Genomic DNA, 112,186 nt, shown 5'->3' with positions numbered 1-112,186 from the left:
GGCTCCGGTTAACGAAAGTAAACGCTTCATTAACCTTAATGACGTTCTAGTGATCCTACCTCGCTGCCCGAGTCGGATCGCAAGCAAATCAGGTCCGCGCAAGGGACGAGCACCAGAGTACGGAATTCAGTTGGGGGTTCTATGAGCGTGAAGCATGTCGCGATGCTGATGGGTGGTTTTTCGTCGGAACGGCCGGTGAGCCTTTCGTCGGGCAACGCCTGCGCCGACGCGCTTGAGGCCGAGGGCTACAAGGTCACCCGCGTCGATGTCGGCCACGACGTCGCGAGCGTGCTTGCCGAACTGAAGCCGGACGTCGCCTTCAATGCGCTGCACGGGCCCTTCGGCGAGGACGGCACCATCCAGGGCATCCTCGAATATCTGCAGATCCCCTATACCCATTCCGGCGTGCTCGCCTCGGCGCTCGCCATGGACAAGGCGCAGGCGAAGATCATCGCAAAGGCCGCCGGCATTCCGATCGCCGAGCAGCGGCTGATGGACCGCTTCGATTTCACCTCGGCGCATCCGATGAAGCCGCCATACGTGGTCAAGCCGGTGCGTGAAGGCTCGTCCTTCGGCGTCGTCATGGTCAAGGAAGACCAGTCGCATCCCCCGCAGATCATCACCTCGTCCGAATGGCGCTATGGCGACAGCGTCATGGTCGAGCGCTACATCTACGGCCGGGAGCTGACCTGCGGCGTCATGGGCGACGTCGCGCTCGGCGTGACGGAAGTGGTGCCGCAGGGCCACGCTTTCTACGACTATGATTCCAAATATGTGAAAGGCGGCTCGAAACACGTCATCCCGGCGCAAATTTCACCGAATATTTACCAAAAAGTTCAAACACTCTCCCTCAAGGCGCATCAAGCGATCGGGTGCCGTGGCGTCAGCCGTTCCGACTTCCGTTACGACGACCGATTCTCCGAGAATGGCGAGCTTATCTGGCTGGAAATCAACACCCAGCCCGGCATGACCCCGACCTCCCTGGTGCCCGAAATGGCCGTTCATGCCGGCCATTCCTTTGGTGAATTCTTGCGGTGGATGGTGGAGGACGCGTCGTGTTTGCGTTGAGCGTCAAGAAGAGCAGGGTGCGCCCCGTCGGGATTCCGGAAACGGAAGCCGGTCGCGTGCTGCCGCGTCCGCTGCGCCGGATCGTCCGGTTCCTGGTCAGCCTCGCGGCCGGCCGCATCCATATTCCGCGCCACACCGGCAGCGTCGCCACCGTGCTGTTCATCGGCGCGACGGGCCTTTACGGCATGTCGCTGGGCGGCCATTCGCAGGATGTCGCCCAGGCCTCGACGACGGCGATCGGCTTTGCCATCGAGGACGTCAAGGTCTCCGGCAACCGCGAGACATCGGAAATCGACATTCTGGAGCGCCTCGGCCTCGACGGCACGACCTCGCTGGTCGCCCTCGACGTCAAGGAAGCCCGCAAGCAGCTCACCGAGCTGCCCTGGGTCGAGGACGCATCCGTGCGGAAAGTCTATCCGGGCACGATCGAGATCGCACTGAAGGAGCGGGAAGCCTTCGCCATCTGGCAGCACGGCTCCGACCTGTCGCTGATTGAGAAGAACGGCAGCGTCATCGCGCCGCTGCGCGACAACAAGTTCTCGACGCTGCCGCTGTTCGTCGGCCGCGACGCGGAGACGGCCGCGGCCGGCTTTGCCGACGAGTTCGACAACTGGCCGGAAATCAAGGCGCGGGTGAAGGCCTATATCCGGGTCGCCGGCCGTCGCTGGGACTTGAGGCTCGACAACGGCATCGTCGTCAAGCTGCCGGAGCACAACGTGCCGCGCGCCATGGACACGCTGGCGACGCTGGAAGCGGAGCAGGGGATCCTGGAGCGCGACATCGCGGCCGTCGATCTCCGGCTCGAAGACCGTACGACGGTCCGTTTGACGGAAGGGGCGCTGGAACGCCGCAATGCGGCGGTCGAGCAGAGAACGAAGGACCTGAAGAAGGCAGCGAAGCGCACATGAGCATTTTCGGTTCGTCCCATTTTGGCCTGCCGCGCTTGAAGCCGCTTTCCTCCAAGCGGGCGCATGTCGTTTCGGTCCTCGACATCGGCTCCACCAAGGTCGTCTGCATGATCGGCCGGCTGACGCCGCGCGCCGAAAGCGAGATCCTTCCCGGCCGCACGCACAATGTCGAGGTCATCGGCATCGGCCACCAGAAATCGCGCGGCGTGAAGAACGGCGTCATCACCGATCTGGATGCCGCCGAAAGCGTCGTGCGCCTTGCAGTCGATGCCGCCGAGCGCATGGCCGGCCTCACCATCGAGAGCCTGATCGTCAACGTCTCGGCCGGCCGCCTGCAGAGCGACGTCTACACCGCGACCATCGATCTCGGCGGCCAGGAGGTCGACGCCAACGACCTGCGCAAGGTGCTCGCCGTCGCCGGCCAGCAGTCGCTGCGCCAGGACCGCGCCATCCTCCATTCGCTGCCGACGGGCTTCTCGCTCGACGGCGAGCGCGGCATCCGCGATCCGCTCTCCATGTTCGGCGATGTGCTCGGCGTCGACATGCATGTGCTGACGGCCGAACGGGCCGCGCTGAAGAACCTCGAACTCTGCATCAACCGCGCCCACCTCTCCGTCGAGGGCATGGTGGCGACGCCCTATGCGAGCGGCCTTTCGGCCCTCGTCGACGACGAGGTCGAACTCGGCTGCGCCTCGATCGACATGGGCGGCGGCACGACGACGATCTCCGTCTTCGCCGAAGGCAAGCTGGTGCATTCCGATGCCGTCTCGCTCGGCGGCCATCACGTCACGACGGACCTCGCGCGTGGCCTGTCGACCCGCATCGAGGATGCCGAACGCCTGAAGGTCGTGCACGGTTCGGCCCTGCCGAACGCCAGCGACGAGCGCGACATCGTCACCGTCCCGCCGATCGGCGAGGACGACCGCGACCAGCCGACCCATGTGCCGCGCGCGCTGCTGTCGCGCATCGTCAGGGCACGCATCGAAGAGACGCTCGAACTCATCCGCGACCGCATCCAGCGCTCCGGCTTCTCGCCGATCGTCGGGAAAAGGATCGTGCTGACGGGCGGCGCCAGCCAGCTCACCGGCCTGCCGGAAGCGGCCCGCCGCATCCTTGCCCGCAACGTCCGCATCGGCCGCCCGCTCGGCGTCTCCGGCCTGCCGACGGCGGCCAAGGGGCCGGCCTTTTCGACGGCGGTGGGGCTGATGATCTATCCGCAGGTCGCGGAACTGGAAGAACACGCTGTGCAGGGCGGCATGCTCTCGCAGCTGACGGGTGGCAACGGCCGCATCGCCCGCATGGGCCAGTGGCTGAAGGAGAGTTTCTGACGGGTTTCCCGGCGGCGTTACGGCCGGGAAAGACCGACACTAGAGTTTTGGGAATAGACCGGCTGGGCGAAGCAGCCGGAAACGAAAGGAACACTGCAATGACTATCAAGCTCCAGAAGCCGGACATCACCGAGCTGAAGCCCCGCATCACCGTCTTCGGTGTCGGCGGGGGCGGTGGCAATGCTGTCAACAACATGATCACCGCGGGCCTGGAAGGCGTCGATTTCGTCGTCGCCAACACCGATGCCCAGGCGCTGACCATGACCAAGGCTTCGCGGATCATCCAGATGGGCGTCGCCGTCACGGAAGGCCTCGGCGCCGGCTCGCAGCCGGAGGTCGGCCGCGCCGCCGCGGAAGAGTGCATCGACGAGATCATCGATCACCTGAACGGCACCCACATGTGCTTCGTCACCGCCGGCATGGGCGGCGGCACGGGCACGGGCGCAGCGCCGGTCGTCGCGCAGGCGGCCCGCAACAAGGGTATCCTGACCGTCGGCGTCGTCACCAAGCCGTTCCACTTCGAGGGCGGCCGCCGCATGCGTCTTGCCGAAGAAGGCATCCAGGAACTGCAGAAGTCGGTCGACACGCTGATCGTCATCCCGAACCAGAACCTCTTCCGCATCGCCAACGACAAGACCACCTTTGCCGACGCCTTCGCGATGGCCGACCAGGTGCTCTATTCGGGCGTCGCCTGCATCACCGACCTCATGGTCAAGGAAGGCCTCATCAACCTCGACTTCGCCGACGTCCGCTCGGTGATGCGCGAGATGGGCCGCGCCATGATGGGCACGGGCGAAGCTTCGGGCGAAGGCCGCGCCATGGCCGCAGCGGAAGCGGCGATCGCCAACCCGCTGCTCGACGAAACCTCGATGAAGGGCGCGCAGGGCCTCCTGATCTCGATCACCGGCGGCCGTGACCTCACCCTCTTCGAAGTCGACGAAGCCGCGACCCGCATCCGCGAGGAAGTCGATCCGGACGCAAACATCATTCTCGGCGCAACCTTCGACGAAGAGCTCGAAGGCCTGATCCGCGTCTCCGTCGTTGCAACCGGCATCGACCGCGCGGCCTCGGAGGTGGCTGCACGTCATGCTGACTTTCGCAGCCACAGCAAGCCGGTAGTCCGCCCCGCCGCCGTTCCGGCCCAGCCGCAGGTCCAGGCCGCAGCGCCGCAGCCCCAGCCGGTCCCGCAGCCCGTCATGCAGCAGCCGGTCGCCCAGCAGCCGGTCGTCGATCCGATCGCCGAGGCCATCCGCGCTTCGGAGGAGAACCTCGAGCGGGAACTCGCCATTCCGGTGAACCGTCCGGCTCCGGTGCAGCAGCCGGTGGCTTCCGTCCAGGAAGAGCCGCGCCTGCAGAACCGCCTGTTCGCCGCCCCGGCCGAGACGCCGGTGCAGCGCCCGGTCCAGCAGCAGCCGATGCAGCAGGCCCCGGTCATGCAGCAGCGCGTCGAGCCGTCCGCTCCGATCATCCGTCAGGAGCCGCAGACGATGCGCATGCCGAAGATCGAGGATTTCCCGCCCGTCGTGCAGGCCGAGATCGACCACCGCGCCGCCCAGCAGCCGGTCGCCTCGCACAGCGAAGAGCGCGGCCCGATGGGCCTCCTCAAGCGCCTGACGTCCTCGCTCGGCCGTCACGAGGAGCCGCAGGCCGCCCAGGAGCCGGCGCCGCAGGCCCAGCAGCAGCGCCGTCCGCTGTCGGCCGAAGCCAGCCTTTACGCCCCGCGCCGCGGTCAGCTCGACGATCATGGCCGCGCCAATCCGCAGCCGCGTTCGCTCGGTGAGGACGACCAGCTCGAAATCCCGGCGTTCCTGCGCCGCCAGTCGAACTGAGGCCTTCCTCGGAGCCCGTTGACAGAATGCCCGGACCGTGGTCCGGGCATTTTTGATTCTTGTCTAAATTCAAGAGTTTGCCGTTGATGTGGAGCGTAACAAAACGAAAGAAACAGTGATTTGTGTAACCCTGAGGGACCTACTACATTCACACTAGGCACAGGGGCCAGTCAGGGATCGGATGCCGGCATCACGCCGGAGCGCATCAAATCACTCCAGACGTTGAGGCGGACTTGTCGGTGGGCGCAACGCGCCCGGCCAAGGGTTTCCTTGGGCCAATGAAATACCGGGGCTCCCGCGAGCCCGTGAAATAAGAATGTCGGCGAAGAATGAGCCGACAGTAAGACGAGGCGAATGCACATGACGATCGGTATGCTCGGTTTCCAGACGACGATTGCGAGCCCGGTGACGATTGCCGGCACGGGCGTCCATTCCGGCGCGGCCGTATCGATCACCTTCAATCCGGCCGAAGCCGACAGCGGCATCCTCTTCCAGCGCCTGCACGACGACGGCACCGTGAGCGAGTACCGCGCGGTCTCCGCGCAGGTCGGCAACACGGACCTGTGCACCGTGCTCGGCTTTACGCCCGCGACGTCGATCGCCACTGTCGAGCACGTCATGGCCGCGCTCTATGCGCTCGGCCTCGACAATGTCCTCATCGAGGTCCACGGCGCCGAAATGCCGATCATGGACGGCAGCTCTGCCCCCTTCATCGATGCGATCGACCAGGTCGGCCTCATCCCGCTCGCCGTCAAGCGCCGCTATATCCGCATCGTCAAGCCGGTGCGCGTCGAGGCCGGCGCTTCCTGGGCCGAGTTCTCGCCCTATGACGGCACGCGCTTCGAGGTCGAGATCGATTTCGATTGCCCGCTGATCGGCCGCCAGGCCTGGAAGGGCGATCTGACGCCGATGACCTTCCGCAGCGAATTGTCGCGCGCCCGCACCTTCGGTTTCATGCGCGATGTGGAAAAGCTCTGGGCCTCCGGCCATGCGCTCGGCTCGTCGCTGGAAAATTCCGTCGTCATCTCCGACGACAACACCGTGATCAATGTCGAGGGCCTGCGCTACGCGAAGGACGAGTTCGTGCGTCACAAGACGCTCGATGCCGTGGGCGACCTTGCGCTTGCCGGTGCGCAGTTCATCGGCTGCTACCGCTCCTATCGCGGCGGCCACAGGATGAACGCCCATGCGCTGAAGGCGCTGCTCAGCGACCGCACGGCCTACGAGGTCGTCGAAGCCTCCGCGCCGCGCTCGCGCGCCGGCCAGCGCGAGCTGATCGCCGTCAACGCCCCCGAGTTTGCGCCCTGGTCCCTGTAAGGCGTGCGCTTCCAGACAGCCTTGCCATAAAAATGCGTTAATGCGCCGGCATGGCGTTGCGGTCTTCACGCATTTGGAGATACAACGCGGGGCGCGCGCGGCGGGTTACCGCACCGCGTCCGTTGAACTGGGATTGTCACATGGTTGTTGCAGGGTCTGTTGGTGTGAAGAAGACGGCGCGCATTGTCTATCTTACGCTTTTTGCGGCGGCTTCGCCTGTCGTCCTTTCCGCGTGCCAGTCGGATCCGGACATCGACATCACCAAGCTGACCGGCGAGACCGAACCGGCCGACAAGCTCTACAACCAGGGCCTTGCCAACCTCAATGCCGGCAAGGTGGGCGAGGCGAGCCGCAAGTTCGAGGCCGTCGACCGCCAGCATCCGTTCTCCGAGGAAGCGCGCAAGGCGCTCGTCATGTCGGCCTTCACGAATTACCGTCAGGGCCGCAACGAGGAGGCGATCGCCGCCGGCAAACGCTATCTCAACCTCTATCCAGGTTCGGAAGACGCGGCCTATGCGCAATACATCGTCGGCCTTGCCTACTGGAAGCAGATCCCGAGCGTGACGCAGGACCAGCGCGCCTCGGCGCAGACGCTGGAAGCCATGCAGGCCGTCGTCGAGAACTATCCCGATTCGGAATATGTCGAGGACGCGCAGACCAAGATGCGCTTTGCCCGCGACCAGCTCGCCGGCAAGGAAATGCAGGTCGGCCGCTACTATCTCGAGCGCAAGGAATATATCGCGGCCGCCAGCCGCTTCCGCGTCGTCGTCGAGAAATATCCGATGACCAACCAGATCGAGGAAGCGCTCGCCCGTCTCGTCGAGACCTATTACGCCATGGGCGTGGATACGGAAGCGCAGACGGCGGCGGCGGTGCTCGGCCATAACTATCCCGACAGCCAGTGGTATGCCGACAGCTACAAGCTGCTTCAATCGAAGGGGCTGGAGCCGCGCGAAAATACCGGATCCTGGATTTCCCGCGCCGGCAAGAACCTGCTCGGCGTCTGACCGAAGAGCAAACACCGCATGCTGGCGCAGCTTTCGATCCGCGATATCGTCCTGATCGAACGGCTCGACCTCGCTTTCGAGCCGGGCCTTTCCGTGCTGACGGGCGAGACGGGCGCCGGCAAGTCCATTCTTCTCGACAGTCTTTCGCTGGCGCTCGGCGGGCGGGGCGACGGCTCGCTGGTGCGCCACGGCCTGGAGCGCGGCCAGGTGACGGCCGTCTTCGACGTGCCGCACGGCCATGCCGCCCGCGCGCTGCTCCGCGACAACGGCATCGATGACGACGGCGACCTCATCTTCCGCCGCCAGCAATCCGCCGACGGACGCACCAAGGCCTTCGTCAACGACCAGCCGGTCTCCGTGCAGCTGATGCGCCAGGCCGGCCAGCGTCTCGTCGAAATCCACGGCCAGCACGACGACCGCGCGCTCGTCGACACCGATGCGCACCGCCTGCTGCTCGATGCCTTCGGCGGCCTTGGCGAGGCGGCTGCTGACGTCGGCACGCTCTATCACCAGTGGAAGGAAGCCGAGCGCACGCTGCGCCGCCACCGCGAGAAGGTGGAGGCGGCGGCCCGCGAGGCCGATTACCTGCGCTCCTCCGTCGAGGAGCTCGAAATCCTCTCGCCCCAGGACGGCGAGGAGGATGCGCTGGCGGAAACCCGCGCGCGCATGATGAAGGCCGAGCGCATTGCCGGCGACATCAACGAGGCGAGCGAGTTCCTGAACGGCAATGCCTCGCCCGTGCCGCTCATCGCCGCGCTCGTGCGCCGGCTGGAGCGCAAGAGCCACGAGGCGCCGGGCCTGCTGGAGGAAACGGTCGAACTGCTCGACCAGGCGCTGAACCAGCTTTCCGACGCGCAGATGGCCGTCGAGGTGGCGTTGCGCAAGACCGAATACGACCCCAAGGAGCTGGAGCGCACGGAAGAGCGCCTCTTCGCATTGCGCGCGGCCGCCCGCAAATATTCCGTGCCCGTCACCGGCCTTCCGGCGCTCGCCGCCAAGATGATCGCCGACCTTGCCGATCTCGATGCGGGCGAGGAGAAGCTGGTGCGCCTTCAGGCCCATCTTGCCGAGACGCGCGCCGCCTTCGAACTTGCCGCCCGCGCGCTTTCGGACAAGCGCCACCATGCGGCAGAGGCGCTCGCCGCCGCCGTGATGGCCGAGCTGCCGGCGCTGAAGCTGGAGCGTGCGCGCTTCACCGTCGAGATCACCACCGACCCGGAAGGCGGCGCGGAGGAGGGGATCGACACGGTCGAATTCCACGTCCAGACCAATCCCGGCACGCGCCCCGGCCCGATCATGAAGGTCGCCTCCGGCGGCGAGCTCTCGCGTTTCCTGCTGGCGCTGAAGGTGGCGCTCGCCGATCGCGGCTCCGCGCCGACCCTCGTCTTCGACGAAATCGACACCGGAGTCGGCGGCGCGGTGGCCGATGCCATCGGCCAGCGGCTGAAGCGGCTCTCTTCGACCGTGCAGGTGCTCTCCGTCACCCACGCCCCGCAGGTCGCGGCCCGCGCGGCGACGCATCTCCTCATCTCCAAGGGGCCTGTCGAAGGCAGCGAGACGGTCGCCACCCGCGTCGCCCGGATGGATGACGGCGCCCGCACCGAGGAGATCGCCCGCATGCTGGCCGGTGCCTCGGTGACGGACGAGGCGAGGGCGGCCGCGGCGCGGCTGCTGTCGGGCGGGGTGTAGGCGGCGCGGGCTTTGCCAGCGCAGCGTTTCTGCGGCCACCCCCCTCTGCCCTGCCGGGCATCTCCCCCACAAGGGGGGGAGATTGGATGGAGCGACATTCTGCCCGCCTTCAGCGACTCAATTTGAGCAAGGTTCCAGCCGCTTGCCGATCTCCCCCCTTGTGGGGGAGATGCCCGGCAGGGCAGAGGGGGGTGGCCAACACTGCGATGCTCGATTGAACAGTCGCCCACACCATCTTTCCTTTCGTCAGCTTTTCTCTAAAACCGGTGGCCTAATCCGGAGCAGGCCATGGCAAATGTGAAAACCCCCGTCGAGCATCTCACCGAAGAAGAGGCCGCAGCCGAGCTTGCCTATCTGGCGGCGGAAATCGCGCGCCATGACGAACTTTATCACGGCCAGGACGCGCCGGAGATTTCGGACGCCGACTACGACGCGCTGAAGCGGCGCAACGAGGCGATCGAGGCGCGGTTCCCGGCGCTCGTCCGCGACGACAGTCCGTCGCGCCGGGTGGGCTCCGCACCGCTGCCGACCTTCGCGCCGATCACCCATTCGCGCCCGATGCTCTCGCTCGACAACACGTTCTCCGACGAGGACGTCCGGGATTTCGTCGCCTCCGTCTACCGCTTCCTCGGCCGCCTGCCGGACGATTCGATCGCCTTTACCGCCGAGCCGAAGATCGACGGCCTTTCCATGTCGATCCGCTACGAGAACGGGCGCCTCACGACGGCGGCGACGCGCGGCGACGGCACGACGGGCGAGAACGTCACCGCCAACGTGCTCACCATCGCAGAAATCCCGAACCGCCTGCCGGCCGGCGCGCCGGACGTCGTGGAGGTGCGCGGCGAGGTCTACATGGCCAAGAGCGACTTCCTGGCGCTCAACGAGAAGATGGCGGCGGAGGGCAAGCAGACCTATGTCAACCCGCGCAACACGGCGGCGGGTTCGCTGCGCCAGCTCGACGCGAGCGTCACGGCGAGCCGCAAGCTGCGTTTCTTCGCCTATGCCTGGGGCGAGATGTCGGCGATGCCGGCGGATACGCAATACGGCATGATCGAGACCCTGAAGAGCTGGGGGTTCCCCGTCAACCCGCTGACCAGGCGGCTTTCCCGCGTCGACGACATCATCGCGCATTACCGGGAGATCGGCCTTACCCGCCCGGACCTCGACTATGACATCGACGGCGTCGTCTACAAGGTGGACGAGCTCGCGCTGCAGGAGCGCCTCGGTTTTCGCTCCCGCTCGCCGCGCTGGGCGACGGCGCACAAGTTCCCGGCCGAGCAGGCCTTCACCACCGTCGAGAAGATCGACATCCAGGTCGGCCGCACCGGCGCGCTGACGCCCGTCGCGCGGCTGACGCCCGTCACGGTCGGCGGCGTGGTCGTCACCAATGCGACGCTGCACAATGCCGACTATATCGAGGGCATCGGCAACAGCGGCGAGCGCATCCGCGCGGAGGATCATGACATCCGCATCGGCGACACGGTCATCGTGCAGCGCGCGGGCGACGTGATTCCGCAGGTGCTGGACGTGGTGATGGAAAAGCGGCCGGCGGAGGCGCAGCGCTACGAATTCCCGAAGACCTGCCCGGTCTGCGGCAGCCATGCCGTGCGCGAGCGCAACGAGAAGACGGGCCGGCTCGATTCCGTCACGCGCTGCACGGGCGGTTTCGTCTGCCGCGCGCAGGCGGTGGAGCACCTGAAGCATTTCGTTTCGCGCAATGCCTTTGACATCGAGGGGCTGGGCGCCAAGCAGATCGATTTCTTCTTCGCGGCGGAAGATCCGTCGCTGACGATCCGCACCGCGCCGGACATCTTCACGCTGGAGAAGCGGCAGGCCGATTCGCTCACCAAGCTGGAGAACATCGACGGTTTCGGCAAGGTCAGCGTACGCAAGCTCTATGACGCCATCGATGCCCGCCGGTCGATCGCGCTCAACCGCTTCATCTATGCGCTCGGCATCCGCCATGTCGGCGAGACCAATGCCAAGCTCCTGGCGCGTGCCTACGGAACCTATGCGGCCTTCGAGGAGGGCATGAAGGCCTCCGTCTCGCTGTCCGGCGAGGCGTGGAACGAGCTCAACAGCATCGATGGCATCGGCGAGGTCGTCGCCCGGGCGATGGTCGAGTTCTACAAGGAGCCGCGCAATCTCGACGTGATCGACCGGCTGTTGCAGGAGGTGACGCCGGAGGCGGCCGAGGTGGTCGTGGCAAGCTCGAGCCCGGTCGCCGGCAAGACGGTGGTGTTTACCGGCTCGCTGGAAAAGATGACGCGCGACGAGGCGAAGGCCATGGCCGAGCGGCTGGGCGCCAAGGTGGCGGGCTCGGTCTCCAAGAAGACGGATCTCGTGGTGGCGGGGCCGGGCGCCGGCTCCAAGCTCGACAAGGCACGGGAATTCAACGTCGAGGTGATCGACGAAGACGGCTGGTTCGAGCGGATCAAGGCACCGTGACGGTCGAGCCGCGCACGAGGAAGCGGCCATCGAAGGTCATCGGCACGCCCTGGCCTTCGTTGTAGTCGCGCGTGCCGCCGAGATAGGCATGCATGTGCAGGTGCGGCTCGGAGGAATTGCCCGAATTGCCGACGCGCCCGAGCGTTTCGCCCTTCGTGACGATCGCGCCGTCGGCGACCACGATGGAGCCTTTGCGGAAATGGGCGAGCAGGATGCGCGCCGTGCCGCAGGCGAGGATGACGTGGTTGCCCGCCGGCGCCTCGGTGTTCGTCTCGGAAATGCGGTTGTCGTCGATCCCGTCATGGGTGGATATGGCAATGCCGTTGCAGGGGCTCTTCACCTCGCGGTCGTAGATCGCGTAGTCCGAAAGGTCCTCCGGCATCAGCCCTGCCGCGCGCATGCCGAAGCCGTTGAGGGCGACGATGTCGAGGGCGAAGCGCTGGCTCTGGCTGCCGTGGTGGTGGTTGATCGACGCCGTGCCGCCGCCCTGGCCGACATAATAGGTGCCGGCGCCAAAGGGAAAGGCGAGATCGACCGCCGTCTCCTGATAGCCGTAGCCGGAGAGCGCCCGCGCCGTCAGCGCCAGGAAGAACACGGCCATGGCCGCGGTGAAACCATGCGTGCGCAGCACCGAGGATGAAGCGTTCCAGCGGCGGCGACGCACGCGCAGATAGGAAAGGCCGGTCGCCGCGACGAAGGCGGCCGGCAGCAGGAGGGTCAGCGCCGTGCCCAGGAAATCCCAGCGCCCGATGACGGTGACGAAGGCGAAATAGGCCGCGCCATAGACCACGCGCGTGAGCCAGCCGAGCCGGTCGGCCGGGCTCGGCAGCCAGAGCCAGAGCAGAAAGAAGGCTGGAAGAAGGATCTGGGTGATCAGCAGAATGAGAATGGGCCATTCCATGGGGAAGAACCTTGTGGGATCGGCCATGTCCTTTCATCTGCGGACACGGATACTTGTGCTCTGTTCAATCCCCGGCGATGAAATTGGTTCCCGGTTTCAAGGCCGCCGGCGGTCAGGGATCGGTGTAGCCGGCGGCGCGGATATCCACCTGCCGCCCGGCCGGATCGGTTTCGAACAGGAGGGCGCCGGTCGATTTCGATTCCGCGGCGACATAGTCGAAGATCACATGGTTCTCCTCGATGATCTTGTCGCCGTCCATCAGCCGGCCGATGACGGTGACCGCGGCGGCGGTCGTGGTCGCGGAATTGGCGATGTCGAAGGTGATGCGGTATCCGGCCTTCGCCTTCTGCGTGGCGAGAACGGTGACGGAAAGGTCCGGCGGCATCGCTTCCCGCGTGAAGGCTTCCCAGCCTACCCAGCCGAGCATGCCGGCGATCAGCAGGGCGGAAACGAGGCCTGTCAGCCACTCGATCCAGTGCGGATCGTGGCGTTCCCTGTGGCGGCCCTGTTCGGAACGGGTCATGTCGGCCTCACAGGATCAGCCGCGCGGCGGCGGCGCCGAGCGCGGCGGGAAAGCCGAGCACGATGACGGACAGCATGATCTCGACCGGCGAACTGTCGCCAAGGCGTTCGAAGATCCACAGCGCGAAGATGCTGATCGCCAGCGCGATGACATAGCCGGGCAGGGTGAAGCGCACGAAGGCGTGCCACCAGGGTGTTTGCGGCGAAAGCTCGTGGCCGCCGGTGAAGGACACCGCATAGACGAAGCCGTGCATGAGGGCGATGGAGAGGACGGCGACGACGAGGGCGTGCCAGGTCGTCATCTTGTAGGCGAGCACCATCATCTCGTCGGTCGGCGCGATGTTGAGCGAGAGGAACAGCGCACCGGCCGCCATCAGCAGCAGTTCGCCGGGATAGCTCGTCTCCTTCGTATCGGCGTCGCCTTCGTCATGGCCGAGCTGGCTGCGGCCGAGCATGGCGCCGATGCTGGCGGGAACCGATTGCAGGGCGACCTTGCCGACAAGCTCGCTCGCCGGCATGCCGCCGCGCAGGAGGCCGAGCGCGGTCAGCACCACCAGGCTGGTCGTAATGCCGATGCCATAGGCGATCGCCGCGTCGCGTGTCGCCTCGCGCCAGCTGAAGGTCTTCTCGAAGCCGATGCGGTGGGCGAGCAGGATGAGCAGGGGGATGTTGAGCAGCAGCAGCAGGAACAGGCGCTCGCGCGCCATGTAGAAGCCGAGATACCACATTTCCATGGTCATCAGCATGGGCAGCGCCAGGAGGAGGGCGCCGGCGACGCCCCGGCCGAGCCCGGTCACGAAGCGGCTGAATTCGTCCTTATCGCCCTCGGCGCGTGTCATGAAAATCCCCTCGCAAAAGCGCGAGGGTAATGCGGCGCGGTGATGAAAGTTCCGCGCTGGATCGACAGGCCTGTTGGCCTGGGCTCCTGCCACGCTCTCCTCCGTTATGCTCGGGCTTGACCCGAGCATCCATTCCACCGGCACGCCGTGGATTTGGATCCTCGGGTCAAGCCCGAGGATGACGTTGAGAATGGCGCGCGGTGTGTCGCCAAACCACGGCCAAACGCGCCGGCCGCGTCAGAAGCGGTCCGGCTTCTTGCCCTTCGGCTTGCGCGCGGCGCCTTCGGGCCTGGCGAATTTTTCATCGCGCTTGCCCTTGAAGGGTTTTGTGCCGGCAAACGGCTTTGCCGGCTTCTTGCCGCCGTCCTCGCGGTCTTTCCAGTGCGGCTTGGCGGCAGCGCCTTCCGGCTTGTCGAAATCGCGCTTCTTCTCGAAACGCGGCTTCTTGTCGAAGTCACCCTTCGGCTTCCAGTCGGCGCGGCGTTCCGGCCGGTCGTAGCGCTGCGTCTTCTCGCCGGGCGTGCGCGTATAGGGCTGCGGCGTCAGGTCGGGCTGGCCTTCCAGCACGGTGACGCGGATGCCGCGCTCCAGCATGCTGTTCGGGCCGAGATGGCCGAGGAAGCCGTCGGCGGCATCGGCGGAGAGCTCGATATAGGTCTCCTCCGGCTGCATCTTGATCGCGCCGATCTCGTTCTTGGTGATGCTGCCGTTGCGGCAGAGCATGGGGATCAGCCAGCGCGGCTCGGCGCGCTGCTTGCGGCCGACCGAGACGGAGATCCACACGCTCGATCCGAAACCCTCGCGCGGGCGCTTGGTTTCGGCCGGGATGAAGTCGTTGCCGCGTTCGCGCGGCTTGCGCTGTTCGAGCGACACCTCGACCAGGTCTTCCGGCGCCGAACGCCCGGCCTTGAAGAAGCGGGCGACGGCGGCGGCAAGCTGGCGGGCATCGAAGCGTGCGGCCAGGGCGTCGATCGTCTCGACCTCGTCTTCGCCGATCGCGTCGGTCAGCATCGGGTCGGCAAGCAGGCGCTCGTCGTCGCGGCGCAGGATGTCCTCGGCGGACGGCGGGGTCGCCCAATTGGCCTTGAGGTTCGCCGCCTGCAGCAGGCGCTCGGCCTTGCGGCGGGCACTGAGCGGCACGATGAGCGCGCTGACGCCCTTGCGGCCGGCACGGCCGGTGCGGCCCGAGCGGTGCAGCAGGGTTTCCGGGTTGGTCGGCAGGTCGGCATGCACGACGAGCTCGAGATTGGGCAGGTCGATGCCGCGCGCGGCGACGTCGGTGGCGATGCAGACGCGGGCGCGGCCGTCGCGCATGGCCTGCAGCGCGTGGGTCCGTTCGTTCTGGCTGAGTTCGCCAGAGAGGGCGACGACCGAGAAGCCGCGGTTGTTGAAGCGGGCGGTCAGGTGGTTCACCGCCGCGCGCGTCGAACAGAAGACGATGGCGTTCTGCGCATCGTAGTAGCGCAGAACGTTGATGATGGCGTTCTCGCGGTCGGCCGGCACGACCAGCAGGGCGCGATAGTCGATGTCGACATGCTGTTCGCGCTCGGCGGCGGTCGAGATGCGCAGCGCCTCGCGCTGGTAGTTCTTGGCGAGCGCGGCGATCTCCTTCGGCACCGTGGCCGAGAACATCAGCGTGCGGCGGTCTTCCGGGGCCGCTTCCAGGATGAATTCGAGGTCTTCGCGGAAGCCGAGGTCGAGCATCTCGTCGGCCTCGTCGAGCACGACGGCGCGGATAGCGGACAGATCGAGATTGCCGCGGGTGATGTGGTCGCGCAGGCGGCCCGGCGTGCCGACGATGATATGGGCGCCGCGCTCCAGCGCGCGCCGTTCGTTGCGCACGTCCATGCCGCCGACGCAGGAGGCGATGACGGCGCCGGTCATCTCGTAGAGCCATTCCAGCTCGCGCTTGACCTGCATGGCGAGTTCGCGGGTCGGGGCGATGACGAGGGCAAGCGGGTTCCCGGCGCGGGCAAAACGCTCTTCGCCCTGAAGCAGCGTCGGAGCGAGCGCGAGGCCGAAGGCGACGGTCTTGCCGGAGCCGGTCTGGGCGGAGACCAGCGCATCCGCATCGCCGATCTTCGGGTCGGAGACGGCGACCTGCACCGGCGTCAAAGTGGTATAGCCGCGTTTTTCCAACGCCTTTGCCATCGCCGGAGCGAGGCCTTCAAAACTTGTCATCGAGGGTCTTTCGGAATTCGGGTTCCGCAACGATCATGCGTCGCGCTCTCAGCCCGTCCGCGACGAGCTTGCTGGTGCGCTCTCTACTGGCCCTTGCGCGAAAAGTACAGTGCGCAAAACGCAACCCTGCCCAGCGGCGAGCCCTATCGCCGCCAAAGGTGTTTGCCGATTGTCTTTTTGCGCTGCACAAGATAGAAAACGGCGCCTCCTCAAACGATCCGCAGAGATCGAGCGGGGGCATCGCCCGCGGGAGAGGGCGAGAGCAAGGAGGAACCGCCGATGCAGACCTTCACCACCATCGCGGACCTGCGCGCGGCGCTGGCCCCGCACCGGCTGGACGGCCGCACGATCGGCCTCGTGCCCACCATGGGCTACCTGCATGTCGGCCATATGGAGCTTGCCCGCCGCGCCCGTGCCGGCAACGACATCGTCGTCGCCACCATTTTCGTCAATCCCCTGCAGTTCGGCGCCAACGAGGACCTGGCGCGCTATCCGCGCGATCTTGCCCGCGATCAGGCGATGCTGGAGGCGGAAGGCGTGCACTATCTCTTCGCGCCCGGCGTCGCGGACATGTATCCGCGGCCGATGGAGACCGTCGTCGACGTGCCGACGCTCGGCAGCGAGCTGGAAGGCTCGGTGCGTCCGGGTCATTTCGCGGGCGTCGCGACGGTGGTGACGAAACTCTTCAACATCGCCCAGCCGGACCGCGCCTATTTCGGCGAGAAGGATTTCCAGCAGCTCGCCATCATCCGCCGCATGGCCGAGGACCTGGCTCAGCCGGTCGAGGTGATCGGCGTGCCGACGGTGCGCGAGGCGGACGGGCTCGCCTGTTCCTCCCGCAATGTCTACCTATCGGCCGAGGAGCGCGCCGCTGCGGTCATCGTGCCGCGCGCGCTGGAGGAGGCCGAACGGCTGATCATGGCCGGCGAGACCGATGCGAAACGGCTGGAGGCGGGCGTTGCCGCCTTCCTTGCCAGCGAGCCGCTGGCAAGGCCCGAAGTGGTCGCGATCCGCGATCCGCAGACGCTCGCCAAGATCGACACGGTCGGCGACAGGCCGGTTCTTTTGTTGCTTTTCGTGCGCTTTGGGAGCACGAAACTCCTCGATAACCGGGTTCTTGGCCCGAAAAACGCGAAAAAGGTAGCGTGACATGAGCGTACACACCGCCAAGCGCCGACTGGCGCCCGCCGATATCAGGGCCCTCAAGGGCGAGCGCCCGATCGTCAGCCTCACCGCCTACACGACCCCGGTCGCCAAGCTCATGGATCCGCATGTCGATTTCATGCTGGTCGGCGACAGCCTCGGCATGGTGCTCTACGGCCTTGATTCCACCGTCGGCGTGACGATCGAGATGATGATCGCCCATGGCCAGGCCGTCATGCGCGGCTCGTCCAATGCCTGCGTCGTCGTCGACCTGCCCTTCGGCTCCTACCAGCAGTCGAAGGAACAGGCCTTTGCGACGGCCGCCCGGGTGCTCAAGGAAACCGGCTGTTCGGCGATCAAGCTGGAGGGCGGGGCGGAAATGGCCGAGACGGTGCATTTCCTCACCCAGCGCGGCATCCCGGTGCTCGGCCATGTCGGCCTGATGCCGCAGCTCATCAACACGACGGGCGGCTACCGCTCGCTCGGCCGCAACGACAAGGAAGTCGAGAAGATCCGCCGCGACGCCGCGGCCATCGACGAAGCCGGCGCCTTCGCCATCGTCATCGAGGGCACGGTCGAGCCGCTGGCGCGCGAGATCACCGGCAAGGTCAAGGTGCCGACCATCGGCATCGGCGCGTCGCCCGCCTGTGACGGCCAGGTGCTGGTCGTCGACGACGTGCTCGGCATCTTCACGGATTTCAAGCCGCGCTTCGTCAAGCATTTCGCCAATCTCGCGCCCGTCATGAGCGAGGCCTTCGCGACCTATGCCGAAGAGGTGAAGGCGCGCAGCTTCCCGGGGCCCGAGCACACGTTCCAGCTCAAGAAGGGGTGATTTTCGGCACCGCCGGGCGCCACTCTTCCGTCTGGGCGCCACCTCTCTATTCGTCTGGCGCCATATCCATGGCTCCACCTCTCTTCCGCCCGGCGCCATCTCTCTTTCGCTTGGCTCTACCTCTCTTTCGTCATGGTCGGGCTTGACCCGACCATCCACGCGGCACCCGGGGTTGTGGATGGTCGGGTCAAGCCCGACCATGACGGAGGAGAGGGGGCTACATCCATCAGCATCAGGCGAAATTCGACGCTGATCGATCAACGGCGCTGAACGATGCATCAGCCATATTGGTTTGCAGGTGGACCCTTGCTGCTCTATGGCTGTACGATCCCGAGATAGAGCAGACCCATGACCCCCGCCACGAAAGATGAAATCCGCGATGCCTTCCGGCGTGGCAGCGCCGTGGCGATCGCCGCGGCGCCGTTTGCCGTCCTGTTCGGCGCCGTCGCCATCGACAACGGCCTGACGATCGCGGAGGCGGCGCTGATGAGCGCGACGCTCTATGCCGGCGCCAGCCAGCTCGTCGGCGTCGAGCTCTTCGATCACAATGTCGCGCCCTGGCTGGTGGTGCTGTCGATCTTCGCCGTGAATTTCCGGCATGTGCTCTATTCGGCGGCGATCGCCGCCCATATCCGGCACCTCACCTTCTGGCAGAAGGCGACGTCGCTGTTCTTCCTCACCGATCCGCAGTTCGCCGAAACCGAACGCCGCGCCGATGCGGGCATCCGCGTCAGCTATATCTGGTCCCTGGTGCTCGGCCTCAGCGTCTATGTGCCCTGGCTCTGCCTGACGGTCGTCGGCGGCCTGCTCGGCAACCTGATCAGCGATCCCAAGGCGATCGGCATCGACGTGCTGCTGCCGATCTACTTCATGGGCCTCGTGCTCGGCTTCCGCAGCCGGGCGAACTGGCTTCCGGTGGTGCTGGCCTCCTCGGCGGGCTCGATCCTGGCGCTGCATTTCGTCGGTTCGCCATGGCATGTCAGCCTGGGTGCGCTGGCCGGCATCCTCGTTGCCGCGCTCATGCCGCTCGACGGCGATGAGGCCGCGGTCGGCGATGTCGTGGAAGGGGAGGCGTGAGCATGGATACGCTGTTCCATATGCAGACGCTGCTGATCATCGCTGCCGGCGCGATCGCGACCTATCTCACGCGTGTCGGCGGCTATGTCTTCATCACGCGCATGAAGCGCATCCCGCCGCGCGCCGAAGCGGCGCTGAACGCCGTTCCGGCCGCCGTGCTCACCACGCTCGTGGCGCCGGCAGCCGTGACGGGCGGGCTGGATGTCAGCCTGACGATGGCGGTCGCCCTCCTCGTTGGCCTGCGTCTTTCGCTGCTGCCGGTGCTGGCCATCGGCTGGGTCGTCGTGATGGTCCTGCGTCAGGTCATCGGCTGACCGGCGCCGTCGCCTTTTCCAGCCAGCGCTTCGTCGCGTCGTCCGCCAGCAGCGGCGTGATCTTCTCGCGCACATCCGCGTGGTAGGCGTTGAGCCAGGCGAGCTCCTCGTCCGTCATCAGCGCGGGCACGACGAGCCGGCGGTCGATCGGGCAGAAGGTCAGCGTCTCGAAGCCGAGCATGTCCATGTCGCCGCCTTCGACCGGGGCCGCCGGCAGGACGTGGATCAGGTTCTCGATGCGGATGCCGAAGGCGCCGGGGCGATAGTAGCCGGGCTCGTTGGACAGGATCATGCCGGCAAGCAGCTCCTGCGTCGAAAGCCGCGAGATGCGCTGCGGGCCCTCGTGCACCGAAAGATAGGAGCCGACGCCGTGGCCGGTGCCATGGGCGAAGTCGGCGCCGGCCTTCCACAGCGCGATGCGGGCGAGCGGATCAAGGTCGCAGCCGCGCGTGCCCTTCGGGAAGCGCGCGGTGCTGATCGCGATCATGCCCTTCAGCACCAGGGTGAAGAAGCGCTTCTGCTCGTCCGGCACCGCGCCGATCGCCACCGTGCGGGTGATGTCCGTCGTGCCGTTGATGTATTGCGCGCCGGAATCGATGAGGAAGAGCGTGCCGGGCTCGATGACGGTGTCCGACGCGGTGGTGACGCGATAGTGCATGATGGCGGCATGGGCGCCGGCGCCGGCAATCGTGTCGAAGGACACGTCCTTCAGCGGGTTCTGGTGGCGCTCGCCGACGCTGGCGCGCACGGCCTCCAGCTTCTTCGTGACGGCCATCTCGGTCTGCGTGCCGGGCGTCGTCCCGTCGAGCCAGGCGAGGAATTCCGCCATGGCCGCGCCGTCCTGAAGGTGGGCGCGCGCGGAACCCTGCAGCTCCACGGCGTTCTTGCAGGCGCGGGGCAGGCGGGCCGGGTCGGCGGCCTCGACCAGCGTGCCGCCCTTGCGGCGCACGATCTCGGCAAGCGCGAAGGGGGCCTGGTCGGGATCGATCAGGATGCGCTTGCCCTCGGCGGCGAGCGCCGCGATGCGCTCGTCGAACTGCGAGGGCGGCACGAGGTCGGCGAGCTGGGTGAGATAGGCCTCGGGCTCGATGCCGGTCTTGCGCTTGTCGAGGAAGAGCTGCGGGCGACCCTCTGCCGGAATGATGGCGCGGGCCAGCGGATGCGGCGTGTGCGGCACGTCGCTGCCGCGGATGTTGAAGATCCAGGCGATGGAGGAGGGATCGGTGACGGCGAGGGCATCGGCGCCGGCCCCGGCGGTCGCCTCCGCCATCTTGGCGAGCTTGTCCCTGGCCAGTTCCCCGGCCTGGTCGATCGCCTGGATCGTCACGCGGCCGAGCGGTTCGCCCGGACGGTCGGTCCAGGCCTTGTCGAGCGGGTTGTGGGGCAGGAAGACGAGGGCGCCGCCAAGGCCGGCAAGCGCCTTTTCCAGCCGGCGCACCTCCGCGCCGGTGTGCAGCCACGGGTCGATGCCGAGGCGGAAGCCCTTCGGGGCATGGTTCTGCAGCCAGAGATGCGGCGGTTCGCCGACGAGGTCGCCGCCGGTGAAGACGCTGCCGTCCACCTGCTCGGCGAGCTGCGTGACATAGCGGCCGTCGACGAAGACCACGGCCGCACCACGCATGACGAGCGCCACGCCGGCCGAGCCGGTGAAGCCCGTCAGCCAGGAAAGGCGCTCGGCCGAGGCCGGCACGTATTCGCCCTGGTATTCGTCGGCGCGCGGCACGAGGAAGCCGTCGATGCCGAGCGCATCGAAGGTGGCGCGCAGCGCCTCGGCGCGTTCGCGGCCGAACTGGGGCGTGGAGGTGACGTCGAAACTCTGGAACATGGAAGACTTCCGGTATGGCGATGAATCGTGCCGGCAATCTAAAGCATGTCGCGCAAAAGTGTGCAGCGGTTTTGCGCCAACGACATGCGAAAAACCAGAGAGCTAAAGCGCAAGGAGCGAATCTGGAAGATCGCGATGGGCTTTAGCCCATCGGCCGGCCGCGTCAAAGGCGGGCGAGATAGCGCTCCAGCACAGCGCGGGTCAGGCGCTGGTTGTTGCGATACCAGTCGTCCTCGGTGAAGAAGGCGGGTTCGCCGGCATCCCAGCCGCTCATCGAGAAATCCGACTGGCGGGCGAGGAAGGCGACGAAGTCCTCCTCGGTCTTCCACTCCGTGATGAGCGGGCCGAAATAGACCCCGCCGTCCTGCACGTCGGCCAGCATGACGCCGTCTTCGGTGCGGATGAGGCCCTGGCCGCAGAAATCCCGGTGATGGTCGTAGATCACGCCGTTGCCGGGCATCTCGTTCGTCAGCTTGCGCCAGAGCCGTTCGGCCAGCGCCGCGCCGAGCGGCTTGCGGCTGAGGGCATCGCGCAGGGATTCGGCGATGCGGCGGCGCTCCGCCGCGGTGCGGGTGGTGCTTTCGACCCGGTAGGGGATCTTGCGCGCTTCGATATTGGCGCGGATCGCGATCCACAGCACGAAGACGATGACCGCAAGCGCGATGAGCGGGATGACGGTGGCGGCCATGCTCAGGAAAACCCTGCGGCATCGGGAAGAGGTCTGTAATTGGACTTATGCATTCCGTGCATGGCACCCATGTTCCAAAGGCCCTGTCGCAAATTTTCGAATCCAGTATAAGCGGCGCCAACGAAGCGAAACAAAACGCGCTTCAAGCGAAACGAAGTGAAAGTTCCTCCAGTCCTTCGGATCGCAAAATGAACTGCCGAAAGGCAAAAGACTAGGTGTTCCGATCAGGCGTCTTGCCGGTCACTCCTCCTCCCTCCTCCGGGAAGGCGCTCGGAACACATAGGCCCGCTTGAGCACTCCTCCTCCTCAAGCTCGCGGGCAGGTCGGTTCGCCGGCCCATAGGCGGTGCCTCTGGCACCGCCTTTTCTTTTGCCTGCAATTCTCTGATGTTGAAGCGGGATGTTGCCACCCCGCTTCAAGCCGGTGCGTTACCGGCGATTGTCGAGATGGATCGTCACCCAGCCTTCGCGCCAGATCGTACGCACATGGCGCAGGCCCGCGCCGTTATAGGCGGCAAGCACCTTCCAGCGCTGCGAGGCGAGGATGCCGGACAGGATGACGTCGCCCTGCGGCGCCAACTGGGCGGCGAGCTGCGGCGCCATGCGCATCAGCGGCCGGGCGAGGATGTTGGCGATGATGAGGTCGAAGGGGCCGTGGCGGCCGAAGGCGGTGGAGTGGAAGCCCGGCGCCGTCTCCAGCGTGATGCCGGAGGCGATGCCGTTGAGGCGGACGTTCTCGCGCGCGACGCGGGTGGCGACCGGATCGATATCCGTCGCCAGCACCGTGACCGGGGCAAGCTTGCGCGCGGCGATCGCCAGCACGCCGCTGCCGGTGCCAAGGTCGAGCACGCGCCTGACCTTGCGCACGCGCATCACGTCGGAGATCACCTCCAGGCAGCCCGCCGTCGTGCCGTGATGGCCGGTGCCGAAGGCCTGGCCCGCGTCGATCTCGATGGCGATCTCGCCGGCCCGCACCTTGCCGCGATCATGCGAGCCATGAACGACGAAACGGGCGGCGCGCACGGGCTTCAGGCCCTCCAGCGACTTGGCGATCCAGTCGATGTCGGGAAGCTCCTCGCGCTCGATCGTCGCATCGGGAAACTCGCCGGCAAGCAGCGCGGCGAAACGCGCGTGGATCTCCGCCTCGTCCCTACGGAACATGTAGACGGAGGCTTCCCAGATGTCCTTCTTCTCGTCGATCTCCATCGTCGCGATGGCATAGCCTTCGTCCTCGAAGACGTCGGTCATCAGCGAGAGGGCGATCTCGGCCCGCTTCTCGGTCGTGGTGATGTAGAGGCGGATTTCGCTCACGGCTCGGGGTCCCTGTTGTTTCAGGCCCGCCTAGCATGTCCGAAAGCCGAGGGCAAAGGCGGATCGCCCGCCGGCAGCCTTATCCCTTGATCAGGTTGGCGAGCTTCTGCTCGGCGACCTCGGGGTTCTCGCCGTAGGCGATGGTGCCGACGAATCGTCCGGTCGCGTCGAGCAGGAAGACGGAGGCCGTGTGGTCCATCGTGTAGTCCCCGCCGGGCTTCTCTTCGTCGAGCGGCACCTTGCGATAGTAGACGCGGTAGCCCTTGACCATGTCCAGCACCTTGTCCACCGGGCCGGAAATGCCGGTGATGCGCTTGGAGACGTTGCCGACATACTGGCCGATCAGCTCAGGCGTGTCGCGCTCGGGATCGACGGTGACGAAATAGGCCTGCAGCTTCGAGCCGTCGGGATCGACCTTGGTAAGCCAGCCGTTCATCTCGAACAGCGTCGTCGGGCAGACTTCCGGGCAATGGGTGAAGCCGAAGAAGAGGGCGGTGGGCTTGCCGGTGAAGGCCTTTTCGGTGATCGGCTTGCCATCCTGCGCGACGAGCTCGAAGGGCACGCCGAACGGGCCGCCCGCGACCTCTTCCTTCGTCCTGGTCATTTCCAGCGTCAGCCAGCCGAGCAGGGCCGCGACGAGCGCGACGGCGATCCACAGTACGAGGCGCAGGGTCTTCATGGCAGTCCTTCGATAAGCAAGGTCCGAGGTCTGCCGGTGTCATAGTCCTTCGGCCGGACGCGCGCAAACGGGCCAATTGCCGCAATGCGAAGCGGGATCGGCGTCTCGCGGAATTGTGATCAGAAGCACCAAGCCATGCCGGATTCGGCAAGGCTGAGGAAGATCGCCGTGCCATGCTCCACCCAGCCGGCAAAGGCGGCGGTGGCGGCCATCACGCCGAGGCCGAGCACGATGAGCGCGGCGGGCAGGGCGGTGTATCGGCGGGCGGTCTTGTCCATGGGGGCAAGTATAGACCGGAACCGCGGGATTTCAAAACGGCCCGGACTGCCGTAACGGAAGGTGTTCCGGAGCCCGGTATTTCATCAAAAGTTGCTGAAATACCAGTTTCCGGTGCCGTTCCTTAGCCATTGTTTAATCTCTCTTTGCCACTTTCGGACAACGCGCAAAGGGCCGGTCAGACCCGCTGGACATGATGTCCGCCGTGCGCCGGAGACGGCGTGCAGCGCATTCCAACAAGTCCATCGTCGATTGGAAAGAGCCTCACCATGTCCAACGCCCTGAAGCAGTCCGGCGCCTATCTCGAAATCGTCTCCTTCCATCTCGGGGAGCAGGAATTCTGCATCGACATCATGGCCATCCGCGAAATCCGCGGCTGGGCGCCGGTGACGCCGATGCCGCACACGCCGCCCTATGTGCTCGGGCTCATCAACCTGCGCGGCGCGGTGATCCCGGTCATCGACATGGCCTGTCGTCTCGGCATGAAGATGACGGAGCCGTCCGAGCGCTCGGCGATCATCGTCACGGACATTGCCGGCAAGCTCGTCGGCCTGCTCGTCGAGCAGGTTTCCGACATGATGACCATCAAGAGCGAAGCCCTCCAGCCGGCGCCGGAAATCATCCCGGAAGCCCAGCGCGCCTTCTGCCGCGGCATCGTCGCGCTGGAGAAGTCGATGGTCTGCTTCCTCAACCTCGACACCGTCATCGCCGACGAGCTCGCCCAGGCCGCCTGATCGCGGCGGCGGGAACCTTCGGATTTCAGGCGCCCGGCCGGCTTGCGGCGGGGTGCCTTCTGCCGTTTGACGCCATCTGCAGTATAGTATCCTAAATTAACATTTAATAATGCGCGGTTTCGCGGCGATTTATCAGGAACCATGCGAAGCCCGCATCGTTTCCTCCATGCTTCCCATAGAGAAAACATGGAGAATTCTTATGAAGAAGACCGTTACCATTGCCCTTGCTTCGCTTCTTGTCGCCGCGCCGGCGGCGGGCATCGCCTATGCCCAGGATGCCACGGTGCCCATGACCTCGGACAGCATGTCCACGGGCTCGATCAGCGCGGACAATGTGAATGTCGTCACGCTGTCCTCGCTGGAGGCTGACGACAGCAAGCGCGGCGAAGCCGAGCGCCTGAGCCTCAAGGCCAACGACCCGATCACGATGGAAAAGGTCCAGGCCGAGCTTCAGGGCGAGCCGGGCCTTGCCGAAGCACTGGCGTCCAAGAACGTCCAGCTGCAGAACGTCATCGAGATCCAGACATCGGGTGATGGCGGCAAGGTTGTCTACGTCAAGTAAACCGCTGCCCCATCAATGGAAACGCCCCGGACCTCTTCAGGTGCCGGGGCGTTTTTTCAGGGTTTGCCGTTGGTCCAGGTGACCGTCTCGCCATAGAGCGGCACGGTGGAGATCGACATCTTCGCCGATCCTTCCGTCAGTTCGCGCGAATGGGCGAGATAGATCAGCGTGTCGTTCTTCCTGTCGTAGATGCGCGTGACGATCAGCGACTTCCAGATCAGCGACAGGCCGGACTTGAAGACCTCCTCGCCGCTGCGGTCGAGATCGATGTCGCCGATGGTGATGGGACCGGTCTGCTGGCAGGAGATGGCGTTGTTCGAGGGGTCCTCGAACCAGTTGCCCTTCTTCAGCCGGTCGATGACGCTGCGGTCGAAATAGGTGACGTGGCAGGTGACGCCGGACACCTCCGGATCGGTCACCGCGTCGATGTAGATGTCGTTGCCGATCCAGTCGACGCCGACCTTGCCGACCGTCTCGGCAGCGGCGGGCAGGGCGGCAAGCGCCATCAGGCCGGCGGCGATGGCCGTGCGGAGGCGGGGGGCGGCAGAAATCGTCAGCGGCATGGCAGGTCTCCTTGTTCCGTGTTCAACGTAAGGAGGCGCGGCCCGCTTGCAAGCCGGCCCTTGAAGCAATTTCGCTTTTGCCGCACTTGTTCTCACGATTTTGCCGCGGCGATGGTGGCGCGCACCGCGTCCCCGTTGGTCAGCGTCACCTCGTATTCCCGGTCCTTCTCGGTGCCGCCCATGCCGACATGCGGGTTGCGGAAGGCCATGCCGCTGGGCACGGTCTTCAGCGCGGCGAAGTGCAGCTCGGTGAGATTGGCGCCGTCGCGGACCTTTCGGATGTTGTCCGCATCGAGCGCGCCGCAGCCCATGATGACGATGCGGCCGGCGGCCTGTTCGTTGGCGGCCTTGAGGATGGCAAGGCCCTCCAGCGCGGTGTCGCGCTGGCCGGAGGTCAGCACGCGGTCGACGCCGCAGCGGATGAGCGCCTCCAGCGCCTCGCCGGCATCGGCCGTCATGTCGAAGGCGCGGTGGCAGGTGACGGACATCGGCCGGGCGGCCTCGACCAGCCGCTTCGTGCGCGCCTCGTCGATCCTGCCGTCGGGCGTCAGGCAGCCGATGACGACGCCGGAAACGCCTTCGTCCCTAAGGGCGATGACGTCCTCCACCATCGTCTCGAATTCCGTCTGCGAATAGAGGAAGTCGCCGCCGCGCGGGCGGATGATGACATGGACGGGGATCCTGGCCGCCTTCACCGCGGCGCGGATCGTCGCAAGGCTCGGCGTCAGGCCGCCCTCCACCAGGCTGGCGCAGAGTTCCACGCGGTCGGCGCCGGCGTCCTGGGCGGCGATGAAACCGTCGATGCCTTCGACGCAGAGTTCGATGAGGGGCTTGGCCATGATGTCCTTCCGGTTGTTCTGGTCAGGCTTCGCGCCAGACGGTCTTGAGGAGCCGCAGCCAGTTTTCCCGGCAGAGCTTTGCGAGGTCGTCCTCGCTGTAGCCGGCCTGGCGCAGCGCCTCGACGAGCGCCTGGCTGCCGGCGGCGTCGTGGATCGCGCCGGGAATGGTCGCGCCGTCGAAATCCGAGCCGAGCGCCACGCAGTCGATGCCCATGCGCTCCACCATGTGGTCGATGTGGCGCACCATGTCGGAAAGCGGCGTTTCGGGGTTTTCGAGGCCGTCGGCCCTCAGCATGGTCGTGGCGTAGTTGAGGCCGGCAATGCCCTTGCGCTCGCGGATCGCGTCGAGCTGGCGGTCGGTGAGGTTGCGCGAGATCGGCGTCAGGGCGTGGGCGTTGGAATGGGTGGCGACGAGCGGCTGCGTGCTTTCGCGTGCCACGTCCCAAAAACCCTGTTCGGTGATGTGGGCGAGGTCGATCATGATGCCGAGCCGGTCGCAGGCCTTCACCAGTTCGACGCCGGCCGCCGTCAGGCCCGGGCCGGTATCGGGCGAGGAGGGATAGGCGAAGGGCACGCCATGGCCGAACAGGTTGTGGCGGCTCCAGACGGGGCCGAGCGAGCGCAGGCCTTTGTCATGGAAGCTTTCGAGGTTCGACAGGTCCTCGGCGATCGGCTCGCAGCCCTCGATATGGAGCACGGCTGCAAAACGGCCGGCATCCATGGCCGCGCGGATCGCCGCCGTGGAGCGGCAGATCGAAAGGCCGCCGGCCTGTTCCAGCCGGGCGGCGATGTCGGCCATGTCGAGCGCGATCTTCAGTGCGTCGGCATGCTCGCGCGGCCCGACCATCGGGATGTTGTAGTGGCCGTTCTCGTCGACCTCGCGCGGCGGATAGTCCTCCACCGGCGGGATGAACATGGCGCAGAAGCCGCCGGCAAGGCCGCCCTTCTTCGCGCGCGGGGCGTCGATATGGCCCTGGTCCGTTCCGTCGATGAATTCGGCGATCGGGTCGGCGTCCTTGCGGGCATTCTCCCACAGGCGAAGCAGGACGTCGTTGTGGCCGTCGAAGATCAATTGCATGGGGCGCTCCCGGATCGATACGTCAGATCATCCGACGGGGTAGAGCCGATTCCGCCGCGGCTCGCAAGAACCGCAGCGGAGGCATCAGGCGGCGAAGACCGGCGTGCCGGCGATCCAGGTGGAGAGGACGTCGATATTGCCGTCGATGACGGCGATGTCGGCGTCGTGGCCGTGGGTGAGACGGCCCTTGCGGCCGGTCATGCCGATCGCCTCGGCCGGGTAGAGCGAGGCCATGCGCAACGCCTCCTCCAGGTCGAGGCCGACATGGTCGCGCATGAAGCGGATGCAGGAGGCCATGTCGATATCGGCGCCGGCGAGCGTGCCGTCGGCCAGCGTCAGGCGCCCGCCTTCGCGAAAAATCTCGCGGCCGTTGAGGAAGAAGCTCGTCATGTCGGTGCCGATGGTCGACATTGCGTCGGTGACGAGGAAGATCCGGCCGGGGCCGCGCTTGGCCCTCAGGGCCACGCCGATGGAGGCCGGATCGACATGGAAGCCGTCGGCGATCAGGCCGGCATTGAGATGGCCGAGATCGAGCGCCGCGCCGACCATGCCGGGCTCGCGGTGGCCGAGCGGGCTCATGGCGTTGAAGAGATGGGTCATCATGCCGGCGCCGGCCTCGACGGCGGCGGCGGCGGTCCTGTAGCTGCAATCCGAATGGCCGAGGCTGACGGTGACGCCCGCCGCATGGAGCGCGGCGATCTGGTCGTTGGTGGCGTTTTCCGGTGCCAGCGTCATCAGGAGGGCATCGAGGCCCTTTCGCGCCGCGACGGTGCGGGCGAGGTCGTCGTCTTCCATCGGGCGGATGAGGTTCGGGTCGTGCGCGCCCTTGCGGGCGACCGAAAGATGCGGGCCTTCGAGATGGAGGCCGAGGAAGCCCGGCACCTTCGCCTGCTGCGCCGCAAGGCCGGCGGCGATGGTTTCCGTCGTCACCTGAACATTGTCGGTGATCAGCGTCGGCAGGAGGGCCGTCGTGCCGAAGCGGGCATGGGCGGCGCAGATCGTGCGGATGCCTTCGAGGTCCGGCCGCTCGTTGAGCAGAACGCCGCCGCCGCCATTGACCTGCAGGTCGATGAAGCCGGGAACGAGCGACAGCCCGTCCATCGGCACGGCGCGGGCGTCGGCCGGCACATCGCGAAGGGGCGCGATGGCCGCGACCTTGCCGTCCGCGATCAGCAGCGCGCTGTCCTCGTGCCACAGATCGCCGTCGAAAATGCGGGCGCCGGTAAGGGCGGTGAGCGCTGTCATCGGGTTTCCGTCACTTTCTTCAGGTTGACCGGCTTGTCGGGATCGAGGCCCTTGCCGCGCGACCAGGCCTCGACGAAGCCGTAGAACGGCACGATGAGGGCGAGCGCATCGGTGATCGGATGGCCGGTGGCGACGAAGGGGAGCTTTCGCGCGCTTTTTGCGCCGGCGGCGGTGACGCAGGCATAGGCGCCGCGGTCGGCGAGGCTGTCGGCCATGCCGGTGACCGAGGCTTCCGCCGCGTCGCGTGCGGCAAGCGCGATGACCGGGAAGGACGGGCCGACGAGGGCGACCGGGCCGTGCAGCACTTCGGCGGAGGAATAGGCCTCGGCGTGCATGCCGGAGGTTTCCTTGAACTTCAGCGCCGCCTCGCTGGCGATCGCAAGGCCCGGGCCGCGGCCGAGCACGTAGAGCGACTGGGCATCCTTGAGGTCGCCGGCAAGGTCGGACCAGTCGAGCGCGACGGCCTTCGCGAACTGTTCCGGCAGGGTCTTCACGGCGCGGTCGAGGTCGGAATCGCCCGTCCATTCGGCGAGCACGGCAAGGCCGGCGACGATGGAGTTGACGTAGGATTTCGTCGCGGCGACGGAAAGTTCCGGGCCGGCGGAGAGGTCGAGCGAGTGCGCGCAGGCATCCGCCAGCGGCGAGGGCAGGGTGTTGGTGAGCGCGATGGAGATCGCGCCGCCCTTGGTCGCGCCGTCGGCCATGGCGACGATGTCGGGGCTCTTGCCGGACTGGGAGATGGCGATGGCGGCCGCGCCGCCGAGCTTCAGCTTCGCGCCGTAGATGGAGGCGAGCGACGGGCCGAGCGAGGCGACGGGCCGGCCGGCGGTGAGCTCGATCGCATATTTCAGGAAGAGCGCGGCATGATCGGAGGAGCCGCGGGCGACGGTGACGAAGAACTGCGGATCACGCTCCCGGAGCGCCTTGCCGGCCGCCGTGACGGCGCTGGCGGAATTTTCGAGCAGCCGCGCCGCCGCTTCCGGGATTTCGTTGATCTCTTTGCGCATGTTGGTCTGCATGGAATTGCCTTTGCGGTTGGTCACGTCTCGGAAAGCGTCAGTTCGGCGACGAAATCGTAGGCATCGCCGCGATAGATGGAGCGGGTGAACTCGACCACCCGGCCGGAGCGCAGATAGGACACCCGCTCGATGGAAAGCCCGGCGGAGCCGGCGGGCACGCCGAGCATGGCCGCGTCCGGATCCTTCATGTTGTAGGCGGAGATGCGCTGCACGGCGCGCACCGGCCGGCAGCCGCGTTTTTCCAGCGCGGCATAGAGCGAGGTCGTGACCTGCATCGGATCCGGCAGGAATTCCGCCGAGATGCAGGCGCGCTCGATGGCGAGCGGCATGTCGTCGGCGACGCGCAGGCGTCCGAGCCGCGCGACGAGGGCGTCGGCAGGAAGGCCGAGCATCATCATCTCGTCCGGCGAGGGGTGGAACAGGCCGCGGTCCAGCCATTCGGCGCGGGTGACGAGGCCGCGCCGGGCCATGTCCTCGGTAAAGGAGGTGAGGCGGGAGAGCGACTGCTGTACCTTGGCGACTGGCTTGGCGACGAAGGTGCCGGAGCCGTGGCGGCGTACCAGCAGGCCGTCCTTGACGAGGTCGTCGACGGCCTTGCGCACGGTGACGCGGCTGACATTGGCGTGGTCGGCAAGGTCGCGCTCGGCGGGCAGGGCGTCGCCGTAGTTCAGCTTGCCCGAGGTGATCGCCTCCTCCAGCATCTGGCGCAGCTTGATATAGAGCGGGCCGGGCACGCCCGACTGCAGGCTTTCCGGCGTGAGGATCGCGGCAAGGGGCGTGGTCATGCGGCAGCTCCCGTTCGCTCTCTGTAACCCTTGGCGGCCAGCGCCACGGCGCCGGTCAGGGCGTCCGCCTCGGCCTCCACCAGGATCGCGCGGTGATGCTCGGAGAGCCATTGCGGATAGAGCGGGGCAAGGCCGCCGAGCAGGCAGAGCCGCGGCGCGCCGGCCAGCGCCATGATGGCGTCGAGGGATTCGTTGACGCTTGCCGCCCCCGCCGTGACGATGGCGATCGCCTGCGGGTCGCCCTCCTTCGCGCGGGTGAAGACGAGGGGGGCATAGCGGCCGAAATCGCCGGGCTTGGAGAGGCGGGCGAATTCGACGATGCCGCGCGGATCGTGCTTGAACTCGTCGAGAATGGCATCCGTGAGGCCCGAGCGCGGATGCACGCCGTCATGGGCGAGCAGCGCTTCCTGGAGCGCCGCGTGGCCGATGCGCGCGCCGCCGCCGAGGTCGCCGACGGTAAAGCCCCAGCCGCCGACATAGCGGACCACGTCGTTCTTGCGCCCCATATAGATGGAGCCGGTGCCGAGGATCGCGACGGCCCCGTCCGTATCGCCGATCGCGCCCTGCAGGGCGATCAGGCCGTCGGAATCGATGTCCGTATGGCGGAAGGGGAGGCGGTCGTGCACGTAGCGGGTGAGATCGCCGACATTGGTGCCGGCAAGGCCGAGGAAGGCGGAGGCGCCATCGACGCCGGCCTCGTCGAGCCCGGCGTCGCGATAGGCGGCCCTGGCCGCTTCCGTGATGGAGATGATCGCATTGTTGGGATCGGTGAGGATATTGGCCGCGCCGCTCTTGCCGCGCCCCAGGATGGTGCCGTCCGGGCGTGCGACCGCCGCGCGGCAACTCGTCCCCCCGCCGTCGATACCGAGAATAAGGTCTGTCATGGGCACCTCCGAGCACAACGATACCAAAAAAATACCATTAACCAAGGGGTATGGTGATGTCGAAAATAAGCTTTCGTTTAAACTACTGCTTTTAAATGATAAAAATATTTGAGATCAAAAAAGTGGTCTCAAAAATTAATTTCCTATGGACAATTGGTATTTTTTTGGCATTAATTCCGGCCAGAGGAGACACGGCGATGGCTGCAGGCAGGACAGAAGGCAGACACGATCAGGCAAGCGGGCTGGACGAGCGTCAGCCCGTGGATGTGCTGAAAGTGCTTGCGGATGCCCAGAAGGTCGCGGCCGGCGCCGTCGATGCGGCGCTTGCCGATATCGCCACTGCCGCCCGTCTTGCGGCCGATGCGCTTCTGTCTGGCGGACGCCTCGTCTATGTGGGCGCCGGCAGCTCCGGCCTGATGGCCATGGCCGACGCGCTCGAACTTCCCGGCACCTACGGCATTTCCCGCGATCGCATCGTCATCCTGCTCGCCGGCGGGGCTGCGAGCCTCGAAGACCTGGCGGGCGGCTACGAAGACGACCGCGCGCTCGCCGTCGGCGACGCCGCGGCGGCAGGCATCGGCGCGCGCGACTGCGTGGTCGCCGTTTCGGCGAGCGGCAGCACGCCCTATGTGCTGGCGATCGCATCCCATGCGAAGGAGAAGGGCGCCCGGGTCGTGGCGCTCGCCAACAATCCCGGCGCCGCGCTGTTCGAGGGGGCCGATGTCGCGATCCTGCTCGAAACGCCGCCGGAGGTCATTTCCGGCTCGACGCGCATGGGCGCCGGCACGGCGCAGAAGATCGCCTTCAACATGTTTTCGACGCTCGTCGGCGTGCATCTCGGCCATGTGCACGATGGCCACATGGTCAATCTCAAGGCCGACAACATCAAACTGAGAGGACGTGCCTGCCGCATCGTCTCCGACATTTCCGGTGTCGGGCTCGACGAGGCGGAACGCCTCCTTCAGCGCTCCGAAGGCTCGGTCAAGACGGCCGTGCTGCTCGCTGCGGGGGCGCGGGATGCCGGCGCGGCCGAGGCGGCGCTGGACCGCGCGGGGCAGAGCCTCCGGCGCGCCCTGAAAACCCTTGGATAAACTGGTCTCAAAACGCGCCGCGGCGCATAAAAGGGGAGAATGAAATGACACGCACCGCAATCAAAGGCCTGTTGCTCGCCACGAGCATCCTCGGCACGGCCGGGCTTGCCCAGGCGCAGGACGTCACGCTGACGGTCGAAAGCTGGCGCAACGACGACCTGTCCATCTGGCAGGAAAAGATCATCCCGGCCTTCGAAGCCAAGAATCCCGGCATCAAGGTCGTCTTCTCGCCGACCGCGCCGACCGAATACAACGCCGCGCTGAACGCCAAGCTCGACGCCGGCTCGGCCGGCGACCTCATCACCTGCCGTCCGTTCGACGCCTCGCTCGAACTCTTCAACAAGGGGCACCTTGCCGGCCTGAACGACCTGCCGGGCATGGAGAACTTCTCCGACGTCGCCAAGTCCGCCTGGACGACGGACGACGGCGCGACGACCTTCTGCGTGCCGATGGCCTCGGTCATCCACGGCTTCATCTACAACAAGGACGCTTTCGACCAGCTCGGCATCGCCGTTCCGGCGACGGAAGCCGAATTCTTCGCCGCGCTCGACAAGATCAAGGAAGAGGGCAGCTACATCCCGATGGCCATGGGCACGAAGGACCTCTGGGAGGCCGCGACCATGGGCTACCAGAACATCGGCCCGACCTACTGGAAGGGTGAGGAAGGCCGCAAGGCGCTGATCGCCGGCACGCAGAAGCTGACCGACGACGCCTGGGTCGAGCCTTACCGCGTTCTCGCCAAGTGGAAGGACTATCTCGGCGACGGTTTCGAAGCCCAGACCTATCCGGACAGCCAGAACCTCTTCACGCTCGGCCGCGCTGCCATCTACCCGGCCGGCTCTTGGGAAATCGGCCTGTTCAACACGCAGGCGCAGTTCAAGATGGGCGCGTTCCCGCCGCCGGTGAAGAATGCCGGCGACACCTGCTACATCTCGGACCACAACGACATCGGCATCGGCCTCAACGCCAAGAGCGGCAATGCAGAGGCCGCCAAGACGTTCCTGAGCTTCGTCGCCTCGCCGGAATTTGCCGACATCTACGCCAACTCGCTGCCGGGCTTCTTCAGCCTGAACTCGACGGCCGTGAAGATGAACGACCCGCTGGCGCAGGAATTCGTCTCCTGGCGCGAGAAGTGCCAGCCGACGATCCGCTCGACCTACCAGATCCTGTCGCGCGGCACGCCGAACCTCGAAAACGAGACCTGGACCGAATCGGCCAACGTCATCAACGGCACGGACACGCCTGAGGTGGCCGGCGAGAAGCTCCAGAAGGGCCTCGACAGCTGGTACAAGCCGGCTAACTAAGACCGGGACAAAATAGATGTGCGGGGAGGGGGATGCCCCTCACCCCAGCCCTCTCCCCGCAAGCGGGGAGAGGGGACCGAGACGTTGCGGCAAGTCTCCTTCTCCCCGCTTGCGGGGAGAAGGGTGGCCGGCAGGCCGGATGAGGGGCTGGGTGCCCCCGATCTTTCCGAAGATGGATAGGTCAGGACGCCGCAAGGCAAAATCGGGGAGCGACCCCGGCACTATCGTGTATGCTGAATTTGTCATGTGCGGCACAACCGGCCGCGCAACGCGTCCGTGCATGCGGACCTAACCAACAACAACCGGACGGGGCACGCTGGGCCATGAGCGACATACCTTCTTCCCATGAGGCAACGGGGCCGATCAGGCGGCCAAGGCGCTGGCATATCGGCGTTTTCCTGCTGCCGGCCTTCATCGTTTATTCGGCGGTCATGATCCTGCCGCTCATCGAGACGCTGCGCCTGTCGCTGTTCAACACGGTGGACGGCCAGCCGGCCTTCGTCGGCCTCGGCAACTTCAAGGTGCTGTTCGGCGACGAGCGCTGGGCGGCCGATTTCTGGAACGCGCTGAAGAACAACGTCATCTTCTTCATCATCCACATGCTGGTGCAGAACCCGATCGGGGTGGCGCTCGCGGCCATGCTGTCGATTCCGAAGCTGCGCTTTGCCGCCTTCTACCGCACGGCGATCTTCCTGCCGACGCTGCTGTCCTTCGTGATCGTCGGCTTCATCTGGAAGCTGATCCTCTCGCCGATCTGGGGCGTCTCGCCCTACCTGATGGATCTGGTCGGCCTGAAGTCCTTCTTCTCGCCCTGGCTCGGCAAGCCGGGTTCGGCGCTGATCGCCGTGTCGCTGATCTCGGTCTGGCAATATGTCGGCATTCCGATGATGCTGATCTATGCGGCGCTGCTCAACATCCCGGAAGAGGTGATCGAGGCGGCCGAATGCGACGGCGTTACCGGCTGGAGCCAGTTCTGGAAGATCAAGCTGCCGCTGATCCTGCCCGCCATCGGCATCATCTCGATCCTCACCTTCGTCGGCAACTTCAACGCCTTCGACCTCGTCTACACCGTGCAGGGGGCGCTTGCCGGGCCTGACAAGTCCACCGACATCCTCGGCACGCTGCTCTACCGCACCTTCTTCGGCTTCCAGCTCCAGCTCGGTGACCGCTCGATGGGCGCGACGATCGCGACGGTCATGTTCCTCATCATCCTCGCCGGCGTCTCGCTCTATCTCTTCGCCATCCAGCGGCGCATGCGTCGCTACCAGTTCTGATCGGGAGGGCCGGACATGTCCAAAGCACGCACTTCGCTGACCCGCACGTCGCTCGTCCACCTGGCGCTGATCGGCTATGCGATCATCTCGGTCTTCCCGGTGTTCCTGACGCTCATCAACTCGATGAAGGACCGCAACGCCATCTTCCGCAACCCGATGCAGCTTCCGACGCCGGAGACCTTCGACCTCGTCGGCTATACGACGGTGCTGGGGCAGGGGGATTTCGCGACCTACTTCCAGAACAGCTTCATCGTCACGGTGGCCTCCATCGCGCTGGTGCTGCTGTTCGGCGCCATGGCCGCCTTCGCGCTCTCGGAATACCGCTTCCGCGGCAACACGCTGATGGGCCTCTACCTTGCCATCGGCATCATGATCCCGATCCGTCTCGGCACGGTGGCGATCCTGCAGGGCATGGTGGCGACGGGGCTGGTCAACACGCTGACGGCGCTGGTCCTCGTCTATACCGCGCAGGGCATCCCGCTCGCCGTCTTCATCCTCTCCGAGTTCATGCGGACCGTCTCCGACGACCTCAAGAATGCCGGACGCATCGACGGCCTTTCGGAATATGCGATCTTCTTCCGCCTCGTCCTGCCGCTCGTCAGGCCGGCCATGGCGACGGTCGCGGTCTTCACCATGATCCCGATCTGGAACGACCTGTGGTTCCCGCTGATCCTGGCGCCGAGCGAGGCGACCAAGACGGTGACGCTGGGCTCGCAGATCTTCATCGGCCAGTTTGTCACCAACTGGAATGCAGTGCTCGCCGCGCTCTCGCTCGCGATCCTGCCCGTCCTCATCCTCTACTTCATCTTCTCGCGGCAGCTGATCCGCGGCATCACCTCGGGAGCAGTCAAGTGAGTTCTGCCACGTCCCCCATCCGCGTCCTGTCCGCCGGCCTCGGCAATATGGGCCGCAGCCATGCGCTCGCCTACCATGAGAATCCGGGCTTTGAGATCATCGGCCTCGTCAACCGCTCGAAGGTTCCCGTCCCGGCCGGGCTGGAAGGCTACGAGATCCATCCGTCCTTCCCGGAGGCGCTGCGCGAATTGCAGCCGGAGCTCTGCTCGATCAATACCTATTCGGACAGCCATGCCGAATATGCGATCGCCGCGATGGAAGCGGGCGCCCATGTCTTCCTCGAAAAGCCGCTGGCGACGACCGTGGCGGATGCCGAGCGGGTGGTGGCCTGCGCGAAGGCGAACGGCCGCAAGCTCGTCGTCGGCTACATCCTGCGCCACCATCCTTCCTGGATGCGGCTCATCGAGGAAGCGCGCAAGCTCGGCGGGCCCTACGTCTTCCGCATGAACCTGAACCAGCAGTCGAGCGGGCCGACCTGGGCGACCCACAAGGCGCTGATGCAGACGACGCCGCCGATCGTCGACTGCGGCGTGCACTATGTCGACGTGATGTGCCAGATCACCGACGCCAAGCCGGTCGAGGTGCGCGGCATGGGCCTGCGCCTCTCCGACGAGATCGCGCCGGACATGTACAATTACGGCCATCTCCAGGTGCTCTTCGACGACGGTTCGCTCGGCTGGTACGAGGCGGGCTGGGGGCCGATGATCTCGGAAACGGCCTTCTTCGTGAAGGACGTCATGTCGCCGAACGGCTCCGTCTCGATTGTCATGGACCCGAACGCCAAGTCGGACGACATCGACACCCACACCAAGACGGCGGTCATCCGCCTGCACAACGCGGCCACCGGCCCGGACGGCAGGTTCCTGTCGCCGGACGAGGACCTGAAGATGGCCGGCGAGCCCGGCCACCAGGAACTGTGCGACCGCGAGCAGGCCTATGTGCTGAAGGCGATCCGCGAGGACATCGACCTCACCCGGCACATGGACGACGCGGTGCAGTCGCTGAGGATCTGCCTGGCGGCCGATGAAAGTGTCAGAACCGGCCAACCGGTCAAGCTCTAAGGGGATATCAGTGGGCTCTCTTCAACTCAAATCCGTACGCAAGTCCTTCGGCAATGTCGACGTGATCAAGGGCATCGACCTCGACGTGAAGGACGGCGAATTCGTCATCTTCGTCGGCCCCTCGGGCTGCGGCAAGTCCACGCTGCTGCGCATCATCGCCGGCCTCGAGGATGCGACCTCCGGCTCGATCACCATCGATGGCACGGAAGTCGTGACCGTGCCGCCGGCAAAGCGCGGCATCGCCATGGTGTTCCAGTCCTACGCGCTCTATCCGCACCTGACGGTCAAGGACAATATGGGCCTCGGCCTCAAGCAGGCGGGCGCCCCGAGGGACGAAATCGAAAAGCGCGTCGCCAAGGCCTCGGGCATGCTGTCGCTGGAAAAGTACCTCGCCCGTCGCCCGGCGGAACTGTCCGGGGGGCAGCGCCAGCGCGTCGCCATCGGCCGCGCCATCGTGCGCGAGCCGAAGCTGTTCCTGTTCGACGAGCCGCTGTCCAACCTCGATGCGGCGCTGCGCGTCAACACCCGCCTCGAAATCGCCCGGCTGCACCGCGAGCTGAAGGCCACCATGATCTACGTCACGCACGACCAGGTCGAGGCGATGACGCTGGCGGACAAGATCGTGGTGCTGGATGCGGGCGTCATCCAGCAGGTCGGCTCGCCGATGGAGCTCTACAACCGGCCGGCCAACCTCTTCGTCGCCGGCTTCATCGGTTCCCCGGGCATGAACTTCATCGATGCGGGGCGCCTCGGCGCCTCCGACGCCAAGACCATCGGCGTGCGTCCGGAGCACATCACGCTGTCGCGCGAGAGCGGCGACTGGCAGGCGAAGGCCGTGCATGTCGAGCATCTCGGCGCCGATACCATCGTCTATCTGGAATCGGAGAAGGTCGGGGCCTTCACCGTCCGCCTGTTCGGGGAGCACCACTATCAACCGGACGATGTGGTCTTCGCCACGCCGGCGAAAAACCAGCTGCATCGTTTCGATGCAAATGGTCGTGCCATACGATGAGGACCCTCATCACAAGTCCGTGATTGGCGCCGCGGCAGCGATTGTCAAACGTCAGAAACTAACATACAGCGTTGTTTGTATGTTGCGATGCGGTGGTCCTGCGATCACCGCATCTTCACGTTTTCAGGACCCTGCCGCGCTTCGGGCGGCACCGCTTATGGAAGAACCCATGCGTTTCACGAGACCGATTTCGATTGCGACCTTCGGCGCCCTTCTGATTCTCGCCGGCTGTCAGGACGAGCAGGCGCCGCAGGGCGGCTTTGCGTTTCCGCCGCCGCAGGTGGCCGTCGTCGCCGTGAAGACGGAAGACGTGCCGATCACCAACGACCTTCCCGGCCGTATCGCGGCAACGCGCACGGCCGAGGTCCGCCCGCGGGCGACCGGCATCGTCATCGAACGCATCTTCGAGCAGGGCTCGCAGGTCAAGGAAGGCGACGTGCTCTACCGCATCGATCCCGCGCCGTTCCAGGTGCAGGTCGACAGCGCCGAGGCGACGCTGCGCCGTGCCAAGGCCGTCCAGGCCCAGGCGCGGAACACGGCCGAGCGTCAGGAGCAGCTGCGCAAGTCGAACGTCGCCTCCGCGCAGACCTACGACGACGCCGTCGCCCAGCTGGCGCAGGCGGATGCCGATGTCGCGATCGCCGAGGCGAGCCTTGCGACCGCGAAGCTCAATCTCGAATATACCGAGGTCAAGGCGCCGATCAGCGGCCGCATCGGCCGCGCGCTCATCACCGAGGGCGCTCTGGTGTCGGCGAACGGCACGGAGAACCTCGCGACGATCCAGCAGCTCGATCCGGTCTATGCCGACTTCACCCAGTCGGCGACCGATCTCATGCGCCTGCGCAAGGCGCTGGAGGACGGCGACCTGATGGCCGACAACAATTCCGCCGACGTCAAGCTGGTGCTGGACGACGGCTCGGCCTATCCGCATCCGGGCAAGCTCTTGTTCTCCGAGGCCGCCGTCGACGAGACGACCGGCCAGGTGACGCTGCGCGGCGAATTCCCGAACCCGGACGGCGACCTCCTGCCGGGCATGTATGTGCGCGTGCAGATCGAGCAGGGCATCGAGAAGAATGCCGTGCTCGTGCCGCAGCAGGCCGTCCAGCGCGACTCGTCGGGCAGCGCGCTCGTCTATGTCGTCTCCGCCGACAACAAGGCCGGCACCCGCAGCGTCCGCGTCGGCCGCGCGGCCGGCACGCGCTGGGTCATCACCGATGGCCTGAAGGATGGCGAGAAGATCATCGTCGAAGGCTTCCAGAAGGTTCAGCCGGGCGGTGAAGTCATTCCGGCGGAATGGAACCCGGGCGCGGTCGCCGGCGCCCAGCAGCCGGCTGCCGAAGGCGGCGCGGCCCAGGCGGGCGACGCCGCCACCACGGAGGGCGCTGCCCAGACCGGCGAGACCGGCAAGGCCGAAGGCGGCGACGACGCCGCCAAGGCCGAGCAGGCAAAGTAAGGATCCGGACGATGCCCAGTTTTTTCATCGACAGGCCGATTTTCGCCTGGGTCGTCGCGATCTTCATCATGATCGCCGGCGCCATCTCCATCCCGCTTCTGCCGATCGCGCAATATCCGGACGTGGCGCCGCCGCAGATCTCGGTCTCGACCACCTATTCCGGCGCCTCCTCGCAGGACACCTACCAGAGCGTCACCAAGCTCATCGAGGATGAGCTGAACGGCGTCGAGGGCATGCTCTATTTCGAATCGACCTCGAGCGCTGCGGGCTCGGCCGAGATCAACATCACCTTCGCGCCCGGCACCGATCCGAGCCAGGCTTCGGTCGACGTGCAGAACCGCATCAGCCGCGTCGAGCCGCGCCTTCCCGATTCCGTGCGCCGCCAGGGCGTGCAGGTGGAGGAGGCGGGCTCCGGCTTCCTCCTGATCGTCTCGCTGACCTCCACCGACGGCTCGATGGACGCCATCAGCCTCGGCGACTATCTCAACCGCAACATCCTTTCCGAAATCCAGCGCGTGCCGGGCGTCGGCCGTGCGCAGCTCTTCGCCACGCAGCGCTCCATGCGCATCTGGCTGGACCCCGACAAGATGCTCGGGCTCAACCTGACGGCGGCCGACATCACCGCCGCCGTGCAGGCGCAGAACGCGCAGATCGCCGCCGGTTCCATCGGCGCCCAGCCGAACCCGATCACCCAGCAGATCGCAGCGCCCGTCAACATCAAGGGGCAACTGACGACGCCGGAAGAATTCGGCTCCATCGTGCTGCGCGCCAATGCGGACGGCTCGGCCGTGCGCTTGCGTGACGTTGCCCGCGTCGAGGTGGGCGGCGAAACCTATTCCTTCTCGACCCGTCTCAACGGCCAGCCTTCGGCGGCGATCGGCGTGCAGCTCTCGCCGACCGGCAATGCCATGCAGACGTCGGAGGCGATCAAGGCGCGCATGGACGAACTGGCGCAGTTCTTCCCGCCCGGCCTCGAATATTCGATCCCCTACGACACCTCGCCCTTCGTGAAGGTCTCGATCGAGAAGGTGTTGCACACGCTTCTCGAAGCGGTTGGCCTCGTCTTCCTGGTGATGTTCCTGTTCCTGCAGAACATCCGCTACACGATCATCCCGACGCTCGTCGTACCCGTCGCGCTGCTCGGCACCTGCGCCGTCATGCTTGCCATGGGCTTCTCGATCAACGTTCTGACCATGTTCGCCATGGTGCTCGCCATCGGCATCCTCGTCGACGATGCGATCATCGTCGTGGAGAACGTCGAGCGCATCATGTCGGAAGAGGGCCTGCCGCCGAAGGAGGCGACCCGCAAGGCGATGAAGCAGATCACCGGCGCCGTCATCGGCATCACGCTGGTGCTCGCCTCGGTCTTCATCCCGATGGGCTTCTTCCCGGGCGCGGTCGGCGTCATCTACCAGCAGTTCTCGCTGACGATGGTCGTCTCGATCCTGTTCTCGGCGTTCCTGGCGCTCTCGCTGACGCCGGCGCTGGCCGGCAGCTTCCTCAAGCAGGTGCCGAAGGGGCATCACCATGCCAAGCGCGGCTTCTTCGGCTGGTTCAACCGCAGCTTCGACAGGACGTCGAGGAGCTATAGCGGCAGCGTCGGGTGGCTGATCCGCCGTGCCGGCCGGTTCATGGTGATCTACCTCGCCATCCTCGCGGGCCTCGGCTACATGTTCATGAAGCTGCCGTCCTCGTTCCTGCCGGATGAGGACCAGGGCTTCGTCATCGTCATGATGCAGCTGCCCTCGGAAGCGACCGGCCACCGCACGGACGAGGTGCTGTCCCAGACCGAGAAGATCTTCGGCCAGGAAACGGCGGTCGACACCATCGTCGGCATCAACGGCTTCTCCTTCTTCGGTGCAGGCCAGAATGCCGGCCTAGCCTTCGTGACGCTGAAGGACTGGAGCGAGCGCGGACCGGAAAACGCCGCGCAGGCGATCGCCGGCCGGGCGACCGTCGCGATGAGCCAGATCAAGGATGCGATCAGCTTCGCGCTGTCGCCGCCGCCGATCCAGGGTCTCGGCACGACGGGCGGCTTCTCCTTCCGCCTGCAGGACCGCGGCGGCCTCGGCCAGGAGGCGCTCTCGGCGGCCCGCGATCAGCTTCTCGGCCTTGCCGCGCAGAGCAATGTCGTGGCGGGCGTGCGCGTCGAAGGCATGCCGGATGCGGCGCAGGTCAACGTCATGATCGATCGCGAGAAGGCCAACACCTTCGGTGTGACCTTCGCCGACATCAACTCGACGATCTCGACGAATCTCGGCTCGACCTATGTCAACGACTTCCCGAATGCCGGGCGCATGCAGCGCGTGACGGTCCAGGCGGACCAGGGCGAGCGCATGCAGGTGGCCGACCTCCTGAACCTCAACGTGCGCAATTCGAACGGCGGCATGGTGCCGATCTCGGCCTTTGCGAGCGTGGAATGGGTGAAGGCGCCGACGCAGACGGTCGGCTACAACGGCTATCCGTCCGTCCGCTTCAGCGGCGACACCAAGCCGGGCTTCTCCTCGGGCGATGCCATCGCCGAGATGGAGCGGCTTGCCGCCCAGCTTCCGCCGGGCTTCGGCTATGAGTGGACGGGCCAGTCCCTGCAGGAAATCCAGTCCGGTTCGCAGGCGCCGATCCTCGTCGGCCTTTCGATCCTCCTGGTGTTCCTGTGCCTTGCGGCGCTCTATGAAAGCTGGTCGATCCCGTTCGCGGTCATCCTCGTGGTGCCGCTCGGCGTCATCGGCGCGGTCATCGCGGTCACGCTGCGCGACATGTCGAACGACGTGTACTTCAAGGTCGGCCTGATCGCGATCATCGGCCTTTCGGCGAAGAACGCCATCCTGATCATCGAGTTCGCCAAGGACCTGATGGCGGAGGGCAGGTCGCTGATCGACGCGACGATCGAGGCCTGCCACCTGCGCTTCCGGCCGATCCTGATGACCTCGCTGGCCTTCACGCTCGGCGTCCTGCCGCTGGCGATCGCGACGGGCGCAAGCTCGGGCAGCCAGCGCGCCATCGGCACGGGCGTGATGGGCGGGATGATCACCGCCACCGTGCTCGCCATCTTCTTCGTGCCGGTCTTCTTCGTCTTCGTGATGAAGCTGTTCGGCTACGGCAGGAAGAAAAAGGAGGAGCCGGCACCGGCGGCAAGCCCGGCGGAGTAGGCCGCCATGCGCCGGACCAAGGCAGAGGCCAAGGAAACCCGCCAGCAGATCCTGCTGGCGGCAGAAAAGGTCTTCTACGAAAAAGGTGTCGCCCATGCCTCCATGGAGGATGTGGCGCGTGCCGCGGGGGTCACCCGCGGCGCCATCTACTGGCACTTCGCCAACCGGGCGGATCTCGTGCTGGAGCTCTACAATTCGCTGCCCATGCCGCAGGAGGACCTGATCGCCCGCGAGCTGGAAGCCGAAAACGCCGATGTCTTCGGGGTGCTCGAACGGGTCGGCCGCGAATGGCTCGAACTGCTTGCCACCGACGAGCACCGCCAGCGCATCCTGTCGATCCTCCTGCGCTGCGATACGTCCGGCGAATTTTCCGCGATCTCCGAGCGGCAGAACGATCTCGACGACGAGCACATGCAGGCGCTGGAAGCCGCCTTCGCCAAGGCGGAGAAACAGGGCAAACTCTGCGCCTGCTGGACGCCGCGCTCGGCGGCCTCCATGCTGCGCTGGGTCATCAAGGGCCTGTGCTCGGAATGGCTGCTGTTCGGCCGCAGGTTCGACATTGCCAGCGAAGGCAGGGATGCCCTCCGCCGCCTGTTCGCGACCTATTCCTCGCACGCCCCCTCGGCGCGATAGGCCTCGAGCCGTTCGATCCACTCGCCGCCGATCTTCCAGCGCCGCAGCACGGAAACCGGGTCCTCTGCATCGAGCCGCGAACAGATGCGATAGACCTCCAGCACCTCCGGCGCCATCTCGCCGCGCTGGCAGAAATACATGGCCGCCGCATAGCGCGCGCGCCCGGACCATTCGGCGCCGGGCGGCATGGCGATGATCTCCCAGTTGCGGCGGGTCTCCTCGTCCATGTCAGGTGAGGCCCGGCGGGCTCGCTGTGCGTCGGGCGAGCCTGACGAAGGGGCGCGGCACGATCTTCGCCCGTTTCATCAGCTTCTGGTATTTCAGCTCCCGCATCGCATAGATCTCCACCCAGAGGTCCTCCGTGAGCTTCGATCCGTAGGGCCTTTCGAGGCTGGCGATGGCGATGTTGCGCTTGGCCGTCGGCGACCAGATCGCGGCGGTGACGAGGCCCGCCTCGTGCTTTTGCCGATGATAGACGATGGCATGCTCGGCGGGAATATTCCCTTCGATTTCAAGGCCGACGAGGATGTGCTTGAGAGATTGATTCCGCCGCGCGTCGAGGATCGCCCGGCGCCCGTTGAAATTCGGCTTGTCCGGATCGACCAGCCAGTCGAGGCCGATCTCGTCCGGCATGCGCACCCGGTCGGCGCGCAGCGCCCCCTCGGCGGTGACGAAATCCGTGTTGGCGACGATGAAGCCGGCCTCGATGCGCGCCTGGTTGAGCGCGCCGTAGCCGATGGCGCGGATCGTGTGCGGCGCGCCGGCGCGCCACAGCCGGTCCCACAGCGAGAGCGCCCTGGCGCGGGGCACGAAGAGTTCGTAGCCGAGATCGCCGGTGAAGCCGGTGCGCGAGATGGTCACGTCGCCGTCCTCATGCGGGAAGATGCCGATGTGGAAAGGTTTCAACGCCTCCACGCCGGCAAAGCCCGCGTCACGCAGCACCGCGTAGCTCGTCGGCCCCTGCAGGGCGAGGCCGGCGACCTCCTCCGTCTCCTCGTGGATGTCGACCGCAAAGCCGAAGGCGCTGTCGAGGAGCCAGGGCAGGTGGCGTTCCTGGCAGCAGAGGCGGAATTCGCTCTCGCCGAGGCGGAAGAGCGTGCCGTCGTCCAGCACATGGCCGTGGTCGTCGCACCAGGCGGTGTAGTGCACGCGGTTCACGCCGAGCTTGCGCACGTCGCGCAGGGTCAGCCGGTTGAGGTAGCGCTCGGCATCCGGGCCGGCGATGCGGTACTTCACCATCGGCGAGATGTCGAAGAGGGCGGCGGTGGAGCGGATGGCGAAATATTCGAGTTCGCCGTCGAACAGCGCATGCGGCGCCTTGTAGCCGGCCCAGTTGTACCAGTCGTTGACCTCGCTCAGCGCCATCAGACGATCATGGAACGGGCTTTCGAGCCGCGGCGCGAGGATATGGTTGCGGGCGGCGCGGCGCAGCTCCGCGGCGGATTTCGTCATGGCGTTCATGCGCTCGCTCCCGAAAGGATGTGGCGGGCCGCGTTCCAGCCCGGCAGGCCGGATATGCCGCCGCCCGGATGCGCGCCGGCGCTCGCGAGATAAAGGCCCTCGATGGGCGTGCGGTAGCCGGAAGCGGCGCCGGTCGGCCGGTTGACGAGGAGCTGGTCGGCCTGCAATTCGCCGTGATGCCAATGGCCGCCCGGCAGGTTGTATTCCGCCTCGATATCGACCGGCGTCATCAGGCTGGCCGCGACCACGGACTTTCCGAGGCCAGGCGCATGGCGTTCCAGCGTGTCGAGCACGATCCTGAGGAAGGCCGGCTTGCCGCTCTCCCAGCCCGCCTTGAGGCGGTAGGGCGCATATTGCACGAGTGCCGACACTGTGCAGCCGCCGCTGGGCGCCAATGACGGGTCGGCAAGGCTCGGCAATGTCACCTCCATGACGGGGTCGCTGGAGAATTCGCCGTACTTCGCCGGGTTGAAGGCCTCCTCGACCTGCTCCATCGAGCGCACGAGCACGATGCGCCCGCCGCGGGCTTCCGCCGGCAGGCCGGTGAAGTTCGGGATGCGGTCGAGCGCGAGGTCGAGCTTGGCGACATTGCCGTGGCTGCGCACGTTCTTCACCGAGCGCACGAAGCCGGTGCTGCTTTCGGCGGGATCGACGAGGTGGAGGAAGGTCGTCTGCGGGTGGATAGCCGAGACGATGACGGGGGCAACGATCTCCGTGCCGTCGCCGAGAACCACGCCGCTCGCCCGGCCGCGATCGGCGAGGATGCGGCCGACGGGCGTGCCGCAGCGCAGGGTGACGCCGGCCTTTTCGGCGGCGCGCAGGAAGGCGGGCGCGACGCGCGCCATGCCGCCTGCCGGCACGAACTGGCCGCCGGCCTTGCCCGCGACCTCGCCGGTCAGGCGATAGTAGAGGCCGAGCAGGGAGGTCGGCGAGCGGGGGCCGAGATGGATGCCGAGCGTCGCATCGAAAGCGAGGAGGCCCTTCAGCCGGTCGTCCGAAAGATATTCGTCGGCGACGTCGGCGACGTTCATCAGCAGCATGCGCAGGAAATCGCGACCCTCGCCGCGCCCCTTGCGGATGAGGCCGAAGCCGGTAGCGGCGAAGGTGGAGAGGTCGCCGAGCGAGAGCGCGCCGATCTGCGGCGGCGGGCGGCGGAGGAACCGCTTCAGGATGCCCGCCTGGAAGACCAGTTTCGTGCGCAGCGCCGCGAAGGCTTCCGCCTCCTCAGGCGAGACGCCGTCGATGCGCTCGCCATAGGCGCCGTGCAGCACGGCGGCCTTTCCCGAGCCGTCGAGAACCGTGGTCGGCAGCAAGGTATCGGCGCCGGCAAGGTCGAGGCCGATGTCGCGCGCCACGTCCGCATCGAGCCGGTTGACGAGATGGGCAAGGCCGGCGGAGCGGAAGCCGGGGGCGAACTCGCGGCCGCGCGTCGCCCCGCCCGGTTCGTTCGCCGCTTCCAGCACCAGGACCTTGCGGCCGCCTTTGGCGAGGCGGGTGGCGGCGGCAAGGCCGTTGTGGCCGGCGCCGATCACGATGGCATCAAATGACGTCATGGGCTTTGCTCATCTGTTCGGGGGAACGCTTCAGGTCGCGCAGGATCTCGGCGGCGGCGTTGCGGCCGGGCGCGCCCATCACCCCGCCGCCCGGATGGGTGGAGGAGCCGCACATGTAGAGGCCGGATATCGGGCTGCGGTACTGGGCATAGCCGGGCACCGGCCGGTTGAAGAGCAACTGGTCGAATGTGAGCTCGCCCTGGAAGATGTTGCCCTCCGTCAGGCCGACCTCGTTCTCGATCTCGCGCGGCGTGCGCACCTCCATATGCACGATGCGCTCGCGGAAGCCCGGCGAATAGTCGGCGATCTGGCCGATCACCGTCTCGGCGAAGGCGTCGCGGTCGGCATCCGTCCAGTCGCGGCCCTGGAGCTTCGGCGGGCAATACTGCACGAAGCAGCTCATGAAGTGCTTTCCCGGCGAGGCCATGGTCGGGTCGAGCGTTGTCGGGATCACCATGTCGAGGAAGGGATCGGCCGACCAGCGGCCCGCCTTCCAGTCGTCATAGGCGCGTTCCATGCGCTCGATCGAATCGGTGAAATGCATGTCGCCGCGTATGCAGGAGGAGCCTTCCGGCAGGGCCGGGAACTCCGGCAGGCTGTCGAGCGCGATGTTCACCTTGCCGGAGGAGCCGCGCATCTTGAAATGCCTGACCCGGTGGACGAAGTCGCCGGGCAGGGTGTCCTCGTCCACGAGCTTCAGGAAGGTGCGCTTCACGTCGGCATTCGAGACGACGAGGCCGGCGTTGACCTCGTCGCCGTTGGCGAGCACGACGCCGGTGGTGCGCCCGCCGCGGGTGAGGATTTTCGAGACCTCGGCATCGGTGCGGATGGTGCCGCCGGAAGCCTCGAAGGAGCGGGCGAGCGCCTGCGTCACCGCGCCCATGCCGCCGCGCGCATAGCCCCAGGCGCCGACGGAGCCGTCCACCTCGCCCATGTAGTGGTGCAGCAGGACATAGGCGGTGCCGGGCGACATGGGGCCGAGCGCGGTGCCGATGATGCCCGACAGCGCGAGATAGGCCTTGATGACGTCGGTCTCGAAATATTCGTCGAGGAAATCGGAGATCGACATGGTCCAGAAGCGCAGCGTCTCTGCCATTTCCTGCGGGCTGAACTCGCCGAACTTTCTGGCGAGATAGAGGAATTCGGAGAGGTCGCGCGGGCGAAAGCCGAAGGGATCGGGGGCGGTGCGCATCAGGAGCGGCTGGATGAAGCGGCACTGGCGCGTCACGTCGCGGGCATAGCGCTCGTAGGCCTCGGCGTCGCGTTTCGAATAGCGCGCGAATTCGCGGCGGTGGCTGTCGTGGTCGCGGTAGGAGGCGAGGTAGTCGCCGTCGCGGGTGAAGACCGCGCCGCCCTCGTAGGCGATGACCTGGAGGCCGTGTTTCGGCAGTTCCAGGTCGCGCATGATCTCCGGCCGGAAGAGGGAGCAGACATAGGAACAGTTGGAGTAGAGGAAGCCCGGGGCCAGTTCGCGGCTCGTCGCCGCCCCGCCGACCCAGCGGTTCTTTTCGAGCACCGCGACGTTCAGGCCGGAGCGCTGGAGATAACAGGCGGTAACCAGCCCGTTATGGCCGCCGCCGACGATCAGGGCATCGTACTTTTGCATTTTTGATGTCTCCCTTGTTTCTAAAAGCTGCATCAAAAGCAAAATGTTGTCCAGATATTCTGAATGATCATTCAGCAAGTATCTTGCAATCGCCTGATTATGCGCTAGAATTTCGGCCAGGGAAAAAGCGCGCCGGCCATGCGGCCGAAGGGTGACGGAGGCCATGACGGCAACGGGCAGGGACGGTGCGGCGGCGGAGCCGGAATATGACGAGGCGGCGATCCGCTTCCTCGCGGTCCTGTGGGGCGAGGGCTACCTTTCGCCGGGCGGGCCGGCGGAGGTCGACCGTGTCCTTTCGGGCGTCGACTTGAAGGGCAGGCGTGTCCTCGATTTCGGCTGCGGGGCCGGCGGTATCACGCTGCATATCGCAAGGACCCACGGCCCGGCCGAGATCGTCGGCTACGATGTGGAGCAGCCGGTCATCGACCGGGCGCGGGCGGCGGCGGCAAGTGCCGGGCTTTGCGCGGTCGCGCGCTTCGTCTCCAGCCCGCCGGGCCGCCTGCCGTTCGACGATAATGAATTCGACGTCGTCTTCTCCAAGGATGCGATGATCCATGTGCCGGACAAGGAGGCGCTGTTTACCGAGCTTTTCCGCGTGCTGAAGCCGGGCGGCGTTCTGGCCGCATCCGACTGGCTGATCGGCCATGACGGCGCGCCGAGCCCGGATATGCAGGACTACATCGCCGCCGAAGGGCTGAGCTTCGGCATGGCCTCGCCGCGCTGCTATCTTGAGGCCATGGCGGCGGCGGGCTTTGCCGATCGCAGGGTGGAGAGCCGCAATGCCTGGTATCGCGAGGTGGCGCGCGGCGAGTTGGCGCGGCTGCAAGGGCCGCTCCATGCCGAGGCGGTGGCGGCGGTGGGCGAGGCCTATGTCGCCAAGAACATCCGCACCTGGACGGCCATGCAGAAGGTTCTTGACAGCGGGGAGCATTGTCCGGCTCATCTGCGCGGCACCAAGCCGGCCGCGGGAGTTCGCCCGTGACCGTGACGATGCGCAATCCCAAAGGCAAGGTGGCGGTGAAGATGCGGGCAGGCGGGGCTGAACAGGGCTCGGGCGACGGCGAGAAGCGGGGGCGCAAGGCCTCCAAGGAGACGCGGCGGCAGCAGCTCGTCGAGGCGACGATCGATTCGCTCGCCAGGCGCGGCTATTCCGACACGACGCTCGCCGATGTCGCGGACGGTGCCGGCCTTTCGCGCGGCATCGTCAACTTCCATTTCGAGAGCAAGGAAAACCTGCTTATCGCCACGCTGCAGTTCATGTCCGAGGAATATGCGGACCATTGGAACGCGGCGCTGGAAAAGGCCGGCCCGAATGCGGCGAGCCGCGTCTGGGCGCTGGTTCATGCGGATTTCGACCGCAAGATCTGCACCAAGCGCAAGCTTGCCGCCTGGTGCGCCTTCTGGGGCGAGGCCAAGTCCCGGCCGACCTACCAGGCGCTGTGCGGCGCGCGCGACGTGAAATACCAGGAGACCGTGATCTCGCTCTGCGCCGCGCTGAAGGCGGAGGGCGATTACGCCTACGAGCCGGAGCCGATGGCGCTCTCGCTCTGCGCCATGCTGGAGGGCCTGTGGCTGCGCCTGATGATGGGCGACGGCACCACGCGGGAGAAGGCGCTGGAGGCGGCGATCACCTTCGTCGTCGCGATCTTCCCGAAGCATCTCACCTTGCAAGGACCACAATCACAATAGGGAACCCGAAACGGGGAAGGAGTACGGTATGAAGACTGCACACACGGCCAAACGCACCACGATAGCGGCATTGGCCGCCTTCCTCGCCCTCGGAAACGCCCTTCCAGCCTTTTCCGCCGATACGCTCACGGTCTTCGACTGGTCCGGCTACGAGGACCCCGCCTTCCACCCCGCCTACACGGAAAAGCACGGCGGCTCGCCGGACTTCTCGTTCTTCGGCGACGAGGAGGAGGCCTTCCAGAAACTGCGCTCCGGCTTCAAGGCCGATCTTGCGCATCCCTGCGCGCAAAGCATCGTGAAATGGCGCGAGGCCGGGCTGCTCGAGCCGCTCGACACGTCCAGGCTGGCCGCGTGGAACGATATCCTGCCGGCCTTCAAGGGCATGAAGAACCTGATGACCTCGGACGACGGCACGGCCTGGTTCCTGCCCTTCGAATGGGGCAACACGGTGCTGACCTACCGCACCGACACGGTGAAGCCGGAAGAAATCGCCTCGCTCAGGGCCTTCGCCGATCCGAAGTTCAAGGACCGCGTCTCGATCGGCGACAATGTGGACGATGCCTATGCGCTGGCGAGCCTTGCCATCGGCGTCAAGGACTGGGCGAGCCTGACGGACGCGCAGTTCGAGGAGGCCTCCGCCTTCCTGCGCGAGGTGCACAAGAACGTGCGGCTCTACTGGACCGACAATACCGACCTCAGCCAGGCGCTGGCGAGCGGCGAGGTCGATCTCGCCTGGGCCTGGAACGAGACGGCGACGACGCTGCAGGCCGAAAGCCAGCCGGTCGCCATCAAGAAGGACACCAAGGAGGGGCTGTCTACCTGGGTCTGCGGCTATTCGCGGCTGAAGGGCGGCGAAGGCAGCGCAGACCTTGCCTATGACTACCTCAATGCCGTCACCGATCCGGGCATTGCGGCCTACATGGTCGAGAGCTGGGGCTACGGCCATTCCAACGCCAAGGGCATGGCCGCCGTCGATCCGAAGATCCTCGCCGACAAGGGCTATGCGGACGTCGACGCCTTCGTCGCCAACACGCTGTTCCAGGCGCCGATCCCGACGGAGCTGCGGCAGAAGATGATCGCGGAATTCGAGAAGATCAAATCGGGGTATTGAGGGAGGGGGCGAATAGCGAATAGGGAGTAGCGAATAGTTTTGGCGTCGCTACCTTCTATTCGCTATTCGCTATTCGCTATTCGCTATTCGCTCAGATCCGCCGTATCGCCTCATCCTCCGCCAGCAACACGAACGCCTCCGGATCATAGGCCAATCGGATCTCCGCGCCGACCGGCAGGTCGTCCGCGCCGAAATTGTTCGTCTCGACCAGCGAGAGCGGCTGTTCCAGACCGTCGACGCCGACCGTCAGATGCGTGACCTCGCCGAAATAGGCGCGGTTCTCGATGCGGCCGGCAAGCTCGTGCGGGGCGCGGTCGTCGTCCCACAGGAGCCGCAGCCGTTCCGGGCGGATGCCGACGGTGACGTGGCCGTTTGTGGCGGCAAAGCCCTGCGGCTTGTCGAGGTTGACCGCGCCGAAGCGGGCGGCGTCGACCGAGACGGCATTGCCCTGTTCTCCCAGCACCTTCGCCTTCAGGAAATTCATGCCGCCGAGGAAATCGGCGACCTTGCGGGTGCGCGGGCGCTGGTAGATTTCCTTCGGGCTGGCGATCTGCGCGATGCGGCCGCCGAACATCACGGCGATGCGGTCGGAGAGCGCGAGCGCCTCGTACTGGTCGTGCGTGACGAGGATGAAGGTGATGCCGACGGCCTTCTGCAGCGTGCGCAGCTCCACCTGCATCTCCTCGCGCAGCTTCTTGTCGAGGGCGGAGAGCGGTTCGTCGAGCAGCAGCACCTTCGGCCGCATGACGAGGGCGCGGGCGAGCGCCACGCGCTGGCGCTGGCCGCCGGAAAGTTCATGCGCCTTGCGCTGGCCGAGGCCGGAAAGGCGCACCTGGTCGAGCGCGTCGCCCACCCGCTTCCTCTCGTCCTGCGCGGAAAGCCTCAGCCGTTTCAGGCCGTAGGCGACGTTTTCGGCGACGTCGAGATGGGGGAAGATGGCGTAGTTCTGGAAGACCATGTTGGTCGGGCGCCGGTTCGGCGCCAGCGCGAGGGAGGGCACGCCGTCGATGAAGATCTCGCCCGCCGTCGGCGTCTCGAAGCCGGCGATGGAGCGCAGGAGCGTGGTCTTGCCGCAGCCGGACGGGCCGAGCAGCGAGAAGAACTCGCCTTCGCCGATGGTGAGCGAGACATCGTCGAGCGCCTTATAGATGCCGTAGAACTTCGACACGTTGGCGATCTCGATCATCGGGCGGTCGGCCATGTCCGGCTCCTGTTTCTAAGGCAGCGTGAATGCCATCTGCGTGCGGCGCTCGGCCCGGCGGCGCAGGATCTCGGCGAGGGTGAGCATCAGGATGGAGGCGACGAGCATGACGGTGCCGAGCGCCAGCACGCCCGGCAGCTTCGCCGCGAAGCGCAACTGCCCCCAGATATAGACCGGCAGCGTCGGCTCGGTGCCGGAAAGGAAGAAGGCAAGGATGAACTCGTCGAGTGAGATGGTGAAGGTGACGAGCAGGCTGGAGACGATGGCCGGCGCGACGACCGGCAGCGTGACGCGCCGGAAGGTGCCGATGGCGGTCTCGCCGAGATCGTAGGAGGCCTCCTCCAGGCTGCGGTCGAACCCCTCGAAGCCGGAGACCAGCACCGACATGGCATAGGGCACGCAGAACACCGTCTGGCCGAGGATGACCGTGATCAGCGACAGTTCGACGCCCATCGCCAGCACGATCATCAGCAGCGACACGGCGACGATGATCTCCGGCAGGAAGAGCGGCGCCATGATGAGGCCGGCCGCCGCCCTCTGGCCGCGGAAGCGGTAGCGCGTGATGGCGCGGGCGGCGCAGATGCCGAGCACGGTGGAGAGCAGCGAGACGGCGACGCCGACGACGAGGCTGTTCCAGGCCGCTTGCAGCATGACCGAATTGCCGGCGAGCGAGGCGTACCACTTGGTGGTGAAGCCGGCGAGGGGGAAGGTGGTCGTCGCCGCATCGTTGAAGGAGAAGACCGGCAGAAGCAGGATCGGCAGGTAGAGGAAGAGGAAATAGAGCGCGACATAGGCCGGCAGGAACGGAAGGACGCGCAGGCGCCGCGTGAGGAGGCTCATCTGATCCTCCTGACGGTGAACTTCAGCGCGAGCACGACGGCCGCCGCCGTGAGCGAGACGAGCACCATGGTCGTGACGGAGAGGGCAGCGCCGAGCGGCCAGTTGGCGGCCTTGCCGAACTGTGCCTGGATGGCGGTCGCGATCATCACGCCGTCCTTGCCGCCGACGAGGCGCGGCGTGACATAGTCGCCGACGGTCGGGATCATCACGATCAGGAAGGCGGAGATGATGCCGGGCAGCGAGAGCGGCAGGGTGATGCGCAGGAAGGCCTTCAGGCGGCTGTCGCCGAGATCGCGCGCCGCCTCGATCAGCGTGCGGTCGATCTTCTGCAGCGAGACGTAGATCGGCAGGATGGCGAAGGCCGCCCAGCTGTGCACCAGCGTGATGACGACGGCGTTGGAATTGTAGAGCAGCGAGGTCAGCGGCTTGTCGATGAGGCCCATCGAGATGAGGCCGGTGTTCATGACGCCGCCATAGCCGAGGATGACCTTCCACGACATGACGCGCAGAAGATAGCTCGTCCAGCAGGGCACGGTGACGAGGAAGAGCCAGAGGTTCTTGTGCACCCCGCCGTGGAAGGAGATGAACCAGGCGACCGGATAGGAGAAGACGACGGTGACGATGCTGACCGTCAGCGAGATCCACAGCGAGCGGACGAAGAGGTCGCGATAGATCGGCTCGGTGAGGGCCTGCCGGTAGTTTTCCAGCGTGAAGGTGCGGTCGATGTCGAGATAGTCCTGGGTCCAGAAACTGTAGGCGATGACGATGAGGACCGGGAGGAAGAGCAGCGCCAGCGCATAGAGGAAGGTCGGCGAGATCAGGGCGAGGCCGCGGGCCTCCTCGCTGCGCATCCAGGCCTTGCGCCTCCCGGAGGAGGGCGTATCGGCAAGCGCGCCGAACGCCGCCGCCGTCATCGGCCGCAACTCCCGCCGCGACAACTCTCGTAGAGCGTGAGATTTCCCGTTCCCATGCGCCTGCGCCTTTTCGGCCTCTGCGTACTCCTTCTCGGGCACGCTGCTGTTCCCTGGTGGACAGCATGCGCCGAAATCCCCGTTGAAATCAAGCCCTGTTTCTGCAATATTGATTGAACGAACATTCAATATGATTGGGAAAATCAAAATCTTTCATATCGTTGTTCCGAGATTCTTTCTGGCAAATAATCGATGGAGAGGGACATGGCGGCAATTCCGAAGACGGCGAACGAGGACCGGCGTGCCGACGAAGCGGCCGGCGACGAACTCACCCGGCTGGCCGAGCGCCATCTGGTGCAGCCCTGGCCGGTTTCCGGCTCCATCGGCGCGGAGGCGCGCGGGCGCATCGAGGCGGGCGAGGGCATCTATGTGACCGATGCCGCCGGCCGGCGCCTGATCGACGGGCCTGCCGGCATGTGGTGCGTCAATGCCGGCCATCGCAACAGGCAACTGGCCGACGTCATGGCCGCGCAGGCGATGGAGCTCTCCTACAATTCGCCCTGGTACACGACCAACGCGCCCTCCGCCGTGCTCTCCGCCCGCCTTGCCGGCCATGCGCCCGACGGGATCGACCATGTCTTCTACACGACCGGCGGCTCGTCGGCGGTCGAGACGGCGCTGCGCTTCATGCAGTTCGCCAACAATGTGAAAGGCCGGCCGGAGAAGAAGCTGATCGTCTCGCGCCAGGGCGGCTATCACGGCTCGACGTACCTCTCCGCCTCGCTCAACGGCCGGCCGCGCGACCATGACTGGATGGACAGCGCCGGCGATCTCGTCGTCAAGCTGTCCTGCCCCGATCCGTTCCGCCGGCCGGAGGGCATGAGCGTCGAGGCCTTCTGCGATTTCCTCGTCGAGGAGTTCCGCGCGGTGATCGAGGAGAGGGGGGCGGAACATATCGGCGCCTTCATCGCCGAGCCGGTCATGGCGTCCGGCGGGGTCATCGTGCCGCCCGCCGGTTACCTGAAGCGCATGCACGCGCTCTGCCGCGCCAACGACATCCTCTTCATCGCCGACGAGGTGGTGACCGCCTTCGGCCGCCTCGGCCATGTCTTCGCCTCGCAGGACGTCTTCGGCATCGACCCGGACATGATCACCTTCGCCAAGGGCGTGACGTCGGGCTATTTCCCGCTCGGCGGGGTGATGATCGCCGGGCGCCTCTTCGAGGAATTGCGCCGCTCGAACCATTCGGAGGCGATGTTCGCGCATGGGCTGACCTATTCCAGCCATCCGGTCGGCTGCGCGGTGGCGCTGAAGAACCTCGACATCCTGGAGGACGGGCTGCTCGACCATGCGCGCGCCGTCACCGACCATTTCCAGGCGAGCCTGAAGGCGCTGGAGGACCTGCCGCTGGTCGGCGAGGTGCGCGGCCTCGGGCTGATGGCCTGCGTGGAATGCGTCGCCGACCGGGTCAGCAAGAACCCGCTGACGCTCGACCTGGAGGTCGGCAAGCGCATCGACCGGCATTGCCAGGAACTCGGCCTCCTGGTGCGCCCGCTCATCAACATGTGCGTGATGTCGCCGCCGCTCACCATTTCGCTGGAACAGATCGACGACATGGCATCGATCCTGCGCAAGGGGATCGAACTGACGATGGACGACCTGGCGCGCGAAGGGCTCTGGAAGGGCTGAGGCTCTTCGCGTTGGGCCTGCGGTGTGGTGTGGATCCTCGGGTCAAGCCCGAGGATGACGGTGGGGAGGAGGAGGCTCCCACCTGTCAAGCGGTGCGGCATGCGGCCATGTCGCTTTTGCCCGCCGTGCTTCTCTCCTATCGTCATCCTCGGGCTTGACCCGAGGACCCACGCGGCACCCACGGCCTATCGGAGAAGCCTAGCCTAGCCTTGCCGTAGCCCGGCATTGGCCTCCGCCATCGCTTTCTCCTCCGGCGCCTCCTTCAGCGTCACCACCGGCAGCACGCGGCGCAGGTGGTCGTGATGGGTGCGCACGCCGTATTCGAGGTCGGAGAGGTAGAAGCCGGCGAAGGCGTTGGAGGTCATCGCCTCGTTCGACCAGACGGTGAGCTGCACGTCCTCGGCCTGGGTGTCGCGGTCGATGCGCAAGGCGAGGTAGCGGGCGAGGCGATGGGCGCGCTCCTCCTCTCGGTAACGGTAGATGCCGCCGCGCAGCAGCGTCCGGCCGACGCCGAGCGGGAATTCCTGGTAGAACTGCACGGTCTCCGGCGTGACGGCGATGACGGCGTTCGGGAACAGGCCGAAATAGATCCAAGCCTTGCGCAGCCGCTCGGGCAGCGCATGGTTTTCCGGCGAGATCTTCACATAGTTGCGCACGCTCCAGCGCCGGCCGGCATGCGGGTTGTAGGTGGCGAAGGAGCGGCAGAGGCCGTCGACGAAGGGTTCGTCGTAATAGGTCGAGCCGTAGAGGTCCTGCAGGGCGGGATGCGCCATGGCGACGTGGTAGCCCTCGTTGTCGACGTCGCGCACGGACTTCCAGTTGACCGGCGTCTCCTGGGTCCAGATATCGCCGGTCGGCACCATCTCTTCCGTCCGGTAATGCGCCAGTTCTTCCTCGAAGGGCTTCATCAGGTCAGCGACGGAAGGCTGCGGGCCGGGCGCGAAGCGAATGAAGACGAAGCCCTGCCAGACCTCGCATTCCAGCCCCTTCAGCGCGAATTCGTTCTTGTCGAGCGGCGGGAAGCTGCGGGGGCGCGCGGCGCCGCGCAGCGTGCCGTCGAGATTGTAGACCCAGCCGTGGAAGGGACAGACCAGCGCGTTGCGGCAGCTGCCCTTCTCGTCGGCGACGAGGCGCGAGCCGCGATGGCGGCAGATGTTGTGGAAGGCGCGCACCGCGCCGTCCTGCCCGCGCAGGATCAGCGCGCGCTCGCCGACGACGTCCATGGCGAGGTAGTTGCCGGGCTCGGGAATGTCGGAGACGTGGCAGGCGATCTGCCAGTGCTCGCGGAAGACATGCTGCTTCTCCAGTTCGAGGAGGGCGGGGCTGTGATAACACCAGCCGGGAAGTCCGCTCCTGTCCCAGTCGTTCGGAACGCTGATATCGCGGATCATCTCGTTCATGTCGCTCCCCTGTATTTTGCTGAACGTTCATTCAATATAAGCACGATTTCCGTTCAAAAGGAATAGGTTGCGAACGCTGTATGTTTTCGTAACGGCAAAATCCCGGCCGCGAGGCGGCCGGGGCAGGGCGGATTCTGCGCGGAAAACCGCGCCGGTGCTGGTGTTTAACGGCAGACCTTCACGCGCTTGTAGACGACGTGTCCCCACTTGTTGTAGCGCTTGATCTTCTTCCAGAAGCAATGGCGGTGATGGCCATGGTAGTGGCTGACATAGCCGTGGTGATAGCCGCCCCAGCCATGGCCGAAGCCGATGTAGAAGCCGCCGGCCTGCGAGGGGGCGGCGAAGGACACCGCTGCGACGGTCGCGACAACGGCGGACATGATGAACTTGCGCATTTCAGTCTCCTCTCTACCAGTCAATGGACGAACCATTCATCCAGTAGGGTGACTGTCGCATGGGGGACCGGGCGGCGCTGTTTCGGGTGGAACAGGGCTCAGCGGTCGAGTTCCGGGTAGAAGCGCTCCATGTAGCTGGGCCTCAGCTTTTCGCCGATCAGGCAATCGGCCGGTTCTCCGGCGGCCGGAATGATGCGGGCGGGCGGCTCGGCGCCGCTGACTTCGAGGATCAGCTTGCGGCGGATGGCGATGGCGAAATCCTCCGGCTCCTGCACCGGCAGCACGAAGGCGCCGGGGCCGCCGATGACGCAGTTGGCATAGTAGTTGTCGAGCGAGCCGTAGGCGGCGGAGGGGCGGATCATGATGGCAAGACCGTTGATGATGATGCCGAGCGCGGTCGCCGCGTCGCGCGCCGGCGTCACCGGCGGTCCGAAATTGTTCGGGCCGTCGCCGGAAACATCGATGACGCGGCGCAGGCCGGTATAGCCGTTGGCATCGAACAGTTGCGCGCCATAGGCGATGGCGCCGGAGATCGACGTGCCGCGGCGCGTGGCGATCGGGCGGGCTTCGAGCTGGGCGGCGAAGGCGTCGGCGTCCTCCGGGCCGGAGATGATCTGCCAGGGCACCAGGGAATTGTCGCGGATCGTGCCGGCCCATTCGAAATAGCTGATGGCGATGCGGCCGGTCAGCCCGTCGCGCACGGCATTGATGAAGTCGGGGTGGCGCAGGGCATCGACGTAGCCGGCGCGCTGCACCTGCGCCTCCTCGAGGTCCATGGAGCCGGAGACGTCGACCGCCAGCACCAGCTCCACATCCACCTCCTGGTCCGCGGCGGCGAGTTCCGCGCCGGGCATCAGGCTCATCAGCAAGGCAAGCGTTGTCAGCATGGCCGTCACCTATCCGTGCATCCGGGGTTTGGAAATGTATCACGACCGGCGGAGGGAAAGGGCATGCGCTCTTCAAAAATCGGTGATGACAGGCGAATAGCCGCCGGGCTGCAACCGTCTTCCGCTGGTTCCCGCCGCATGCGGGCGGAATGCAGGCATGCCGGGGCTGAGAAAGCGGATCGACATGGTTTTCAAGGATATTCTTGCCGCTCTGCGCACCAGGATGCTCGGTCGGGCGAGCGCCGCGCCGCAGGAACTGCTGTCCCCGGAAGAGCGGCTGGTGCGCGACTACGACCTCTATCTCGTCGATCTCCACGACGAGATACCGGCCCTCGTGCCGCAGCGCGACGCCATGCGCGCCGCCTGGCGCAACGGCGATTTCGAGGCCTACCAGCGGGCTTTCGAGGCGGCGCGGGCGAGCAGCGTCATCACGGAAAGCGGCCGGCCGCTCTATTCGCTGGTGAAGGAATGGTTCGTCGAACCGTTCCTGGAACTGCCGGAAGACGAGGCGCCGGCGCATGTCGCCATGCTGGAGCCTTTCCGGGCCTTCTTCCAACGCAGCCCGTCGGCCTTTTCCGCCGCGACCTATGCCGATGCGCTGCGCGTGGCGGCCTTCGTGCAGCGCGGCACCGCCTATGGGCACCTCGTCCAGGCGGAGCAGCGGCAGAGCTGCGAGGCGCTGCTGGAGACGGCGGACGCCGTGCTCGACAGCCAGGCCGACCCGGACAATTTCAGCTGGCGGATGAGCGACTACCGCCGCTCGGCCAATGACGGCGATTTCGAGACATTCACGGCGCGCTTCGAACAGGCTTGGCAGCTCGATCGCTACAATATCGACATCTGCCGATCGCATGCCCGCATGATCATGCCGCGCTGGCTGGGGCGCGATGCGCAGGACCTCGAAAACTTCGCCCGCCGGGCGGCGGCGCTGACGCAGGATCGTTTCGGCCTCGGCTTCTACGCGCTGATCCAGCAGGCCAACACCGATGTCGGCGACCACGCGCTTGCCGATACGCTCTGCGATCCTGACATGGCGAAACAGGGCTTCGAGGACCTCCTGTCGCGCTTTCCCGCGCCGAGCGTGATGAACCTCTATGCCGACATGCTGGAGTGGATGGGCGACACCGAGGCGCTGGCCGATCTGCTCCAAACGCGCTTCCGCGTGATGGTGCCGCAGATCTGGTACGGCGATACGCGCAGCGACAAGATCGCCTATCTCTTCGCCACGCTGCTGGAGGCGGCCGAGGTGCTGGAGGCGCGGCGCGCCCGATAGGCTACAGGGCCGTCAGCTCCCGGATCGCCATGCGCTTGTAGGCCGCGACCAGCCTGTCGCCTTCCGCCCGGTCGACCGAGACGGCAAGGCGCATCGTCGCCTCGCCGAGATGCATGACGAGGAGGGCGGTCGCCTCGATCCGGGCGGCATCGGCCGTGGGGCGCAGCATCCGCAGCCGGGCGGCGAGCAGGGCGCCGTTGCGGCGGCTCTCCTCCACCTCCATGGCCCGCAGCGCCCCGTCCGCCTGCACGGCGGACCAGATGTCGCGGATGACCGGTTCGGCGAGGAAGATCGCGTAATAGGTGTCGATCAGGCTGCCGAAGGCGTCGGCAAGCGCCTCCATGCTGCCGACGGCGGCAAGGCCTTCGGCGATGCAGGCGCGGCTTTCCGCATTGCAGCGTTCGGCAAGGGCGTGCACCACGGCGCTCTTGTCGGGAAAATACTGGTAGAGCGAGCCGATCGAGATGCCCGTGCGCTGGGCGAGCTCGCTCATGCGCAGGGCGTCGCTGCCCGCCTGCGCGATCATGTCCGTCGCATTGGCGAGGATGGCGTCCACCCGTTCGCGGCTGCGTTTCTGGGTCGGTGCGCGGCGGGTCTGCGGTTCGGCCATCGGTCTTTCCGAGAGGACTTTCGATTGGTCTTGACAAATACGAGGATTTCTCACATTTTGCAAATATGAGGATTGCTCATATTTTTGGGCGGCGATGCCGCGCGCGGGGCCGGCCGACCGCCACGCGATTTTTTCGAGCGCGCCCGTGATGCGGACGAAACGGCTTCTGGAGGACCCGACCATGGCAAGCGCCTTTCCCATCCTGACCTTCCTTTCCATTCTCGCCGCGGCGCTGAATGCCGGGCTGTTCTTCATCTTCTCGGTCTGCATCATGGCGGCCTTCGCCCGCCTTTCGCCGGCCGAAGGGGCAGCGGCGATGAACGCCATCAATGCCGTCATCCAGAACCCCTGGTTCTTCTCGGCCTTCTTCGGCGGGGCGTTGCTGTCGCTGGTGCTGGCGGTCCTCGGTTTCCTGCAGGGCGGAGCCGGCGGCCTGCTGGCTGCGGCGGGTGGCGTCGTCTTCCTCCTCGCCGTCATCGGCGTGACGATCGTCTTCAACGTGCCGCTCAACGAGGCGCTCGCCGCCGCACCCGCCGGCAGCCCTGAACAGGCGGCCCTCTGGCAGCGCTATCTCGGCGTCTGGACGATGTGGAACCACGTGCGCACGGTCGGCTCGCTCGCCGCTGTCGGTTTCTTCGCGCTCGCCTTCCGTCAGGGCGTCCCGCCCGGCTAGGACCGGCTGGCGCTCCTTCCTTCCGCCTGCTAGCTCTGTTCCAGACGAATGCCGGAGCCGACCTTGCAGGACATCACCGACCTTTCCGCCCTTGCCCTTTCCGCCGCCATCGCCGAGCGTCGGCTCGACTGCCGCAGCGTCATGGCGGCCTATCTTTCCCGCATCGAGGCGATCAACCCGCGCCTCAACGCTCTTGTCAGCCTGCGCCCGGCCGATGTGCTGCTGGCCGAGGCGGAGGCGGCGGACCGGGCGCTTGCGGCGGGGGACCGTCACGGCTGGCTGCACGGCATGCCTTTCGCGGTGAAGGACCTTTCCGAGGCGAAGGGCATCCTCTGCTCGTTCGGTTCGGCCAACTATGCGGATTTCGTGCCCGACTACGACGACATCCATGTCGAGCGCATCCGGGCGGCCGGCGCCATCGTCATCGGCAAGACCAATGCGCCGGAAATGGGCCTCGGCTCGCACACCTACAATCCGGTCTTCGGCGTCACGCGCAATCCCTACGATACCGGCAGGAGTGCCGGCGGCTCCTCGGGCGGCGCGGCGGCGGGGCTGGCGGCCCGGCTGCTGCCGGTCGCCGACGGCAGCGACATGATGGGCTCGCTGCGCAATCCCGCCGGTTTCAACAATGTCGTCGGCTTCCGCCCGTCCTTCGGCCGGGTGCCCTCGCTCAACACCGAGCTCTTCCTCGGCCAGCTCGCGGTCAACGGCTCGATGGGGCGCAGCGTCGCCGATGCCGCTGCCCTCCTGGCGACGCAATCCGGCCACGATCCGCGCGACCCGCTGTCGCTTCCCGACGATGGCCTCGCGTTCGATGCCGACCACGATCTCTCCGGCGCCCGCATCGGCTGGCTCGGCGATTTCGGTGGCTACCTTCCCTTCGAGCCCGGCGTGCTGGAGCTTTGCGGCGCCTCGCTCGACGTCTTCCGGCGGCTTGGATGCCGCGTGGAGGAGGTGCCGCCGGGCTTCGACATGGCGCGGCTCTGGCAGACCTGGCGCACGCTGCGCCACTTCCTCGTCGCCAACGGCCAGGCGGCCGACTACGCCGATCCGGACCGGCGCGCGCGCATGAAGCCGGAGATGATCTGGGAAATCGAGAACGGCCGGAACCTCTCGGCGGCGGAGGTCTATGCCGCCTCGCTCGGCCGCAGCGACTGGCTGCGCCATGTCATGGGCCTGTTCGAGACCTACGATTTCCTGATCCTGCCCTCCGCCCAGGTCTTCCCCTTCGAAGCCGGGCTCGACTGGCCGAAGGCGATCGCGGGGCGGGCGATGGATACCTATCATCGCTGGATGGAGGTGGTCATCGGCCCGACGCTGGCCGGCCTTCCCGTCGCCGCCATGCCGGCCGGTTTCGGCGCGAACGGATTGCCCGCCGGCATCCAGATCATCGGCCGCCCGCGGGCCGACCGCGACGTGCTGGCCGCCGCCGCGCGCTACGAGGCGGCCACCGACTGGCTTTCCCGGCATCCCCAGTTCTAGGGATACGCGGACTTTCGACACGCCCGCGCCGCATTCTCGTGAAAGGCAGCTTTGCCGGATGTTGAGGACCGTCCGGCAGACTCCTTCAAAAACGCGAGGCGCCGTTTAGGAATTGCTTACCATATTTCGCCATTCTTTGCTCGTTCGGCAGAAGCCCGGGACGCGTGATCCCGCCGCCTGCCGCAAGCGTAACGGCTTCCGGAGCGTGTTTTCCGCGGCCGCGTCGAGTAACGAGTATCGGGTAACGAGTATTATGGCGTCTGTATACAGTTCCGCGCGTTCCGCGTCGAAATCCCGCCGGGGGGGTATCCTTCTCAGCACGTTCTTGGCTTGCGGCGTCATCGCCGGTTCCGCCTGGGCTGTCGTCTCGACGCTCGGCGCAATGCAGGATGCGGCTTCCCTGCTTTCCGAGGGCAAGAAGACAATCGCCGCTTCCCTTCACGGCAAACCCGTTTCAACGGAGAAGAACCACACCGAGCGCATGGTGAAGGTCGCGAAGTTTTCGCGGCTCTCGTCGCCGTCGGAAAGCGAGCTGCGCCAGAAGCAATTGACCGCGGAGGCCATCCAGGTCGCTCATCAGCGCCGGATTTCCATTCAGCTCGCCGCCGCCGTCAAGCGGGAGAAGGCGAAGGCGGCGATGATCGAGGCAGCCATCGCCCGCGCCGAGCGTTCCGTGGAAGACGAAAAGCGGATCACCGGCCAGCCGGCCATGGTGACGGCGCTCGTCGAGGACGTTTCCGCCCGCAAGGACATCCAGCCCTTCGGCCTCGTCATGCAGAAGCCGGAGGCGGAGGAGGAAAACCTCCTCGGCCAGATCCCGCTGCCGGAGGCAAAGCCCGCGCTGGAGACGGTCACCATCGAAAAGCCGGCGGTGGAGGAAAAGCCCGTCGCGCGCACCAGGCGCGAGGATGCGAAGACCAGGGACAAGGAAGACGTCGCCCTCGTCAAGCCCGAGCGCTCGCTGTTCGGCGACCTCTTCAAGAGCAAGGGCGGCAGCGGCACCGGCTGGCCGGGCCGCGGCACGAAGGTCGCGATCTACGATGTCTCCAACGCGACGGTCTACATGCCCGACGGCACGAAGCTGCGTGCCCATTCCGGCATCGGCAAGATGCGCGACAATCCGCGTTATGAGCATGTCAAGATGAACGGGCCGACGCCGGCCGGCATCTATCGCCTGAAGATGCGCGAGCGGCGCTTCCACGGCGTCGAGGCGATCCGCATGACGTCGATCGACGGTCGCGATCCGAAGAACCGCACGGGTCTTCTGACGCACACCAACCTGCTGCGCGGCCAGAAGGGCTCGCATGGCTGCGTCGCCTTCCAGAACTACGAGCCGTTCCTCAACGCCTTCAAGCGCGGCCATGTGACCATGCTGGTCGTGGTGCCGGAACTGCCGTCCTCCCGCATGCAGCTCGCCGCGCTCTATCGCAAGGCCGGCGCCTGATTGCTCTCATGGGAGGCGGTGGCACCCCCCTCTGCCCTGCCGGGCATCTCCCCCTCAAGGGGGGAGATTGGGTGGAGCAGCGTTTCGCTTCTCTCTTTGTCGTTGCCGATTGAGCAAGATTTTCGCCTCTTGCCGATCTCCCCCCTTGAGGGGGAGATGCCCGGCAGGGCAGAGGGGGGAACAGCGGTAAAGATCAAGCCGGCTCAGGCCCTTTCGACGAAGCCGTCCAGCACGCGCTTTTGGCCCGCGCGGTCGAAATCGATCGTCAGCTTGTTGCCCTCGATCGCCGCCACGTTGCCGTTGCCGAATTTCATGTGGAAGACGCGGTCGCCGATCGCAAATTTCGACGGCTCGCTCACGGTCGATTTCGCCACGAGCTCGCCGTCGATGGTGCGCGCGCGCGGCCCGCTCTCGCCATAGCCGATGCGCTCGACCGCATGGCCGGAGCGTGAGCCCCAGTTGTCGCGCGTCGCATCGGTGCGGTTCGCCTGGGCACGCCGCCAGCCGGGCGTCGAATAGGCGTTCTGGAAAGGCTCCTGCTTGTCGAAGCGCGACTGGCCGTAGCCGCCGCGGCCGTAACCGCCATAGGACTGCTCGACCTCGGCCACCTCGACATGGGCTTCCGGCAGTTCGTCCAGGAACCGCGAGGGCAGGGTCGTCTGCCAGAGACCGTGGATGCGGCGGTTCGAGACGAACCAGATGTGGCAGCGGCGCTTGGCCCGCGTGATGCCGACATAGGCGAGGCGGCGTTCCTCCTCCAGCCCCGAGCGGCCGCCCTCGTCGAGCGAGCGCTGGTGCGGGAAGAGGCCTTCCTCCCAGCCGGGCAGGAAGACGGTCTCGAATTCGAGGCCCTTGGCCGAGTGCAGCGTCATGATCGAGACGGCGTCGAGGTTCTCGTTCTGCTCGGCATCCATGACGAGCGAGACATGTTCGAGGAAGCCGCGCATCGATTCGAAGGCCTCCATCGAGCGGATGAGTTCCTTGAGGTTTTCGAGGCGGCCCGGCGCCTCGGCCGACTTGTCGGCCTGCCACATGGCGGTGTAGCCGCTCTCGTCGAGGATCTGCTCGGCAAGCTCGGTGTGCGGCATGGTCTCCAGCAGCGACTGCCAGCGGCGGAAATCGGTGACGACGTCGAAGAGGGCCTTGCGCGCCTTCGGCTTCAGCTCGTCCGTCTCGATGATATCGGCGGCGGCGGCGAGCATGGGGATGTCGCGGGCGCGCGCATAGTCGTGCAGGTTGCGGATCGTCGTATCGCCGAGGCCGCGCTTCGGCGTGTTGACGATGCGCTCGAAGGCGAGGTCGTCGGCCGGCTGGCTGACCAGGCGGAAATAGGCGAGCGCGTCGCGGATCTCCAGCCGCTCGTAGAAGCGCGGGCCGCCGATGACGCGGTAGTTGAGGCCGAGCGTGACGAAACGGTCTTCGAATTCGCGCATCTGGAAGGAGGCGCGCACGAGGATCGCCATGTCGTTCAGCTTATGCTCCTTGCGCTGGAGCTGTTCGATCTCCTCGCCGACGGCGCGGGCCTCTTCCTCCGAATCCCAGGCGGCGTGCACGACGACCTTGTCGTCGTCGGGATCGCGCCGGTCGGTGAAGAGCGTCTTGCCGAGGCGATCCTCGTTGTGGGCGATGAGATGGCCGGCGGCGCCGAGGATATGGGCGGTGGAGCGGTAGTTGCGCTCCAGCTTGATGACCTTCGCGCCCGGGAAATCCTTCTCGAAGCGCAGGATGTTGTCCACCTCCGCGCCGCGCCAGCCGTAGATCGACTGGTCGTCGTCGCCGACGCAGCAGACGTTCTGCGGCGTGCCCTTCGGCCGCTGGGCGAGCAGGCGCAGCCACATGTACTGCGCGGTGTTGGTGTCCTGGTACTCGTCAACGAGGATGTAGCGGAATTTCTGGTGGTATTCGGCCAAAACATCCGGATTGGCGCGAAACAGGCGGATCGGGTGCAGCAGGAGGTCGCCGAAGTCGCAGGCGTTCAGCGTCTTCAGGCGGTTCTGGTAGGCGACGTAGAGTTCGCGGCCCTTGCCGTTGGCGAAGGCACGTGCGTCGCCCTCGGGGATCTGCGCCGGGTCGAGGCCCTTGTTCTTCCAGGTGTCGATCATGCCGGCGAACTGTTTTGCCGGCCAGCGCTTGTCGTCGATGCCTTCTGCCTGGATGATCTGCTTGATCAGCCGCACAACGTCGTCGGTATCGAGAATGGAGAAATCCGACCGGAGGCCGACGAGTTCGGCATGGCGGCGCAGCAGCTTGACGCCGATCGAGTGGAAGGTGCCGAGCCAGGGCATGCCCTCGACGGCGCCGCCGACGAGGAGGCCGATGCGCTCCTTCATCTCGCGTGCCGCCTTGTTGGTGAAGGTCACGGCCAGCATCTGGCTGGGGAAGGCGCGGCCGGTGGCGAGGATATGGGCGATGCGGGTGGTGAGCACGCGCGTCTTGCCGGTGCCGGCGCCGGCGAGCACCAGCACGGGGCCGTCGAGCGTTTCCACGGCCTCGCGCTGCTCGGGGTTGAGGCCGGAGAGATAATCCGGCGCCCGGTGCGCATCGCGCGCCGCCATGGCGCGCGCGGCGATGCCGCCGGCGGGCTTGGCCGGAGGCTTGCCGGCCAGCTGCGGGTCCTCGTCGAAGAAGGGAATGTCGTCGTAACCGCTGATCATGCGGCTCAATGTAGTGATTCGGTCCCGAAAGGCCAGTTTTCCGTTCTGCTTTTATTCCGCGGGGAAGAAGAATGGCCGCAGGATTGTGGAAAGCGGCGGCCTTCAGGCCCTTGCGCGGTCGGCGTCGAAGACGTCGTCCACGGGCACCTGCAGGGCGGTGGCGAGCTGGTTCGTCTTGCCGGCGAGCGAGACGATGGACAGCAGCTCGGCATAGTGCGCATCCGTCATGCCCTTGGCTTTCGCGGCGGCGGTGTGGGAATGGACGCAGTAGCTGCAGCCGTTCGTCACCGAGACGGCGATGTAGAGCATTTCCTTGACCAGCGGATCGAGCGCCGAGGGCGTCGCCATGACGGCCTTCACCTCCGCCCAGGTGCGCTCCAGCAGCGCCGGGTCGAAGGCGAGGTAGCGCCACATATTGTTGACGAAGTCCGATTTGCGGGTGGCGCGGATGTCGTCGAACACCGCCTTGACGCGCGGGTCGGCTTCCATATCGTCGGCGGGCTTGACGGTGCTCATGGTTCCTCCGGGGGAATGGGCCGGCGGCGGAACCGCCGGCCGGATGGGGATCAGGCCAGCGCGATGGCGCGGGTCGGGCCGCCCGTGCCGCCGCGCACCTTGGGCGCGCCGACGATGAGGGTCGCGCCCCTGGCCGGAAGCTCTCCCAGATTGGCGGCCGCCTCAAGCCCCCAGTGGCCCGAGGCGAGCCAGGAATAGTGCGTCGCGAAATCCGGCGAGATGCCGTAGTCGAGCGAGAGCGTATCGACGGCGATGCCGACCGCGCTCGAATTTTCCGCGAGATACTGCACCGCTTCGACATGGAAGCCGGGGAAGTGCATCTTTCCCTCGCCATCGGCATTGCGGAACTTGTCGGTGCCGAGATGCTTGTCCCAGCCGGAAAGCAGCGCGACGCAGGCCTTTTCCGGCAGCTCGCCGTTGGCCGCGATCCAGGCCTTGATGTCGTCCGGCGTCAGCTGCGCATCGGCATTGGCGGCGGCCTTCTCCCGGATGTCGATGATGGCGAGCGGCACCACGAGATCGGAGACCGGGATTTCCGCCACCGACTTGCCGTCCTCGGAGAAATGCAGCGGCGCGTCGAGATGGGTGCCGGTATGCTCGTTCACGCGCAGTTCGAAGAGATTGAACTTGTGTTCCTTGTAATTGAACTTCTGCTCGCGCCAGAACTGCTGCTCCCCAAAAAAGGTCGGAAATTCCTCGTAGAGCTCATGGGTGAGGTCCGTTGCCTTCGTCGGCGCCTGGGCGAGCGCCGGGCTGAGCGCCCCGGAGCTTGCGGCCGCGACCGTGGCAGCGCCCGCGGCAGCGGCGCGGAAAAAGCTCCTCCTCGAAAGCATGCGGTTCTTGACGGTATCGATGACGCAGGCGTCACACATGGAATTCCCCCTGTCGTTCAATGCGTTGATGAAAGAATACTGAAATAGGGCTTGGCCGCCGGGGCCGGGAAAAAGCTACCACAAGCGCAGGAGGCGTCCAGTCATGTGCGTGCTCGCGGAAGGGGCGGGACGGGAAGATTCCTCCGCCTTTTCTTACATTTCGGTAACAGAGCAGCCTGCCAATCTTACATTTCGGTAATGATCACATTCTTTCATTGCCCGTTCATTTTCAAAGCGGGATACTTGGCCTATGTCGCGCCGCAACAGGTGACGGTTCGCTTCCTTCGGAGACAGATTGCATGCGGGTTTGGAAACAGCTCCTCATAAGCCTCGGCGTCCTTTCGGCCGGGGTCTTGCTCTGGGGTCGCTTCGTGCCCGGGGCAAATGCCACGCTGGAGGCCACGGGCCTGCCCGGCACGCTCGTCGCGGCCATCGCGCCGGCCGGCGAAGGCGAGGCGCAGGGCGGCCGCGAAGGTGGCCGCCGCGGCGGCTTCGGCGGCGGCCCGGCGCTTGTCGCCACCAAGCCTGTGGCCATGTCCGTCGTCAACGACCGGCTCAACGCCATCGGCGACGGCGAGGCGATCCGCACGGTAACCGTCACGCCCTATGCCACCGGGAACCTCACGGAAGTGCTGGTGAAATCCGGCGACCGGGTGGAGCAGGGGCAGGTGATCGCCCGCCTCGACAGCGATGAGCAGCGCATAACCGCCGACCAGGCGCGCGTGGCGCGCGACAGCGCTAGGCAGAAGCTGACGCGCATCGAGAACCTGAAATCCACCATGAGCACCGCCGAGCTGCAGGACGCCCAGACGGCGCTGCAGGCTGCGGAACTCGCCTTGCAGAACGCGGAGCTGACGCTGCGCCGCCGCGACATCACCGCGCCCTATGGCGGCGTCGTCGGCATCATCTCCGTCAATCCCGGCGATTACGTCACCACCTCGTCGGCGATCGCCCGCATCGACGACCGTTCGGAAATCCTCGTCGATTTCTGGGTGCCGGAGCGGTTTGCGACGAGCGTGCGTGTCGGCGGCGCGGTGACGGCGACGGCGGTCGCGCGGCCGGGCGAAACCTTCACCGGCGAAGTGCAGGCGATCGACAACCGCATCGACCAGGAGAGCCGGACGCTTCGCGTGCGGGCCCAGATCGACAATCCCGAGGACCTCCTGCGCGCGGGCATGTCCTTCCAGGTGACCATGCGCTTTGCCGGCGACCTCTATCCGAGCGTCGATCCGCTTTCCGTGCTGTGGAGCGCCGACGGCTCCTATGTCTGGCGGGTGAAGGGCGAGACGGTCGAGCGCGTGCCGGTCCATATCGTGCAGCGCAATCCGGACAAGGTTCTCGTGAAGGCCGAGATCGCCGAGGGCGACCAGATCGTCACCGAAGGCGTGCAGACGCTGAGGCCGGGCGGCGCGGTGCGCACCGTGGCCGAGCAGGACGGCCAGGTGACGTCCTCCGTGTCGGAGGGCTCGTAATGTCGGGCGGGGCAAGCGGACTGGATACTTCCGGCAAGGCGGGTTTTACCGCGCTCTTCATCCGCCGGCCGATCTTCGCCCTCGTGCTCAACACGCTGATCGTCGTCGCCGGACTTGCCGCCTTCAACGGCGTGGAGATCCGCGAGCTGCCCTCCGTCGACCAGCCGGTGATCAGCGTCTCCACGACGTTCGACGGTGCCTCGCCGGAAACCGTCGACCGCGAGCTGACCGATGTGATCGAGGGCGCCGTCTCGCGCGTCCAGGGCATCAAGGACATTTCCTCGTCCTCTTCCTTCGGCCGCAGCCGCGTCACCCTGCAATTCTCCGACACGACCGACGTCAACCAGGCGGCCAACGACGTGCGCGACGCGCTCGGCCGCGTGGCGAACCAGATCCCCGACGGGGCCGACGAACCGCGCGTCGTCAAGGCGGATGCGGACAGCCAGCCGATCATGCGCCTGGCGCTCACCTCGGACACGCTCTCGCTCGAAGACCTGACGCTTCTCGCCGAAAACGAGATCACCGACCGGCTCGCCTCCGTGGAGGGCGTTGCCGATGTCGCCGTCTATGGCGACCAGGAGAAGATCTTCCGCGTCGACGTCGACCAGTCGAAGCTCGCCGCGCGCGGCCTGACGGTCGCGGACCTGCGCAACGCGCTGGCAACGGCCGCCTTCGACGTGCCCGCCGGCTCGCTGAAGAGCCAGAGCCAGGACATCACCGTGCGCGCGACGGCGGATCTGGAAACGCCTGCCGACTTCGAAAACCTGATCCTGAAGAACCGCGTGCGTCTCGGCGACGTCTCTCTGGTGACGCTGGGGCCGGACGAGGGCTCCACCGCGCTGCGCTCCAACGGCCGGCAAGGCATCGGCCTTGGCATCATCCGCCAGGCGCAGTCCAACACGCTCGATATCTCCGCCGGCGTGAAGCAGATGGTGGCGCAGTTCGCCAACATCCTGCCGGAGGGCACCGAGATCAAGATCACCAGCGACGACGCCGTCTTCATCGACGGCGCGATCCACGAAGTGGAGATCGCGCTCATCGTCGCGGTGTCGATCGTCACGCTCGTCATCTATCTTTTCCTGCTCGACTGGCGCGCGACGCTGATCCCGACGATCAGCATGCCGATCGCGCTGATCGGCACGATCGCGGCCATCTACATGGCCGGCTTCTCCGTCAACATCCTCACGCTGCTTGCGATCGTGCTGGCGACGGGTCTCGTGGTGGACGATGCGATCGTCGTCCTCGAAAACATCGTGCGCCGCCGGGCCGAGGGCCTGAAGCCGCGCGCGGCCGCCATCCTCGGCACGCTGGAGGTGTTCTTCGCCGTCATCGCCACGACGGCGACGCTCGCCGCCGTGTTCATCCCGCTTTCCTTCCTGCCCGGGCAGGCGGGGCGTCTCTTCCGCGAATTCGGCTTCGTGCTCGCCTTCGCCATCCTACTCTCCTCCTTCGTGGCGCTGACGCTGTGCCCGATGCTGGCCTCGCGCATGCTGACCAAGGACATGACGCACGGGCATACGGGCCTTCTCACCCGCATCGGCGGCGCGGCCTCGCGCCTCTACCGCTCGACGCTGCATGCCTGCCTCGGCGCGCCCTTCATCGTCTTCGTCGTGGCGCTCATCTTCACCGCGGCGGGCGCCACCTCCTTCTTCACCATCAAGTCCGAGCTGACGCCGAGCGAGGACCGATCCATGGTCATGCTGCGCGTGAACGCGCCGCAGGGCGTGTCGCTGGAATATGCGCAGGACCAGATGAAGCTGATCGAGAACAAGCTGCGCCCGCTCTACGACAGCGGCGAGATCGTCAACATCTTCTCGATCTCCGGCCAGGGCGGCTCGACGAACAGCGGCTTCATGGTGCTGACGCTGGCGCCCTGGGGCGAGCGCGAGCGCACGCAGCAGCAGATCGTGCAGGACATCAACGCGGCGGTCGGCGCCGTGCCCTCGGTGCGCGCCTTCGCCATGCAGCCGAACAGCCTCGGCATCCGCGGCGCCGGCAACGGCCTGCAGGTCGCGCTGGTCGGCAACGACTACACCAAGCTCGGCAATGCGGCCGCCGAGCTCGTGCGCCAGATCGAGGACAGCGGGCGCTTCCAGAACGTGCGGCTGAACTACGAGGCCAACCAGGCGCAGCTTTCCGTGACCGTCAACCGCGAGCGGGCCGCCGATCTCGGCATCGACATCACCGGTCTCTCCGCGGCCTTGCAGGCCATGCTGGAAGGCACGAGCGTCGTCGACATCTATGTCGAGGGGCAGGCCTATCCCGTCAAGCTGTCCTCGACGACGCAGCCGATCAACGACCCGATGGACCTGGAGAACATCTTCCTGAAGACCGGCGACGGCAAGATCGTGCCCATGTCGTCCATCGCCTCGCTGGAGGAGAAGGCCGTCGCCCCGCAGCTTTCGCGCGAACAGCAGCTGCGCGCCGTCTCGCTTTCCGCCGGCCTGAAGGACGGCCTGGCGCTCGGCGAGGCGCTTTCCCTGGTTCAGGAGATGGCCGCGCCGCTGCTGCCGGAAGGTTCCCGCGTGCTGCCCATGGCGGAAGCGGCGACGCTGCAGGAGAATTCGAACGGGCTCTTCATCACCTTCGGCTTCGCGCTCGCCATCATCTTCCTCGTGCTCGCCGCGCAGTTCGAGAGCTTCGTCAGCGCGATCATCATCATGGTGACGGTGCCGCTGGGGCTTGCCTGCGCCGTCTTCGCGATGATCATGACGGGAACGACGCTGAACATCTACAGCCAGATCGGGCTCGTGCTGCTCGTCGGCATCATGGCGAAGAACGGCATCCTGATCGTCGAGTTCGCCAACCAGCTGCGCGACCGCGGGCAGGATATCCGCAGCGCCATCGAGGATGCCTCGAACATCCGCCTGCGCCCGGTCCTGATGACGATGATCGCCACCGTCGTCGGCGCGCTGCCGCTGATCCTCGCCAGCGGAGCGGGCGCGGAGGCGCGCATCTCGCTCGGCTGGGTGCTGGTCGGCGGCCTCGGCCTTGCCACCGTCGTCACGCTCTACCTGACGCCCGTCGCCTATCTCGTCATCGCCGGCTTCACCAGCCCGCATGCCGACGAGGAAAAGCGCCTCGCCGCGGAGCTTGCCCATGCCGAGACGCTCGGCAAGCGCAAGGACGAGGCGTCGCCGCCGCCGGCAGAAGTCCTGCCGCAGGCGGCGGAGTGAAGCCTCACGGCGCTATCCGCCCTGTGGCGAGTTGCCCCTCACCCTCTCCCCGCAAGCGGGGAGAGGGGACTTGCCTCACGAACGGGTATTTGTTGGGGAAATCGGTGCGGCATATCCCTTCGTCCCGCTTGCGGGGAGAAGGGGACCGGCAGGCCGGATGAGGGGCCGCCAAGACTTTTATCCTTCGCGCAATTGCGGCTGGACAGACGTCCCTCAATTTGCTGAGTAAATCCGCACAGGGTTGAGGATTTGACGATGGCTTTGGCGGATATCAGGGGCGGCGCGCGCAACGAGGAGGGCATCGCCGCGGCGCTGCCGCGTCTTGCCGGGCGCTTCGGGGCGCGGTTCCAGACGGGCGAGGCGATCCGCGCCCAGCATGCGCACACCACCACCTATATTCCCGCCCAGCTGCCGGACGGCGTCGTCTTCGTCGAGAATGCCGACGAGGTGAAGGCCGTCGTCTCCCTTTGCGCCGAACTGAAGGTGCCGGTCATCCCGTTCGGCACGGGCTCCTCGCTGGAGGGGCAGGTGAACGCGCCGAACGGCGGCATCTCCATCGATTTCAGCAACATGAAGCGGGTGCTGGAGGTCAATGCCGAAGACCTCGACTGCACCGTCGAGCCCGGCATCACGCGCGAGGAGCTGAACGTCCACCTGCGCGATACCGGCCTGTTCTTCCCGATCGATCCCGGCGCGAATGCCTCGATCGGCGGCATGACCTCGACGCGCGCCTCGGGCACCAATGCGGTGCGCTACGGTACGATGAAGGACAATGTGCTCGGCGTGACCGCCGTCACGGCCACCGGCGAGGAGATCCGCACCGCCCGCCGCGCGCGAAAATCCTCCGCCGGCTACGACCTGACGCGGCTCTTCGTCGGCGCCGAGGGCACGCTCGGCGTGCTCACCTCGATCACGCTGCGCCTCCAGGGCATTCCTTCGGTCATCGCCGGCGGCATCTGCGGCTTCCCGACGCTGAAGGACGCCTGCAATGCCGTCATCATGACCATCCAGCTCGGCATTCCCGTCGCCCGCATCGAGCTCGTCAACACGCTGCAGATCAAGGCCTGCAACGCCTATTCCGGCCTGACGCTGCCGGAGCAGCCGACGCTCTTCGTCGAGTTCCACGGCAACGAGGACAGCGTGCGCCTGCAATCGGAGGAGTTCGGCGCTATCGCCGCCGAGTGCGGCGGCGGGGCGTTCCAGTGGAGCGCGGACGCGGAGGAGCGCGCGAAGCTCTGGAAGGCGCGGCACAATGTCTACTGGTCGGCCAAGGCGCTGCGGCCCGGCTGGGAGGCGATCGCGACCGATGTCTGCGTGCCGATCTCGCGCCTTGCCGACTGCGTGGCCGAAACGGAGGTCGACATCGAGGAGCACGGGCTCCTGGCGCCGATCGTCGGCCATGCCGGCGACGGCAATTTCCATGTCAGCCTCGTCTTCGACGACAAGGACCCGGCGCATGTCGCCGAGGTGGAGGCCTTCGTCGGCCGACTCAATGCCCGGGCGCTCGCCATGGACGGCACCTGCACCGGCGAGCACGGCATCGGCCAGGGCAAGCAGGCCTTCCTGCCGGGCGAGCTCGGCGGCACGGTCCAGCTGATGCGGCAGATCAAGCAGGCGCTCGATCCGGACAACATTCTGAACCCCGGCAAGATTTTTTCGACCCTCTCGGGCAATTAGTCGTTATCCTGAGGCGGTGAAACGAAATTCAAGGCAGGCGGCGTGCTTTCGAGAATCATGCTCTTCGTTGGCGGCTTGGTGGTCGTGGCGCTCTTTGCGGCGCTGCTCGCGCCGCTCTTCGTCGACTGGACCAGCTTCCGCCAGGATTTCGAGCGCGAGGCGAGCCGCATCATGGGCCGCACCGTCGTGGTGCATGGCAGCGTCGATGCCCGGCTGATCCCGTTCCCCTCCGTGACGCTCAACGACGTGCGTGTCGGGGCGCCCGAGGACGGGCAGCCGCTGGTTGAGGTGGCGCGCTTCTCCATGGATGCGGAACTGGCGCCGTTCCTCTCCGGCGAGGCGCTGATCTTCGACATGCGCATCGAGGAGCCGAAGGCGCGCATCAGGCTTTTCGAGGACGGCACGCTGGACTGGGCGCGCGGCCGCAAGTCCGATATCCCGGCCCGCACCGTCATCCTCGAAAATGTTACGATCACCGGCGGCGAGATCGAATTCGTCGATGCGCAGACCGGCCGCACCCGCCATGTCACCGGCCTTGATGCGCAGGTCTCGGCAAAGTCGCTCGCCGGCCCGTGGCGCATCGACGGGCGCGCGGCGCTCGACGGCGAGAGCGGGGCCTTCCAGCTTTCGAGCGGCCAGGCGGAGAACGGCGCGCTTTCCCTGCGCGCCCGCATCGTGCCCGACCGGCTCGCCTTCACCGCCGATCTCGACGGTGCGCTGAAGGTCGTCGATTTCCGCCCGCAATATCACGGCGACTTCACCATCGCGGAAAAGCCGCGGCCGAAGGGCGAGGGACCGGCCGATCCGATCCGCGTCGCCGGCAAGTTCGAGCTTTCCAACGAGCGCATCCGCGTGCCGGACTATCGCCTCGAGGCCGGCCCGTCCGAGGACCCCTATGTGGTGACGGGCGAGGCGACGCTCGACACCGGCCGCGCACCGGAATTCCTCCTGATCGCCGACGGCCAGCAGATCGACGTCTCGCGCATCGGCAACAACGGCGAGGGGGGCAAGACCGGCCGCAACCCGCAGGTTTCCGCCCGCCAGCGACTCCAGGCGCTGCTGGCGATCGCCGCCGACATCCCGATCCCCCAGGTGCCCGGCCGCGCCAGCCTGTTCCTGCCGGCCGTGGTGGTCGGCGATACGACGGTGCGCGAGGTGCGCCTCGACGTGAAACCGGACGGCGAGGGCTGGCGGATCGACCGGGCGGATGCGCTTCTGCCCGGCCGCACCACGCTGGAGGCCAAGGGCCGGCTGACGCTCAGGCAGAACCGCGGCTTCGTCGGCGACCTGCTGGTCGCCTCGAACCAGCCGTCGGGGCTGGCGACATGGCTTGCCGGATCCGTGGATCCGGAAATCCGCAAGCTCAAGACGGCGGGCTTTTCCGCCGAAGTGAACCTCACCGACGAACTGCAGCGCTTCGAAAACCTCGAAATCGCCATCGGCGGCGCCTCGCTGCTCGGGCGTATCGAGCGGGAATCGCGCGCGGATGCCGCGCCCACCCTGTCGCTGCAATTGCGCGGCAACGAAGTCGCGCTGGAATCGCTCCAGGCGCTTGTCGGCCTTGTCGCGGGCGATGCCTCGCTTTCGACCGTGCTGGATCATTCGATCGCGCTCGACGTCAAGGCCGATCGTTTCCTCGCCTTCGGCGAAAGCGCCTCCGGCGTCAACGCGGCGCTGTCCGTCAGGGATGGCCTTCTGACGCTGAGCCGCCTCAACATCGCCTCCCTGGACGGCGCGGCCGTCTCGGCCAGCGGCACGCTCGGCGGCTCGCTTCTTGCGCCGAGCGCCGGGCTCGACATGAGGGTGAAGGCGGCCGCGATGCGTCCGGTGGCCGAGCTGCTGGCGCGGCACTTGCCGGCCCATCCCGTGCTCGCCCGTTTCCTTGCCAATTCCGGCTACTACGACAATGCGGACCTCGCCGTCCGCCTGGCCGTCTCAGGGGCGGAGAATCCGGCGACGCTGACGCTCAGCGGCCCGGTCAACGACGGGCGGGTCGAGATGAGATTCTCCGCAGCGACACCCGCCGACCTGCTCGTGGGGCGCAATTTCGAGCTTGAAGGCAGCATCTTCAATCCGCAGTCGGTCGTGCTGGCCGGGCAGGTCGGGCTCGACCCATTGCCCTTCGATGCGGACCCCGACGGCAGCGTCACCTTCCGCGTGACGCAGCCGGAGGACGGTCCGGCCGATGTCTCTGCGGCCTTCAACGCGGGCAGCACGACGATCTCCATCAAGGGCACGGCTGCGCTCTCCGCCGCCGGTTTCCCGGCCGGTACGCTCGCGCTTTCGGCGAAAAGCGACGACATCGAGCCCTATCTGATGATGAACGGCATCGCCGTGCCGCAGGCTGGCGCCGGCCTGCCGCTTGCGCTGCAGGCGTCCGTCGCCACGAGCGCCGAGGCCATCACGATCACCGACATAGTCGGGGAGGCCGAGCGCAACGCCTTTTCCGGCCGCCTGACGCTCGACCGCACGGCGGCGACGCTCAAGGGAACGGGCGCGCTGCGTTTCGATACGGTCGATTTCGCCTTCCTCGCCGAGGCTGTCGCCGGGCCGGTGACGGATCCTCTTGACGGCGGGCTGAACACCGCGCCGCTCGTGCAGCCGCTTCAGGATGCCGCCGATGTGTCCGTCGCGCTGCAGGCCGGGGCGTTCTGGCCGGGGCTCTACGGCGCGGTGGAGGGATTTTCGGGCAACCTCGTCTGGAAGGGGGGCGAACTGGCGCTGACCGACATGGCGGGCGACTGGCTGGGCGGCCGGCTTGCCGGACGGCTCAAGGTCGCCAATGCGGAGGAGAACGGCCTGTTCGAGGCACGGGCGGAGCTTTCCGGCGCCGATCTGGCAAGGATCGTCTGGAGCGGCCCGCAGGGCGCCGTCGCCATGGGCAAGGCGGATGTGACACTGGCCGTCGACGCTTCCGGCAAAAGCGTGCGCGCCATGGTCGAGGGCGCCAGCGGCTCGGGCGAGGCGCGGCTCTCCGATCTCACCTTGCGCGGGCTCGATACCGGCGCGCTGCCGGCGCTGCTGACGGCGGCCGACGGTATCGAGGATGATATCACGCCCGAGCGCGTCGCCGGTTTCGCGGCGGATGCGATACTCAAGGGCGAGGCGGCGCTGGGCACGGTGCGCATGCCCTTCGCGCTTGCCGGCGGCAAGCTGCGCGTCCAGAGCGTGACGGCCGGGGATGGCAGGGCCGGTTTCTCCGGCGATGCGGATATCGACCTTGCCGGCGATGCGATGGCGGGCCGGCTGTCCGTCACCTACGCGGCGGGCGAGGAGGCGCTGGCGGGCGCGGAGCCCGAAGTGGTGCTTGACTATCGCGGCCTCGTGGAGGCGCCGGGTGTCGCGCTCGACGTGCAGCCGCTCGCCAATTACCTGTCGCTGCGGCGCTTCGAGACGGAGCGCCGCCGGGTGGAGACCCTGCAGGCCAACGTGCTGGAAAAGCAGCGCCTCAGGCGCGAGGCGGCCCTCTATCGTTCGCGCGCCGAGGCGCGGGCCACGCTGGCCGAGGCGATGCGCCTGCAGATGGAGGAAGAGCAGCGCCGCCGTGCGGAGGCGCGCGTGCGCGCCGAGCAGGAACGGGCCGCGCGGGAAGCGGCGGAAGCGGCCGAAAGCGCTCGCCGCAAGGCCGCGGACGACGCACGCCGCCTGCTGGAGGCCGAGGAACAGGCCCGCCGCCGCGCCGAGCAGCGCGCGGCGGATGAGGCCCGCCGGGCGGAGGAAGAGGCGGAACGCCGCCGCCTTCCGGTTTCGCCGGAGGAGGGCGTGGAGCGGGGCGGCGAACTGCCGCCCGTCGACAGCGGGCAGAACCTGAATTTCGACGCACTGCCGGGTGTCAACTGAGCCGTTCCGCGTTTCGGGAACAGCGAATTGTGGTCCATGCCGCCGCGGATGTGGCCCGCCGGGAAGCCGGCAAGGCCTCTTGCGGGCCGTGCGCTACGTTGCGCCGTCTGCCTTGCGTTTCAGCCAGTCCAGCACATGGAGGCGCAGCGCCGAGGAGAGGTTGCCCTCGACGCCGCGGGCATCGTCGATTTCACGAATGAGGGCGGCGACCGGCAGGCCGCGCTCGTCGGCGATAGCTCTTAGCGCGTCATGAAAGGCGGGCTCGAGCGAGAAGCTCGTGCGGTGGCCGTGCAGGGTCGTCGAATATTTGCGGATCATGCCCATTCCTGCGCCCCGGCGCCGTCCGGTTGGAGCATTCCGGGAGCGCGCAACGGTTCTTGCTTGCCCGAAGGCGCGGGGAGCAAGGGGCTGCCCGCTTTGCCTTGAAAGCGCCGGAACGTTCTCCGGTATCGAGTCCGGTCCCGGCGGCAAGGGCTTGAAAGATCAGCCTTCGCCATCCTCGGGGTCGCGGCCGGGCCGTTCCAGATGGCCCTGTTCGAACGTCTTCTGCGCCTTGTCGTTCAGCGCGCGCGTCAGTGCCTTTTCAGCCTTGGTGCGGCCGAAGCTGATGCGGTTCTGCTCGGCCTGCCTTTCCTTTTCGGAGCGGGCCTTCTGCTTGCGGACCTGGCGGAGATTGACGACGTCGCCGCTCATCGCGCGACCTCAGTTCTTCTTGCGGAAGGAATCGAGCGAGACGACGGAGCCGCCCTTGTTGTTGTCGTCGCCACCGGTCGGCGGCGTCGGCTCCTCGATGGCTTCCTCCGCCTTTTCCGCGAAGGCGGGGTAGGCCGTGATCTCGGCGGAGTGTCCGTCTTCCTCGACGGCCGGCACGTCGAATTCCAGTTCGAAGCTTACCGACGGGTCATAAAAGCCGCGGATGGCGTTGAACGGGATGACGAGCTTTTCCGGCGTGTCGGAGAAGGAAAGGCCGATCTCGAACAGGCTCTCGGTGACCTTGAGGTCCCAGAATTGGTGCTGGATGACGATGGTCATCTGCTCGGCATATTTCGCCTTCAGGTGCTGCGAGATGCGCACGCCGGGGGCATTGGTGAGGAACGTGATGAAGAAGTGGTGCTCGCCCGGCAGGTGCCCGGTGACGGCGACCTCGGACAAAACCTTGCGGATGACGCTGCGCAGCGCGTCCTGGGCGAGAATGTCATAGCGAATATGGTCTTGCGCCATCCGTTCCTGTCTTTCTTCCAGCCTTTGTGTTCAGGCATTGCATGAGAGCATTTGTGCTTTTCTTCGAAACGCAGAAATGCTCCGTCCCTTGTTTCGACGCAATTCCGGACGCAAAACCGCTTCACGCTTTTGCTGGAACTGCCCCGGCCTCATACCTGTCGGCACGAGTCATCTGGCACAGCTATAGACCATTTCAAGAGGTTGGAGAAGGTGAAGGCTTCTGTTGCCAGGTGCCTTCGGACCCCGCCTGCCGGTGCGACCCGTCAGGACTTTGAGTGAAGTGTCACACCGCCATTAGGCAGCGAGACGAGCTTCCGCATAGTTGTCGTTTGCAACTACAAGTTTAGCCCGATAACGGTGGTACAATGCCGAGCAAAAAGTCGATCTTTACGCCCTTGTCGATCCTATTTCGCCCCCATCAAAAGCCGGTCCGCCTGGAAAGACCGGTTTTTGGTGGAGGCGCCGGGTACCGCCCCCGGGTCCAATGGGTTTATTACACCGCCCGTTTATTGCCATAGCTGCCGAGGCAGCACCTTTCATATAGGCGCTCTCGGCCCCCAAGAAAAGGGCTTTGTGACAGGGATCTGGCAAAGTTTTCGGGCTCGGGCGGTTTCGGCGAGCGGAGGGCGGGGTTTCCGCGGGCCTCGGCCCTGGAAGCCGGCGAGCGGGACGGGATGGTCGGGCTTTATTAGCACTTGACTTGCCGCGACCGCATGAAAAACATGGCACGCGGCAGGTCCGTCATGACGGCGGCGGCCGAGAGATCGTAGAGGAGCTACCATGACCGACTATCTCGCAGATGTCCGCAAGTATGACAGCGGTGCGGACGAGGCCATCGTCAAGAAGATCGTGAGCCATCTCGGCATCGCGCTGCGCAACCGCGACTCCTCGCTCGTCTCCTGCTCCGACCCGGAAGAGCTGAACCGCGTCAAGGAAAAGTGGTGCGCCAAGAAGTTCGGCATCACGGGCGAGGCGGCCGACAAGGCCGTGGAGGCCGTCTGCAAGACCATGGCCGACGACCGCACCAAATCGCGCGTCACCTTCTACTATCTCACCGCCAAGGAGCTCGGCACGCTCGGCGCGCTCGCCTGAGGAAAACCGGGACAACCCGATTTCACGCTTTGGACGCCGCCGTTCCCGCTCTAGTATCTCACGCTGGACAACGAATCGGCGGCGACCATGCAGCAATATCTCGACCTTCTCGCCCATGTGATGGAAAACGGCACCGACCGCGCCGACCGGACCGGCACGGGCACGCGCGGCGTCTTCGGCTACCAGATGCGCTTCGACCTTTCGGAAGGTTTTCCGGTGCTGACCACCAAGAAGCTGCACCTGCGCTCAATCATCCATGAACTCCTGTGGTTCCTGAAGGGCGACACCAACATCGCCTATCTCAACGAGAACGGCGTGACCATCTGGGACGAATGGGCCGATGCCGAGGGCGAGCTCGGCCCGGTCTACGGCTACCAGTGGCGCTCCTGGCCGACCCATGACGGGCGCCATCTCGACCAGATCGTCGCCGTCCTCGACAGCATCAGGCGCAATCCGAACTCGCGCCGCCACATCGTCTCGGCGTGGAACCCGGCGCTGGTCGACGAGATGGCGCTGCCGCCCTGCCATTGCCTGTTCCAGTTCTACGTGGCGGACGGAAAGCTCTCTTGCCAGCTCTACCAGCGCTCCGCCGACATTTTCCTCGGCGTGCCCTTCAACATCGCCTCCTATGCGCTGCTGACCATGATGGTGGCGCAGGCGACCGGCCTGCAGCCGGGCGACTTCGTGCACACGCTGGGCGACGCGCACATCTACTCCAATCATTTCGAGCAGGTGCGCACCCAGATGACGCGCCGCCCGAAACCCTTGCCCTTCATGAAGCTCAATCCCGATGTGAAGGACCTTTTCTCCTTCAAGTTCGAGGACTTCACCCTGATCGGCTATGAAGCCGATTCAACCATCAAGGCGCCCATCGCCGTCTGATTTCCAGGTGTCCGCATGACTGAAGCCAAGATCGTCCTCGTCGTGGCCGTCGCCAGGAACGGCGTCATCGGCCGCGACGGCGACCTGCCGTGGCGCCTGCCGTCGGACCTCAAGCGCTTCAAGCAGCTGACGCTCGGCAAGCCGGTGCTGATGGGCCGCAAGACCTGGGAATCGATCGGCCGGCCGCTGCCGGGCCGGCCGAATATCGTCATCACCCGCGACGCGGCCTTTTCCGCGCCCGGCGCCGAGGTCGTCTCCTCGCTCGAGGAGGGGCTGGCCGCCGCACGCCGGGAGGCGGGAAGACTGGGCGTCGACGAGGTCTGCGTCATCGGCGGCGGGCAGATCTACGCCCAGGCCCTCGACCGGGCGGATATCCTGCATGCCACCCATGTCGAGGCGGATGTGGAGGGCGATGCGCGCTTTCCCGACATCGACCCGGCCGTCTTCGAAAAGGCGGTGGAAGAGCCGATTCCGCAGGGCGAGAAGGACAGCCACGCCATGCGTTTTGTCACCTGGCGCCGAAAAGCGGCCGCATAAGCCCCCGATCACGAACTATTTTGCCGCACAGGCCCGCAAGCCCACGCGGATTTGTTGAAAGGTGCCGGAGGGATACCTATAACGGGTTCACCTCGCGTTGCGCGGTGAAACACTCCGCGAAATGCGGCACGTAGGGATATAAAGAAAGAGGTATTGATGCCCTGGAGCAATCAGAACGGCGGCGGCGGCCCTTGGGGCGGCGGCGGCGGAAACAATCAGGGGCCATGGGGGCAGGGACCGAACCGCCCCCGCGGCGGCGGCGGAAGCGGCAATGGCGGCCCGCCCGACCTTGAGGACATCATCCGGCGCGGCCAGGACCAATTGAAGAACGTCATGCCCGGCGGCATCAACGGCGGCGTCGTGGTCATCGCGCTGCTGCTCGTCGGCGTCTTCTGGCTGATGAGTTCCATCTACACCGTCCAGCCGGACGAGCGCGGCGTCGAGCTGCGCTTCGGCAAGCCGAAGCAGGAAGTCTCCATGCCCGGCCTGCACTTCCACCTCTGGCCGCTGGAAACCGTCGAACTCGTGAAGATCACCGAGCAGCAGCAGAATATCGGCCGCCGCACGGCCTCCTCGAATTCCGACAGCTCCGGCCTGATGCTGACGGGCGACCAGAACATCGTCAACGTCCAGTTCTCGGTGCTCTATTCTGTCACCGATCCGCAGTCCTACCTCTTCAACCTCGAATACCCGGCCGAGACGCTGCAGCAGGTTGCCGAAAGCGCCATGCGCGAAGTCGTCGGCCGCCGTCCCGCCCAGGACATCTTCCGCGACAACCGCCAGGCGATCGCGGAAGGCGTGAAGACGACGATCCAGGCGACCATGGACGCCTACGGCTCCGGTATCTCGATCAACACGGTCGCCATCGAGGACGCGGCCCCGCCGCGCGAGGTGGCCGATGCCTTCGACGAGGTGCAGCGCGCCGAGCAGGACGAGGACCGCTTCGTCGAGGAAGCCAACCAGTACGCCAACCAGAAGCTGGGTCTTGCCCGCGGCCAGTCCGCGCAGATCCGCGAAGAGGCGGCCGCCTACAAGGATCGCGTCGTCAAGGAAGCGGAAGGTGAGGCGGCACGCTTCCTGTCCATCTACGAACAGTACAAGGCAGCGCCGGACGTCACCCGCAAGCGCCTCTTCCTTGAAACCATGGAAGGCGTGATGCAGAATTCCAAGAAGGTCATCATCGACGAGAAGCAGGGCGGCCAGGGCGTCGTTCCGTTCCTTCCCCTCAACGAACTTGGCCGGTCGACCAGCCAGCAGCAGGCGGGAGGCACGCAGTAATGGGCAATCGTGTACCGGCAATCCTGATCGCCATCGGCGTTCTCCTCTTCATCGCCTATTCCTCGGTGTTCGTCGTCAACGAGCGCCAGCAGGCGATCGTCATCCGCTTCGGCCAGATCCAGGACGTCAAAGCCGAGCCCGGCCTCTACTTCAAGCTGCCCTTCGGCTTCATGGACGCCGACAGCGTGCAGTATATCCAGGACCAGGCGCTGCGCTTCGACCTCGACGACATCCGCGTCCAGGTCTCGGGCGGCAAGTTCTACGAGGTCGATGCCTTCGTGGTCTACAAGATCACCGATGCCCGCCGCTTCCGCGAAGCGGTCTCGGGCGACCGGGAATCGGCGGAAGCGCGCCTGCGCACCCGTCTCGATGCGGCGCTGCGCCGGGTCTACGGTCTGCGCGGCTTCGAATCCGCGCTTTCCGAAGAGCGCGCCTCGATGATGCGTGAAGTGCGCGGCGAACTGACGAACGACGCCTCGAACCTCGGCCTCACGATCTCCGACGTGCGCATCCGCCGCACGGACCTGACGCAGGAAGTCTCGCAGCAGACCTTCGACCGCATGAAGGCCGAGCGTCTGGCGGAAGCCGAACTCATCCGCGCCCGCGGTAACGAAGAGGGCCAGCGACGCCGTGCCATCGCCGACCGCCAGGTCGTCGAGTTCATCGCGGCCGCGCAGCGCGATTCGGAAATCCTCAGAGGTGAGGGCGAAGGCGAGCGCAACCGCGTCTTCGGCGAAGCCTTCTCGCAGGACCCGGACTTCTTCGACTTCTACCGGTCGATGAGCGCCTACCGGACCTCGATGACCTCGTCCGACACCACGCTGGTTCTGTCGCCGCAGTCGGAGTTCTTCCGCTACTTCGAGGACGCTGCGGGCATGAGGCCTGCGACCTCGGGTGCGGCGACGGGCACCGGCAACGGCACGGCGACGACGCCATCGACCGCAAACTGAGAACGGCATGTCCGATTTCCTGATGGGGATCGCGTTCTTCCTGATCATCGAGGGGCTGGTGTACGCACTGGCCCCTTCGGTTTTGAAGCGCATGGCGGAAATGCTGCCGCAGATTCCGGAAAGCCAGCTGCGCATGTCGGGGCTCGCCGCCGTGGCGCTGGGCGTCGCCATGGTCTGGTTCATCCGCGGCGCGTGAACGCGGCCCTTGCGGCTGCCCGCGAAGACGGGCAAGACTTCACATGATTTCAGCGCGGCGGACTGATTTTTGCCGTATCCGAGGCAAACACTCGCTGCGACAATCCAGACGAAAGAGGATGCCGACCATGGCTTTGAAGATGAGGTCCAGCGTTGCCCATGCGGTACTCGCGTTCGCGGTGAGTTTTTCGCTGGTCGCGGGGGGACCGCTTGCCGTTCCGGCGGCGGCGCAGGTCCAGCCGAACGGCCCGGAATCGGTCGCCGACCTCGCCGAAAGCCTGCTTGATGCCGTGGTGAACATCTCCACCTCGCAGAACGTCAAGAGCGACGACAAGGCGCCCGTTCCCCAGGTGCCGGAAGGCTCGCCCTTCCAGGACTTCTTCGACGAGTTCTTCAAGGGGGAAGGCGGCGAGGAGGGCAACCAGGGCCAGACCGTCAATTCGCTCGGCTCCGGCTTCGTCATCGATCCCTCGGGCTTCATCGCCACGAACAACCACGTCATCGAGGGCGCGGACGATATCGAGGTGAACTTCGCCAACGGCTCCAAGCTGAAGGCCAAGCTCGTCGGCACCGACCCGAAGACCGACCTTGCGCTCCTGAAGGTCGAGCCGAAAGCGCCGCTGAAGGCGGTGCCCTTCGGCGATTCCCGCACCATGCGCATCGGCGACTGGGTGATGGCGATCGGCAACCCGTTCGGCCTCGGCGGTTCGGTGACGGTCGGCATCATCTCGGCACGCGGGCGCAACATCAATGCCGGTCCCTACGACAACTTCATCCAGACGGACGCCGCCATCAACCGCGGCAATTCCGGCGGCCCGCTGTTCAACATGAAGGGGGAGGTCATCGGCATCAACACGGCGATCATCTCGCCCTCCGGCGGCTCGATCGGCATCGGCTTCTCCGTGCCGACGGAGCTTGCGCAGAACATCTTCCTGCAGCTGCGCGACTTCGGCGAGACACGGCGCGGCTGGCTCGGCGTGCGCATCCAGCCGGTTACCGACGACATCGCCGAAAGCATCGGCATGAGCCAGGCCAAGGGCGCGCTCGTCGCCGGCATCATCAAGGGCGGGCCGGTCGACAACGGCTCGATCATGACCGGCGACGTCATCATCCGCTTCGACGGCAAGGATGTCGACGAGATGCGCGACCTGCCGCGCGTCGTCGCCGAAAGCCCGGTCGGCAAGGCCGTCGATGTCGTGCTGCTGCGCGACGGCAAGGAAATGACCGTCAAGGTCACGCTCGGCCGCCTCGAGGACGGCGAGAAGCAGGCCGGCGAGGACGAGGTGACGGAGGGCGAGGGCACCACGGAGGAAGGCATGGCGCCCGAGACCGGCGAGGCCCAGCCCAGCAAGGCCGACACGGTGCTCGGCATGGGCATCAGCGACCTCGGCGAGGAGGCGCGCAAGACCTTCGAGATCGTCGAAAGCGTCAAGGGCGTCGTCATCACCGAGGTGGCGCCCGATTCGGCCGCCGCCGAGCGCGGCATCGTGCCCGGCGACGTGATCGTCGAGATCGGCCAGGAGGCGGTGACGACGGCGGAAGAGGTCAAGACCCGCATCGCCAAGCTGAAGTCGGAAGACCGCCGCAACGCGCTGATGATGATCGCCAACCGCACCGGAGCGCTGCGCTACATCACCGTGCGCATCGATTAAGGGCGAGTCCCTTCAGGGGCTTGCGGGCGAAAGCTGCGAGATGGAATCAGGCCGCTGGAGCGTTGCTTCAGCGGCCGTTTTATGGGGGCTCTCAGCGGCTCTGCCAGCCCGCGCGATCCAGCGCGTAGAGGACATGCGGGCGAAGGGTGGGGTCGTCGAGGCCGGGCATGTCGAAATTCCGCTCCGGCGCGGCGCGCATGCCGATGCGCCGCATGACCGCGATGGAGCGCGTGTTGCCGGCGACGGCGAAGGAGACGATCTCGGCAAGGCCTTTTTCCTCGAAGCCGTAGGCGAGCAGCCGTTCGGCGGCTTCGGTGACGTAGCCCCGGCCCCAGTGGCGTCGCGCCAGCCGCCAGCCGATCTCCACCGAGCCGGCCGGCAGGTGCGGTTCCAGCCGGTCCGTCGTGCGGGAAAGGCCGCAGAAGCCGAGGGCGGCGTCGCTCTCCCGCTCGGCGAGCGCGTAGAAGCCGAGGCCGGTCTCGGCGATGATGCCGCGGATGCGCTCGAAGAGCTCGTCGGACTGGGCGCGCGTGCGCTGGAACGGGAAGAATTCCATCACCACGGGATCGGAATTGATCTCGTGGAAGAGGTCCCGGTCCCTTTCCTCTCAGTTCCTGAGCGCCAGGCGCCTGGTCGTGGCGATGGGCATCAGCCGGTCACGAAGTCGGATTTGCGGTAGCCCTGGAGGTAGAGCAGGGCGGTGAGGTCGCCGTGGTCGATGCGGATCCTCGCCTCGGCCGCGACGGCCGGCTTGGCGTGCAGCGCGACGCCGGCACCCGACAGGTGCAGCATGCCGAGGTCGTTCGCGCCGTCGCCGACGGCCATGGCTTCGTCCGGCGAGATGCCGAGCCGTTCGGAAACCTCGATGAGGGCGTCGACCTTGGCCTGCTTGCCGAGGATCGGCTCCGCCACCGCGCCGGTGAGCTTGCCGTCGGCGTCGAGCAGCAGGTTGGCGCGGTTCTCGTCGAAGCCGAGCATGGCGGCGATGCGGCTCGTGAAGACGGTGAAGCCGCCGGAGACGAGGGCGGTATAATACCCCTTGGCCTTCATCGTCGCGATCAGTTCGCGTCCGCCCGGCGTCAGCGTGATGCGTTTTTCGATGACCTCGTCGATAACGGAGACCGGGAGCCCCTTGAGAAGGGCGACGCGCTCGCGAAGCGCGGGCTCGAAGGCGATCTCGCCGTTCATGGCACGGGCGGTGATCGCCGCGACCTTGTCCTTGAGGCCGACTTCGGCGGCGAGCTCGTCGATGCATTCCTGGCCGATCATCGTCGAATCCATGTCGGCGATCAGCAGTTTCTTGCGCCGCGTTTCCGCTTCCTGGATGGCAAGATCGACCGGCTCACCGCCGATGACGGCGCGGATTGCGGCCTCCGCGGCGCCAAGGTCGCTGCCGTCGCGCAGCGCGATGTCGCAGGCGATGCCGTCGGCAAGCCAGTAGAGCCCGGACGCCTTGACCGCATCGGCGGCCTTTTCTGCAAGGCTAGGCGTCAGGACGGGGTTTGACGGATTGGCGACAAGCGTGGCAACGAAAGCCATGATGAGAAACCTTGATCGAAAGCGGGACGCGATCCTGATAACGGGCCCGACGGCCAGCGGCAAGTCCGCGCTCGCCGTACGGCTGGCGGCCGAGCACGATGGCGTGGTGGTGAACGCCGACAGCATGCAGGTCTACGACACGCTGAACGTGCTCACCGCCCGCCCGCAGCCGGCGGACATGGCCGGCATCGAGCACCGGCTCTACGGCCATGTGCCGGCCGGCGCGGCCTATTCGACCGGCGACTGGCTGCGCGAGGCGGCGACGGTCGTTGCGGAATTGCGGCAGCGGGAGAAACTGCCGGTCTTCGTCGGCGGCACCGGCCTTTATTTTCGCGCGCTGACGGGCGGGCTCTCCGACATGCCCGCGATTCCCGAGGCCGTCCGCACGCACCTGCGCGGCCGGCTTGCGGACGAGGGGGCCGAGGCCCTGCACCTTGTGCTTGAGGCGCATGATCCGCAAACGGCGGCGCGCCTGAAGCCGGGCGACGGCCAGCGGATCGTGCGGGCGCTGGAGGTGCTGGAGGCGACGGGGCAGTCGATCTCGGCCTTCCAGGCGGCGACGGGGCCGGCCGTCATCGATGCGGACCGGGCGGAGAAGCTGGTCGTCCTGCCGGACCGCGCGGTGCTGGCCGCCCGCATCGACCGGCGCTTCGCAGACATGCTGGCATCCGGCGCGGTGGAGGAGGTGCAGGCGCTGCTGGCGCTCGATCTTTCGCCCGCCATGCCCGTCATGAAGGCGATTGGCGTGCCGCAGATCGCGGCGATGCTGGCCGGGACGATGAGTGCGGCGGAGGTCGTCGCGCGCGGCGCGGCGGCGACGCGGCAATATGCCAAGCGCCAGATGACCTGGTTCCGCAACCAGCTCGACGAGAGCTGGCAGCGCATCGACCCGCTGGCCGCCGCGGGCACGACCAGTGAGGGTCCGTAGCGGCCTTCCGCGACAGGCACCACAAGTCTCAAGACGCAGGAGGGTTCCGCTCGCCCTAGCGCCGGATCAGGCTGCTCAGCGGCTTCTTGAGAAGCTGTTCGCGGATGGAGCCCTCGCGCCGCGGCTCCTGCTGCTCGCCGAAGGCGGGCGCGGGGCGTGCCGGCTGGCGATAGGGATCGGCAGCGGGGCGCTGCGGCTCGGAGGCCAATTCCCGGCGGATCGCCTCGAAACGCTCCTGAGGCGAGGGGTCGTAGGCGCCCTGGGCGCCCGGCAGCATGTCGGGCCGGTACGGCTCGTGCTGGGACGGCTGGGCGGCGGGACGCGCGGCCTGCAGCGTCTCGATGTAATCCTCCTCGTCCTCGTAGGGCGCATCCTCGTAGCCGGTCGGCAAGGAGCCATTCTGGCCCTGGGCGGCGAGATAGGCGTTCTGGAAGCCGGAAATGTCGGGTCCGGTGATGGCGCGCATGCGGGCGACGATGGAGCGCAGGTCGACGCTTTGCGGCGTCTCGTCGCTGATCTTGACGCCGGTGCCGTTCGCCTTCGGCAGGCGATTGGCATCGACGCGCGAAAAGCGCATGCGCATCGGCACGGCCACGGCCTCGCCGAAGGCGATCGCCTCGCCATTGCCGATCGAGGAGATGAAGCTGGTCGTCGAGGACGAGGAGTTGGGGATCGCTGAGCGGATAATCTCCTGGTCGTGCTCGTTGGCAAGGCGCATGGCGAAGATCGTCGAGCACTGGGAGAGGATCGTCGGGTCGAGCTCGCCGGGGCGCTGGGTGATGATGCCGAGCGAGACGCCGTATTTGCGGCCTTCCTTGGCGATGCGGGCGATGGCCTGGCGCGTCGGCATGAAGCCCAGCTTCATGTCGGCCGGCACGTAGCGGTGCGCCTCTTCGCAGACGACCAGCATGTGCACGCCGCCATTGCTCCACAGGCCGATTTCGAAGGCCATGCGGCAGAGCACGGAGGCGACCGAATTGACGACTTCGGACGGGATGCCGGCGAGCTGGAAGGTGGTCACCGGCTTGCCGTCGCCGGGAATGCGGAAGATTCGGGCGATCGTGTCGAGGATCGTATCGGTGATCGTGTTCGAGGAGAACATGAAATGGTAGCGCGGGTCGTTGATCGCCGACATGATCTTGACCTTGAGCGAGCGCAGGTGCGGCTTTTCCGCCCGGCCTTCGAGGCGCCCGATGCGCTCGTCGATGAGGGCGAGCAGGTCGGCGATGCGGAAGGGCACCGGCGTATCGGCCGTCACCGAGCTTTTCTCGCTCGTGCGGCGCATCAGGCCGTTGTCGCTCGATCCGCGGAAGGCGCGCTTGGCCTCCGGGATCAGGTCGCGCAGGATGTCCATCTCCTCCGGCACCGGCGGGCGGCCGCGGAAGACGACTTCGGCGAATTCCTCCAGGCGGAACAGCCAGAAGGGCAGGTCCAGCGTATCGGTATCGATGATGACCGCAAGCTCGCCGAAGGCGGAGGCGAATTCGTTGTGCGGGTCGAGGATGAGCACGCGCAGGCGCGGATCGGCCTGGATCGCCTTGTGCAGCAGCAGCGTGACGGAGGTGGACTTGCCGACGCCGGTCGTGCCGACGATGGCGAAGTGCTTCTCCAGCATGGACGGCACATGGATCGTCGCGTCGAGCGTCTCGTCCTGCGTCAGCTTGCCGATGGCGCAGACATCGTTCTTGCCGGTGTCGTAGACCTTGGCGAGATCCGAGGCGCGGATGCGGTGGGCGATGGCGCCGAGATGCGGGTAATCGGTGATGCCGGCGGAAAATTCCTCGCGGCCGTCGGCGCTGACATGCACCTCGCCGAGCAGTTCCACCTCGATGCGGAAGACCGTGTCGTGGTTTTCCACCCAGCTCTGCTGGTCGGTGGACATGGAATAGACGAGCGCGACGACGCGGTTGCGGCCGACGGAAATGGAGATGAGGCGGCCGACGGCCCACAGTTCCGTGAGTGCGGTTTCCCCGCTCTCGGCGACGGCGCTGATGGTGGCGTGCGACCCATTGCAGGCGACGACGCGGCCGAGCAGCCGGTTGCCCGTCGACAGGCCATTCCGGCGATCCTGCTCGCCGGCTACAATGGAATTCTGAAAATCACTGTTCAGCAATCACGGCACTCCTTGCCATCAAAGGCGAAGTCTAATGATTGCCGCTTAATAAGACGTTTCGTCCTGGTGCATCCTTTGGTTGTAATTTGACGCTCGCGCCAGAATCCGTGCCATTGCGAAACAGACGGAAAGGCGTTGACGCGCGGGGGCTTTGCCGTTAACACTTCGCCCCATGAAAAATCTGACCTCTATCATTCTTGTGGTGGGAACGCGCATGGGCAGGGTGGTGTAACCACCCGGCGAAAGCACCCATGCGCGGTAAACAGGCTCCTCCAAGGGGCCTTTTTTTATGCCCAGAAATTCGATAATCACCCGAAATACGAAAGAGACGGACGGAAATCCGATGAGCGGAACAGAAAATCAGATGACGGGCGCCGAAATTGTCTTGCAGGCCCTGAAAGACAATGGCGTGGAACATATCTTCGGCTATCCGGGCGGTGCCGTCCTGCCGATCTATGACGAGATCTTCCAGCAGGACGACATCGAGCACATCCTCGTGCGCCATGAGCAGGGCGCCGGCCACATGGCCGAAGGCTATGCCCGCTCCACCGGCAAGGTCGGCGTCATGCTCGTCACCTCGGGCCCGGGCGCGACCAATGCCGTCACGCCGCTGCAGGACGCGCTGATGGATTCCATCCCGCTCGTCTGCCTCACCGGCCAGGTTCCGACCACGCTCATCGGGTCGGACGCCTTCCAGGAATGCGATACGGTCGGCATCACGCGCCCCTGCACCAAGCACAACTGGCTGGTCAAGGACGTCAACGATCTCGCCCGCATCATCCACGAGGCCTTCCGCATCGCGCAGTCCGGCCGTCCGGGCCCCGTCGTCGTCGATATCCCGAAGGACGTCCAGTTCGCGACCGGCACCTATACGCCGCCCTCCGCAGCGCCCATCCAGAAGAGCTACCAGCCGAAGCTCACGGGCGACGCGAACCAGATCGCGGCCGCCGTCAGCCTGATGCGCTCGGCCCGCCGGCCGGTCATCTATTCCGGCGGCGGCGTCGTGAATTCCGGGCCGGAAGCCTCGCGCCTGCTGCGCGAGCTGGTCGAGATCACCGGCTTCCCGATCACCTCGACGCTGATGGGCCTCGGCGCCTATCCGGCCTCCGGCAAGAACTGGCTGGGCATGCTGGGCATGCATGGCTCCTACGAGGCGAACATGGCGATGCACGACTGCGACGTCATGGTCTGCATCGGCGCGCGCTTCGACGACCGCATCACCGGCCGCCTCAACGCCTTCTCGCCGAACTCGAAGAAGATCCATATCGACATCGACCCGTCCTCGATCAACAAGAACGTCCGCGTCGACGTTCCGATCCTCGGCGATGTCGGTGCGATCCTGGAGGACATGGTCCGCCAGTGGCGCGCTGCTGCGAAGGATTACGACAAGGCGATCCAGGCGGACTGGTGGGCGTCGATCGCCAGGTGGCGCGCGCGCAACTCGTTCGCCTACAAGGCGAGCGACGACGTGATCATGCCGCAATATGCCATCCAGCGTCTCTACGAGCTGACCAAGGACCGCGACACCTACATCACGACGGAAGTCGGCCAGCACCAGATGTGGGCGGCGCAGTTCTACGGCTTCGAGCAGCCGAACCGCTGGATGACCTCGGGCGGCCTCGGCACGATGGGCTACGGCTTCCCGGCGGCGATCGGCGTGCAGGTGGCGCACCGCGACAGCCTCGTCATCGACATCGCGGGCGATGCCTCGATCCAGATGTGCATCCAGGAGATGAGCTGTGCCGTGCAGTATAACCTGCCGGTCAAGATCTTCATCCTGAACAACCAGTACATGGGCATGGTGCGCCAGTGGCAGCAGCTGCTGCACGGCAACCGCCTTTCGAACTCCTACACGGAGGCGATGCCTGACTTCGTCAAGCTCGCGGAAGCCTATGGTGGCGTCGGCATCGCCTGCGACAAGCCCGGCGATCTCGACGGCGCGATCCAGGAGATGATCGACGTCAAGCGCCCGGTGATCTTCGATTGCCGCGTGGCGAACCTCGCCAACTGCTTCCCGATGATCCCCTCGGGCAAGGCGCACAACGAAATGCTGCTGCCCGACGAGGCCACGGACGAAGCGGTCGCCAATGCGATCGACGCCAAGGGCCGTCAGCTCGTTTGATGGAAAGGAGAGCGATTCCAGCAAAAGCGTGAAGCGGTTTTGCATTTGGAATTGCGTGAGGAAAGAACATCATGAACGCACACCTTCAGCCCACCGGCTCTGCCTATTTCATCGCCAAGGAAACCCAGGTCGCGGAGAGCCACACGCTCTCCGTGCTCGTCGACAACGAGCCGGGCGTGCTTGCCCGCGTCATCGGCCTGTTCTCCGGCCGCGGCTACAACATCGAGAGCCTCACGGTTTCCGAGACCGAGCACGAGGCGCATCTTTCGCGCATCACCATCGTGACGCGCGGCACGCCCAGCGTTCTCGAACAGATCAAGTCGCAGCTCGAACGCATCGTGCCGGTGCACCGGGTCGTCGATCTCACCGTTCGCGCGAAGGTGCTCGGCCAGGAACGGCCGATCGAACGCGAGGTGGCGCTGGTCAAGGTCACGGGCTCCGGCGAGATGCGCGCGGAAACCCTGCGCCTTGCCGACGCCTTCCACGCCAAGGTCGTCGATGCGACCACGGACCACTTCATCTTCGAGATCACGGGAAAATCGTCCAAGGTCGACCAGTTCGTCGCGATCATGAAGCCGCTCGGCCTCAGCGAAGTGTGTCGCACGGGCATCGCCGCGATGAACCGCGGCCCGCAGGGCATGTGAGCGGGTAGGGGGGCGAGTGCTTTCAACCTGTCGGACGAAGCTTCCGCGTTGGACGTCTTGGCAGAGCCTCAAGCCTCTCCTCCGTCATCCTCGGGCTTGACCCGAGGATCCACCCACAAACTCAAGGCGTGCCGTGTCACGTGGATCCTCGGGTCAAGCCCGAGGATGACGTCGCGGGTGGGGAGGGCTTTTCAGGAAAAGGAAAAGCCCTTTTCTTTTCAGAAGGATCATATCATCTCCAGCGGCCGCTTGCGCGTCGGCGGGGGGAAGGCTTCGTCGAGGAGGCGGAGGTCCTCCGAGGTCAGGCGGATCTCGGCGGCGTGGAAGTTTTCGCGCACCCGGTCCGGCGAGCCGGATTTCGGGATGGCGATGACGCCGGGCCTGGTCAGGAGGAAGGCGAGGGCGACCTGGGCGGAACTCGCCTTGTGGATGCGGCCGATCTCCTCCAGCACCGGATGGCCGACGAGGCGGCCCTCGTCGAGCGGCGAATAGGCCATGATCGGGATGCCCTGCACCTGGCTCCAGCGCAGGAGATCGAACTCGATGCCGCGGCGGGACAGGTTGTAGAGCACCTGGTTGGCGGCGGGGCGGGCGGGCTCGGCGGCGTCGAGCAGTTCCAGCATGTCGTCCTTGTCGAAGTTGGAGACGCCCCAGGCGCCGATCTTGCCCTCAGCCTTCAGCGCCTCGAAGGCCTCGACCGTCTCGGCGAGCGGATGGCGGCCGCGCCAGTGCAGGAGGTAGAGGTCGACATGGTCGGTGCCGAGGCGCTTCAGGCTCGCCTCGCAGGCGGCGATCGTGCCGCTGCGGCTCGCATTGTAGGGCAGCACCTTGCTGACGAGGTACACCGCATCGCGCCGGCCCCGGATCGCCTCGCCGACCACCGTCTCGGCGCCGCCGTCGGCATACATTTCCGCCGTGTCGATCAGCGTCATGCCGAGGTCGATGCCGGCGCGCAGGCTGTTTACCTCCTCGGCCATCGAGGCATCGCCTTCGCCCATGTGCCAGGTGCCGAGGCCGAGGGCCGGCACCTGCCGACCGCCGGGGAGGGTGACTGCCGGTAGTTCCGCTTTCATGTTGCGCTCCGCTTGCATGGGCCATGCATCAGCCATCCAAATTGCATGCATGACAAGAATTGGCTGGTCGTTGCAAGGAGATGGACTATCAATCGGAAAAAACAACCGGGATATTCAGGACCTCCCATGCAGATCGAGATTTTTTTGGCGCTTCTGGTCTTCGCCTTCACCACCTCCATCACCCCCGGCCCGAACAACATGATGCTCTTCGCCTCCGGCGTGAACTTCGGTTTCGTGCGCACGATCCCGCATATGTGCGGCATCGGCGTCGGTTTCCTCGTGCTGCTGCTTGCCGTCGGCTTCGGGCTCGGCGCGCTCCTGGAGGCCGTGCCGCTGGTCTATACGCTGCTGAAGTTCGCGGGCGGCGCCTACCTCATCTGGATCGCCTGGAAGATCGGCACGTCGCGCTCGCTTGGCGAAGGCAAGACGGGGGCGCGGCCGATGAGCTTCCTTGAAGCCGCCGCCTTCCAGTGGGTCAATCCGAAGGCCTGGGTCATGGCCGTCTCCGCCATGGCGACCTATACGAACGCGGCGAACTACACGATGAGCGTGCTGATCGTCGGCATCGCCTTCGCCATCGTCAACTTCCCCAGCGTCTCCACCTGGGCCGGCTTCGGCTCGGCGCTGCGCCAGTGGCTCTCCGATCCGGTGCGGCTGAAATGGTTCAACATCACCATGGCCCTGCTGCTCGTCGCAAGCCTCTGGCCGATGCTGCGCTAGACGCGTAAAAGGAAGGCCGGACCGGAGCGCAGGGACTGCCATGCACATGCATGACCACGACGACGATCATCATCACGACAACCATTTTTCGCCGATGGAAGCGCGCGTGCGCGCGCTCGAAACCATCCTGACGGAGAAGGGCCTGATCGATCCGGAGGCCATCGACGTCATCGTGGAGACCTACGAGACGAAGATCGGCCCGCGCAACGGCGCGCGCGTCGTCGCCAAGGCCTGGGCGGAGCCGGATTTTGCCGCCTGGCTGAAGCAGGATGCGACGGCGGCGATCGCCAGCCTCGGTTATACCGGCCGGCAGGGCGAGCATATGCGGGCGGTGTTCAACGACGGCGAGACGCACAACCTCGTCGTCTGCACGCTCTGCTCCTGTTATCCCTGGTCCGTGCTCGGCCTGCCGCCCGTCTGGTACAAGGCGCCGGCCTATCGCGCGCGCGCCGTGATGGACCCGCGCGGCGTGCTGGCGGAATTCGGCGTCACGCTGCCGGCCGACCGGAAGATCCGCGTGTGGGATTCGACGGCGGAGCTGCGTTATCTCGTCGTGCCGGAGCGGCCGGCGGGCAGCGAGGGGCTCGACCAGGAAGCGCTCGCCGATCTCGTGACGCGCGATGCCATGATCGGCACCGGGCTGGCGCTTTCTCCCGAGGCGCGGGCATGAACGGGCCGCACGATCTCGGCGGCCTGCACGGTTTCGGCCCCGTCGCGCCGGAGGTTAACGAGCCGTATTTCCATGCCGAGTGGGAAAAGCGGGCGCTCGGCGTGACGCTTTCCTGCGGCGCCTTCGGCGCCTGGACCATCGACGAAAGCCGCCATGCGCGGGAAAACATCCCGCCGGCCACCTACCTTGCCGCGAGCTATTACGAGATCTGGATCCGGGCGCTGGAAACGCTTCTGCAGCGCCACGGCTTCGTCAGCGGGGCGGAGCTTGCCGAGGGCCGGATGCTGGAGAAGGGCGCGACGCCGAAGCGCGTGCTGACGGCGCAGATGGTGCCGGCCATTCTTGCGAGGGGCGGGCCATGCGACCGGCCGGTCGACACGGCGCCGCGGTTTGCCGCCGGCGCGCGCGTGCGCACCCGCAATGTCAATCCGGCGACGCATACCCGCCTGCCGCGCTACGCCCGCGGCAAGGTCGGCGTGGTCGAGACCGTGCAGGGCTCCTTCGTCTTTCCGGACGACAGCGCGCACGGCAAGGGCGAGAACCCGCAATGGGTCTATACCGTCGTCTTCGACGGGGCGGAGATTTGGGGCGAGGGGGCCGCGCCCGGCCTTACCGTCTCGATCGATGCCTGGGAGAGCTATCTTGAGCCGGTGTGAGACGCCGGCCGATTCGCCCGGCCTGCCGAAATCCCGGGAAGGCGACCCGGTCTTCGCCGAACCCTGGCAGGCGCAGGCCTTCGCGATGACGGTGCGCCTCCACGAACGGGGCGTCTTCACCTGGGGCGAGTGGGCCGAGGCCTTGTCGCGCGAGGTTCACCGGCCCGCAAGGGCGGCCGATGGTGCCGATTATTTCGACTGCTGGGTTGCCGCGCTGTCCTCGCTGCTGGCTGTCCGTGGCGTTGCGAGCGAGGCGGAGCAGGCCGCGCTGTCCGACCGCTGGGCGCGCGCCGCCGAGGCGACGCCGCATGGAAAACCCATCCGTCTTGAAAACGCGATGGACCAGGACCAATGGCCTTTCGGTTCATGCCGGCCTGGGCTGGATGTCGATCGATCCTAAGCCCGATCGGCGACGAATCGCGCAAGCCACGGGCCGAACAGGGTCACCAGGATGAGCCGGGCCGTCTGCAGCGTCATGACGAAGGCGACGTCGACCTTGCTGGAGGCGGCGATGACGGCGATGGAATCGAGGCCGCCGGGGCTGGTCGAGAGATAGGCCGTCAGCGGGTCGATGCCGAGGAGAAGGATCAGCAGGCCGGCAAGCAGGCCGGAAAAGCTGATCAGCGCGAGGATGGAAAGCACCGTCGGCAGGAGCGCCCGGCGCGCATGCAGGAGGATGGCGCGGGTGAAGCCGAGGCCGATGTTCCAGCCGAGCAGCGTGAAGGCGACGACGAGCAGCCATTGCGGCAGCTCGATGCTGATGGCGCCGGAGGCATTGAGCACGGCGGCCAGGGCGAACGGCACCAGGAAGGCACCAGCCGGGATGCGCAGCTTCTGGCCGGCGAGGCCGCTGACGATGCCGACCGCCAGTATCAGGACGAGCGGCGGCAGCGGCACCGGCTCGAACCAGGCATGCGGCGGCACCGCCGCGCCGTCGTGCCCGCCGAAATGGGCGACGAGCGTGGCAAGGCTGGCAACGAAGACGACGCGCAGATATTGCATGAAGGCGACAAGCCGGGCATCGGCGCCGTAGGCTTCCGCCATCATCATCATGGTCGAGGCGGCGCCGGCGGAGGAGCCCCAGATCGCCGTCGTGCCGGGCAGGATGCCGGTGCGCGTGATCAGCCAGCCGCACAGCGTGCTCATGCTGATGACGGAGACCACGACGAACAGCATCAGCGGCCAGTTGCGCTGGAAGGTGCCGAGGAAATCCTCGGAGACCGTGGTGGCGATCATCAGCGCCAGCACGACCTGGACGAAGAAGAAGAAGATGCGCGGCAGGCGGATCGTTCCCCCGCCCAGCGCCACGGCGATGCCGGCCAGCATCGGTCCCATCAGCAGGGCGGCGGGAAAGCCCCCGAATTCCAGCGGCACCGTGATGACGACCGAGAGCGCGCCGACCGCAAACCATTGCAGGAGGGCGGGCAGCCTGCCGAATCCCGCGGGCGGGACGGTGCTCTTCGAGGGAGGGGAGGCGCGGGACAAGGATCGCTCCGGAAAACTGCGCCCTCAATAGCGCGGCAGGGCGTCGGCGAACAGGGGAAAATCGCCCGGGCGCCGAATCCGTCCGCCAGCCCGCGAAACGGCCACGTCCCCCTTGCCTCGCGGCGCCGAATCCTGCCAAGTCCGGTCATGGAATTTGCACCCCAACAGGATGACGCGCTGAAGGCCGTCGCGCGGTGGCTGAAGGACGGGCGCGAGCCGTTGTTCCGCCTGTTCGGCTATGCCGGCACCGGCAAGACGACGCTTGCCCGCCACTTTGCGGAGAATGTCGACGGCGAGGTGCTGTTCGCCGCCTTCACCGGCAAGGCCGCCCAGGTGCTGCGCTCCAAGGGCGCGACCAACGCCAAGACGATCCACTCGCTGATCTACCGTCCGCGCGGGGAAGAGGAGGTGGCGGACGAGGAGACGGGCAAGACCTCGGTCTCGCCGATGTTCTCCATCAACCGCCAGAGCCCGGTCGCCAAGGCCGCCCTCGTCGTCGTCGACGAATGCTCGATGGTCGACGAGGCGCTCGGCAAGGACCTGATGAGCTTCGGCACGCCGATCCTCGTGCTCGGCGATCCCGGCCAGCTGCCGCCCGTTTCCGGCGGCGGCTATTTCACCAACCAGGAGCCGGACTATCTGTTGACGGACATCCACCGGCAGGCACGCGACAATCCGATCATCCAGCTCGCCATGCAGGTGCGCGAGGGCAGCGACATCGCCTATGGCGACTATGGCGCCGCGCGCGTCATCGGCCGCAACGAGGTGGACCAGACGCTCGTGCTCGATGCCGACCAGGTGCTCGTCGGCACGAACCGGACGCGGCGGCGCTACAACCAGCGCCTGCGCGAGCTGAAGGGCTTTACCACCGACTATCCGCAATCCGGCGACAAGCTGGTGTGCCTGCGCAACGACCCGGCCAAGGGCCTGCTCAACGGCTCGCTCTGGCAGGTGATGAGCTCGTCCAAGGAGACGGTGAAGCCCGGCATCAACCTGATGATCCGGCCGGAGGACGACGACATGGATCGCGGCGCGGCCAAGATCAAGCTCCTGAAGGCCGCCTTCGAGAATCTCGACGAGGAAATCCCCTGGTCGACGCGCAAGCGCTATGACGAGTTCGATTTCGGCTATGCGCTGACCGTGCACAAGGCGCAGGGCTCGCAGTGGAACAATGTCGTGCTGTTCGATGAAAGTTTTGCTTTCCGCGACACGCGCGAACGCTGGCTCTACACCGCCATTACGCGCGCCGCGGAAACGCTCACCGTCGTGCGATAGACAGGACCCGCGCGACGGACCGCTTTTCAGGAAGCGGATGGAAGGGGCCGGTCGTCATGTCCGGCCCGTCTCGCCGGTCTCAGTGACCGACGATGCCGAGCATGACCGCCTTGGCGACGGCCTGGAAACGGTTGTTGCTGTCGAACTTGGCGATGATGTTCTTTTCCATCACCTGCACTTCGCCGGGCTCGATCTCGAGCGCGCGGGCAATGCGGCTCGTCGGGTAGCCTTCCGCCATCAGGGCGAGGCAGCGCAGTTCGGCCGGCGTCAGGTGGGCGCGGGGCGTGTTGTCGTTCGTCTCCGGTTCGTGGGCGGAGCTGAAGTCGAGCAGTTCGCTGATCTGCTGCATCTGACGGCGAATCGTCGACTGCTGCGCCACCAGTTCGCGCTTGCGGGCGGTCATGGCGTTGCGGAAGACGCCGTCGGCCTCCTCCTGGCTTTCGGCGGCGGAAAGGCGTTCCAGCAGTTCCTGGATCACCGCGACCGGCATGCCCGTCTCGCGACAGGTGTTGACCACCGCCATCTGCTGGATCTCATCCGGGCCGTAGACCCGCATGGGGCCGACGCGGGCCGCGGTCAAAAGGCCCTTCTCCTCGTAGAAATGCAGCGTGCGATGGGTCACGCCGAAGGCGTTGGCCATGTCCGCAATGGCAAGGCGTCCTTCGGGCAGGTTCTCCGGCAGGGGCGCGATTGGCAGAAAACGGATGGATTTGCGCGCGCCCGAGCGGCTGTCGGCCTTCTTCGACTCATTGGTCATCATGAAAGCAGCCCGCAAGAAGTAGATTGGTCATGTGCTTAACCCCCGGTCGCCGGCCCATGACCAGCCTCCCTGCGAAGGCTGGATGACGCGCCGGCGGACAATGCCCTTCACCGCTTCGCCGGCTGTGCATGCCGATGAAACTGTATGCGATCGTGCAGGGATTCCAGATTCCGTTCGCGACTCGATTGTGCGGAATCCTGAATCCGAGCGGCACACACTACCAATCCGCCCTGCATCATAAAATAAACCCAAGGGAGGGGCGTGCCTATCGTTATATCTAGGGATGTATTTTCTGGCGCCGCCTGCCGGTTGGATGCGGGAGCCTCAGCGCGTCAGGGTGGTGACGGGGCTCTCCGCCGGCGAGACCCCGGCCAGCGTCGCCGGCGCCAGGTTGCAGGCGATCGGCTCACCGGCACCGGGTGTTCCGCGCGGCGGGTCCTGCTCCGCCTGCGCGAGACATTCCATGAGGCTGCTGGCCGTTCCCGTGCGCATGGCATGGCGATAGAGCGGGCCGGTGGCCGTGAGGGCGCGGGCGGCGAAAGCGACCGCCTCATAGGCAAGGCCGCCTTCGCTGCGGAGCTGTTCGTGTGAAAAATGGCGGGTGAAAACCGTGGTCCCGGACGGTTCGTGGATCAGCCGGGCGTAAACGCCGTGTCCGTTCGGACGGTTCTCGATGCGAAGGGCGTAGGAGAGCGCGTGCGGTTCCGGCGCTTCGCGCAAATCGACGAGGTGCACGGTCCTGTGGTAGCCGGCGGAGCCGGCGATGGCGCGGGCCAGCGCATTGCATTCGCCGCCCGATGGCCAGCATTGCAGGATGTGGAGGCTCGGCAGCGCCTGGGCGAGGCCGGCAAGCTTGTTCTGCACCGACAGCGCCAGCTGCGCCTTGGCGATCGCCGCGCTGGAGGCATCCGGGTAGATGGAAGGGGCAAGGAAGAACAGCGGCAGCAGCGAGAAAAGGGCGAGCGGCGAGGAGACCGGCGCGGGGAGCCAGGAGCGACGCACTTCCGGCTTGTGCCGCGCGGCCCGTACCGTGGGCGGCGGCATGGCGGAGGCGTCGTCCACCGCTTCCGGCTCGTCCTCGGCGGCGCTGTATTCCGGAACGTAGCTGCCGAGCGGCACGCGGATGCGCAGGCGGTCGCCTGCGCCTTCCGTCTCGTAGTACTGCTCCAGCAGTTTCCTGAGCTTGCCGGCCTGGACGCGCACGAGCGGGTCGTTGCCGGCGTCGAAACCCGGCGGCCGGCCGAAGACGTCGATGCCGATGCTGTAGCCCTTGAGCTGGGCGGCTTTGCCGGAGAGCTCGCTTTCGACGATATAGGAAAGGAACGAGCGCAACCGCCCGGAGCGGGCGAAGGCCTCGCTCGTGATGATGGCATCAAGCGCACGCCGCACACGTTCGCACGCCGGCCTGTCGGTCCTGCTCATGGTGTCGCCACAGAGGAGACCATCGCTGCTGCCCGATTTCCTTCCCGTTCCCCAAGACGGGACGCCGACCCGGCATCCCCTAAAATCATCGGGATTCTACCGGTGATTCTTGCGCAACGGCAAGGGGGCATGCACAGGCTCCCGCCACAAAGCCGCAAGGCGCCGGCCTGCGGCCGCCTTGCGGCGATTGCCCTTGTGGAAACAACAGGCTAGAGCTTGTGGCCTGCAAGAGGAGTTTGCGTCGCCATGCCTGCGAAACTGTCGGTCAATCTCAATGCCATTGCCATGCTGCGCAACCGGCGGGACCTGCCCTGGCCGAGCGTCACCGGCCTTGGCCGGATCGCCCTTCAGGCAGGCGCGAGCGGCCTTACCGTGCATCCGCGGCCGGACCAGCGCCATATCCGCTTTTCCGATCTCGCGCCGATCCGCAGCCTCATCGACACCGAGTTTTCCGGCACGGAATTCAACATCGAGGGCTTTCCGGAAGAGGGCTTCATGCGGCTCGTCGAGGAGCATCGCCCCGAGCAGGTGACGCTCGTGCCCGACGATCCCTCCCAGGCGACCTCCGACCACGGCTGGGACTTCCGCGAGAACCATAATCTCCTCGGCAACATCGTCGGCCGGCTGAAGAAGCTGGGGCTGCGCGTCTCGGTCTTTGCCGATGGCGATCCCGACCGTGAGGCGTTGACCATCGCGAAGGAGGTCGGCGCGGACCGGATCGAGCTCTACACCGGCCCCTATGGCGGCTGCTACGACGATCCGGCCGAGGCGGCGCGGATCGTCGAACGACTTGGCGAGACGGCGGATATCGCCTTCGAGCTCGGCCTCGACGTCAATGCCGGCCATGACCTGACGGTCGCCAACCTGCCGGCGATCGTCGCGCGCATCCCGCGTCTTGCCGAAGTGTCGATCGGGCATGGCCTGACCGCCGACGCGCTGGAACATGGCATGGCGGAGACCGTGCGGCGCTTCTGCCGCGCCTGCGGCCAGGACGTCTGACAGGCCTTGCGGCGCCCGTTCGAGCGCCGCACCTTGAATGGCATCAACCGAGAAACGCGGCCTTGTTCGCGGCGACGAAGTCCTCGAAGGCTGTCGGCGCACGGCCGGAAAGCGCCTCGGCGTCTTCCGTCACCATCGCGATCCTGCCTTCGCGCGTGTTGGCGTCGAAGGAGACGATGGTCGGCACGAAGCCTTCCGGCAGGCCTGCGGCCTTCAGCCCCTCGGCAAGCTGGGCATCCGTGACATGCACGACGGCAAGCGGCTTGCCGGTCGCTGCGGAGACGATGGCGGCGATCTCCTCGGCCGTGTGCGTCTTCGGGCCGGTCAGCGTGTAGGTGCGGCTCTCGTTGCCGGCCTTCAGCACGGCGCCGGCAAGGGCGGCGGCGGTGTCGGCGCGGGTGATGTGGGCGATCCTGCCCGCACCGGACGAGGTGTACCAGGAGCCCGTCTGCAGCGCATGCGGCAACGACATGAAGAGGTTTTCCGCATACCAGCCGTCGCGCAGGATGGTGTAGGGGATGCCGGTCGCCTTGATCGCCTCTTCGCTGCCGAGATGATCGGGGGCGAAGGTGACGAGTGAATTGTCCGGCTGCGGCATCGACGTATAGAGGATGTGCTTCGCACCCGCCCTGGCGGCGGCGGCGATGGCGGCCTTGTGCTGGGCGAGGCGCTTGCCGGGCGTGTCGAGCGCGTCGGTGGAGATGATCAGCACCTTGCCGGCGCCGGCGAAGGCCGCGTCGAGCGAGGCCGGATCGTCGAAATCGGCGGCGCGCACGGTGACGCCCTTGTCGGCATAGGCGGCGAGCTTCGAGACGTCGCGGGTCGTGGCGATGATGTTGGCGGGCGCGAGCTTGCCGGAGGCGAGGAGCGCGTCGATAACGAGGCGGCCGAGCTGGCCGGAGGCGCCGGTAACGAGAACTGTGTCGGTCATGTTTTGCCTTTCTGGGCCTTTCTGGGCCCTTGCGGACCGTTCCTGCAGGCGTGGCGGGGAGGCGCCCTGGTCCTGCTGCGCGTTGGTCTCTAATTGAGACTTGCTCTTATCTGGTAATCTGATAGGAGCTGTAAAGAAGGCAGTTTTTTCTGCGGTGGTTACCTGGAGGGAACCGGCCATGAACAGGATCGTCGACCGTGCCGAGGGTGAGCGCGTCATTCTCATCGACGGCGTCGCCATGTCGATGGACGATTGTCCGGTGCGCGACGTGCTGGACAGCGTCGGCGGCAAGTGGACGTCGCTGATGATTCTCGGCCTTGCCGATGGGCCGCGCCGCTTTTCGCAGCTGCGCCGCTTCATCCCCGACATTTCGCAGCGCATGCTGACCCAGACGCTGCGCGACCTGCAGCGCGACGGCTATCTGACGCGCACCGTCTATCCCACCCAGCCGCCGAGCGTCGAATATTGCCTGACGCCGCTCGGCCATTCCTTCCTTGCTCTTCTGCGCTCCCTCGTGCAGTGGTCTAGCGAGAACCATGCCGCGATCCGGGCCGCCCGACAGGCCTACGACGCGGTAAAGGACTGACGCTCCGGCCGCTGGGCTCCGGAGCCGCATGCAGGGAAGGCGGCCATGAAGCCACTCGATATCGGTATCGCCGGCGCCGGGCCCGCGGGGCTTGCGGCGGCGCTGTTCCTGTCGCGCGCCGGCCACCGGGTGGAGCTGATCGAACGCTTCGAGCAGCCGTCCCCCGTCGGTTCCGGCCTGCTGATGCAGCCGACCGGGCTCACCGTGCTCGATGCGCTCGGCCTTTCCCCGGCCATTCATGCGCTGGGCAACCGCATCGACCGGCTGCATGGGGCCGACGCGCGGAGCGGGCGGACGGTGCTCGACGTGCGCTACGATGCGCTGGCCGGCGGCCGCTATGGCCTTGCCGTGCATCGGGCGGCGCTCTTTGCCACCCTGCATGATGCGGTGGCGGCCGTGGGCCTGCCCATCCGCACCGGCATCACGCTCGCCAAGGCCGAGACGCGGCAGGCGCGCACCGCCCTGCACGATCCAGAGGGCGAGATCGTCGGCGACTACGACCTGGTGGTTGACGCGACGGGCGCCCGTTCCCAGCTTGCCGCCGCGTCCGTCGTCGCGCCCGCTGTGCGCGAACTGCCCTGGGGCGCCTTCTGGGCGACGCTCGATTGCGACGGCATACCGCACGATGCGCAGGCGCTCGCGCAACGCTACGACGCGGCGAAGGTGATGATCGGCGTGCTGCCGGTCGGCCGGGCCCATGCGGGCGAGGGGCGCAAGGTCGCCTTTTTCTGGAGTCTCAAGGCGGCGGATGCGGGCGCGGTGCAGCAGGCCGGCCTCCAGCGCTGGAAGGGGCGCATCCTCGACTACTGGCCCGAGACCGCGCCCTTCCTCGACCAGATCACGGACTGGGACCAGCTGACGCTCGCCCGCTATGCCCACCGCACCACGCTGCCGCCCGTGGCGGACGGCATCGCCTTCATCGGCGACAGCGCCCATTCGACCAGCCCGCAGCTCGGGCAGGGGGCGAACATGGCGCTGCTCGATGCGGCGGCGCTGGCGCATGCCCTGTCCACGGCCGCCTCCCTGGAGGAAGGGCTGGCGGCCTATGCGGCCGCCCGGCGCAACCATGTCCGGCTGTTCCAGCTGCTCTCCTACGTCTTCACGCCCTTCTACCAGTCGGATTCGCGGGCGATCGCCTGGCTGCGCGACCGGCTTGTGGCGACCGTCGCGAAAATCCCGCCGGCACCGCAGGTCCTTGCGGCGATCGTCTCCGGCACGCTTGTCGATCCGTTCATACGGGCCGGGCTTCAGGAGTGCCGCTGGCTGGAGCGCGCGCTGCAGGAGGCGTGAGCGGTTCCTGCCAGCCGGCAAGGTCGAGCGCCCAGGTCTGCCCCACGAGGTCCTGGCCGAAGCTGTGGTGCGTCTCCTCCTTCTCCAGCGTGAAGCCGGCGGCCTGGTAGATGCGGCGGGCGGCAGTCAGGATGTCGTTCGTCCAGAGCTCCAGCCGCCTGTAGCCGGCGTCTTGCGCAAAGCGGATGCACGCCGTCACCAGGCGGGTGCCGAGGCCATGGCCGCGCGCGGCCTCGGCGACATGCAGCAGGCGCAGCCTGGCCACCGTCTCGCTGGCCTTCACCAAGAAGATGCTGCCGACGAGCGCGCCGTTCTGTTCGGCGATCCAGCAGTGCTCGCGGGCCGGATCGAAGTCGCGCAGGAATTTCGCGCAGATCTCGGCGACGAGCGCCTCGTATTCCTCGTTCCAGCCGTAGCTTTCCGCATAGCTTTGGGCCTGGCTGGCGATCACCCTGCCCATGTCGCCGACCCGGTGGGGGCGGATCCGGATCGGGCTTGAAGGCTCCTGCCCGGCAAGGAGGGCCGTGACGGCGCTGAGCGCCGCCGTCAGCCTGTGTCGCGCCGCTGCGTCGAGCGGCTCGATGAGCGTCGCGATGCTTTCCCGCGACCGCGTGGCGAGGTCGGCGGCGACCGCCCGGCCGCTCTCCGTCAGGCTCAGCAGCCGTCCGCGGCCATCGGCCGGGTCCTGGCGGATGTCGACCATGCCCGCCCCCGCGAAACGTTTCAGCATGCGGCTGACATAGGCGGGGTCGAGCGACAGTTCCGTCGTCAGTTGCGAGGCGGCGGTGGCGCCGCCATTGGCGAGTTCGTAGATGACGCGCGCTTCCGTCAGCGTATAGGGCGTGTCGAGATAGGCACGGTCGAGCACGCCGATGCGGTTGGTGTAGAAGCGGTTGAAGGCGCGGACCGCTTCGATCGTGTCCGCACCGGGTTCCTCAGGGGCAATGGCCGTCATGATGATCTCCTTCGATCATCATCGTCGCCATTTATTTGACTGAGTCAAGTAATTTGCGTCGCTGCCGTTGCATGGCCAAGTGTGCGAGGGGCGGACGCAAAAAAGGCCGGATCGCTCCGGCCTTTCCGATTTCAATGCTGTCGCGGCCGATCAGGCTGCGACGAGCTGGTCAGCCGACATCTTGCCGGACTTGCGGTCGCGGACCAGCTCGAAGCTGACCTTCTGACCTTCGTTGAGCGCTGCGAGGCCAGCGCGCTGAACGGCGGAGATGTGGACGAAAACGTCCGGCTCACCGCTGTCCTGCTGAATGAAGCCGTAACCCTTGGTCGTGTTGAACCACTTTACGGTACCAGTTGCCATGACGAAACCTTTCCTAAGCCGTCAAATCAATCTTCGGTCGCCGGGACGGCAACCATGGGAGGTCGAATTTGAAGGGTAGGTTCGTAACTGCAGGCGCAAGCGCCTGCAAATGCAGAAGTCAACGTTCAAATCTCGATGCGGGAGAAATAAGTGGTTCGGTGCTCCGGGTCAAGATGCGCGCGGCCCGGATCGCCTACGGTTTTCATTCGACCGCCGGCAGCGCCGTATCGTTCGCGCATTACGAGATCGGCAGTTGCCGGACGCTGTGAATGGCGGTGATCCGGCCCTCCGCGGCATCGGTCTCCACCATCATGCAGGCGCAGGCATAGCCGTAATTGCCGTTGGTGCGCACATAGTCGCCGGCGGAAATGTCGGGGGATACGGTCGAAGCCGGCGGGCTCGTTGCCGGCGCCCTGCGTCATCAGTGTCCAGGTCCCCTCGCTGTCGTCGAGCCACCAGTTGGCGGGTGTCGGGTTCTGCAGCCAGCCGCAGCGGGTTTCGGCCGCTTCGGCCATGGCGACGGTGGCCGCCAGGGCAAGCAGGGCAAAAAGGGATCGGCTTCCTCATCGTCGCACCCTCAGTTCCCGATCTTCTTGCAGTGGAACGTGTCGCCGCTGGCCTCGGAGGCCCAGTCCATCCCGCTGTCGGTGATGTTGGCAAGGCCGATGCGATAGTCGTCGGCGAAGGTCAGGATGTAGGCGCCGCCGTCCTGCTCGCTTTTCAGGATGGGCATCGGCCCTTCGCCCGAATCATAGGTGTCGGCGGTGAAGGTGAAGGTCGAGACCTCGCAATCCCAGGTGCCGACATAGGGCGGCTCTCCGGCGGCGTGGACGGGCAGGGCGGAAAGAAGCAGGATGGACGCAAGGAGACGAAGCATGGCGGGATCCGTCGCAGGAGGGCAGGCGAAGCTTTAACGCGCAGCGCCTGCCCCTTATTCGCGGGGCCGTCGGGCCATGCCAAGAAAGGTCCCGTTCTGGACGGGACCTCTTGAGAATCAGGCCGGGCGGCGCTTGTCGACCCGGTGATGATCGAGGAAGGCGGCGATGGCGGCCTCGCCGCACAGGCGACGCTGCTCGACAAGGGCGCCGGCAAGATGGGCGGCATCGCCGAAGGTGCCGATCTCCGTCTCGGCCGTCGCCGGATTGCGGGCAAGCGTGTCGGAAACGATGTCCGCCAGGGTACGCGGCAGGATATCGGTGCACGCCCGCATGCTTTCGAAAACGATGCTTATCGGGATGATCTGGTCCTCGTAGATCACCATCGGTTCGGCGCGTTCGTCTTCCCACGCGTCGAGCGCCTCGAGGGCGGCGCCGAACAGCTGCTGCAGAGTGATGGGCGCATGTCCTTCGTGAAGGTCTGGCAGGAAATTCATCATCTTCTGTCTCCTTGGCGTAAGGGCGATTGGCTTCATACTCCTGACTGAGAGCCCCGATGCCGGCGTGCCGACGCGCGATGCGAACGGCCTGCTGCACCGCAGGTCTCACAAATCTTAACAAGCGGAAACGGATTGGGAAGCGAAAAATTTTGTGCCGGGCAGGCCCTCTGTCCGTTTGGCGTAGAGTTATGTTTCAAATCAGCGACATAGCGGAAAGAAAATTTCCGCCTCATTGTGCATTGCAGCGATTATTGCATGTCGCATGGCCCGGCCTGGAAAGAGATTCGGCACGGCAAATCACTTCTCTTTCATTCGTTGGAAGAAGGCTGTTGACCGGCCATGCGGAGATCGCTAGAAGGTTGCCGAACCGTACGGTACGGTACGCAAACGGATGGATGATCGTCTTGCAGGTGTTCGAACAGGCAAAAGCGGGGGCTGCGGCCGCGGGACTGACGGAACGTCAGGGCGCGGTGCTGGAGCGTGCGCTCGGCCTGCTCGTGGAGGGCGGCGAGCGGGCGCTGACGACGGCTGGCGTGGCGCGCGCGGCGAACTGTTCGAAGGAAAGCCTCTACAAGTGGTTCGGCGACCGCGACGGGCTGATCTCGGCGATGATCACCTACCAGGCCGGCAAGGTGCGCACGGTCGAGGTGAGCGCGGGCGCACTGACGGCCGAGACGCTGCGCAAGCATCTCCTCGCTTTTGCCCGCGACCTGATCGACGTGCTTTCCGGCGATGTGTCGCTGGCGCTGAACCGCCTTGCCATCGGCCAGGCGAGCCGCGAGGGCGCCGGTCTCGGCCGCCTCTTGCAGGAGCGCGGCCGCCGGCAGATCAGCAGGCGCGCCGCTGCCCTCCTGGAGGCGGGCCGCAAGGCGAAGCTGCTTGCCTTCGACGGTGCGGACGAGGCATACGGCACGCTCTACGGCCTGATCGTCTCCGACATGCACCTGCGCATGCTGCTCGGCGAGAATGCCGCAGCGCTCAAGAATGAATTCTCGCCCCGCGCGGAGAAGGCGGTCGATGCCTTCCTGACGCTTTACGGCGCGAAAGGATAAGCCGGCAGGCAGGCCCGCCGGTTCAACGCAAACAGACTAGCGAAGGGAAGGAACCATCGATGCGCGTCTATTACGATCGTGATGCCGATCTCAACCTCATCAAGGCGAAGAACGTCGCCGTCGTCGGCTACGGCTCGCAGGGCCGTGCCCACGCCCTCAACCTCAAGGATTCCGGCGCCAAGAACCTCGTGATCGCCCTCAAGGCCGGCTCGCCGACCATCAAGAAGGCCGAAGCCGACGGCTTCAAGGTTATGACCGTTGCGGACGCCGCCAAGTGGGCCGACCTCCTGATGATGGCGACCCCGGACGAACTCCAGGCCGACATCTACAAGAACGAGATCGCCGGCAACATCCGCGACGGCGCGGCCATCGCGTTCGCGCACGGCCTCAACGTCCATTTCGGCCTCATCGAGCCGAAGGCTTCGGTCGACGTCGTCATGATCGCGCCGAAGGGCCCGGGCCACACGGTTCGCGGCGAATACCAGAAGGGCGGCGGCGTTCCCTGCCTCGTCGCCGTTCACCAGAACGCATCCGGCAACGCGCTTGATCTCGCGCTCTCCTATGCCTGCGGCGTCGGCGGCGGCCGTTCGGGCATCATCGAGACCAACTTCAAGGAAGAGTGTGAAACCGACCTCTTCGGCGAGCAGGTCGTCCTGTGCGGCGGTCTCGTCGAGCTGATCCGCGCCGGCTTCGAAACGCTGGTCGAGGCCGGCTACGCGCCGGAAATGGCCTATTTCGAGTGCCTGCACGAAGTCAAGCTGATCGTCGACCTGATCTATGAAGGCGGCATCGCCAACATGAACTACTCGATCTCCAACACGGCCGAGTGGGGCGAATACGTCACGGGTCCGCGCATCATCACCGCCGAGACCAAGGCCGAGATGAAGCGCGTCCTCCACGACATCCAGACCGGCAAGTTCACCTCCGAATGGATGCAGGAATGGAAGGCCGGCGGCGCCCGCTTCAAGGGTATCCGCCGCAACAACGACTCGCACCAGATCGAGGAAGTCGGCGCGAAACTCCGCGGCATGATGCCGTGGATCGGCAAGAACAAGCTGGTTGACAAGGCCGTCAACTAACGGGTCTGCCGATCCCGCTTCCTGTCGGTATGCCTGCCGGCAATGCGGGGATCGGCAATCGCTTCTGCTTTGCGCAGGACAACGGGCCGGGCGGGTTTTCCGCCCGGCTTTCTATTTCAGGTCTTCTGAAATAATGCAGTGCATCTTCCGCCTCTTTGCAGTGCAGCAAGTAATAAACTTGCTCCGGAGGGCGAACAGGAACAAAATACAGGCGTGTTTCGTTCCGTCGCCGGGAGGAAAATGCGATGTCCACGATTGTCCAATACTTCGCCTGGTTCGATCTCTTTATCCTGGGCAGTATAGCCACGCTCGTGCTGCTCAGCCTTTACAGCGACCGCGCCACCTGAGCGCCGCCTGCGGCTGAAACCGCCGCCGGGGCACGGGCGCTCCGGCGAGATTAGTCCCGTACGAAATCTTGGGGCGCGGGCATGTTTTGTTGTTGCGATTATTTAGGTCAGTATTATTGACATAAAAACCGCACCGTGATGAGGTGCGTTCAAACAACAACGTCCGAGGAAACCCCCTATGTTCAAATGGGAACAAGCCTTCGCCACGCGCGCGTCGCGCATGAAGGCATCCGAAATCCGCGAATTGCTGAAACTCCTGGAACGGCCCGATATCATCTCGTTCGCAGGCGGCATCCCGGATCCGGCGCTGTTTCCGAAGGAAGCCTTCTCGGCCGCCTATACCGATGTGCTGGCCGGCGAGGGCGCGGCGGCGGGCCTGCAATATTCCGTCAGCGAGGGCTACAAGCCGCTGCGCGACTGGCTCGCCGGCGAGATGGGCAAGATCGGCATCCCCTGTACGGCGGAAAACGTCTTCATCGTTTCCGGCTCGCAGCAGGGCCTCGATTATCTCGGAAAGCTTTTCCTCTCGCCCAAGGACACCGCGCTCGTCACCTGGCCGACCTATCTCGGCGCGCTGCAGGCCTTCAACGCCTATGAGCCGACCTACGACCGGCTGAACCTTTCCGGCAACCGCACGCCGGATGCCTATCACGCGACGGCGGCGGAAGCCGGCGGCCGCGTCAAGTTCGCCTATCTTTCCGCCGATTTCGCCAACCCGACCGGCGAGACGGTTGACCGGGCGGGCCGCGAAAAGCTGCTCGACCTCGCCGAAGAGCTGGAAATCCCCGTCATCGAGGATGCCGCCTACCAGTCGCTGCGCTATGACGGCGAGGCCATCCCGCCGATCCTGGCGCTGGAGATCGCCCGCAAGGGCAGCATTGACGCGGCGCGCACGATCTACTGCGGCAGCTTCTCCAAGACGCTCGCGCCGGGCCTGCGCGTCGGCTACATCGTCGCGGCCGCGCCCGTCATCCGCAAGCTCGTGCTGATGAAGCAGGCGGCGGACCTGCATTCCTCGACCATCAACCAGATGGCCATCGCCCATGTCGCCGAGCGCGGTTTCGACGCGCAGGTGGCGAAGATCAGGGCCGCCTACAGCGCCCGCCGCAACGCCATGCTCGCCGCCCTGCAGAAATACATGCCCGAGGGCGTCAGCTGGACGAAACCGGAGGGCGGCATGTTCGTCTGGGTCACGCTGCCGGCCGGCATGGACGGGGCAAAGCTGCTCGCCCGCTCCATCGAGACGGAAAAGGTCGCCTTCGTGCCCGGCCAGGCCTTCCATGCGGATGGCAGCGGCGCGAACACGCTGCGCCTCAGCTTCTCCTGCGCCGACGGTGCGACGATCGAGGAAGGCATTTCCCGCCTCGGCCGGCTGCTCGCCAGCGAGTGGCTTGCGGCCTGAATCGCGTTCGACGCGGGTGGGGTTTGCCCCTCACCCTAACCCTCTCCCCGCAGGCGGGGAGAGGGGACGTGGCCCACGAAACAGCTATTGGTTGGGGAAGCGGGTGCGCCATATCCCCTTCGCCCCGCTTGCGGGGAGAAGGTGGCCGGCAGGCCGGATGAGGGGCCGAAGTCCCGACTGCGTCATTCCTCCAGGCAGGCCAGCGCTGACGCGAACACCAGGTCCGGCAAGACGCCGAACGTATAGGGCGCATGCACGCGCTCCCACTTCTGGTGGTAGTCGCGACCCCAGGGGCCGATATTGACCGTCGGGAAGGAGAGCAGGCCCTCCGGTGTGTCGTCGGTGGAGGCCGCGGACGGCGTGTTGGCGGTCAGCAGGCCCGTCTCGCCGGCCTCCGGCCGATGGCCGAAGAAGCTCATATCGGAAATGCCGGCGAAGATCT

General features: G+C 66.2%; 101 protein-coding genes, 1 other RNA gene and 2 pseudogenes (1 of these 104 cut by a window edge). 56 read left to right on the top strand and 48 right to left on the bottom strand.

Annotated elements, in window-relative coordinates:
• Positions 1-141: 141 nt before the first annotated feature.
• The 8 genes from AABF56_RS10320 to ligA all read left to right on the top strand — a co-directional run bounded on the left by AABF56_RS10320 (position 142) and on the right by ligA (position 11,594).
• Positions 142-1,068 carry a D-alanine--D-alanine ligase gene (locus tag AABF56_RS10320; RefSeq protein ID WP_244766779.1) on the top strand — a complete coding sequence of 309 codons (927 nt, stop codon included), beginning with the start codon at positions 142-144 and terminating at the stop codon, positions 1,066-1,068.
• Positions 1,056-1,976 carry a cell division protein FtsQ/DivIB gene (locus AABF56_RS10315; RefSeq protein WP_272805849.1) on the top strand — a complete coding sequence of 307 codons (921 nt, stop codon included), beginning with the start codon at positions 1,056-1,058 and terminating at the stop codon, positions 1,974-1,976. The genes AABF56_RS10320 and AABF56_RS10315 overlap by 13 nt, the downstream gene beginning before the upstream one ends.
• Positions 1,973-3,304: a cell division protein FtsA gene (gene ftsA, locus AABF56_RS10310; RefSeq protein WP_244766777.1), complete on the top strand. Its 1,332-nt coding sequence runs from the start codon at positions 1,973-1,975 to the stop codon at positions 3,302-3,304. Before AABF56_RS10315 ends, ftsA begins: the two co-directional genes overlap by 4 nt.
• Positions 3,305-3,402: 98 nt before the next feature.
• Positions 3,403-5,133: a cell division protein FtsZ gene (gene ftsZ / locus AABF56_RS10305; protein WP_272805848.1), complete on the top strand. Its 1,731-nt coding sequence runs from the start codon at positions 3,403-3,405 to the stop codon at positions 5,131-5,133.
• Positions 5,134-5,493: 360 nt separating this feature from the next.
• The gene (gene lpxC / locus AABF56_RS10300; protein ID WP_244766775.1) at positions 5,494-6,450 is read left to right on the top strand and encodes a UDP-3-O-acyl-N-acetylglucosamine deacetylase; all 957 of its coding nucleotides are present in this window, start codon (positions 5,494-5,496) and stop codon (positions 6,448-6,450) included.
• Between the two features lie 140 nt (positions 6,451-6,590).
• The gene (locus tag AABF56_RS10295) at positions 6,591-7,457 is read left to right on the top strand and encodes an outer membrane protein assembly factor BamD (RefSeq protein ID WP_244766774.1); all 867 of its coding nucleotides are present in this window, start codon (positions 6,591-6,593) and stop codon (positions 7,455-7,457) included.
• Between the two features lie 18 nt (positions 7,458-7,475).
• Positions 7,476-9,146 (top strand): DNA repair protein RecN, encoded by a 1,671-nt coding sequence (gene recN, locus AABF56_RS10290; protein WP_272805847.1) that lies wholly within the window; start codon positions 7,476-7,478, stop codon positions 9,144-9,146.
• A gap of 288 nt (positions 9,147-9,434) precedes the next feature.
• Complete coding sequence (gene ligA / locus AABF56_RS10285) at positions 9,435-11,594, top strand: NAD-dependent DNA ligase LigA (protein WP_272805846.1); 2,160 nt, start codon at positions 9,435-9,437, stop codon at positions 11,592-11,594.
• On the opposite strand, the gene AABF56_RS10280 is transcribed toward ligA, so the two are convergent.
• From AABF56_RS10280 to AABF56_RS10265, 4 genes are all read right to left on the bottom strand, one after another.
• Positions 11,581-12,522: a M23 family metallopeptidase gene (locus AABF56_RS10280; RefSeq protein ID WP_272805845.1), complete on the bottom strand. Its 942-nt coding sequence runs from the start codon at positions 12,520-12,522 to the stop codon at positions 11,581-11,583. The two genes, ligA and AABF56_RS10280, sit on opposite strands and share 14 nt — an antisense overlap.
• Before the next feature lie 85 nt (positions 12,523-12,607).
• A complete protein-coding gene (locus tag AABF56_RS10275; RefSeq protein WP_272805844.1) occupies positions 12,608-13,018 on the bottom strand; it encodes a TIGR02588 family protein in 411 nt (136 codons plus the stop codon).
• A gap of 7 nt (positions 13,019-13,025) precedes the next feature.
• Positions 13,026-13,856, bottom strand: a complete 831-nt coding sequence (locus tag AABF56_RS10270; protein ID WP_272805843.1) for a TIGR02587 family membrane protein — start codon at positions 13,854-13,856, stop codon at positions 13,026-13,028.
• A 237-nt stretch (positions 13,857-14,093) separates the two neighbouring features.
• A complete protein-coding gene (locus AABF56_RS10265; protein ID WP_272805842.1) occupies positions 14,094-16,037 on the bottom strand; it encodes a DEAD/DEAH box helicase in 1,944 nt (647 codons plus the stop codon).
• Between the two features lie 279 nt (positions 16,038-16,316).
• Here AABF56_RS10265 and panC point away from each other — a divergent pair, with 279 nt between their 5' ends.
• From panC to AABF56_RS10245, 4 genes are all read left to right on the top strand, one after another.
• The gene (panC, locus tag AABF56_RS10260) at positions 16,317-17,186 is read left to right on the top strand and encodes a pantoate--beta-alanine ligase (RefSeq protein WP_272805841.1); all 870 of its coding nucleotides are present in this window, start codon (positions 16,317-16,319) and stop codon (positions 17,184-17,186) included.
• Position 17,187: 1 nt separating this feature from the next.
• Positions 17,188-18,012 (top strand): 3-methyl-2-oxobutanoate hydroxymethyltransferase, encoded by an 825-nt coding sequence (gene panB / locus AABF56_RS10255; protein ID WP_064330502.1) that lies wholly within the window; start codon positions 17,188-17,190, stop codon positions 18,010-18,012.
• 348 nt (positions 18,013-18,360) lie between these two features.
• Positions 18,361-19,089 (top strand): AzlC family ABC transporter permease, encoded by a 729-nt coding sequence (locus AABF56_RS10250; protein WP_244766766.1) that lies wholly within the window; start codon positions 18,361-18,363, stop codon positions 19,087-19,089.
• Positions 19,090-19,091: 2 nt separating this feature from the next.
• Positions 19,092-19,403, top strand: coding sequence for an AzlD family protein (locus AABF56_RS10245; RefSeq protein ID WP_244766765.1), 312 nt, complete (start codon positions 19,092-19,094; stop codon positions 19,401-19,403).
• On the opposite strand, the gene AABF56_RS10240 is transcribed toward AABF56_RS10245, so the two are convergent.
• The 5 genes from AABF56_RS10240 to AABF56_RS10220 all read right to left on the bottom strand — a co-directional run bounded on the left by AABF56_RS10240 (position 19,393) and on the right by AABF56_RS10220 (position 24,183).
• The gene (locus AABF56_RS10240; RefSeq protein ID WP_272805840.1) at positions 19,393-21,228 is read right to left on the bottom strand and encodes an aminopeptidase P family protein; all 1,836 of its coding nucleotides are present in this window, start codon (positions 21,226-21,228) and stop codon (positions 19,393-19,395) included. The genes AABF56_RS10245 and AABF56_RS10240 overlap by 11 nt on opposite strands.
• Positions 21,229-21,391: 163 nt before the next feature.
• Positions 21,392-21,916, bottom strand: a complete 525-nt coding sequence (locus AABF56_RS10235) for a hypothetical protein (RefSeq protein ID WP_272805839.1) — start codon at positions 21,914-21,916, stop codon at positions 21,392-21,394.
• Positions 21,917-22,344: 428 nt separating this feature from the next.
• On the bottom strand, positions 22,345-23,226 hold the full coding sequence (locus AABF56_RS10230; RefSeq protein WP_272805838.1) for a 50S ribosomal protein L11 methyltransferase: 882 nt from the start codon (positions 23,224-23,226) through the stop codon (positions 22,345-22,347).
• 79 nt (positions 23,227-23,305) lie between these two features.
• Positions 23,306-23,905 (bottom strand): SCO family protein, encoded by a 600-nt coding sequence (locus AABF56_RS10225; protein WP_272805837.1) that lies wholly within the window; start codon positions 23,903-23,905, stop codon positions 23,306-23,308.
• A gap of 119 nt (positions 23,906-24,024) precedes the next feature.
• A complete protein-coding gene (locus AABF56_RS10220) occupies positions 24,025-24,183 on the bottom strand; it encodes a hypothetical protein (RefSeq protein WP_272805836.1) in 159 nt (52 codons plus the stop codon).
• Positions 24,184-24,450: 267 nt separating this feature from the next.
• On the opposite strand from AABF56_RS10220, the gene AABF56_RS10215 reads away from it, so the two are divergent.
• Both AABF56_RS10215 and AABF56_RS10210 read left to right on the top strand, forming a co-directional pair.
• Positions 24,451-24,915 (top strand): chemotaxis protein CheW, encoded by a 465-nt coding sequence (locus AABF56_RS10215; protein ID WP_023514279.1) that lies wholly within the window; start codon positions 24,451-24,453, stop codon positions 24,913-24,915.
• Positions 24,916-25,114: 199 nt separating this feature from the next.
• Positions 25,115-25,477: a hypothetical protein gene (locus AABF56_RS10210; protein ID WP_244766759.1), complete on the top strand. Its 363-nt coding sequence runs from the start codon at positions 25,115-25,117 to the stop codon at positions 25,475-25,477.
• Between the two features lie 56 nt (positions 25,478-25,533).
• Here AABF56_RS10210 and AABF56_RS10205 read toward each other — a convergent pair whose 3' ends face one another.
• From AABF56_RS10205 to AABF56_RS10175, 7 genes are all read right to left on the bottom strand, one after another.
• Positions 25,534-26,040, bottom strand: coding sequence for a CreA family protein (locus tag AABF56_RS10205; RefSeq protein ID WP_443021100.1), 507 nt, complete (start codon positions 26,038-26,040; stop codon positions 25,534-25,536).
• Between the two features lie 92 nt (positions 26,041-26,132).
• A complete protein-coding gene (locus AABF56_RS10200; protein ID WP_272805835.1) occupies positions 26,133-26,879 on the bottom strand; it encodes a copper homeostasis protein CutC in 747 nt (248 codons plus the stop codon).
• A 22-nt stretch (positions 26,880-26,901) separates the two neighbouring features.
• Positions 26,902-27,957: a dipeptidase gene (locus AABF56_RS10195; protein WP_272805834.1), complete on the bottom strand. Its 1,056-nt coding sequence runs from the start codon at positions 27,955-27,957 to the stop codon at positions 26,902-26,904.
• Between the two features lie 84 nt (positions 27,958-28,041).
• Positions 28,042-29,202, bottom strand: a complete 1,161-nt coding sequence (gene nagA, locus AABF56_RS10190) for an N-acetylglucosamine-6-phosphate deacetylase (protein ID WP_272805833.1) — start codon at positions 29,200-29,202, stop codon at positions 28,042-28,044.
• Positions 29,199-30,221: an SIS domain-containing protein gene (locus AABF56_RS10185; RefSeq protein ID WP_272805832.1), complete on the bottom strand. Its 1,023-nt coding sequence runs from the start codon at positions 30,219-30,221 to the stop codon at positions 29,199-29,201. Before AABF56_RS10185 ends, nagA begins: the two co-directional genes overlap by 4 nt.
• A gap of 20 nt (positions 30,222-30,241) precedes the next feature.
• Complete coding sequence (locus AABF56_RS10180; protein ID WP_272805831.1) at positions 30,242-31,006, bottom strand: GntR family transcriptional regulator; 765 nt, start codon at positions 31,004-31,006, stop codon at positions 30,242-30,244.
• The gene (locus tag AABF56_RS10175) at positions 31,003-31,890 is read right to left on the bottom strand and encodes an N-acetylglucosamine kinase (protein ID WP_272805830.1); all 888 of its coding nucleotides are present in this window, start codon (positions 31,888-31,890) and stop codon (positions 31,003-31,005) included. Before AABF56_RS10175 ends, AABF56_RS10180 begins: the two co-directional genes overlap by 4 nt.
• Before the next feature lie 197 nt (positions 31,891-32,087).
• Between AABF56_RS10175 and AABF56_RS10170 the strand changes: the two genes are divergently transcribed.
• The 9 genes from AABF56_RS10170 to AABF56_RS10130 all read left to right on the top strand — a co-directional run bounded on the left by AABF56_RS10170 (position 32,088) and on the right by AABF56_RS10130 (position 43,722).
• Positions 32,088-32,981 (top strand): N-acetylmuramic acid 6-phosphate etherase, encoded by an 894-nt coding sequence (locus AABF56_RS10170; RefSeq protein WP_272805829.1) that lies wholly within the window; start codon positions 32,088-32,090, stop codon positions 32,979-32,981.
• 44 nt (positions 32,982-33,025) lie between these two features.
• Complete coding sequence (locus tag AABF56_RS10165) at positions 33,026-34,285, top strand: ABC transporter substrate-binding protein (RefSeq protein ID WP_244766752.1); 1,260 nt, start codon at positions 33,026-33,028, stop codon at positions 34,283-34,285.
• Between the two features lie 323 nt (positions 34,286-34,608).
• Positions 34,609-35,559 carry a carbohydrate ABC transporter permease gene (locus AABF56_RS10160; protein ID WP_272805828.1) on the top strand — a complete coding sequence of 317 codons (951 nt, stop codon included), beginning with the start codon at positions 34,609-34,611 and terminating at the stop codon, positions 35,557-35,559.
• Positions 35,560-35,574: 15 nt separating this feature from the next.
• Positions 35,575-36,414 carry a carbohydrate ABC transporter permease gene (locus AABF56_RS10155; protein ID WP_064330485.1) on the top strand — a complete coding sequence of 280 codons (840 nt, stop codon included), beginning with the start codon at positions 35,575-35,577 and terminating at the stop codon, positions 36,412-36,414.
• Positions 36,411-37,475: a Gfo/Idh/MocA family protein gene (locus tag AABF56_RS10150; protein ID WP_272805827.1), complete on the top strand. Its 1,065-nt coding sequence runs from the start codon at positions 36,411-36,413 to the stop codon at positions 37,473-37,475. Before AABF56_RS10155 ends, AABF56_RS10150 begins: the two co-directional genes overlap by 4 nt.
• 10 nt (positions 37,476-37,485) lie before the next feature.
• Positions 37,486-38,487, top strand: a complete 1,002-nt coding sequence (locus AABF56_RS10145; RefSeq protein WP_272805826.1) for an ABC transporter ATP-binding protein — start codon at positions 37,486-37,488, stop codon at positions 38,485-38,487.
• A gap of 169 nt (positions 38,488-38,656) precedes the next feature.
• Positions 38,657-39,940, top strand: coding sequence for an efflux RND transporter periplasmic adaptor subunit (locus AABF56_RS10140; RefSeq protein WP_443021099.1), 1,284 nt, complete (start codon positions 38,657-38,659; stop codon positions 39,938-39,940).
• Positions 39,941-39,951: 11 nt separating this feature from the next.
• Positions 39,952-43,089, top strand: a complete 3,138-nt coding sequence (locus AABF56_RS10135; RefSeq protein ID WP_244766747.1) for an efflux RND transporter permease subunit — start codon at positions 39,952-39,954, stop codon at positions 43,087-43,089.
• A gap of 6 nt (positions 43,090-43,095) precedes the next feature.
• Entirely contained in the window at positions 43,096-43,722 is a 627-nt protein-coding gene (locus tag AABF56_RS10130) for a TetR family transcriptional regulator (RefSeq protein ID WP_272805824.1), read from the top strand.
• Here the strand turns inward: AABF56_RS10130 and AABF56_RS10125 are convergent.
• From AABF56_RS10125 to AABF56_RS10110, 4 genes are read right to left on the bottom strand one after another with little or no spacing between them, the layout of a single operon-like run.
• On the bottom strand, positions 43,692-43,949 hold the full coding sequence (locus AABF56_RS10125) for an aminopeptidase (protein WP_244766745.1): 258 nt from the start codon (positions 43,947-43,949) through the stop codon (positions 43,692-43,694). The two genes, AABF56_RS10130 and AABF56_RS10125, sit on opposite strands and share 31 nt — an antisense overlap.
• A gap of 1 nt (position 43,950) precedes the next feature.
• Positions 43,951-45,174, bottom strand: a complete 1,224-nt coding sequence (locus AABF56_RS10120; RefSeq protein WP_272807483.1) for an aminomethyltransferase family protein — start codon at positions 45,172-45,174, stop codon at positions 43,951-43,953.
• A gap of 5 nt (positions 45,175-45,179) precedes the next feature.
• Positions 45,180-46,736, bottom strand: a complete 1,557-nt coding sequence (locus AABF56_RS10115; protein ID WP_272805823.1) for a phytoene desaturase family protein — start codon at positions 46,734-46,736, stop codon at positions 45,180-45,182.
• Positions 46,723-48,342, bottom strand: coding sequence for a phytoene desaturase family protein (locus tag AABF56_RS10110; RefSeq protein ID WP_272805822.1), 1,620 nt, complete (start codon positions 48,340-48,342; stop codon positions 46,723-46,725). The genes AABF56_RS10115 and AABF56_RS10110 overlap by 14 nt, the downstream gene beginning before the upstream one ends.
• Before the next feature lie 163 nt (positions 48,343-48,505).
• Here AABF56_RS10110 and AABF56_RS10105 point away from each other — a divergent pair, with 163 nt between their 5' ends.
• From AABF56_RS10105 to AABF56_RS10095, 3 genes are read left to right on the top strand one after another with little or no spacing between them, the layout of a single operon-like run.
• Entirely contained in the window at positions 48,506-49,324 is an 819-nt protein-coding gene (locus tag AABF56_RS10105; RefSeq protein ID WP_272805821.1) for a methyltransferase domain-containing protein, read from the top strand.
• Between the two features lie 41 nt (positions 49,325-49,365).
• The gene (locus tag AABF56_RS10100; protein ID WP_272807482.1) at positions 49,366-50,031 is read left to right on the top strand and encodes a TetR family transcriptional regulator C-terminal domain-containing protein; all 666 of its coding nucleotides are present in this window, start codon (positions 49,366-49,368) and stop codon (positions 50,029-50,031) included.
• 28 nt (positions 50,032-50,059) lie between these two features.
• The gene (locus tag AABF56_RS10095; RefSeq protein ID WP_272805820.1) at positions 50,060-51,142 is read left to right on the top strand and encodes an extracellular solute-binding protein; all 1,083 of its coding nucleotides are present in this window, start codon (positions 50,060-50,062) and stop codon (positions 51,140-51,142) included.
• A gap of 91 nt (positions 51,143-51,233) precedes the next feature.
• On the opposite strand, the gene AABF56_RS10090 is transcribed toward AABF56_RS10095, so the two are convergent.
• Genes AABF56_RS10090 through AABF56_RS10080 form a run of 3 tightly spaced genes read right to left on the bottom strand, consistent with a single transcriptional unit; the run spans position 51,234 to position 54,097 of the window.
• Positions 51,234-52,328 (bottom strand): ABC transporter ATP-binding protein, encoded by a 1,095-nt coding sequence (locus tag AABF56_RS10090; protein WP_272807481.1) that lies wholly within the window; start codon positions 52,326-52,328, stop codon positions 51,234-51,236.
• A 30-nt stretch (positions 52,329-52,358) separates the two neighbouring features.
• Entirely contained in the window at positions 52,359-53,183 is an 825-nt protein-coding gene (locus AABF56_RS10085; RefSeq protein WP_272805819.1) for an ABC transporter permease, read from the bottom strand.
• Complete coding sequence (locus tag AABF56_RS10080) at positions 53,180-54,097, bottom strand: ABC transporter permease (protein ID WP_272805818.1); 918 nt, start codon at positions 54,095-54,097, stop codon at positions 53,180-53,182. The genes AABF56_RS10085 and AABF56_RS10080 overlap by 4 nt, the downstream gene beginning before the upstream one ends.
• 261 nt (positions 54,098-54,358) lie before the next feature.
• Between AABF56_RS10080 and AABF56_RS10075 the strand changes: the two genes are divergently transcribed.
• Positions 54,359-55,783: an aminotransferase gene (locus AABF56_RS10075; protein WP_272805817.1), complete on the top strand. Its 1,425-nt coding sequence runs from the start codon at positions 54,359-54,361 to the stop codon at positions 55,781-55,783.
• Between the two features lie 203 nt (positions 55,784-55,986).
• Here the strand turns inward: AABF56_RS10075 and AABF56_RS10070 are convergent, their stop codons facing one another.
• The 3 genes from AABF56_RS10070 to AABF56_RS10060 all read right to left on the bottom strand — a co-directional run bounded on the left by AABF56_RS10070 (position 55,987) and on the right by AABF56_RS10060 (position 58,465).
• Positions 55,987-57,183, bottom strand: a complete 1,197-nt coding sequence (locus AABF56_RS10070) for an aromatic ring-hydroxylating oxygenase subunit alpha (protein ID WP_272805816.1) — start codon at positions 57,181-57,183, stop codon at positions 55,987-55,989.
• Between the two features lie 164 nt (positions 57,184-57,347).
• Positions 57,348-57,578, bottom strand: coding sequence for a hypothetical protein (locus AABF56_RS10065; protein ID WP_272805815.1), 231 nt, complete (start codon positions 57,576-57,578; stop codon positions 57,348-57,350).
• A 98-nt stretch (positions 57,579-57,676) separates the two neighbouring features.
• Complete coding sequence (locus AABF56_RS10060) at positions 57,677-58,465, bottom strand: DUF1194 domain-containing protein (RefSeq protein ID WP_244766735.1); 789 nt, start codon at positions 58,463-58,465, stop codon at positions 57,677-57,679.
• A gap of 157 nt (positions 58,466-58,622) precedes the next feature.
• Between AABF56_RS10060 and AABF56_RS10055 the strand changes: the two genes are divergently transcribed.
• Positions 58,623-59,738, top strand: a complete 1,116-nt coding sequence (locus AABF56_RS10055; RefSeq protein ID WP_272805814.1) for a hypothetical protein — start codon at positions 58,623-58,625, stop codon at positions 59,736-59,738.
• A 1-nt stretch (position 59,739) separates the two neighbouring features.
• On the opposite strand, the gene AABF56_RS10050 is transcribed toward AABF56_RS10055, so the two are convergent.
• Complete coding sequence (locus tag AABF56_RS10050) at positions 59,740-60,348, bottom strand: TetR/AcrR family transcriptional regulator (RefSeq protein WP_272805813.1); 609 nt, start codon at positions 60,346-60,348, stop codon at positions 59,740-59,742.
• A 181-nt stretch (positions 60,349-60,529) separates the two neighbouring features.
• Between AABF56_RS10050 and AABF56_RS10045 the strand changes: the two genes are divergently transcribed.
• From AABF56_RS10045 to AABF56_RS10035, 3 genes are all read left to right on the top strand, one after another.
• Complete coding sequence (locus AABF56_RS10045; RefSeq protein ID WP_272807480.1) at positions 60,530-61,021, top strand: anthrone oxygenase family protein; 492 nt, start codon at positions 60,530-60,532, stop codon at positions 61,019-61,021.
• Positions 61,022-61,084: 63 nt separating this feature from the next.
• Complete coding sequence (locus tag AABF56_RS10040) at positions 61,085-62,503, top strand: amidase (RefSeq protein ID WP_272805812.1); 1,419 nt, start codon at positions 61,085-61,087, stop codon at positions 62,501-62,503.
• 325 nt (positions 62,504-62,828) lie between these two features.
• Complete coding sequence (locus tag AABF56_RS10035) at positions 62,829-63,947, top strand: DUF2778 domain-containing protein (protein ID WP_272805811.1); 1,119 nt, start codon at positions 62,829-62,831, stop codon at positions 63,945-63,947.
• A 203-nt stretch (positions 63,948-64,150) separates the two neighbouring features.
• Here AABF56_RS10035 and AABF56_RS10030 read toward each other — a convergent pair whose 3' ends face one another.
• From AABF56_RS10030 to AABF56_RS10020, 3 genes are all read right to left on the bottom strand, one after another.
• Positions 64,151-66,601, bottom strand: coding sequence for an ATP-dependent helicase (locus tag AABF56_RS10030; protein WP_272805810.1), 2,451 nt, complete (start codon positions 66,599-66,601; stop codon positions 64,151-64,153).
• A gap of 102 nt (positions 66,602-66,703) precedes the next feature.
• Positions 66,704-67,117 carry a carboxymuconolactone decarboxylase family protein gene (locus AABF56_RS10025; RefSeq protein WP_272805809.1) on the bottom strand — a complete coding sequence of 138 codons (414 nt, stop codon included), beginning with the start codon at positions 67,115-67,117 and terminating at the stop codon, positions 66,704-66,706.
• Between the two features lie 50 nt (positions 67,118-67,167).
• Positions 67,168-67,989, bottom strand: coding sequence for a cyclase family protein (locus AABF56_RS10020; RefSeq protein WP_272805808.1), 822 nt, complete (start codon positions 67,987-67,989; stop codon positions 67,168-67,170).
• Between the two features lie 299 nt (positions 67,990-68,288).
• Between AABF56_RS10020 and AABF56_RS10015 the strand changes: the two genes are divergently transcribed.
• From AABF56_RS10015 to AABF56_RS10000, 4 genes are all read left to right on the top strand, one after another.
• Complete coding sequence (locus AABF56_RS10015; RefSeq protein ID WP_272805807.1) at positions 68,289-69,461, top strand: efflux RND transporter periplasmic adaptor subunit; 1,173 nt, start codon at positions 68,289-68,291, stop codon at positions 69,459-69,461.
• Entirely contained in the window at positions 69,461-72,637 is a 3,177-nt protein-coding gene (locus tag AABF56_RS10010) for an efflux RND transporter permease subunit (RefSeq protein WP_272805806.1), read from the top strand. Before AABF56_RS10015 ends, AABF56_RS10010 begins: the two co-directional genes overlap by 1 nt.
• A gap of 255 nt (positions 72,638-72,892) precedes the next feature.
• Positions 72,893-74,314, top strand: a complete 1,422-nt coding sequence (locus tag AABF56_RS10005) for an FAD-binding oxidoreductase (RefSeq protein ID WP_272805805.1) — start codon at positions 72,893-72,895, stop codon at positions 74,312-74,314.
• Positions 74,315-74,356: 42 nt separating this feature from the next.
• A complete protein-coding gene (locus tag AABF56_RS10000) occupies positions 74,357-78,154 on the top strand; it encodes an AsmA family protein (protein ID WP_272805804.1) in 3,798 nt (1,265 codons plus the stop codon).
• Positions 78,155-78,247: 93 nt separating this feature from the next.
• Here the strand turns inward: AABF56_RS10000 and AABF56_RS09995 are convergent, their stop codons facing one another.
• The 4 genes from AABF56_RS09995 to ssrA form a co-directional block, all read right to left on the bottom strand.
• Positions 78,248-78,472, bottom strand: a complete 225-nt coding sequence (locus AABF56_RS09995) for a ribbon-helix-helix domain-containing protein (RefSeq protein WP_272805803.1) — start codon at positions 78,470-78,472, stop codon at positions 78,248-78,250.
• A 165-nt stretch (positions 78,473-78,637) separates the two neighbouring features.
• Entirely contained in the window at positions 78,638-78,847 is a 210-nt protein-coding gene (locus AABF56_RS09990) for a DUF4169 family protein (RefSeq protein ID WP_244766723.1), read from the bottom strand.
• Between the two features lie 9 nt (positions 78,848-78,856).
• The gene (locus tag AABF56_RS09985; RefSeq protein ID WP_244766722.1) at positions 78,857-79,375 is read right to left on the bottom strand and encodes an SspB family protein; all 519 of its coding nucleotides are present in this window, start codon (positions 79,373-79,375) and stop codon (positions 78,857-78,859) included.
• 209 nt (positions 79,376-79,584) lie between these two features.
• Positions 79,585-79,945: a transfer-messenger RNA gene (gene ssrA / locus AABF56_RS09980) on the bottom strand.
• A 210-nt stretch (positions 79,946-80,155) separates the two neighbouring features.
• Here ssrA and AABF56_RS09975 point away from each other — a divergent pair.
• The 7 genes from AABF56_RS09975 (at position 80,156) to AABF56_RS09945 (ending at position 85,961) form a co-directional block, all read left to right on the top strand.
• Complete coding sequence (locus AABF56_RS09975; protein ID WP_064330457.1) at positions 80,156-80,467, top strand: DUF2853 family protein; 312 nt, start codon at positions 80,156-80,158, stop codon at positions 80,465-80,467.
• 87 nt (positions 80,468-80,554) lie between these two features.
• The gene (locus AABF56_RS09970) at positions 80,555-81,349 is read left to right on the top strand and encodes a thymidylate synthase (RefSeq protein ID WP_272805802.1); all 795 of its coding nucleotides are present in this window, start codon (positions 80,555-80,557) and stop codon (positions 81,347-81,349) included.
• Positions 81,350-81,364: 15 nt separating this feature from the next.
• The gene (locus tag AABF56_RS09965) at positions 81,365-81,886 is read left to right on the top strand and encodes a dihydrofolate reductase (RefSeq protein WP_272805801.1); all 522 of its coding nucleotides are present in this window, start codon (positions 81,365-81,367) and stop codon (positions 81,884-81,886) included.
• Between the two features lie 156 nt (positions 81,887-82,042).
• Positions 82,043-83,164, top strand: coding sequence for an FtsH protease activity modulator HflK (gene hflK / locus AABF56_RS09960; RefSeq protein ID WP_244766718.1), 1,122 nt, complete (start codon positions 82,043-82,045; stop codon positions 83,162-83,164).
• Positions 83,164-84,114: a protease modulator HflC gene (hflC, locus tag AABF56_RS09955; RefSeq protein WP_272805800.1), complete on the top strand. Its 951-nt coding sequence runs from the start codon at positions 83,164-83,166 to the stop codon at positions 84,112-84,114. Before hflK ends, hflC begins: the two co-directional genes overlap by 1 nt.
• Positions 84,115-84,121: 7 nt before the next feature.
• Complete coding sequence (locus tag AABF56_RS09950; protein ID WP_272805799.1) at positions 84,122-84,310, top strand: DUF2065 domain-containing protein; 189 nt, start codon at positions 84,122-84,124, stop codon at positions 84,308-84,310.
• Positions 84,311-84,437: 127 nt separating this feature from the next.
• Positions 84,438-85,961: a DegQ family serine endoprotease gene (locus AABF56_RS09945; RefSeq protein ID WP_272805798.1), complete on the top strand. Its 1,524-nt coding sequence runs from the start codon at positions 84,438-84,440 to the stop codon at positions 85,959-85,961.
• Between the two features lie 91 nt (positions 85,962-86,052).
• Here the strand turns inward: AABF56_RS09945 and AABF56_RS09940 are convergent.
• Together AABF56_RS09940 and serB are read right to left on the bottom strand one after the other, a co-directional pair.
• Positions 86,053-86,610 (bottom strand): annotated as a pseudogene (locus AABF56_RS09940) (GNAT family N-acetyltransferase).
• Positions 86,610-87,500, bottom strand: a complete 891-nt coding sequence (serB, locus tag AABF56_RS09935) for a phosphoserine phosphatase SerB (protein WP_272805797.1) — start codon at positions 87,498-87,500, stop codon at positions 86,610-86,612. The pseudogene AABF56_RS09940 and the gene serB overlap by 1 nt, the downstream one beginning before the upstream one ends.
• On the opposite strand from serB, the gene miaA reads away from it, so the two are divergent.
• Positions 87,499-88,428, top strand: a complete 930-nt coding sequence (miaA, locus tag AABF56_RS09930) for a tRNA (adenosine(37)-N6)-dimethylallyltransferase MiaA (protein WP_272805796.1) — start codon at positions 87,499-87,501, stop codon at positions 88,426-88,428. The two genes, serB and miaA, sit on opposite strands and share 2 nt — an antisense overlap.
• 55 nt (positions 88,429-88,483) lie before the next feature.
• Here miaA and AABF56_RS09925 read toward each other — a convergent pair whose 3' ends face one another.
• Positions 88,484-90,541, bottom strand: a complete 2,058-nt coding sequence (locus tag AABF56_RS09925) for an ATP-binding protein (protein WP_272805795.1) — start codon at positions 90,539-90,541, stop codon at positions 88,484-88,486.
• A gap of 343 nt (positions 90,542-90,884) precedes the next feature.
• Here AABF56_RS09925 and AABF56_RS09920 point away from each other — a divergent pair, with 343 nt between their 5' ends.
• Positions 90,885-92,663 (top strand): acetolactate synthase 3 large subunit, encoded by a 1,779-nt coding sequence (locus AABF56_RS09920; RefSeq protein WP_272805794.1) that lies wholly within the window; start codon positions 90,885-90,887, stop codon positions 92,661-92,663.
• Positions 92,664-92,734: 71 nt separating this feature from the next.
• Complete coding sequence (ilvN, locus tag AABF56_RS09915; protein WP_244766709.1) at positions 92,735-93,307, top strand: acetolactate synthase small subunit; 573 nt, start codon at positions 92,735-92,737, stop codon at positions 93,305-93,307.
• Positions 93,308-93,534: 227 nt separating this feature from the next.
• Here the strand turns inward: ilvN and AABF56_RS09910 are convergent, their stop codons facing one another.
• Entirely contained in the window at positions 93,535-94,380 is an 846-nt protein-coding gene (locus AABF56_RS09910) for an aldo/keto reductase (RefSeq protein ID WP_272805793.1), read from the bottom strand.
• 126 nt (positions 94,381-94,506) lie between these two features.
• Here AABF56_RS09910 and AABF56_RS09905 point away from each other — a divergent pair, with 126 nt between their 5' ends.
• The 4 genes from AABF56_RS09905 to AABF56_RS09890 are packed head-to-tail and all read left to right on the top strand — an operon-like array spanning position 94,507 to position 96,826.
• Positions 94,507-95,100, top strand: coding sequence for a LysE family translocator (locus tag AABF56_RS09905; RefSeq protein ID WP_244766707.1), 594 nt, complete (start codon positions 94,507-94,509; stop codon positions 95,098-95,100).
• Between the two features lie 40 nt (positions 95,101-95,140).
• The gene (gene nthA, locus AABF56_RS09900; RefSeq protein ID WP_272805792.1) at positions 95,141-95,770 is read left to right on the top strand and encodes a nitrile hydratase subunit alpha; all 630 of its coding nucleotides are present in this window, start codon (positions 95,141-95,143) and stop codon (positions 95,768-95,770) included.
• Positions 95,767-96,426 carry a nitrile hydratase subunit beta gene (gene nthB / locus AABF56_RS09895; RefSeq protein ID WP_272805791.1) on the top strand — a complete coding sequence of 220 codons (660 nt, stop codon included), beginning with the start codon at positions 95,767-95,769 and terminating at the stop codon, positions 96,424-96,426. The genes nthA and nthB overlap by 4 nt, the downstream gene beginning before the upstream one ends.
• Complete coding sequence (locus AABF56_RS09890; RefSeq protein WP_272805790.1) at positions 96,413-96,826, top strand: nitrile hydratase accessory protein; 414 nt, start codon at positions 96,413-96,415, stop codon at positions 96,824-96,826. Before nthB ends, AABF56_RS09890 begins: the two co-directional genes overlap by 14 nt.
• Here the strand turns inward: AABF56_RS09890 and AABF56_RS09885 are convergent.
• Complete coding sequence (locus tag AABF56_RS09885; RefSeq protein ID WP_272805789.1) at positions 96,823-97,911, bottom strand: AbrB family transcriptional regulator; 1,089 nt, start codon at positions 97,909-97,911, stop codon at positions 96,823-96,825. The two genes, AABF56_RS09890 and AABF56_RS09885, sit on opposite strands and share 4 nt — an antisense overlap.
• Positions 97,912-98,058: 147 nt before the next feature.
• Here AABF56_RS09885 and AABF56_RS09880 point away from each other — a divergent pair, with 147 nt between their 5' ends.
• Positions 98,059-99,186 carry an ATP-dependent DNA helicase gene (locus AABF56_RS09880; RefSeq protein WP_244766702.1) on the top strand — a complete coding sequence of 376 codons (1,128 nt, stop codon included), beginning with the start codon at positions 98,059-98,061 and terminating at the stop codon, positions 99,184-99,186.
• Positions 99,187-99,265: 79 nt separating this feature from the next.
• On the opposite strand, the gene AABF56_RS09875 is transcribed toward AABF56_RS09880, so the two are convergent.
• Positions 99,266-99,946, bottom strand: coding sequence for a MerR family transcriptional regulator (locus AABF56_RS09875; RefSeq protein ID WP_398431854.1), 681 nt, complete (start codon positions 99,944-99,946; stop codon positions 99,266-99,268).
• Between the two features lie 324 nt (positions 99,947-100,270).
• Positions 100,271-101,368 (bottom strand): hypothetical protein, encoded by a 1,098-nt coding sequence (locus tag AABF56_RS09870; protein WP_272805788.1) that lies wholly within the window; start codon positions 101,366-101,368, stop codon positions 100,271-100,273.
• 246 nt (positions 101,369-101,614) lie between these two features.
• Between AABF56_RS09870 and AABF56_RS09865 the strand changes: the two genes are divergently transcribed.
• Positions 101,615-102,367 (top strand): pyridoxine 5'-phosphate synthase, encoded by a 753-nt coding sequence (locus AABF56_RS09865; protein ID WP_272805787.1) that lies wholly within the window; start codon positions 101,615-101,617, stop codon positions 102,365-102,367.
• 43 nt (positions 102,368-102,410) lie between these two features.
• Here AABF56_RS09865 and AABF56_RS09860 read toward each other — a convergent pair whose 3' ends face one another.
• Positions 102,411-103,298: an SDR family oxidoreductase gene (locus AABF56_RS09860; RefSeq protein WP_272805786.1), complete on the bottom strand. Its 888-nt coding sequence runs from the start codon at positions 103,296-103,298 to the stop codon at positions 102,411-102,413.
• Between the two features lie 178 nt (positions 103,299-103,476).
• On the opposite strand from AABF56_RS09860, the gene AABF56_RS09855 reads away from it, so the two are divergent.
• The gene (locus AABF56_RS09855) at positions 103,477-103,884 is read left to right on the top strand and encodes a winged helix-turn-helix transcriptional regulator (RefSeq protein ID WP_272805785.1); all 408 of its coding nucleotides are present in this window, start codon (positions 103,477-103,479) and stop codon (positions 103,882-103,884) included.
• Between the two features lie 45 nt (positions 103,885-103,929).
• On the top strand, positions 103,930-105,174 hold the full coding sequence (locus AABF56_RS09850; protein WP_272805784.1) for an FAD-dependent oxidoreductase: 1,245 nt from the start codon (positions 103,930-103,932) through the stop codon (positions 105,172-105,174).
• Here the strand turns inward: AABF56_RS09850 and AABF56_RS09845 are convergent.
• The 5 genes and pseudogenes from AABF56_RS09845 to AABF56_RS09825 all read right to left on the bottom strand — a co-directional run bounded on the left by AABF56_RS09845 (position 105,116) and on the right by AABF56_RS09825 (position 107,864).
• Positions 105,116-106,129 (bottom strand): bifunctional helix-turn-helix transcriptional regulator/GNAT family N-acetyltransferase, encoded by a 1,014-nt coding sequence (locus AABF56_RS09845; protein ID WP_272805783.1) that lies wholly within the window; start codon positions 106,127-106,129, stop codon positions 105,116-105,118. The two genes, AABF56_RS09850 and AABF56_RS09845, sit on opposite strands and share 59 nt — an antisense overlap.
• Before the next feature lie 150 nt (positions 106,130-106,279).
• On the bottom strand, positions 106,280-106,489 hold the full coding sequence (locus AABF56_RS09840; RefSeq protein ID WP_064330432.1) for a cold-shock protein: 210 nt from the start codon (positions 106,487-106,489) through the stop codon (positions 106,280-106,282).
• A gap of 238 nt (positions 106,490-106,727) precedes the next feature.
• Positions 106,728-107,004, bottom strand: a pseudogene (locus AABF56_RS09835) (DUF4087 domain-containing protein).
• Positions 107,005-107,066: 62 nt separating this feature from the next.
• Positions 107,067-107,366, bottom strand: coding sequence for a hypothetical protein (locus AABF56_RS09830; RefSeq protein WP_244766694.1), 300 nt, complete (start codon positions 107,364-107,366; stop codon positions 107,067-107,069).
• Positions 107,367-107,483: 117 nt separating this feature from the next.
• Complete coding sequence (locus AABF56_RS09825; RefSeq protein ID WP_244766693.1) at positions 107,484-107,864, bottom strand: hypothetical protein; 381 nt, start codon at positions 107,862-107,864, stop codon at positions 107,484-107,486.
• Positions 107,865-108,259: 395 nt separating this feature from the next.
• Here AABF56_RS09825 and AABF56_RS09820 point away from each other — a divergent pair, with 395 nt between their 5' ends.
• The 3 genes from AABF56_RS09820 to AABF56_RS09810 all read left to right on the top strand — a co-directional run bounded on the left by AABF56_RS09820 (position 108,260) and on the right by AABF56_RS09810 (position 111,744).
• Positions 108,260-108,916 carry a TetR/AcrR family transcriptional regulator C-terminal domain-containing protein gene (locus AABF56_RS09820; RefSeq protein ID WP_272805782.1) on the top strand — a complete coding sequence of 219 codons (657 nt, stop codon included), beginning with the start codon at positions 108,260-108,262 and terminating at the stop codon, positions 108,914-108,916.
• Between the two features lie 59 nt (positions 108,917-108,975).
• Positions 108,976-109,995, top strand: coding sequence for a ketol-acid reductoisomerase (gene ilvC, locus AABF56_RS09815; RefSeq protein WP_244766691.1), 1,020 nt, complete (start codon positions 108,976-108,978; stop codon positions 109,993-109,995).
• Between the two features lie 525 nt (positions 109,996-110,520).
• Complete coding sequence (locus AABF56_RS09810) at positions 110,521-111,744, top strand: aminotransferase-like domain-containing protein (RefSeq protein WP_272805781.1); 1,224 nt, start codon at positions 110,521-110,523, stop codon at positions 111,742-111,744.
• Positions 111,745-111,926: 182 nt separating this feature from the next.
• On the opposite strand, the gene AABF56_RS09805 is transcribed toward AABF56_RS09810, so the two are convergent.
• Positions 111,927-112,186: the final stretch of a M20/M25/M40 family metallo-hydrolase gene (locus AABF56_RS09805; protein ID WP_272805780.1), read on the bottom strand. The gene runs 1,384 nt beyond the window's last position; only the last 260 of its 1,644 coding nucleotides appear in the window; its start codon lies off the right edge, out of view; it ends in the stop codon at positions 111,927-111,929.

Source organism: Shinella sp. WSC3-e, assembly GCF_945994535.1.
Taxonomy (GTDB): Bacteria; Pseudomonadota; Alphaproteobacteria; order Rhizobiales; family Rhizobiaceae; genus Shinella; species Shinella yambaruensis.
Note: the sequence above shows the minus strand (reverse complement) of the source record. Positions and strands in the feature narration are given on the sequence as shown.

Excerpts from the sequence above, each read along its gene's own strand:
- AABF56_RS10320 (WP_244766779.1), top strand. The coding sequence starts at position 142 with ATGAGCGTGAAGCATGTCGCGATGCTGATGGGTGGTTTTTCGTCGGAA.
- ftsA (WP_244766777.1), top strand. The coding sequence starts at position 1,973 with ATGAGCATTTTCGGTTCGTCCCATTTTGGCCTGCCGCGCTTGAAGCCG.
- ftsZ (WP_272805848.1), top strand. The coding sequence starts at position 3,403 with ATGACTATCAAGCTCCAGAAGCCGGACATCACCGAGCTGAAGCCCCGC.
- lpxC (WP_244766775.1), top strand. The coding sequence starts at position 5,494 with ATGACGATCGGTATGCTCGGTTTCCAGACGACGATTGCGAGCCCGGTG.
- AABF56_RS10295 (WP_244766774.1), top strand. The coding sequence starts at position 6,591 with ATGGTTGTTGCAGGGTCTGTTGGTGTGAAGAAGACGGCGCGCATTGTC.
- recN (WP_272805847.1), top strand. The coding sequence starts at position 7,476 with ATGCTGGCGCAGCTTTCGATCCGCGATATCGTCCTGATCGAACGGCTC.
- ligA (WP_272805846.1), top strand. The coding sequence starts at position 9,435 with ATGGCAAATGTGAAAACCCCCGTCGAGCATCTCACCGAAGAAGAGGCC.
- AABF56_RS10280 (WP_272805845.1), bottom strand. The coding sequence starts at position 12,522 with ATGGCCGATCCCACAAGGTTCTTCCCCATGGAATGGCCCATTCTCATT.
- AABF56_RS10275 (WP_272805844.1), bottom strand. The coding sequence starts at position 13,018 with ATGACCCGTTCCGAACAGGGCCGCCACAGGGAACGCCACGATCCGCAC.
- AABF56_RS10270 (WP_272805843.1), bottom strand. The coding sequence starts at position 13,856 with ATGACACGCGCCGAGGGCGATAAGGACGAATTCAGCCGCTTCGTGACC.
- AABF56_RS10265 (WP_272805842.1), bottom strand. The coding sequence starts at position 16,037 with ATGACAAGTTTTGAAGGCCTCGCTCCGGCGATGGCAAAGGCGTTGGAA.
- panC (WP_272805841.1), top strand. The coding sequence starts at position 16,317 with ATGCAGACCTTCACCACCATCGCGGACCTGCGCGCGGCGCTGGCCCCG.
- panB (WP_064330502.1), top strand. The coding sequence starts at position 17,188 with ATGAGCGTACACACCGCCAAGCGCCGACTGGCGCCCGCCGATATCAGG.
- AABF56_RS10250 (WP_244766766.1), top strand. The coding sequence starts at position 18,361 with ATGACCCCCGCCACGAAAGATGAAATCCGCGATGCCTTCCGGCGTGGC.
- AABF56_RS10245 (WP_244766765.1), top strand. The coding sequence starts at position 19,092 with ATGGATACGCTGTTCCATATGCAGACGCTGCTGATCATCGCTGCCGGC.
- AABF56_RS10240 (WP_272805840.1), bottom strand. The coding sequence starts at position 21,228 with ATGTTCCAGAGTTTCGACGTCACCTCCACGCCCCAGTTCGGCCGCGAA.
- AABF56_RS10235 (WP_272805839.1), bottom strand. The coding sequence starts at position 21,916 with ATGGCCGCCACCGTCATCCCGCTCATCGCGCTTGCGGTCATCGTCTTC.
- AABF56_RS10225 (WP_272805837.1), bottom strand. The coding sequence starts at position 23,905 with ATGAAGACCCTGCGCCTCGTACTGTGGATCGCCGTCGCGCTCGTCGCG.
- AABF56_RS10220 (WP_272805836.1), bottom strand. The coding sequence starts at position 24,183 with ATGGACAAGACCGCCCGCCGATACACCGCCCTGCCCGCCGCGCTCATC.
- AABF56_RS10215 (WP_023514279.1), top strand. The coding sequence starts at position 24,451 with ATGTCCAACGCCCTGAAGCAGTCCGGCGCCTATCTCGAAATCGTCTCC.
- AABF56_RS10210 (WP_244766759.1), top strand. The coding sequence starts at position 25,115 with ATGAAGAAGACCGTTACCATTGCCCTTGCTTCGCTTCTTGTCGCCGCG.
- AABF56_RS10205 (WP_443021100.1), bottom strand. The coding sequence starts at position 26,040 with ATGCCGCTGACGATTTCTGCCGCCCCCCGCCTCCGCACGGCCATCGCC.
- AABF56_RS10200 (WP_272805835.1), bottom strand. The coding sequence starts at position 26,879 with ATGGCCAAGCCCCTCATCGAACTCTGCGTCGAAGGCATCGACGGTTTC.
- AABF56_RS10195 (WP_272805834.1), bottom strand. The coding sequence starts at position 27,957 with ATGCAATTGATCTTCGACGGCCACAACGACGTCCTGCTTCGCCTGTGG.
- nagA (WP_272805833.1), bottom strand. The coding sequence starts at position 29,202 with ATGACAGCGCTCACCGCCCTTACCGGCGCCCGCATTTTCGACGGCGAT.
- AABF56_RS10185 (WP_272805832.1), bottom strand. The coding sequence starts at position 30,221 with ATGCAGACCAACATGCGCAAAGAGATCAACGAAATCCCGGAAGCGGCG.
- AABF56_RS10180 (WP_272805831.1), bottom strand. The coding sequence starts at position 31,006 with ATGACCACGCCCCTTGCCGCGATCCTCACGCCGGAAAGCCTGCAGTCG.
- AABF56_RS10175 (WP_272805830.1), bottom strand. The coding sequence starts at position 31,890 with ATGACAGACCTTATTCTCGGTATCGACGGCGGGGGGACGAGTTGCCGC.
- AABF56_RS10170 (WP_272805829.1), top strand. The coding sequence starts at position 32,088 with ATGGCTGCAGGCAGGACAGAAGGCAGACACGATCAGGCAAGCGGGCTG.
- AABF56_RS10165 (WP_244766752.1), top strand. The coding sequence starts at position 33,026 with ATGACACGCACCGCAATCAAAGGCCTGTTGCTCGCCACGAGCATCCTC.
- AABF56_RS10160 (WP_272805828.1), top strand. The coding sequence starts at position 34,609 with ATGAGCGACATACCTTCTTCCCATGAGGCAACGGGGCCGATCAGGCGG.
- AABF56_RS10155 (WP_064330485.1), top strand. The coding sequence starts at position 35,575 with ATGTCCAAAGCACGCACTTCGCTGACCCGCACGTCGCTCGTCCACCTG.
- AABF56_RS10140 (WP_443021099.1), top strand. The coding sequence starts at position 38,657 with ATGCGTTTCACGAGACCGATTTCGATTGCGACCTTCGGCGCCCTTCTG.
- AABF56_RS10135 (WP_244766747.1), top strand. The coding sequence starts at position 39,952 with ATGCCCAGTTTTTTCATCGACAGGCCGATTTTCGCCTGGGTCGTCGCG.
- AABF56_RS10130 (WP_272805824.1), top strand. The coding sequence starts at position 43,096 with ATGCGCCGGACCAAGGCAGAGGCCAAGGAAACCCGCCAGCAGATCCTG.
- AABF56_RS10125 (WP_244766745.1), bottom strand. The coding sequence starts at position 43,949 with ATGGACGAGGAGACCCGCCGCAACTGGGAGATCATCGCCATGCCGCCC.
- AABF56_RS10120 (WP_272807483.1), bottom strand. The coding sequence starts at position 45,174 with ATGACGAAATCCGCCGCGGAGCTGCGCCGCGCCGCCCGCAACCATATC.
- AABF56_RS10115 (WP_272805823.1), bottom strand. The coding sequence starts at position 46,736 with ATGACGTCATTTGATGCCATCGTGATCGGCGCCGGCCACAACGGCCTT.
- AABF56_RS10110 (WP_272805822.1), bottom strand. The coding sequence starts at position 48,342 with ATGCAAAAGTACGATGCCCTGATCGTCGGCGGCGGCCATAACGGGCTG.
- AABF56_RS10105 (WP_272805821.1), top strand. The coding sequence starts at position 48,506 with ATGACGGCAACGGGCAGGGACGGTGCGGCGGCGGAGCCGGAATATGAC.
- AABF56_RS10100 (WP_272807482.1), top strand. The coding sequence starts at position 49,366 with ATGCGGGCAGGCGGGGCTGAACAGGGCTCGGGCGACGGCGAGAAGCGG.
- AABF56_RS10095 (WP_272805820.1), top strand. The coding sequence starts at position 50,060 with ATGAAGACTGCACACACGGCCAAACGCACCACGATAGCGGCATTGGCC.
- AABF56_RS10090 (WP_272807481.1), bottom strand. The coding sequence starts at position 52,328 with ATGATCGAGATCGCCAACGTGTCGAAGTTCTACGGCATCTATAAGGCG.
- AABF56_RS10085 (WP_272805819.1), bottom strand. The coding sequence starts at position 53,183 with ATGAGCCTCCTCACGCGGCGCCTGCGCGTCCTTCCGTTCCTGCCGGCC.
- AABF56_RS10080 (WP_272805818.1), bottom strand. The coding sequence starts at position 54,097 with ATGACGGCGGCGGCGTTCGGCGCGCTTGCCGATACGCCCTCCTCCGGG.
- AABF56_RS10075 (WP_272805817.1), top strand. The coding sequence starts at position 54,359 with ATGGCGGCAATTCCGAAGACGGCGAACGAGGACCGGCGTGCCGACGAA.
- AABF56_RS10070 (WP_272805816.1), bottom strand. The coding sequence starts at position 57,183 with ATGAACGAGATGATCCGCGATATCAGCGTTCCGAACGACTGGGACAGG.
- AABF56_RS10065 (WP_272805815.1), bottom strand. The coding sequence starts at position 57,578 with ATGCGCAAGTTCATCATGTCCGCCGTTGTCGCGACCGTCGCAGCGGTG.
- AABF56_RS10060 (WP_244766735.1), bottom strand. The coding sequence starts at position 58,465 with ATGCTGACAACGCTTGCCTTGCTGATGAGCCTGATGCCCGGCGCGGAA.
- AABF56_RS10055 (WP_272805814.1), top strand. The coding sequence starts at position 58,623 with ATGCCGGGGCTGAGAAAGCGGATCGACATGGTTTTCAAGGATATTCTT.
- AABF56_RS10050 (WP_272805813.1), bottom strand. The coding sequence starts at position 60,348 with ATGGCCGAACCGCAGACCCGCCGCGCACCGACCCAGAAACGCAGCCGC.
- AABF56_RS10045 (WP_272807480.1), top strand. The coding sequence starts at position 60,530 with ATGGCAAGCGCCTTTCCCATCCTGACCTTCCTTTCCATTCTCGCCGCG.
- AABF56_RS10030 (WP_272805810.1), bottom strand. The coding sequence starts at position 66,601 with ATGATCAGCGGTTACGACGACATTCCCTTCTTCGACGAGGACCCGCAG.
- AABF56_RS10025 (WP_272805809.1), bottom strand. The coding sequence starts at position 67,117 with ATGAGCACCGTCAAGCCCGCCGACGATATGGAAGCCGACCCGCGCGTC.
- AABF56_RS10020 (WP_272805808.1), bottom strand. The coding sequence starts at position 67,989 with ATGTGTGACGCCTGCGTCATCGATACCGTCAAGAACCGCATGCTTTCG.
- AABF56_RS10015 (WP_272805807.1), top strand. The coding sequence starts at position 68,289 with ATGCGGGTTTGGAAACAGCTCCTCATAAGCCTCGGCGTCCTTTCGGCC.
- AABF56_RS10010 (WP_272805806.1), top strand. The coding sequence starts at position 69,461 with ATGTCGGGCGGGGCAAGCGGACTGGATACTTCCGGCAAGGCGGGTTTT.
- AABF56_RS10005 (WP_272805805.1), top strand. The coding sequence starts at position 72,893 with ATGGCTTTGGCGGATATCAGGGGCGGCGCGCGCAACGAGGAGGGCATC.
- AABF56_RS09995 (WP_272805803.1), bottom strand. The coding sequence starts at position 78,472 with ATGATCCGCAAATATTCGACGACCCTGCACGGCCACCGCACGAGCTTC.
- AABF56_RS09990 (WP_244766723.1), bottom strand. The coding sequence starts at position 78,847 with ATGAGCGGCGACGTCGTCAATCTCCGCCAGGTCCGCAAGCAGAAGGCC.
- AABF56_RS09985 (WP_244766722.1), bottom strand. The coding sequence starts at position 79,375 with ATGGCGCAAGACCATATTCGCTATGACATTCTCGCCCAGGACGCGCTG.
- AABF56_RS09975 (WP_064330457.1), top strand. The coding sequence starts at position 80,156 with ATGACCGACTATCTCGCAGATGTCCGCAAGTATGACAGCGGTGCGGAC.
- AABF56_RS09970 (WP_272805802.1), top strand. The coding sequence starts at position 80,555 with ATGCAGCAATATCTCGACCTTCTCGCCCATGTGATGGAAAACGGCACC.
- AABF56_RS09965 (WP_272805801.1), top strand. The coding sequence starts at position 81,365 with ATGACTGAAGCCAAGATCGTCCTCGTCGTGGCCGTCGCCAGGAACGGC.
- hflK (WP_244766718.1), top strand. The coding sequence starts at position 82,043 with ATGCCCTGGAGCAATCAGAACGGCGGCGGCGGCCCTTGGGGCGGCGGC.
- hflC (WP_272805800.1), top strand. The coding sequence starts at position 83,164 with ATGGGCAATCGTGTACCGGCAATCCTGATCGCCATCGGCGTTCTCCTC.
- AABF56_RS09950 (WP_272805799.1), top strand. The coding sequence starts at position 84,122 with ATGTCCGATTTCCTGATGGGGATCGCGTTCTTCCTGATCATCGAGGGG.
- AABF56_RS09945 (WP_272805798.1), top strand. The coding sequence starts at position 84,438 with ATGGCTTTGAAGATGAGGTCCAGCGTTGCCCATGCGGTACTCGCGTTC.
- miaA (WP_272805796.1), top strand. The coding sequence starts at position 87,499 with ATGATGAGAAACCTTGATCGAAAGCGGGACGCGATCCTGATAACGGGC.
- serB (WP_272805797.1), bottom strand. The coding sequence starts at position 87,500 with ATGGCTTTCGTTGCCACGCTTGTCGCCAATCCGTCAAACCCCGTCCTG.
- AABF56_RS09920 (WP_272805794.1), top strand. The coding sequence starts at position 90,885 with ATGAGCGGAACAGAAAATCAGATGACGGGCGCCGAAATTGTCTTGCAG.
- ilvN (WP_244766709.1), top strand. The coding sequence starts at position 92,735 with ATGAACGCACACCTTCAGCCCACCGGCTCTGCCTATTTCATCGCCAAG.
- AABF56_RS09910 (WP_272805793.1), bottom strand. The coding sequence starts at position 94,380 with ATGAAAGCGGAACTACCGGCAGTCACCCTCCCCGGCGGTCGGCAGGTG.
- AABF56_RS09905 (WP_244766707.1), top strand. The coding sequence starts at position 94,507 with ATGCAGATCGAGATTTTTTTGGCGCTTCTGGTCTTCGCCTTCACCACC.
- nthA (WP_272805792.1), top strand. The coding sequence starts at position 95,141 with ATGCACATGCATGACCACGACGACGATCATCATCACGACAACCATTTT.
- nthB (WP_272805791.1), top strand. The coding sequence starts at position 95,767 with ATGAACGGGCCGCACGATCTCGGCGGCCTGCACGGTTTCGGCCCCGTC.
- AABF56_RS09880 (WP_244766702.1), top strand. The coding sequence starts at position 98,059 with ATGGAATTTGCACCCCAACAGGATGACGCGCTGAAGGCCGTCGCGCGG.
- AABF56_RS09875 (WP_398431854.1), bottom strand. The coding sequence starts at position 99,946 with ATGATGACCAATGAGTCGAAGAAGGCCGACAGCCGCTCGGGCGCGCGC.
- AABF56_RS09870 (WP_272805788.1), bottom strand. The coding sequence starts at position 101,368 with ATGAGCAGGACCGACAGGCCGGCGTGCGAACGTGTGCGGCGTGCGCTT.
- AABF56_RS09865 (WP_272805787.1), top strand. The coding sequence starts at position 101,615 with ATGCCTGCGAAACTGTCGGTCAATCTCAATGCCATTGCCATGCTGCGC.
- AABF56_RS09860 (WP_272805786.1), bottom strand. The coding sequence starts at position 103,298 with ATGACCGACACAGTTCTCGTTACCGGCGCCTCCGGCCAGCTCGGCCGC.
- AABF56_RS09855 (WP_272805785.1), top strand. The coding sequence starts at position 103,477 with ATGAACAGGATCGTCGACCGTGCCGAGGGTGAGCGCGTCATTCTCATC.
- AABF56_RS09850 (WP_272805784.1), top strand. The coding sequence starts at position 103,930 with ATGAAGCCACTCGATATCGGTATCGCCGGCGCCGGGCCCGCGGGGCTT.
- AABF56_RS09845 (WP_272805783.1), bottom strand. The coding sequence starts at position 106,129 with ATGACGGCCATTGCCCCTGAGGAACCCGGTGCGGACACGATCGAAGCG.
- AABF56_RS09840 (WP_064330432.1), bottom strand. The coding sequence starts at position 106,489 with ATGGCAACTGGTACCGTAAAGTGGTTCAACACGACCAAGGGTTACGGC.
- AABF56_RS09830 (WP_244766694.1), bottom strand. The coding sequence starts at position 107,366 with ATGCTTCGTCTCCTTGCGTCCATCCTGCTTCTTTCCGCCCTGCCCGTC.
- AABF56_RS09825 (WP_244766693.1), bottom strand. The coding sequence starts at position 107,864 with ATGATGAATTTCCTGCCAGACCTTCACGAAGGACATGCGCCCATCACT.
- AABF56_RS09820 (WP_272805782.1), top strand. The coding sequence starts at position 108,260 with ATGATCGTCTTGCAGGTGTTCGAACAGGCAAAAGCGGGGGCTGCGGCC.
- ilvC (WP_244766691.1), top strand. The coding sequence starts at position 108,976 with ATGCGCGTCTATTACGATCGTGATGCCGATCTCAACCTCATCAAGGCG.
- AABF56_RS09810 (WP_272805781.1), top strand. The coding sequence starts at position 110,521 with ATGTTCAAATGGGAACAAGCCTTCGCCACGCGCGCGTCGCGCATGAAG.